Annotated in this window: 104 protein-coding genes, 2 tRNA genes and 4 pseudogenes (2 of these 110 running past the window's edge); 45 read left to right on the forward strand and 65 right to left on the reverse strand. The window is 58.3% G+C overall.

The window, feature by feature from the left end:
- From EO087_RS08380 to EO087_RS08405, 6 genes are all read left to right on the forward strand, one after another.
- Window positions 1-727: the 3' portion of a MalM family protein gene (locus tag EO087_RS08380; RefSeq protein WP_128898474.1), read on the forward strand. The gene continues 68 nt to the left of window position 1, outside the view; the window shows 727 of its 795 coding nt (coding positions 69-795); its start codon lies off the left edge, out of view; it ends in the stop codon at window positions 725-727.
- The gene (locus EO087_RS08385; protein WP_240669001.1) at window positions 724-1,053 is read left to right on the forward strand and encodes a hypothetical protein; all 330 of its coding nucleotides are present in this window, start codon (window positions 724-726) and stop codon (window positions 1,051-1,053) included. Before EO087_RS08380 ends, EO087_RS08385 begins: the two co-directional genes overlap by 4 nt.
- A gap of 22 nt (window positions 1,054-1,075) precedes the next feature.
- The gene (locus EO087_RS08390; RefSeq protein ID WP_128898475.1) at window positions 1,076-1,867 is read left to right on the forward strand and encodes an SDR family oxidoreductase; all 792 of its coding nucleotides are present in this window, start codon (window positions 1,076-1,078) and stop codon (window positions 1,865-1,867) included.
- A 66-nt stretch (window positions 1,868-1,933) separates the two neighbouring features.
- Window positions 1,934-3,388 carry an aldehyde dehydrogenase gene (locus EO087_RS08395; RefSeq protein WP_128898476.1) on the forward strand — a complete coding sequence of 485 codons (1,455 nt, stop codon included), beginning with the start codon at window positions 1,934-1,936 and terminating at the stop codon, window positions 3,386-3,388.
- Between the two features lie 90 nt (window positions 3,389-3,478).
- Window positions 3,479-4,147, forward strand: a complete 669-nt coding sequence (can, locus tag EO087_RS08400; RefSeq protein WP_128898477.1) for a carbonate dehydratase — start codon at window positions 3,479-3,481, stop codon at window positions 4,145-4,147.
- On the forward strand, window positions 4,144-4,575 hold the full coding sequence (locus tag EO087_RS08405) for a Rid family hydrolase (RefSeq protein WP_128898478.1): 432 nt from the start codon (window positions 4,144-4,146) through the stop codon (window positions 4,573-4,575). The genes can and EO087_RS08405 overlap by 4 nt, the downstream gene beginning before the upstream one ends.
- Window positions 4,576-4,645: 70 nt before the next feature.
- On the opposite strand, the gene EO087_RS08410 is transcribed toward EO087_RS08405, so the two are convergent.
- The 4 genes from EO087_RS08410 to EO087_RS08425 form a co-directional block, all read right to left on the reverse strand.
- Window positions 4,646-4,885, reverse strand: a complete 240-nt coding sequence (locus tag EO087_RS08410) for a hypothetical protein (protein WP_205744337.1) — start codon at window positions 4,883-4,885, stop codon at window positions 4,646-4,648.
- Between the two features lie 191 nt (window positions 4,886-5,076).
- The gene (hutG, locus tag EO087_RS08415) at window positions 5,077-5,856 is read right to left on the reverse strand and encodes an N-formylglutamate deformylase (protein WP_128898479.1); all 780 of its coding nucleotides are present in this window, start codon (window positions 5,854-5,856) and stop codon (window positions 5,077-5,079) included.
- A 24-nt stretch (window positions 5,857-5,880) separates the two neighbouring features.
- On the reverse strand, window positions 5,881-7,266 hold the full coding sequence (gorA, locus tag EO087_RS08420; RefSeq protein WP_343132790.1) for a glutathione-disulfide reductase: 1,386 nt from the start codon (window positions 7,264-7,266) through the stop codon (window positions 5,881-5,883).
- A 28-nt stretch (window positions 7,267-7,294) separates the two neighbouring features.
- The gene (locus tag EO087_RS08425) at window positions 7,295-8,554 is read right to left on the reverse strand and encodes an FAD-dependent oxidoreductase (RefSeq protein WP_128898480.1); all 1,260 of its coding nucleotides are present in this window, start codon (window positions 8,552-8,554) and stop codon (window positions 7,295-7,297) included.
- A gap of 384 nt (window positions 8,555-8,938) precedes the next feature.
- Between EO087_RS08425 and EO087_RS08430 the strand changes: the two genes are divergently transcribed.
- Complete coding sequence (locus tag EO087_RS08430) at window positions 8,939-10,300, forward strand: hypothetical protein (RefSeq protein WP_128898481.1); 1,362 nt, start codon at window positions 8,939-8,941, stop codon at window positions 10,298-10,300.
- A 226-nt stretch (window positions 10,301-10,526) separates the two neighbouring features.
- Here the strand turns inward: EO087_RS08430 and EO087_RS08435 are convergent, their stop codons facing one another.
- Window positions 10,527-11,258, reverse strand: a complete 732-nt coding sequence (locus EO087_RS08435) for a hypothetical protein (protein WP_128898482.1) — start codon at window positions 11,256-11,258, stop codon at window positions 10,527-10,529.
- Between the two features lie 601 nt (window positions 11,259-11,859).
- Here EO087_RS08435 and EO087_RS08440 point away from each other — a divergent pair.
- The 3 genes from EO087_RS08440 (at window position 11,860) to EO087_RS08450 (ending at window position 14,087) form a co-directional block, all read left to right on the forward strand.
- A complete protein-coding gene (locus EO087_RS08440) occupies window positions 11,860-12,429 on the forward strand; it encodes a C40 family peptidase (protein WP_240669002.1) in 570 nt (189 codons plus the stop codon).
- A gap of 70 nt (window positions 12,430-12,499) precedes the next feature.
- Window positions 12,500-13,609, forward strand: coding sequence for a serpin family protein (locus EO087_RS08445; protein ID WP_164931798.1), 1,110 nt, complete (start codon window positions 12,500-12,502; stop codon window positions 13,607-13,609).
- 46 nt (window positions 13,610-13,655) lie between these two features.
- Window positions 13,656-14,087 (forward strand): organic hydroperoxide resistance protein, encoded by a 432-nt coding sequence (locus EO087_RS08450; RefSeq protein ID WP_128898484.1) that lies wholly within the window; start codon window positions 13,656-13,658, stop codon window positions 14,085-14,087.
- 65 nt (window positions 14,088-14,152) lie between these two features.
- Here the strand turns inward: EO087_RS08450 and EO087_RS08455 are convergent, their stop codons facing one another.
- On the reverse strand, window positions 14,153-14,641 hold the full coding sequence (locus tag EO087_RS08455; RefSeq protein WP_128898485.1) for a peptidylprolyl isomerase: 489 nt from the start codon (window positions 14,639-14,641) through the stop codon (window positions 14,153-14,155).
- Window positions 14,642-14,679: 38 nt separating this feature from the next.
- A complete protein-coding gene (locus EO087_RS08460) occupies window positions 14,680-15,912 on the reverse strand; it encodes an MFS transporter (protein ID WP_128898486.1) in 1,233 nt (410 codons plus the stop codon).
- A gap of 196 nt (window positions 15,913-16,108) precedes the next feature.
- On the opposite strand from EO087_RS08460, the gene EO087_RS08465 reads away from it, so the two are divergent.
- Window positions 16,109-17,428, forward strand: a complete 1,320-nt coding sequence (locus EO087_RS08465) for a DEAD/DEAH box helicase (protein ID WP_128898487.1) — start codon at window positions 16,109-16,111, stop codon at window positions 17,426-17,428.
- A 155-nt stretch (window positions 17,429-17,583) separates the two neighbouring features.
- Entirely contained in the window at window positions 17,584-19,434 is a 1,851-nt protein-coding gene (locus EO087_RS08470) for a DEAD/DEAH box helicase (RefSeq protein ID WP_128898488.1), read from the forward strand.
- A 173-nt stretch (window positions 19,435-19,607) separates the two neighbouring features.
- Here EO087_RS08470 and EO087_RS08475 read toward each other — a convergent pair whose 3' ends face one another.
- The 6 genes from EO087_RS08475 to cyoA form a co-directional block, all read right to left on the reverse strand.
- Window positions 19,608-20,135, reverse strand: coding sequence for a hypothetical protein (locus EO087_RS08475; protein ID WP_128898489.1), 528 nt, complete (start codon window positions 20,133-20,135; stop codon window positions 19,608-19,610).
- A 285-nt stretch (window positions 20,136-20,420) separates the two neighbouring features.
- A complete protein-coding gene (locus tag EO087_RS08480; protein WP_128898490.1) occupies window positions 20,421-21,248 on the reverse strand; it encodes an SURF1 family protein in 828 nt (275 codons plus the stop codon).
- A gap of 228 nt (window positions 21,249-21,476) precedes the next feature.
- Window positions 21,477-21,863 (reverse strand): cytochrome o ubiquinol oxidase subunit IV, encoded by a 387-nt coding sequence (gene cyoD, locus EO087_RS08485; protein WP_128898491.1) that lies wholly within the window; start codon window positions 21,861-21,863, stop codon window positions 21,477-21,479.
- A complete protein-coding gene (gene cyoC, locus EO087_RS08490) occupies window positions 21,860-22,474 on the reverse strand; it encodes a cytochrome o ubiquinol oxidase subunit III (RefSeq protein WP_128899864.1) in 615 nt (204 codons plus the stop codon). Before cyoC ends, cyoD begins: the two co-directional genes overlap by 4 nt.
- A gap of 7 nt (window positions 22,475-22,481) precedes the next feature.
- Window positions 22,482-24,473: a cytochrome o ubiquinol oxidase subunit I gene (gene cyoB / locus EO087_RS08495; RefSeq protein ID WP_240669189.1), complete on the reverse strand. Its 1,992-nt coding sequence runs from the start codon at window positions 24,471-24,473 to the stop codon at window positions 22,482-22,484.
- Window positions 24,474-24,485: 12 nt separating this feature from the next.
- Window positions 24,486-25,385 carry a ubiquinol oxidase subunit II gene (cyoA, locus tag EO087_RS08500; protein WP_240669190.1) on the reverse strand — a complete coding sequence of 300 codons (900 nt, stop codon included), beginning with the start codon at window positions 25,383-25,385 and terminating at the stop codon, window positions 24,486-24,488.
- A 402-nt stretch (window positions 25,386-25,787) separates the two neighbouring features.
- Here cyoA and EO087_RS08505 point away from each other — a divergent pair, with 402 nt between their 5' ends.
- Complete coding sequence (locus EO087_RS08505; RefSeq protein ID WP_128898494.1) at window positions 25,788-27,116, forward strand: MFS transporter; 1,329 nt, start codon at window positions 25,788-25,790, stop codon at window positions 27,114-27,116.
- 103 nt (window positions 27,117-27,219) lie between these two features.
- Here EO087_RS08505 and tnpA read toward each other — a convergent pair whose 3' ends face one another.
- On the reverse strand, window positions 27,220-27,651 hold the full coding sequence (tnpA, locus tag EO087_RS08510; protein WP_128898495.1) for an IS200/IS605 family transposase: 432 nt from the start codon (window positions 27,649-27,651) through the stop codon (window positions 27,220-27,222).
- 214 nt (window positions 27,652-27,865) lie between these two features.
- Between tnpA and EO087_RS08515 the strand changes: the two genes are divergently transcribed.
- The 3 genes from EO087_RS08515 to EO087_RS08530 all read left to right on the forward strand — a co-directional run bounded on the left by EO087_RS08515 (window position 27,866) and on the right by EO087_RS08530 (window position 29,459).
- A complete protein-coding gene (locus tag EO087_RS08515; RefSeq protein WP_205744338.1) occupies window positions 27,866-28,327 on the forward strand; it encodes a MarR family transcriptional regulator in 462 nt (153 codons plus the stop codon).
- 34 nt (window positions 28,328-28,361) lie between these two features.
- Window positions 28,362-28,757 carry a DUF1398 family protein gene (locus EO087_RS08520; protein ID WP_128898496.1) on the forward strand — a complete coding sequence of 132 codons (396 nt, stop codon included), beginning with the start codon at window positions 28,362-28,364 and terminating at the stop codon, window positions 28,755-28,757.
- A 402-nt stretch (window positions 28,758-29,159) separates the two neighbouring features.
- On the forward strand, window positions 29,160-29,459 hold the full coding sequence (locus EO087_RS08530; RefSeq protein WP_128898497.1) for a hypothetical protein: 300 nt from the start codon (window positions 29,160-29,162) through the stop codon (window positions 29,457-29,459).
- A 320-nt stretch (window positions 29,460-29,779) separates the two neighbouring features.
- Here EO087_RS08530 and EO087_RS08535 read toward each other — a convergent pair whose 3' ends face one another.
- The 8 genes from EO087_RS08535 to EO087_RS08570 all read right to left on the reverse strand — a co-directional run bounded on the left by EO087_RS08535 (window position 29,780) and on the right by EO087_RS08570 (window position 38,094).
- On the reverse strand, window positions 29,780-31,003 hold the full coding sequence (locus EO087_RS08535; protein WP_128898498.1) for a ShET2/EspL2 family type III secretion system effector toxin: 1,224 nt from the start codon (window positions 31,001-31,003) through the stop codon (window positions 29,780-29,782).
- Window positions 30,985-31,760 (reverse strand): IS5 family transposase gene (locus EO087_RS08540; protein WP_240669003.1). Its coding sequence is split into 2 segments (ribosomal slippage): window positions 30,985-31,391 and window positions 31,391-31,760, totalling 777 coding nucleotides; the frame shifts between segments, so codons are not numbered across the junction. The genes EO087_RS08535 and EO087_RS08540 overlap by 19 nt, the downstream gene beginning before the upstream one ends.
- Window positions 31,761-31,784: 24 nt before the next feature.
- Window positions 31,785-32,444, reverse strand: coding sequence for a hypothetical protein (locus tag EO087_RS08545; protein ID WP_128898499.1), 660 nt, complete (start codon window positions 32,442-32,444; stop codon window positions 31,785-31,787).
- A 140-nt stretch (window positions 32,445-32,584) separates the two neighbouring features.
- Entirely contained in the window at window positions 32,585-34,414 is a 1,830-nt protein-coding gene (gene glmS, locus EO087_RS08550; protein ID WP_128898500.1) for a glutamine--fructose-6-phosphate transaminase (isomerizing), read from the reverse strand.
- Between the two features lie 157 nt (window positions 34,415-34,571).
- Entirely contained in the window at window positions 34,572-35,942 is a 1,371-nt protein-coding gene (locus tag EO087_RS08555; RefSeq protein WP_128898501.1) for a cystathionine beta-synthase, read from the reverse strand.
- Between the two features lie 197 nt (window positions 35,943-36,139).
- The gene (locus EO087_RS08560; RefSeq protein ID WP_128898502.1) at window positions 36,140-36,373 is read right to left on the reverse strand and encodes a YdcH family protein; all 234 of its coding nucleotides are present in this window, start codon (window positions 36,371-36,373) and stop codon (window positions 36,140-36,142) included.
- Window positions 36,374-36,760: 387 nt separating this feature from the next.
- On the reverse strand, window positions 36,761-37,393 hold the full coding sequence (locus EO087_RS08565; protein WP_128898503.1) for a hypothetical protein: 633 nt from the start codon (window positions 37,391-37,393) through the stop codon (window positions 36,761-36,763).
- Window positions 37,390-38,094: a DUF4398 domain-containing protein gene (locus tag EO087_RS08570; protein WP_128898504.1), complete on the reverse strand. Its 705-nt coding sequence runs from the start codon at window positions 38,092-38,094 to the stop codon at window positions 37,390-37,392. Before EO087_RS08570 ends, EO087_RS08565 begins: the two co-directional genes overlap by 4 nt.
- 84 nt (window positions 38,095-38,178) lie before the next feature.
- On the opposite strand from EO087_RS08570, the gene EO087_RS08575 reads away from it, so the two are divergent.
- The gene (locus EO087_RS08575) at window positions 38,179-39,294 is read left to right on the forward strand and encodes a PilT/PilU family type 4a pilus ATPase (RefSeq protein WP_164931799.1); all 1,116 of its coding nucleotides are present in this window, start codon (window positions 38,179-38,181) and stop codon (window positions 39,292-39,294) included.
- A 60-nt stretch (window positions 39,295-39,354) separates the two neighbouring features.
- Here EO087_RS08575 and maiA read toward each other — a convergent pair whose 3' ends face one another.
- A complete protein-coding gene (gene maiA / locus EO087_RS08580) occupies window positions 39,355-40,023 on the reverse strand; it encodes a maleylacetoacetate isomerase (RefSeq protein ID WP_128898505.1) in 669 nt (222 codons plus the stop codon).
- A 124-nt stretch (window positions 40,024-40,147) separates the two neighbouring features.
- On the opposite strand from maiA, the gene EO087_RS08585 reads away from it, so the two are divergent.
- Window positions 40,148-41,326 carry a phosphoglycerate kinase gene (locus tag EO087_RS08585; RefSeq protein WP_128898506.1) on the forward strand — a complete coding sequence of 393 codons (1,179 nt, stop codon included), beginning with the start codon at window positions 40,148-40,150 and terminating at the stop codon, window positions 41,324-41,326.
- Window positions 41,327-41,455: 129 nt separating this feature from the next.
- Here EO087_RS08585 and EO087_RS08590 read toward each other — a convergent pair whose 3' ends face one another.
- Window positions 41,456-42,787 carry an amino acid permease gene (locus EO087_RS08590; protein ID WP_128898507.1) on the reverse strand — a complete coding sequence of 444 codons (1,332 nt, stop codon included), beginning with the start codon at window positions 42,785-42,787 and terminating at the stop codon, window positions 41,456-41,458.
- Between the two features lie 357 nt (window positions 42,788-43,144).
- Window positions 43,145-43,220, reverse strand: a tRNA-Ile gene (locus tag EO087_RS08595).
- A gap of 259 nt (window positions 43,221-43,479) precedes the next feature.
- Between EO087_RS08595 and EO087_RS08600 the strand changes: the two genes are divergently transcribed.
- From EO087_RS08600 to EO087_RS08610, 3 genes are read left to right on the forward strand one after another with little or no spacing between them, the layout of a single operon-like run.
- On the forward strand, window positions 43,480-43,671 hold the full coding sequence (locus tag EO087_RS08600; protein ID WP_164931800.1) for a transposase: 192 nt from the start codon (window positions 43,480-43,482) through the stop codon (window positions 43,669-43,671).
- A 14-nt stretch (window positions 43,672-43,685) separates the two neighbouring features.
- Window positions 43,686-43,955, forward strand: a complete 270-nt coding sequence (locus EO087_RS08605) for a transposase domain-containing protein (protein WP_128898509.1) — start codon at window positions 43,686-43,688, stop codon at window positions 43,953-43,955.
- Between the two features lie 10 nt (window positions 43,956-43,965).
- Window positions 43,966-44,541, forward strand: coding sequence for a hypothetical protein (locus tag EO087_RS08610; protein ID WP_128898510.1), 576 nt, complete (start codon window positions 43,966-43,968; stop codon window positions 44,539-44,541).
- Window positions 44,542-44,622: 81 nt separating this feature from the next.
- On the opposite strand, the gene EO087_RS08615 is transcribed toward EO087_RS08610, so the two are convergent.
- From EO087_RS08615 to rplM, 3 genes are all read right to left on the reverse strand, one after another.
- A tRNA-Gln gene (locus EO087_RS08615) sits at window positions 44,623-44,696 on the reverse strand.
- 67 nt (window positions 44,697-44,763) lie between these two features.
- Window positions 44,764-45,156: a 30S ribosomal protein S9 gene (gene rpsI / locus EO087_RS08620; protein WP_128898511.1), complete on the reverse strand. Its 393-nt coding sequence runs from the start codon at window positions 45,154-45,156 to the stop codon at window positions 44,764-44,766.
- A gap of 8 nt (window positions 45,157-45,164) precedes the next feature.
- A complete protein-coding gene (gene rplM, locus EO087_RS08625) occupies window positions 45,165-45,593 on the reverse strand; it encodes a 50S ribosomal protein L13 (RefSeq protein ID WP_128898512.1) in 429 nt (142 codons plus the stop codon).
- A 436-nt stretch (window positions 45,594-46,029) separates the two neighbouring features.
- Here rplM and EO087_RS16240 point away from each other — a divergent pair, with 436 nt between their 5' ends.
- Entirely contained in the window at window positions 46,030-46,179 is a 150-nt protein-coding gene (locus EO087_RS16240) for a hypothetical protein (protein WP_164931801.1), read from the forward strand.
- 11 nt (window positions 46,180-46,190) lie between these two features.
- Window positions 46,191-46,832, forward strand: a complete 642-nt coding sequence (coq7, locus tag EO087_RS08630) for a 2-polyprenyl-3-methyl-6-methoxy-1,4-benzoquinone monooxygenase (RefSeq protein ID WP_128898513.1) — start codon at window positions 46,191-46,193, stop codon at window positions 46,830-46,832.
- A 111-nt stretch (window positions 46,833-46,943) separates the two neighbouring features.
- On the opposite strand, the gene EO087_RS08635 is transcribed toward coq7, so the two are convergent.
- Entirely contained in the window at window positions 46,944-48,383 is a 1,440-nt protein-coding gene (locus EO087_RS08635; RefSeq protein WP_240669191.1) for a DHA2 family efflux MFS transporter permease subunit, read from the reverse strand.
- Between EO087_RS08635 and EO087_RS16725 the strand changes: the two genes are divergently transcribed.
- Window positions 48,330-48,482, forward strand: coding sequence for a hypothetical protein (locus EO087_RS16725; RefSeq protein ID WP_240669223.1), 153 nt, complete (start codon window positions 48,330-48,332; stop codon window positions 48,480-48,482). The genes EO087_RS08635 and EO087_RS16725 overlap by 54 nt on opposite strands.
- A gap of 161 nt (window positions 48,483-48,643) precedes the next feature.
- Here the strand turns inward: EO087_RS16725 and EO087_RS08640 are convergent, their stop codons facing one another.
- Window positions 48,644-49,393: a hypothetical protein gene (locus EO087_RS08640; RefSeq protein WP_128898515.1), complete on the reverse strand. Its 750-nt coding sequence runs from the start codon at window positions 49,391-49,393 to the stop codon at window positions 48,644-48,646.
- Window positions 49,394-49,992: 599 nt separating this feature from the next.
- Between EO087_RS08640 and EO087_RS08645 the strand changes: the two genes are divergently transcribed.
- Window positions 49,993-50,454 (forward strand): hypothetical protein, encoded by a 462-nt coding sequence (locus EO087_RS08645; protein WP_164931802.1) that lies wholly within the window; start codon window positions 49,993-49,995, stop codon window positions 50,452-50,454.
- A 132-nt stretch (window positions 50,455-50,586) separates the two neighbouring features.
- Here EO087_RS08645 and EO087_RS08650 read toward each other — a convergent pair whose 3' ends face one another.
- The 5 genes and pseudogenes from EO087_RS08650 to gcvT form a co-directional block, all read right to left on the reverse strand.
- Window positions 50,587-51,633, reverse strand: a complete 1,047-nt coding sequence (locus EO087_RS08650; RefSeq protein ID WP_128898517.1) for an energy transducer TonB — start codon at window positions 51,631-51,633, stop codon at window positions 50,587-50,589.
- A gap of 318 nt (window positions 51,634-51,951) precedes the next feature.
- Window positions 51,952-52,257: a hypothetical protein gene (locus EO087_RS16730; RefSeq protein WP_240669224.1), complete on the reverse strand. Its 306-nt coding sequence runs from the start codon at window positions 52,255-52,257 to the stop codon at window positions 51,952-51,954.
- A 15-nt stretch (window positions 52,258-52,272) separates the two neighbouring features.
- Window positions 52,273-52,491 (reverse strand): annotated as a pseudogene (gene metJ, locus EO087_RS16735) (met regulon transcriptional regulator MetJ); the annotation flags it as partial.
- A gap of 583 nt (window positions 52,492-53,074) precedes the next feature.
- A complete protein-coding gene (gene gcvH / locus EO087_RS08660; protein ID WP_128898519.1) occupies window positions 53,075-53,467 on the reverse strand; it encodes a glycine cleavage system protein GcvH in 393 nt (130 codons plus the stop codon).
- A gap of 100 nt (window positions 53,468-53,567) precedes the next feature.
- Window positions 53,568-54,668, reverse strand: coding sequence for a glycine cleavage system aminomethyltransferase GcvT (gcvT, locus tag EO087_RS08665; RefSeq protein WP_128898520.1), 1,101 nt, complete (start codon window positions 54,666-54,668; stop codon window positions 53,568-53,570).
- Between the two features lie 348 nt (window positions 54,669-55,016).
- On the opposite strand from gcvT, the gene EO087_RS08670 reads away from it, so the two are divergent.
- Entirely contained in the window at window positions 55,017-56,615 is a 1,599-nt protein-coding gene (locus tag EO087_RS08670; protein ID WP_128898521.1) for a lytic polysaccharide monooxygenase, read from the forward strand.
- A gap of 105 nt (window positions 56,616-56,720) precedes the next feature.
- Here EO087_RS08670 and EO087_RS08675 read toward each other — a convergent pair whose 3' ends face one another.
- Complete coding sequence (locus EO087_RS08675) at window positions 56,721-57,311, reverse strand: methyltransferase domain-containing protein (protein WP_128898522.1); 591 nt, start codon at window positions 57,309-57,311, stop codon at window positions 56,721-56,723.
- Window positions 57,312-57,601: 290 nt separating this feature from the next.
- Between EO087_RS08675 and EO087_RS08680 the strand changes: the two genes are divergently transcribed.
- From EO087_RS08680 to EO087_RS08705, 6 genes are all read left to right on the forward strand, one after another.
- Window positions 57,602-59,218 carry an electron transfer flavoprotein-ubiquinone oxidoreductase gene (locus EO087_RS08680; RefSeq protein ID WP_128898523.1) on the forward strand — a complete coding sequence of 539 codons (1,617 nt, stop codon included), beginning with the start codon at window positions 57,602-57,604 and terminating at the stop codon, window positions 59,216-59,218.
- A gap of 260 nt (window positions 59,219-59,478) precedes the next feature.
- On the forward strand, window positions 59,479-60,522 hold the full coding sequence (locus tag EO087_RS08685; RefSeq protein ID WP_164931803.1) for a glycosyltransferase: 1,044 nt from the start codon (window positions 59,479-59,481) through the stop codon (window positions 60,520-60,522).
- The gene (locus EO087_RS08690; protein WP_128898525.1) at window positions 60,519-60,743 is read left to right on the forward strand and encodes a hypothetical protein; all 225 of its coding nucleotides are present in this window, start codon (window positions 60,519-60,521) and stop codon (window positions 60,741-60,743) included. The genes EO087_RS08685 and EO087_RS08690 overlap by 4 nt, the downstream gene beginning before the upstream one ends.
- Window positions 60,740-63,769: a glycosyltransferase family 1 protein gene (locus EO087_RS08695; RefSeq protein WP_164931804.1), complete on the forward strand. Its 3,030-nt coding sequence runs from the start codon at window positions 60,740-60,742 to the stop codon at window positions 63,767-63,769. The genes EO087_RS08690 and EO087_RS08695 overlap by 4 nt, the downstream gene beginning before the upstream one ends.
- Before the next feature lie 132 nt (window positions 63,770-63,901).
- The gene (locus EO087_RS08700; protein ID WP_128899868.1) at window positions 63,902-64,648 is read left to right on the forward strand and encodes an electron transfer flavoprotein subunit beta/FixA family protein; all 747 of its coding nucleotides are present in this window, start codon (window positions 63,902-63,904) and stop codon (window positions 64,646-64,648) included.
- Window positions 64,649-64,673: 25 nt separating this feature from the next.
- Complete coding sequence (locus tag EO087_RS08705) at window positions 64,674-65,618, forward strand: FAD-binding protein (RefSeq protein WP_128898527.1); 945 nt, start codon at window positions 64,674-64,676, stop codon at window positions 65,616-65,618.
- Between the two features lie 90 nt (window positions 65,619-65,708).
- On the opposite strand, the gene cysC is transcribed toward EO087_RS08705, so the two are convergent.
- Complete coding sequence (cysC, locus tag EO087_RS08710) at window positions 65,709-67,565, reverse strand: adenylyl-sulfate kinase (RefSeq protein ID WP_128898528.1); 1,857 nt, start codon at window positions 67,563-67,565, stop codon at window positions 65,709-65,711.
- Window positions 67,565-68,470 (reverse strand): sulfate adenylyltransferase subunit CysD, encoded by a 906-nt coding sequence (cysD, locus tag EO087_RS08715; protein ID WP_128899869.1) that lies wholly within the window; start codon window positions 68,468-68,470, stop codon window positions 67,565-67,567. Before cysD ends, cysC begins: the two co-directional genes overlap by 1 nt.
- A gap of 319 nt (window positions 68,471-68,789) precedes the next feature.
- Between cysD and EO087_RS08720 the strand changes: the two genes are divergently transcribed.
- Entirely contained in the window at window positions 68,790-69,755 is a 966-nt protein-coding gene (locus EO087_RS08720) for a glycosyltransferase family 2 protein (protein ID WP_128898529.1), read from the forward strand.
- A gap of 313 nt (window positions 69,756-70,068) precedes the next feature.
- Entirely contained in the window at window positions 70,069-71,682 is a 1,614-nt protein-coding gene (locus tag EO087_RS08725) for a hypothetical protein (RefSeq protein ID WP_128898530.1), read from the forward strand.
- Window positions 71,683-72,104: 422 nt separating this feature from the next.
- On the opposite strand, the pseudogene EO087_RS08730 reads toward EO087_RS08725, so the two are convergent.
- The 10 genes and pseudogenes from EO087_RS08730 to glpD form a co-directional block, all read right to left on the reverse strand.
- Window positions 72,105-73,100: pseudogene (locus EO087_RS08730) on the reverse strand (IS5 family transposase).
- Between the two features lie 328 nt (window positions 73,101-73,428).
- Window positions 73,429-73,818 (reverse strand): type II toxin-antitoxin system death-on-curing family toxin, encoded by a 390-nt coding sequence (locus EO087_RS08740; protein ID WP_128898531.1) that lies wholly within the window; start codon window positions 73,816-73,818, stop codon window positions 73,429-73,431.
- A 209-nt stretch (window positions 73,819-74,027) separates the two neighbouring features.
- A pseudogene (locus tag EO087_RS08745) lies at window positions 74,028-74,216 on the reverse strand (type II toxin-antitoxin system RelB/DinJ family antitoxin); the annotation flags it as partial.
- Between the two features lie 349 nt (window positions 74,217-74,565).
- Window positions 74,566-75,447, reverse strand: a complete 882-nt coding sequence (locus tag EO087_RS08750) for a hypothetical protein (protein ID WP_128898533.1) — start codon at window positions 75,445-75,447, stop codon at window positions 74,566-74,568.
- A gap of 480 nt (window positions 75,448-75,927) precedes the next feature.
- Window positions 75,928-76,113 (reverse strand): annotated as a pseudogene (locus EO087_RS08755) (ferredoxin--NADP reductase); the annotation flags it as partial.
- 53 nt (window positions 76,114-76,166) lie between these two features.
- Window positions 76,167-77,750, reverse strand: a complete 1,584-nt coding sequence (locus tag EO087_RS08760) for a Wzt carbohydrate-binding domain-containing protein (protein WP_343132796.1) — start codon at window positions 77,748-77,750, stop codon at window positions 76,167-76,169.
- Window positions 77,751-77,998: 248 nt separating this feature from the next.
- Window positions 77,999-78,520 carry a single-stranded DNA-binding protein gene (gene ssb, locus EO087_RS08765; RefSeq protein WP_128898535.1) on the reverse strand — a complete coding sequence of 174 codons (522 nt, stop codon included), beginning with the start codon at window positions 78,518-78,520 and terminating at the stop codon, window positions 77,999-78,001.
- Window positions 78,521-78,815: 295 nt separating this feature from the next.
- Complete coding sequence (gene glpK, locus EO087_RS08770) at window positions 78,816-80,312, reverse strand: glycerol kinase GlpK (protein WP_128898536.1); 1,497 nt, start codon at window positions 80,310-80,312, stop codon at window positions 78,816-78,818.
- 65 nt (window positions 80,313-80,377) lie between these two features.
- A complete protein-coding gene (locus tag EO087_RS08775; RefSeq protein WP_128898537.1) occupies window positions 80,378-81,220 on the reverse strand; it encodes an MIP/aquaporin family protein in 843 nt (280 codons plus the stop codon).
- Between the two features lie 103 nt (window positions 81,221-81,323).
- Window positions 81,324-82,859, reverse strand: coding sequence for a glycerol-3-phosphate dehydrogenase (gene glpD / locus EO087_RS08780; protein WP_128899871.1), 1,536 nt, complete (start codon window positions 82,857-82,859; stop codon window positions 81,324-81,326).
- 204 nt (window positions 82,860-83,063) lie between these two features.
- On the opposite strand from glpD, the gene EO087_RS08785 reads away from it, so the two are divergent.
- Complete coding sequence (locus tag EO087_RS08785) at window positions 83,064-84,068, forward strand: polyprenyl synthetase family protein (protein ID WP_128898538.1); 1,005 nt, start codon at window positions 83,064-83,066, stop codon at window positions 84,066-84,068.
- A 94-nt stretch (window positions 84,069-84,162) separates the two neighbouring features.
- On the opposite strand, the gene EO087_RS08790 is transcribed toward EO087_RS08785, so the two are convergent.
- From EO087_RS08790 to ubiH, 3 genes are read right to left on the reverse strand one after another with little or no spacing between them, the layout of a single operon-like run.
- Window positions 84,163-84,957, reverse strand: coding sequence for a dienelactone hydrolase family protein (locus EO087_RS08790; protein WP_128898539.1), 795 nt, complete (start codon window positions 84,955-84,957; stop codon window positions 84,163-84,165).
- A 53-nt stretch (window positions 84,958-85,010) separates the two neighbouring features.
- Window positions 85,011-86,213, reverse strand: a complete 1,203-nt coding sequence (locus EO087_RS08795; protein ID WP_128898540.1) for a UbiH/UbiF/VisC/COQ6 family ubiquinone biosynthesis hydroxylase — start codon at window positions 86,211-86,213, stop codon at window positions 85,011-85,013.
- Window positions 86,210-87,436: a 2-octaprenyl-6-methoxyphenyl hydroxylase gene (ubiH, locus tag EO087_RS08800; RefSeq protein WP_128898541.1), complete on the reverse strand. Its 1,227-nt coding sequence runs from the start codon at window positions 87,434-87,436 to the stop codon at window positions 86,210-86,212. The genes EO087_RS08795 and ubiH overlap by 4 nt, the downstream gene beginning before the upstream one ends.
- A 106-nt stretch (window positions 87,437-87,542) precedes the next feature.
- On the opposite strand from ubiH, the gene EO087_RS08805 reads away from it, so the two are divergent.
- The 3 genes from EO087_RS08805 to EO087_RS08815 are packed head-to-tail and all read left to right on the forward strand — an operon-like array spanning window position 87,543 to window position 89,640.
- Window positions 87,543-88,142 carry a hypothetical protein gene (locus tag EO087_RS08805; protein ID WP_128898542.1) on the forward strand — a complete coding sequence of 200 codons (600 nt, stop codon included), beginning with the start codon at window positions 87,543-87,545 and terminating at the stop codon, window positions 88,140-88,142.
- A gap of 2 nt (window positions 88,143-88,144) precedes the next feature.
- Entirely contained in the window at window positions 88,145-88,711 is a 567-nt protein-coding gene (locus EO087_RS08810; protein ID WP_128898543.1) for a cob(I)yrinic acid a,c-diamide adenosyltransferase, read from the forward strand.
- Between the two features lie 5 nt (window positions 88,712-88,716).
- A complete protein-coding gene (locus tag EO087_RS08815) occupies window positions 88,717-89,640 on the forward strand; it encodes a histone deacetylase family protein (RefSeq protein ID WP_128898544.1) in 924 nt (307 codons plus the stop codon).
- Window positions 89,641-89,649: 9 nt separating this feature from the next.
- Here the strand turns inward: EO087_RS08815 and msrB are convergent, their stop codons facing one another.
- Window positions 89,650-90,051 carry a peptide-methionine (R)-S-oxide reductase MsrB gene (msrB, locus tag EO087_RS08820; protein WP_128898545.1) on the reverse strand — a complete coding sequence of 134 codons (402 nt, stop codon included), beginning with the start codon at window positions 90,049-90,051 and terminating at the stop codon, window positions 89,650-89,652.
- A gap of 84 nt (window positions 90,052-90,135) precedes the next feature.
- On the opposite strand from msrB, the gene lptD reads away from it, so the two are divergent.
- From lptD to EO087_RS08850, 6 genes are all read left to right on the forward strand, one after another.
- Complete coding sequence (lptD, locus tag EO087_RS08825; protein ID WP_128898546.1) at window positions 90,136-92,565, forward strand: LPS assembly protein LptD; 2,430 nt, start codon at window positions 90,136-90,138, stop codon at window positions 92,563-92,565.
- A 105-nt stretch (window positions 92,566-92,670) separates the two neighbouring features.
- On the forward strand, window positions 92,671-94,035 hold the full coding sequence (locus tag EO087_RS08830) for a peptidylprolyl isomerase (protein ID WP_128898547.1): 1,365 nt from the start codon (window positions 92,671-92,673) through the stop codon (window positions 94,033-94,035).
- A gap of 25 nt (window positions 94,036-94,060) precedes the next feature.
- Window positions 94,061-95,065 (forward strand): 4-hydroxythreonine-4-phosphate dehydrogenase PdxA, encoded by a 1,005-nt coding sequence (pdxA, locus tag EO087_RS08835; RefSeq protein WP_128898548.1) that lies wholly within the window; start codon window positions 94,061-94,063, stop codon window positions 95,063-95,065.
- A 4-nt stretch (window positions 95,066-95,069) separates the two neighbouring features.
- The gene (rsmA, locus tag EO087_RS08840) at window positions 95,070-95,858 is read left to right on the forward strand and encodes a 16S rRNA (adenine(1518)-N(6)/adenine(1519)-N(6))-dimethyltransferase RsmA (RefSeq protein WP_128898549.1); all 789 of its coding nucleotides are present in this window, start codon (window positions 95,070-95,072) and stop codon (window positions 95,856-95,858) included.
- 291 nt (window positions 95,859-96,149) lie between these two features.
- On the forward strand, window positions 96,150-96,533 hold the full coding sequence (apaG, locus tag EO087_RS08845) for a Co2+/Mg2+ efflux protein ApaG (protein WP_128898550.1): 384 nt from the start codon (window positions 96,150-96,152) through the stop codon (window positions 96,531-96,533).
- A gap of 52 nt (window positions 96,534-96,585) precedes the next feature.
- The gene (locus tag EO087_RS08850) at window positions 96,586-97,434 is read left to right on the forward strand and encodes a symmetrical bis(5'-nucleosyl)-tetraphosphatase (RefSeq protein WP_128898551.1); all 849 of its coding nucleotides are present in this window, start codon (window positions 96,586-96,588) and stop codon (window positions 97,432-97,434) included.
- Between the two features lie 44 nt (window positions 97,435-97,478).
- Here the strand turns inward: EO087_RS08850 and secA are convergent, their stop codons facing one another.
- Window positions 97,479-100,202 (reverse strand): preprotein translocase subunit SecA, encoded by a 2,724-nt coding sequence (secA, locus tag EO087_RS08855; RefSeq protein ID WP_128898552.1) that lies wholly within the window; start codon window positions 100,200-100,202, stop codon window positions 97,479-97,481.
- 196 nt (window positions 100,203-100,398) lie between these two features.
- On the opposite strand from secA, the gene EO087_RS08860 reads away from it, so the two are divergent.
- Entirely contained in the window at window positions 100,399-100,878 is a 480-nt protein-coding gene (locus tag EO087_RS08860) for a DUF721 domain-containing protein (protein WP_128898553.1), read from the forward strand.
- Window positions 100,879-101,028: 150 nt separating this feature from the next.
- On the opposite strand, the gene lpxC is transcribed toward EO087_RS08860, so the two are convergent.
- From lpxC to EO087_RS08920, 12 genes are all read right to left on the reverse strand, one after another.
- Window positions 101,029-101,943 carry a UDP-3-O-acyl-N-acetylglucosamine deacetylase gene (lpxC, locus tag EO087_RS08865; protein WP_128898554.1) on the reverse strand — a complete coding sequence of 305 codons (915 nt, stop codon included), beginning with the start codon at window positions 101,941-101,943 and terminating at the stop codon, window positions 101,029-101,031.
- Window positions 101,944-102,388: 445 nt separating this feature from the next.
- Window positions 102,389-103,164, reverse strand: a protein-coding gene (locus EO087_RS08870; protein ID WP_240669003.1) for an IS5 family transposase whose coding sequence is annotated in 2 segments (ribosomal slippage) — window positions 102,389-102,795 and window positions 102,795-103,164 — 777 coding nt in all. Because the reading frame shifts where the segments join, the coding sequence is not laid out codon by codon here.
- A gap of 101 nt (window positions 103,165-103,265) precedes the next feature.
- Window positions 103,266-104,447 carry a cell division protein FtsZ gene (gene ftsZ, locus EO087_RS08875; protein ID WP_128898555.1) on the reverse strand — a complete coding sequence of 394 codons (1,182 nt, stop codon included), beginning with the start codon at window positions 104,445-104,447 and terminating at the stop codon, window positions 103,266-103,268.
- A gap of 150 nt (window positions 104,448-104,597) precedes the next feature.
- On the reverse strand, window positions 104,598-105,836 hold the full coding sequence (ftsA, locus tag EO087_RS08880; RefSeq protein WP_128898556.1) for a cell division protein FtsA: 1,239 nt from the start codon (window positions 105,834-105,836) through the stop codon (window positions 104,598-104,600).
- 91 nt (window positions 105,837-105,927) lie between these two features.
- Entirely contained in the window at window positions 105,928-106,665 is a 738-nt protein-coding gene (locus tag EO087_RS08885) for a cell division protein FtsQ/DivIB (RefSeq protein ID WP_128898557.1), read from the reverse strand.
- A 100-nt stretch (window positions 106,666-106,765) separates the two neighbouring features.
- Window positions 106,766-107,755, reverse strand: a complete 990-nt coding sequence (locus tag EO087_RS08890; RefSeq protein ID WP_128898558.1) for a D-alanine--D-alanine ligase — start codon at window positions 107,753-107,755, stop codon at window positions 106,766-106,768.
- Entirely contained in the window at window positions 107,752-109,188 is a 1,437-nt protein-coding gene (murC, locus tag EO087_RS08895) for a UDP-N-acetylmuramate--L-alanine ligase (protein ID WP_128898559.1), read from the reverse strand. The genes EO087_RS08890 and murC overlap by 4 nt, the downstream gene beginning before the upstream one ends.
- Entirely contained in the window at window positions 109,185-110,231 is a 1,047-nt protein-coding gene (gene murG, locus EO087_RS08900) for an undecaprenyldiphospho-muramoylpentapeptide beta-N-acetylglucosaminyltransferase (protein ID WP_240669004.1), read from the reverse strand. Before murG ends, murC begins: the two co-directional genes overlap by 4 nt.
- 179 nt (window positions 110,232-110,410) lie before the next feature.
- A complete protein-coding gene (ftsW, locus tag EO087_RS08905) occupies window positions 110,411-111,643 on the reverse strand; it encodes a putative lipid II flippase FtsW (RefSeq protein ID WP_128898561.1) in 1,233 nt (410 codons plus the stop codon).
- A gap of 181 nt (window positions 111,644-111,824) precedes the next feature.
- Entirely contained in the window at window positions 111,825-112,907 is a 1,083-nt protein-coding gene (gene mraY, locus EO087_RS08910; RefSeq protein ID WP_128898562.1) for a phospho-N-acetylmuramoyl-pentapeptide-transferase, read from the reverse strand.
- The gene (gene murF, locus EO087_RS08915; RefSeq protein WP_128898563.1) at window positions 112,897-114,264 is read right to left on the reverse strand and encodes a UDP-N-acetylmuramoyl-tripeptide--D-alanyl-D-alanine ligase; all 1,368 of its coding nucleotides are present in this window, start codon (window positions 114,262-114,264) and stop codon (window positions 112,897-112,899) included. The genes mraY and murF overlap by 11 nt, the downstream gene beginning before the upstream one ends.
- Window positions 114,261-115,343 carry the 3' portion of a UDP-N-acetylmuramoyl-L-alanyl-D-glutamate--2,6-diaminopimelate ligase gene (locus tag EO087_RS08920; protein WP_128898564.1) on the reverse strand. The gene runs 396 nt beyond the window's last position, so the window shows 1,083 of its 1,479 coding nt (coding positions 397-1,479); its start codon lies beyond the right edge, outside the window — the gene reads right to left on this strand; the stop codon is at window positions 114,261-114,263. The genes murF and EO087_RS08920 overlap by 4 nt, the downstream gene beginning before the upstream one ends.

The following is a 115,343-nucleotide window of genomic DNA, read 5'->3' on the forward strand; positions in this document are numbered from 1 at the left end:
GCCCAGCTTGCCGAACATCCTGCCGGAAAGCCCGCCAACCAAGACGTTGGCGGACGCCAGGAAAGAGCTCGACCAGGCGACGCCCTGTTGCACCAGCTTCGCTGACTTCTCCTTCCAGAATCAGTTGCCCTGGACGCCCCAGCAGTTCGTGCTGGACAGCGGCAGCCAAGTAGCAGCGATCAACGGTGCGCATAGCTACTTCTTGAGCTTCAAACTGCCTGCCGATGCCAAGCTGCCGTACAAGATCGCTCTGAAATCCGAGCTCAACGGCCGCGCGGCGGGCAACAGCAGTTACCTGTTTGCACCCACCATCGTGCAGCTCAACAACGCCTTCCAGCCGATCGATACGCAAGATGTGAAGCTATGCGAATACATGGGCTGGAGCAGCAGCGACAGCGGTGCTTTCGGCAGCGTCACCGTGACCGACAAGCGGGCGCGCTATGTCGTGGTGTACAGCTCCGGCAAGCAGCAGACCAACAACACGTATTGGGAGCAGTCAGCCAGTACCTTCTCCACCACCAACACCGCCACGCCGGCTGCGGTCACCGTGGGTGTCAGCTACAAGATCCAGCACGGTCCAGACGGCACGATCTGGGTTGGCATGATGGACAAGACGTACGCCGAGGCCGTGAACAAGGCGGTATGTGGCAAGGCTCCGCAGGGTGATGGTGTGCTGCATACCCTTCGCAACGATATCCCCGTCCACTTGAGCTGGAGCGGCCTTTGATTCTGTTGGCGCTCTACATCGGGTTGTTGCTGATCGGCCTTGCCTGCTTCATTACGCATGCCGTCTTGCCGTTTCGTATTGCCAAACATCTGCGCCTGGATTATCCGCAGCACTGGAAAGTGATCGTGGACACCGGCGCGGGCACCCAGGCCGCGCACGGGCCACAACTGTGGCTGCGCATGCAGCACGTGCTGCGATCGCCGGCCATCGCAGCGATCGACGATGTTTCGATCACGCGCCTGTGGTGCACCTGGCGTTACAGTCAGTGGATCGCCTGGGGTTGCTGGATCGCGGCGCTGGCACTGCAGTGGCATAGTCGTAGCTAACATAAAGTTCCAAGGAGATCGCATGGATTTGAATCTGAGTGGCCGTCATGCACTGGTGTGCGGCGCATCCCAAGGCATTGGCCGCGCCACGGCCATCGAACTCGCCGAGCTTGGCGCCGATGTCACCTTGCTCGCACGCTCGATCGATCAGCTCAAAGCCGTAGCGGAAAGCTTGCCACGCAAGCACACCGCGCAGCGTCATGACTGGCGCAGTGTCGACATGCAAGACACCCAAAGCCTGCAAGCCACTGTGGCAGACATCGTTGCGGCACGTCCGGTACATATCCTGATCAACAATACCGGCGGCCCACCCGGCGGCCCCGCACATAGTGCGGAGCCGGCCGCGTTTGAAAGCACCTTTCGCCAACACCTCATTGCCGGACAAGTGCTGGCGCAAACGGTGCTGCCAGGGATGCGTGCCAGTGGTTACGGGCGATTGGTGAACGTGATTTCCACTTCGGTGAAGGAACCCATCGCCGGGCTCGGCGTGTCCAACACCGTACGCGCAGCAGTCGCCGCCTGGGCGAAAACCTTGTCCGGTGAACTGGCTGCCGATGGCATCACGGTCAACAATGTGTTGCCCGGTTATACCCGCACAGCGCGACTGGATGGACTGCTGGCGGTGCAATCGCAAAAGAGCGGGCGTAGCGAAGAGGAGCTAGCGAAAGAGATGGCCGCCGCAGTTCCCGCACGTCGTTTTGGCGAGCCAGGGGAAGTCGCGGCGATGATCGCATTTCTGTGCACCCCTGCAGCCGCTTACGTCAATGGTGTAAGCATTGCGGTGGATGGCGGGCGCACGAAGGCCTTGAGTTAGTGATTACACAAACACATACAGCACCGTCCGGTGCATTCCCTCCCCGCAAGCTCTAAGCTTGCAAGGATGCCAACCACACGCCTCGCCAACCTCATTGACGGTCGCCTGCAGGCGCCACTGGACAACCGCTGGCTCGACATCCATGAGCCCGCTACCGGCGCGGTCTTCGCGCATTGCCCAGACTCCACCGCTGCCGATGTCGACGCCGCCGTACAAGCAGCACACAAAGCCGCGCCGGGTTGGGCCGCAACGTCTTCGGAACAGCGAGCCCGCCTGCTGCATCGACTGGCCGACCTGATCGAAGCCAGGCTGGACGAATTTGCGGCACTGGAGTCACGCGACAGCGGCAAGCCGGTTGCGTTGGCGAAACGCCTGGATATTCCGCGTGCCATGTCCAATCTGCGTTTCTTCGCGGCCGCCGTGATGGCGTGGGATAGCGAATCGCACGCGATGGAAAGCGGTGCGATCAACTACACCCTGCGTCGTCCGCTCGGTGTCGTGGGCTGCATCAGCCCGTGGAACCTTCCGCTGTATCTGTTTACCTGGAAGATCGCGCCAGCTTTGGCCAGTGGCAACGCCGTGGTGGCCAAGCCTTCCGAAATCACGCCCTGTACGGCGGCACTGCTTGGTGAGCTGAGCATCGAGGCGGGCTTTCCACCCGGCGTGCTGAATATCGTGCAAGGTCGCGGCCCGACCACCGGCCAGGCAATCGTCGAGCATCCGGCCGTCAAGGCGGTGTCCTTCACCGGTAGCACACGTACTGGCGCCAGCATCGCCGCCACCGCTGCGCCACAATTCAAGAAAGTATCGCTGGAATTGGGTGGCAAGAATCCCGCCATCGTTTTTGCGGATGCCGAGCTGAACGACGAGAACCTAGACACCATCGTGCGCTCCGGCTTCGCCAATCAGGGGGAGATCTGCCTGTGCGGCTCACGCCTGCTGGTGCAGCGCTCAATCTACGACAGCTTCCGCGAGCGCTATCTGGCGCGTGTGCAAGCCCTGCGCGTCGGCGATCCGCAAGAGTCGTCCAGCGATCTGGGTGCACTCGTGTCGCGCGAACATTTCGACAAGGTGATGGGTTGCATTGCCAAGGCGCGCGAGGAAGGTGGCCAGGTGCTTACGGGTGGCCACACCCTGACACCACCCGGCCGTTGCGCCAAGGGCTGGTTCGTCGCCCCCACCGTGATCGATGGCTTGCCGAACAACGCCGCCACCAACCAGCAGGAAATTTTTGGCCCGGTTGTCACGCTGATTCCCTTCGATGATGAAGCCGAAGCGATCGTCATCGCCAACGGCACCGGCTACGGACTCGCCGCTTCGCTATGGACGACCGATTTGTCGCGCGCCCATCGCATGGGCGCACAACTGGAATTCGGCATTGTGTGGATCAACTGCTGGCTGCTGCGCGACCTGCGCACACCATTCGGTGGCAACAAGCAGTCCGGCGTGGGTCGCGAAGGCGGTGCGGAAGCGCTGCGCTTCTTCACCGAGCCGCGCAATATCTGTATTCGTTACGAGTAGGTTGGGGTGTAAGCCCCAACGACCCCATCCACATCCGTGCAACACCATGTGTTGGGGTTTGCACCCCAACCTACGCGAGAGATTCACACCTTGACCAATCCACTGCAAGCGCTGATCGACAGCAATCGCCGCTGGTCGGCGACAGTAACCAAAGCCGACCCACACTTCTTCGAGCGGCTCGCCGAGCAGCAATCACCCAAGTATCTGTGGATCGGTTGTTCCGATTCGCGCGTACCTGCCACGCAGATCGTAGACCTGCCGCCCGGCGAGATCTTCGTGCAGCGCAATGTCGCCAACGTGGTCTCGCATAGCGACCTCAATTGCTTAAGCGCCATCCAGTTCGCCGTGGATGTGCTCAAAGTGGAACACATCATCGTCGTCGGCCATTACGGCTGCGGTGGTGTGCAGGCAGTGCTGGACGAACGCCGCCTGGGCCTGGTGGACAACTGGCTGCGCCACGTAGGCGATGTGGCACACAAGCACGTCGACATGCTCAACGCGCTCAGCTCGATGCCCTTACGCAACACGCGCCTGTGCGAGCTCAACGCTATCGAGCAAGTTGTCAACGTCTGTGCCACTACCATCGTCATGGAAGCCTGGGAACGTGGGCAGAAGCTTTCCGTGCATGCGTGGTGCTACAGCCTGTCCAACGGACACATGCACGACCTGGACATGCACGTGAATTCACGTGAATCCCTGCACCCGAACTACAAACAGGCGTTGCAGCAGGTGATACGCCGCGCGGGAGAACAACGATGAGCGACGTGGTACGCACCGATGCCGCACCAGCCCCCGTTGGCGCTTACCCGCATGCGCGACGCGTAGGCGACTTGCTGTTTCTTTCAGGCGTGGGGCCGCGCCAGCCCGGCACGAATGCCATCCCAGGCAATGTCCATGACGCACAAGGTAAGCTGGTCAACTACGACATCGAGCAGCAATGCCGGCAGGTTTTCGCCAACGTCCGCGCCGTACTGGAAGCAAGTGGTGCACGTTGGGAACATCTGGTCGATGTCACCGTATTCCTTACCGATATGACACGCGACTTCCCTGTCTATAACCGTCTCTACGCCGAATACTTCAAAGGCGTGGACGCTTGCCGCACCACGCTGGGCATCACCGCATTGCCCACGCCCATTGCCATCGAGCTGAAGTGCATCGCGGCGCTGCCATCGTCTTGCGCTTCGTAATCCGTGCACTAAAAAACCCGGCTGGCAGAACCAACCGGGTTTCTCGGTATACCGAACCGTATTACAACGATTACTTCCCAGCCGTGCTGTTGGAAGCAGGCTCGCCGCTGGAAGCGGGTTCGCTGCTGGCAGCCTTTTTGGTGTGCGTCTTGTGCTGGCTGGTACCGGACTTCGCCTTGTGATGCTTGGCCGGAGCAGCGGAGGTCGACGGAGAAGCCGGAGCAGCCGAAGACGTATCCTGGGCGAACACCGAACCAGAGAGGGCCACACCTGCAACAAGCAGAGAAGCAATCGCAAGTTTACGCATCATGATCATGAGCCTCGAGATTTTTGATTGTCACGGACCCGGCCGGAACCCGGCTCACGCGGGCGGCGTGACGGGCGTAACAATGCCTCGGTCTCGGCATACCGGAACTGAACGGAATGAAGAAAATCACGCGACTTGCTCATAAATTGAGCAATCAACTCGAACTAGGCATGCCCAGCCATCTTTTGCCGGAATCAGCTCAAGCACTGCCGCAATAACTTGCGAAGAATATCCTGTACCAGAGCCGCCTTGGTGGCATCCCAGGCGAAGCTGTCCTCGTCCATATACCGGCATTGGGACAGCTCAAGCTGCACCGCTTGCATCCCTTCCTCGGGCTTGCCGTAATGTCGGGTGATATAACCGCCCTTGAAGCGCCCGTTCACTACGAAGTCGTAGCGGCGTTGAGCCTCCATTACGTGGGTGAGGTTCCGCTGCAGATCGGAGCCACAACTGACCCCGTCGGCGGTACCCAGGTTGAAATCCGGCAGGCGGCCCTCGAACAGCATCGGAACATGGCTGCGAATGGAATGCCCTTCCCACAACACCACCTGGCCATGTTGAGCCTTCAACCGGGCCATTTCCTCGACCAACGCTTGGTGATAGGGCCGCCACCAGCAGTCGATCCGTTGCTGGATTTCCTCGGCACCCGGCTCCTGCCCGTCCAGATACAGCGGCTCGCCATCAAAACCGATGGTCGGTACCAGCCCAGTTTCGCGTCGGCCCGGATACAGCGCTTGCCCGCCAGCGGGGCGATTGAGGTCGATCACATAACGCGATGCCACCGGCTTGAGCACACTGGCGCCTAGCTCTTCGGCCAACGGCTCGTAAAGCTGCGCCACATGCCAATCGGTATCAGGCGAACGGCGAGCGGCCGAATGCAGACGTGCAGCCAGTTCGTCGGGAATGTAGCTACCGTTGTGCGGCAGGCTGATCAGCAGCGGAGCGCTGCCTTGTTTGAGGGTGAAAGTATCCATCCCCGAAGTTTGACCCGTCTGCGCTCAATGCAGCAATAACAGCTCTTCCGCTGCCGTGGGGTGAATCGCAATTGCTGCCTTCAGATCGCGCCAATACAGACCCTTCTGCAACGCTACCGCAAAGCCTTGCAGCAGTTCATCGCTGCCAGGCCCCAGCACATGGATCCCCACTACCTTGCGGTCCTCGCCCACGCAAACCAGTTTCACCATGCTTTGCTCGGTGCGTCCCGCCACCATCAGCAGCAAAGGCGTATAGCGACCGCTGTGCACACTCACCGCATCACCATAACGGGCATGCGCTTGCTGCTCGGTCAGGCCGACTGTGCCCATGGGTGGCTCGGAAAACACCACACTGGGAATGGTGGTGTCGTCGAATTTTGCATCCGCACGGCCATTGACCAGCCGATCGGCGAGTGCGCGCCCAGCGGCTACCGCTACTGGCGTCAACGCTTTGCGGTCAGTCACATCTCCCACCGCATAAACACCCGGCACGTTGGTGTTCTGGCATGCATCGACAAGCACATGCCCCTCTTCATCGCGGGCCACGCCCATCTCTTCCAATCCCATATCGCCGCTATGGGGCACACGACCGACAGCCCATAGCACGGCATCGTAGACCCCGTGTTCGGCGCCGTCACCCGTTTCCAATGTCACCTCACCAGGCTTGCCGCGTGCTGCTTTGATCTGTGTACGGCGAAGCATACGGATACCTCGTGCCTGCATCGACGCGGCCAGCGTTTCGACCAGCTCATGATCGAAGCCCGCCAGCAGATGTTCGCGCACAAACACATCCACCTTGCATCCCAAGCCATGCATCAGGCAGGCAAACTCCACTGCTACGTAACCACCGCCGACGATGGCGATGTACTTCGGCGGCGCATCCAGGGTAAAGATGTCATCCGACAGCATGCCAAGCTCAAAACCCGGAATATTCAACCGACGCGGACGCGCACCGGTAGCGATCACGATGTGCGATGCGGAGCACTGCAAACCTTGTTGGGTGGTGACGGTATCCGTTGATACGAAACGCGCCACCTGCGGCACCACATGTATGCCCGCCGTATCCAGCCGTGTCGCATAACGTTGGCGAATGCCGGCAATGTACCGATCGCGCAGTTGGCGAAAGCGCGCCCAATCCAGCGACATCGGTGCGACATCAAAACCGATGTCGGCAGCCAAGCGATGCATCTCGGCGATCTGCGCGGCGTACCACATGGCCTTCTTCGGCACACAACCGCGATTGACGCAGGTACCGCCCAACGCATCCGCATCGAACAGCGCCACGCGTGCACCTAGCCGCGCACCATGCTGTGCAACGCTCAATCCACCCGAACCCGCCCCCAGCACGATCAGATCGAAGCATTCGCTCATCATCATCTCCTTGGCGGGACTGCAAAGTGCCGCAACCACAGCGTGCCTCAACTACAACACGCCTCCATTACAAACGGAACCGCGCAGGCAAATACAGTGAAGGATCGATGGCGGGTGTCGTACCGCCAAGTTGCGCGGCGACCAATTCACCGGTCGCTGCCGACATGCTGACGCCCAGCATGCCGTGCGCCGTCGCCAGATGCAGGTTCGACCAACGAGTACTCGGACCAATGATTGGCACTTCATCCACACTCATCGGGCGCCAGCCCCACCACTCTTCCTGCAATTGCGGCCCTTCCGGCTCACGCAGGCCAGTGGCTGCACCACGGCGCAAGGCTTCGATGCGCAGACGATTGAGCCCTTCGGTGTAGCCGGAAAACTCCATCGTGCTGCCCAGACGAAAACCGCTTTCCCAAGTCGTGACACACACCGATACGTCGCGCAGCACCAGTGGATGGCGTGGGGCAAGCTTCGGGCGAGTATAAGTCAGTGAATAGCCCTTGCCCGGTTGCATCGGCAAGCGCAGACCAAGTTTCTGCCCGAGCTGTGGCGACCATGCACCCAACGCGAGCAATACGCGATCACCTGCAAAATCGCCTCGACCGGTACCGACGCGAACAATACGTGCTGCATCGGTATCGAAGCGTTCGACCCTGGCTTCGGTTTCGATCACACCGCCGCGCTCACGCACCAAGCGCGCCAGCTCGGCTACGTAACGATCCGGTCGCAAGCACGCGTCGCCGGGATGGAACAAGCCGCCCTTCACACCGGGCTTGAGTGCCGGCTCCATGGCCTCGACGTCATCGCCACGCAGGCGCTGTACGGAAATGCCGAGGCGTTCGAGCACCTGCACGTGATGGTGCTCATCCTCGGCCATTTGCCTGGACTGGCGATACACGTACATCACACCGGATTCGACGAATTCGCAATCGAGCTTCTCGTGCTGGATCAGCTCGCCCAACAGATGCCGTGAACGCTGCAGGATAGCTGCCCGCGCTTGCGTGGCACGCTCGAAATCACGCCAATTGCAATGCCGTGCAAAACCCAGCAGCCAACGCAGGCGCGGGCCATCGAAACGGGGATTGAGGTAAAGCGGCGCGTTGGCGTGAAACATCGAACGCAGGGCGACGCCCAGCATGCCCGGCATGGCTAGCGGCGTCGCATGGCTGGGGGTGATCGTGCCGCAATTGCCATGCGAGCTGCCGCAGCCGGGCATGCCTTGCTCCAGCACGCGCACGCTTGCGCCGCACTGCAACAGATAAAGCGCACAAGAGAGGCCGACAACACCGCCACCAAGGATCAAGACATCACTGCGGGAAGCATACATCGCGCCATTGTAGCGAGGCCCGGGCCGGAGCTTACAAGGATAGGGAATGGGGCTTGCCCCGAATGGCGCTTACTAAGCCCCTCTCCCTTCGGGAGAGGGGTTGGGGTGAGGGTACGGTCGGAGTGCAATAACAAACACTTGTGCAAGAAACGATCACCGCGCTCCACCCGAACCCTCACCCCCAGCCCCTCTCCCGAAGGGAGAGGGGCGTGTTCCGCGCATTGCAATCGACGAGCAAGCGCTTATGTAAGCGCCATTCGGGCCTGCCCCCCTCGCGGCATCCCCAAGCGAGCAGTCGTTGCCCAGTAACCGGCGTTATGGGTACTTGCGCCAGACCCAACATCGTCGCACGCTGGTGTCGCGCAACCACGGGTCCCCACTCCGATGCGTACGGCGATAGCGATGTGCCTATGTTGCACCACCGCGCTACTGGCATCCATCAGCCTGCGCGCGCAGCCTCCTGCACCGGCAAGTTCCGCACCATCGAGCACGCAGATACTCACACGGTTCGGTGCCGCGCCAAACGGCCTGGTTCGCTACACCTACCTCACCTCCGTGATCCCCCTGCTGCAGAGCGACGACAAATCGCTCGCACAGCAGTTGCTGGCCACGGTGGACAGCGAATTGGGCCTGTATAACGAGGCGGTGATGGCGTTCCCGTTCGACAACCGCATCGCGCCCCCACGCTCCATGCCATTGCCGAATGTGGATGACTGGCAGGGTGTCGACGCGGCCGACGCGGTGGCGCAAGCGGCTGCCACGCGCAACATCGTGATGGTCAACGAAGCCCATCACGATGCGCACACGCGCGAACTGACGCTGGCTTTGTTGCCGCGCCTGCGGGCACTGGGCTTTCGTTACTTTGCCGTCGAAGCACTCAGCGACAAAGATACCGACCTGATGCAGCGCGGCTACCCCACCGACAAGTCAGGCAGCGAATACCTGATGGAACCACTCTATGGCGAAATCATCCGGCAGGCGATCCGGCTCGGTTACACCATCGTGCCGTATGACTCGGACAGTGCGGACATGAACGACCGCGATGCCGCCGAGGCGCATACGCTTTACGAAAAAGTGTTCGCCAAGGATCCGCAAGCGAAGCTGTTCGTGCACGCGGGTTATGCACATATTGACAAAGCGGCCGGCAACCTGGACGGCGATATCCAACCCATGGCCATGCAGCTCAAACGCCTGACCGGACATGACCCGCTAAGCGTGGATCAGGTGCAGTTTCGCGATGTGGCGGTAGGCGGTCTCGATTTCGGCTTTTACAGCACGATGATCGTGCGCTTTATGCCGCAAGAACCGATCGTGCTGCGCAATCGGCGCACAAACGCGATCTGGACCTCCGATCCCACACGTCACGACATCACTGTCATCTTGCCTCCTGCCGCTGAACGCGATGTGGATATCAACGGTGAGATGAAGACGGAAGTATTGGTCCGTAAAGTCGTGTTTCCGCGCTTTCCCTTCGACGTAAACGAAAGGCCGGATTGGTTGTCGCTAGGGCATAAACGCACGCCGTTCCGCATCGATCTCGATGTGTGCCACGGACAATTGCCCTGTGCCGTTGACGCGTATTACCCCCATGAACCGGACACATCCGTCCCGGCCGATCGCTATACGTTTACCCATTCCCATTCGCATAACGAACTCTACCTTTATCCGGGGCGCTATCGCCTGCGTGCCTGGAATGCCAGCGGTACCACGCTGTCGGAGCAGACGATCGACGTACCCGCACTCTAATGTGGTGTCTCCTCACTCGCCTTCTTGGCACTCTTGCTCAGAAGATCGTAAGCACGTCTGCTTCGCCCAATGATCCAAGTTAACGAAAAGATTGCAAACAGGCTCTTAGGAGGGAAAATGCTATCCGCATAGGAATGCGGTTTTCAAAGACCACTGTGACCACACTGTGACCGGCAACTACGCAACAACGTCGGTAGAGACCACTGTCCGGCGCGGGCGCCCTGGGTCATCGCACTTTCTTCGTTGTTGTAGGGGGCATCATGTCAAAATTGCGAATGGTGCTGAACGCCCGCTCCTCTAATTTCTTTGCGTCCTCCTCAGACCCGTGGGCCCTGTGGTAGTCCGCCGCCAACAACTTCTCGAGGCAGTTGTTGCTTATTTTGCTTCTGGGGCTTAGATAGCGTTCTTCCACCCAATCCTGGCAATTGTGTTTGACGGCCTCCACATATGCATCTGCTGTGGAGTACCGAAGGGGGTGTCCTAGTGGGAGTTGATTTGTTGGCTCGCCTGAGCGAGCCCCCGGGGGGGCAATTGTTTTTTCGGCGGCGAGCTTGCGCTGGGGATTCAGGTATTTTGAGAGGTCTTGTACGCCGGAAGGCAGGAGGGGGGTCGACACGGAGGTTGTTGCCTGGCTGGGTCGACTCGCATTTAGGGACATTAGGCCCTTTTCCTTTTCTACGAGTGGCGTAATCACCTGTTGTATTTTCTCGGCGTTCGTCAGACCGCACCAGTTCCCCGAAAAAAATCTGCTGACTGCAGCTTGAAACCTCTCGCCGCCATTGCTGTATCGCCGTTCTACTGTAAGCTCACCGGTTAAGGGCACCGTCAAGGTGTAGTTACGGCCGTTATATGCGATGTTGCTGACTTGGTTGCCTGCGGCGTCAGCCATGGTGTTGGAAACGTCAATGCCTGCCTTTATGAGGGTGGGGTTTATCCGCAAATTTATCAAATCGTGCATGGTCGTGACGCAGCTCTGGCATGGGGGGTAATTGTTGGTTTTGATCTGGTGATGTTCCAGTGATCCGTCCCAGTATCTCTTCACTAAACAACGCTGACGATCAGGTGTTTACCTGAAAGGTTTATGCATCCAGGACACCCACGCGTTGCAGAAAGATGCCGTCTCACTGACACGATTCGATAACCCCGAGCAACTGCCTCTCGTAGCCCATCCGCTGCAAACGCTCGGCACGCAGTGCCGTCATCTGGCCCCAGACGTCGCTACCCAGTGGCAGCGCATCTATCACCCACGCAGAAGATGGAGAAGAAGGGGACATCCAGCGGCAAGTGAGGGACCACCCGCTCGGGGCGAAGAGTGCTCCGCCGCGTCCTACGGCGAGGTGCCATGCTCTACATCCCGCCGGATGCCAATCCACCTCGACTCCCGCCTACCACACTAGGCTTCCCTTGAACTCGCCAAGGCCGCCAGCACCAGGCAGCCCGATGCCGCCACCGCCTGCCGCTGGTAGGGCTCTTCAGCCAAGCTCCTCTAGTTCCTGAGAACTTCCACCCAAGCCATTGATTTGATATAACCTCGACGCAAACACCGCCGAGGTTTTTATATGCCCCTGGCCAACATGGGCGATACCGACGAACACCGATCGACCGGATATAGGTTGCGCCAAGCCGCACTGATCGGCCTGTTGTTGCTGCTGACCGCCTGCGCCAGCTCGCCACGCCGCGAGGCCACCTTCAAACCCTCGCGCTCGGGGCTTGCCGACGAGCCGGCGCGGGCGCCAGAAAACGCGATCGGCACCGCCAACGATGTGCTGTTCCGGGCCATGGCCCTGGTCGGCACCCCCTATCGCCATGGTGGCAACACGCCGGCGGGCGGTTTCGACTGCAGTGGCCTGGTGGACTACATCTACCGCAACGCCGCCAACATCTTGCTGCCGCACAGCTCGCGTGACATGGCCTCGATGAATGGCGCCAAGGTGCGCAACATGAACGAGCTGATCAGCAGCGACCTGGTGTTCTTCCGCATTGGCGGCGATATCGGCCATGTGGGCGTCTACGTCGGCAAGGGACGCTTCGTGCACGCGCCGAACAGCGGCGGCACGGTACGCCTGGACGATATCGATGGACCGTACTGGCGCGATCACTTCGCCTACGGCAAGCGCCTGCTGGACTGACGGGGGGCACTATCGATCACCTGGGATCTCGCCTACGATCCACATCCATTCCCTGCGGAGGCATGCAAGCATGCGCATGCAAACAATGGTTCTGGCATTCCTGTTTTCGTTGTCCTGGCCGCTGTGGACGGAGGCCGCCATGCCAAGCGACGCGTCCCTTGGTTTCGCACTGCTCAAAAAGGTCAGCGCCGAGCATCCCGACAGCAACGTCATCATTGCCCCACGCAACATCCGTACGGCACTGGCAGCCGTGGCTACTGGCGCAGAGGGCCAAACCGAGGAGCAGATCGTCGCGCTCACCGGCGAGTACAAAGACATCGACAACACCTCGCTCGGTTCTGCCCAGTCGGCCATGGATATCTGGGTGGCGCCGGTGGAAAAGCTGTTGCCCGCTTTCGCCGCCGGCCTGCCTGGCGTGCACGTGCAAAGCACCCGCCCGCAGGCAGCGCCTGCCGCTATCAACGGCTTTGTGAGCGCGCATACCCACGGCATGATCACGCATGTGCTGGATCAGGTGCCAAACACCGGCATCGTGTTGACCGCGGTGTTGTACTTCAAGGGCATCTGGCAAAAACCCTTCGACAAAAACAACACGAAACCAAGGCCATTCCATGTCACTCGCGACAAGACGGCCGACGTCGACACGATGTTCCAGGCCAGCGAGTTCGACTACGCCGAAAACGACAGCGGCCAGATCATCCAATTGCCTTATAGCGGCGATGATCACTTGGTCATGACGGTATTTCTGCCCAAGCCAGAGGCCAGCGTTCAGTCGTGGCTTACCACCATCGACGAAATATCCTGGAAAGCGATGCTTGGCGCACTGCATCGGCAATCCGGCTCGTTGCAGATACCCAAGCTGAAATCCACGTTCTCGACCACGCTGGGCGATGAATTGAAGGCGCTCGGCGTGCGCCGCGCCTTTGCCAACGACGCGCAATTCAACGGCATCGTCGAAGGCCGCAACCTGCAGATCAGCGAGATCCTGCACAAGACAGCGTTCGCCATGGATGAGGTTTCCACCGAGGCATCGGCGGCGACTTCGATCATCCTTAGGGCCGCCGCCATGCGGAGACCGCAGCCGCCGTTTTCGATGATCGTCGACCGGCCGTTCTTCCTGACCATCGGCGACCGATCCAATGACCGCATCCTGTTTGTAGGGGTCGTCAACGCACCGTAGGTTGAAGTGCAACCCCCAGCCCGCTCACCACAAGCGAGACCCGTCCATGAACAAGCCCAGCAAAATTCTGTACACCGCTACTGCCACCGCCAAAGGTGGCCGTGAAGGCCATATCCACAGCAGCGATGGCGTGCTGGATTTCGACCTGAAGGTGCCGAAGGAACTCGGCGGCCCGGGTGGCCAGGGCAGCAATCCGGAGCAGATGTTTGCCGCCGGCTATGCCGCTTGTTTTGAAGGTGCGGTGCGCTATGTGGCGCGCGAAAAGAAGGTCACTTTGAAAGAAGCTTCGGTAACCGGCCACGTTGGCATCGGTCCGCGCGAGCCGACGGGGTTCGGCATCACCGTAAAGCTGGAGGTGAGCCTGCCCGATATGGATCACGCCGCGGCGCAGGAGCTGGTGGATATTGCCCATCGCGATATCTGCCCGTATTCGCACGCTACGCGCGGCAATGTGGATGTGCAGATTTCGCTGGTTTGATTTCCAAACACCAACGGTTGCGTAGGTTGAGGTGAGCGCATGCGAACCCCAACCATTCCCGTCAATCAGTGCGCTCCAGCCCCCGGCGGATGCGCATGACCATGCTGAATTTCTTCCTCGGTCGCGTCACGCACCTCCTGGATCGCCACGTCGAAGTTCAGCGTCTTGCCGGCCATCGGATGATTAAGGTCCACGTCGATCGCGCTCATGCCGACCTTCAGCACTGTCACCGCGCGCTGACCACCCTCTTTGAGCGCCAGCATCGTCACCATGCCAGGCTTCAAGTGCTTGACGTGGTGGAAATATTTCTTCGACATGCGCTGAATTTGGCCTTCCTGACGCTCGCCATATCCTTCAGCCGGAGAGAGTTCCACCTGCAGCGTATCGCCGGCAGCATGATCTTCCAGCGCCTTCTCCAACCCGGGAAAGAGCTGGCCATGGCCCAGCAGAATCCACAACGGCCGCCCGCCCTCGTCGTGCGAGCTTTCAAGCTTCTCGCCGTCCACGGCAAGCGTGTAGTGGAACGCGATGACCTTGTCCTTGCCAGCCTTCATTGCCTGTCTCTCGGTAGAAGCGAAAGGGAGCGATTCTATCAGCTACGCGGCTGGCCGAACCCGACTCCACGCGCCTCCGGCCCCAGCCACACCAGCAGCACCAGCAACAGCGCCACGGCACTGATCCATAGCGACATCACCAGCGGCAAGCCCAGCCCATTCTGGCTGGCCAGCCAGGACTGCGCCGTGGCTGTGCCCGCCGCGATCAGGTTGCCCATCTGGTAGGCAAAGCCAGGCAAGGTACCGCGCACCGCATCGGGCGACAGTTCGTTGAGGTGGGTCGGCACCACCCCCCAGGCACCCTGCACCATCACCTGGATCAGGAACGCGCCGAGCCCCAGCAGCACAAAGGAACTGCCATACGTCCACAACGGAATCACCGGAATGGCGAGCAAGGCCGATATGATCATGGCGCGGCGGCGACCGATCTTTTCCGACCACGCACCAAAGCAAATACCTCCCACCAAAGCGCCAAGATTGAGCAGAGCCACCAGTAGGAACGCCATGCTCGAACCGGTAGGCAGATGCAGGTTCACTTCTTCGAACGTGTGATACATGTCCTGCGAGCCATGGCTGAACATGTTGAACGCCGCCATCAAGCACATCAGGTAGATGGCGAGTTTCCAGTGACCGCGCATGGCGTCAAACAAACCTTGCTTGTCGTGCTGCGCCTGGCGGGCTTCCCATGCCGGCGATTCCGGCACCTTGCGGCGGATATACAGCACCAGCAATGCCGGCAGCGCGCCGACGACAAACAGCCCGCGCCAGCCGATGTGATCCACCAACAGCCAGTTCACCAGGGCGCCAAGGAAGAAACCGCAGGGGTAGCCGCTTTGCAGCAACCCCGATACCAAACCGCGCGACTTCGGCGGAATCGACTCCATCACCAGCGACGCGCCTATGCCCCATTCACCACCCATGGCCACCCCGAACAGAAAGCGCGTGGCCAGCAAAACGGTGATGGTCGGTGAAAACGCGGTGGCCAGCTCGAACACCGAAAACAAAATCACGTCGATCATCAACACCGGCCGGCGCCCGTAGCGATCAGCCAAGCGCCCGAACAAAAAAGCACCCACCGGACGGGCCGCCAAGGTCAGCCATACGCCTAGGGTGACCAGGGTGTGATCGACACGAAACTCGTTCGCGATGCCAACGATCACGAAAGTGAAGATGAAATAGTCGAAAGCATCGAGCGTCCAGCCCAGGAAACTCGCCAGCACCGTATGCCGCTGCTCGTCGTTCAACTCGCGCAAGGCTGAAAGGACGGACATGCCAAATTCCCGATAAACGAATGCACGAGGCTATCACTTTCGACCTCGAACGCCGATGGCGAATACACCCTTCGTGTATACTCCGCCCGCGGGTACGCCCGTCCGGGCGAGGCGTTTTCCCTAACGCCCCCGTTATTACCTACCAAAACAGCAACGCGGTTCTGCATTAAAGCTCCGGGTTGCACAGGAGCATTTCATGTCATTCGAGTCGCTGGGCCTGGCCCCTGCGTTGCTGCGTGCGCTTGCCGAACAAGGCTACGCCGAACCCACCCCCATCCAGGCCGGAGCCATTCCGGTGGTACTGGAAGGCCACGATCTGCTGGCCGCCGCACAGACCGGCACCGGCAAGACCGCTGCCTTTTCGTTGCCCCTGCTGCAGCGCATGTCGAATAGCGCGCCCGCCGGCACGCGCCGTCCGCGCGCGTTGATCCTCACCCCCACACGCGAACTCGCCGCGCAGATTCATGGGAACCTGCGCGACTACGGCAAGCATCTGCGTACCAGCAGCGCGGTGATCTTCGGCGGCGTGAGCATGGGACCGCAGGTGCAGGCACTGCGCCGCGGTGTGGATATCGTCATCGCCACGCCAGGTCGTCTGGTCGATCACATGCAGCAGCGCACGCTCGACCTGAGCGGTATCGAGGTGCTGGTGCTGGATGAGGCGGATCGCATGCTCGATATGGGCTTTCTGCCCTCGCTGAAGCGCATCGTCGGCGCATTGCCCAAGCAGCGCCAGACGCTGCTGTTCTCCGCCACCTTCGCACCGGAAATCAAATCGCTGGCGATGCAGTTCATGCAATCCCCACGTGAAGTATCGGTAACACCGGCCAACAGCGTGGCCACGACGGTCAGCCATCAGGTGTATCCGGTGGATGGTCCACGCAAGCGCGACCTGCTGTTGCACGTGCTCAGCGAGGACAGCCGCCGGCAAACGCTGATATTCAGCCGCACCAAGCATGGTGCCGACAAGCTGGTGCGCTACTTGGAGCAGTCCGGCCTGCACGCTGCCGCCATTCACGGCAACAAGAGCCAAAACGCGCGCACCCGCGCGCTCGCCGATTTCAAGAGCGGCCGCGTTACCGTGCTGGTCGCAACGGATATCGCCGCGCGTGGTATCGATATCGATCAGTTGCCCATCGTGATCAACTACGACCTGCCAATGGTGGCGGAGGATTATGTGCATCGCATCGGCCGTACGGGTCGCGCGGGTGCCGAGGGCGTCGCGCTGTCGTTGGTGAGCCACGAGGAATCTGGCCTGCTGCGCGATATCCGCAAGCTGCTCAACCAGGACATCGCCATTGTCGAAATGCCTGGTTTCGAACTTTCCGCGCCGCTGCGCCTGGATGCGCATGCACCACGCCCCAAGCAGGGACAGCGCCAGCCGCGTCCGCAACGCCAGGGTGGTTCGTCGCATCGTCCGCACGGGCATGCTCAGCAGAACAATGGTGGTGGCGAGCATGCGATGGGAAATCGCAAGCGGCGCTCGCGTGGTCGCAGGCCTGCGGCGAAGGCTTAAGGCAACGCTGACAAACGGTTCTTCATGCTCTTGTTCCTATAAATGCATCAGCAGGGATGCTCTGATCAGAGCATCGCAAGGTATGGCCGCTGCGGGCTGTTACAATAGTGCCCATTCTCCTGCATGCCTTCGCGCATGCCCCGTCGAGGTTTCCCATGTCGCCCCCGTCCCCTGACTCCGAACCAGCCTTCGCTGGCTTCTCTGCGCTTGCGCTTACGCCGGAAGTGCTGCGCGCCCTGACCGACGTGGGCTACGAATCACCTTCGCCGATCCAGGCCGCAACCATTCCGCCGTTGCTGGAAGGGCGCGACGTATTGGGACAGGCGCAGACGGGTACCGGCAAAACCGCCGCATTTGCGCTGCCGATCCTTTCGCGCATCGAAATGCGTCCTGGCAAACCACAAGCGCTGGTGCTAGCACCGACGCGTGAACTGGCTATCCAGGTTGCAGAGGCATTCCAGCGCTATGCCGCGCACATGCCCGGTTTCCAGGTGCTGCCGATCTACGGCGGACAAAGCTACGGCCCGCAATTGCAAGCGTTGCGTCGCGGCGTGCATGTCGTGGTCGGCACGCCGGGGCGCGTGATCGATCACCTGGATCGCGGCACGCTCGATCTCTCCGAACTGCGCTTCATCGTACTGGACGAGGCCGATGAAATGCTGCGCATGGGCTTTATCGACGATGTGGAAAAGGTGCTGCAGGCCACACCGCCACAGCGCCAGGTGGCATTGTTCTCCGCCACCATGCCGTCACCGATCCGCAAGATCGCCCAGCGGCATCTGAAGGACCCGGTCGAAGTCACCATCAAGGCAGCCACCACCACCGCGGCAAATATCCGCCAGCGCTACTGGTGGGTAAGCGGCATGCATAAGCTGGATGCGATGACGCGCATTCTGGAAGCAGAACCCTTCGACGCCATGATCATCTTCGCCCGCACCAAGCAGGCGACCGACGAGCTGGCAGAAAAACTGCAAGCACGCGGACTAGCCGCAGCGGCCATCAACGGTGATATCGCCCAGCCGCAGCGCGAGCGCGTGATCCAGCAGCTCAAGGACGGCAAACTCGACATCCTGGTGGCTACCGACGTCGCGGCCCGCGGCCTGGATGTGGAACGCATCAGCCACGTGCTGAACTACGACATTCCCTATGACACCGAAAGCTACGTGCATCGCATTGGCCGCACCGGCCGGGCCGGACGCAGCGGCGAAGCGATCCTGTTCGTGACCCCACGCGAGAAGGGTATGCTGCGCGCGATCGAACGGGCTACGCGCCAGCCGATCGAAGAGATGAAGCTGCCTACTGTCGAAGCAGTGAACGATCGCCGCATCTCCCGCTTCAAGCAAAACATCAGCGACACACTGGCAGTGGGTGGCCTAGGGCAGTTCCAACAGCTTATCGAGCAATTCGAACAGGAACACAACATTCCGGCGATCGAGATTGCCGCCGCGCTGGCACGCATCGCCCAAGGCGATCGTCCGCTGCTGCTGGAGCCGCCAGCAAAACGCGAACACTCGCGCGAGCGTGAAACACGCCCCAGTCATGGACATGATGGTGACAGCCGGCGCCCTGCCCGCGAACCGCGCTATCGCGACGGCGATCAGCGCGAGTTCGCGCCGCGCCAGACACGTCCGCACGCCACGGAAGCCGGCAAATGCACTTATCGCATCGAAGTAGGCCATGAACACGGTGTAAAACCCGGCAACATCATTGGCGCCATCGCCAATGAAGCCGGACTGGAAAGCCAATACATTGGCCGCTTGAGCATTCGTGGCGACTACAGCCTGATCGATCTACCCGAAGGCATGCCCGCGGAAATCTTCCAACACCTGAAGAAAGTGTGGGTGAACCAGCAGATGCTGCGCATCAGCGAATGGGATGGCAACGACGACAGCGCCGGCGAACGTCCACCGCGCAAGCCGGACTTCAAACCGGCACATGCACGCGGCCATGGTGGCAAACCGCGTCCGCATGGTCATGGTGGCGGTAAGCCACCGCGGCGAAAGTGAGTCTGCTCCGCCATTGAGCGCTGGGAAGACTCACAACCCGACAACATGTGTTGCTGTCGTCTGAAAATTGAATACTCATGTCGCCACCCTCTGAGCATGGCGGTATAGTGGAATTTCCAACGATTCCCGATCGCGTCACGCGACAGGAGAACAACCACGGGACTAGCATTGCGTTAGCTATGGACATCAATGCATTCCGAATCCATATCGATGTAGCCAGATCCGTCATACATCCAGGTTCTTGAGCAGTAGTCTCCGGCTGTCATCTGTTTTTTGGGGTCCGGGTTGTTCCATGTGCAAGTAGGGCTGGTGGCATAGGCGGGAAGGTTGAATTGATCGCAGTTCGCGATAGTGCCATTCGGTCCATATATCTCTATATGAAGCTCTGTCAATTCATAGTCATCCCAGTTGATGCCGGTGCCGCTTATGCTATTGATCTCAAGGCCGGCACCAATGACTTGGGTGCATTGTTGGATTGCGTAGAGAGGGTTTGGATTGCAATCGCTGGCGCTACGGGGAATCACGGTCATCCCATGACCAAAGGCGCCCTCTAAGCTATTGTTGTATTGCGTGGATTGTTCCGGAATGACCGTTTGAGCTATGGCTGTAGTCATTGGCAAGGCAAAGCTCGCTGCTAGTGTTGCTATGCCGGCCGCCAGCCGGACTTGTAATGCGGATGGAAACTTGTTTGATAAAAGCATGATCACACTCCTCAGATAGTAAAAGGATGATCTTTTTGAATAAGTGCCTGATCGTGCGACGATCCTTGATGCATTGCGCTTGGTGTCACCGTGCGAATTTGTACAGTGAACGCCATTTCCAAGCCGTCACTGACGTGTCGAAGCATCCGTCATCTCCCTGTCCCCCTTTCGGATACTTCTACGTACGCGCTGATCGCCTTCTTGGACGGCCAGGCGGAATCGTGCCGAGGAGGGGTCACGGAATCAGGTTAGTGCCATTACCCTTAACAGCTCGCGCGCCGGCCTTTACAAAACCTTCTTTGGACCGCCGCCCTGATTCACGCCTTCAGCTTCGGGTCTGCCGGAAGAACGGCGCAGCTTGTACTCGTCATACCCCACATAAATAGCACCTCCCAAAGTCATCAAGGCCAGCAGATACCAGGTGATCAGGTAGCTGAGATGATTGTTCGGGAAGTTGATAACGGTCGTACCGCCTTGCGGCCATGAGTGTGCGGTGGATGCTGACCCTGCAGGCGCCACGTCCTGATCGATGAAATACGGCGCAACTTGCGTGAGTCCACGCGCCGCGGCAATGACCGACACATCACGTGTATACCAGCTATTGTGTGCCGGATCGTTGCGACGGAACAACGTGGATGGCTCGGACATGCGCAGCAAGCCTGTGATGGTGGTTTCGCCCACCGGTCCCGGCGCACAATGACCATCGCGCCCACACCAGTCTTCGGGCACAAAGCCGCGATTAATCAACACCAGGGAGCCATCGGTCAAACGCAGCGGTGTCACCACCCAATAGCCGCTGCCGTCGTCGGAAGCTGCCCAAATCAAGGTTTGGCGGTCATGAAGAAACACGCCGGTTGCCTGCACGTGTCGATACTCGTCATGCTCGGCATTCACTTGCGGCCATTGGTCGTGGCTGGGCGGCGCAATCGGCCGCGCATGCACGCGTTGATCGACGCGAGCGATGAGGTCGCGTTTCCAGGCGAGGCGCCGCACCTGCCAGTTGCCCAATTCGACGAAACCGACGAACAGACAGATGGCAAGGATTGCAAGCAGCGTCAGGGCAAATGGACCACGAGGGTCGCGTGTGATGTCTTCGGCATCTGGGGGAACCATGCGCCTAATCATCGCATGTCACATAAGGCAACGCTGAATAAGTATCGCCGTCGTCATGACACCTGGAAGGCCCGCAGGGTGTGTTGCGTGGCGCGGGGAAGACTGGCCGTCTTGCCAAGCCGCGCGGCACACCCTGCAGGCCTTCCAGGTGTCACCCCATCATTTTAAATTCAACATGTTGGGGCCAGTCCTGTCTGGTGACGACGGCGATACTTATTCAGCGTTGCCTTAAGGCAAATTGCGTGGATCCCGCATCATCGACGGCATCATGTTGTTGTTGAGATGGAACATGATCCAGATAGAACCGCTCAGGGTGATCACCACCAACACGATGGTGAAGACCAGCGCCAGCATATTCCAGCCGCCTTCCGACTTGGCGTTCATGTGCAAGAAGTAGACCATGTGCACCACGATCTGGATGCCGGCCAGGAACAGGATCAAGGCATCGGCGGGGCCGGATTTCGCAAACGCTCCGCTCATCACCAACCAGAACGGGATGATGGTCAACAGCGCCGCCAGGCCGAAACCCGTGAGGTAGCCTTTTAGCGTGGCGTGAACGTCGCTGACGCCATCGTGCTCGTCGTGATCGTGCTGCACCTCGGCCTGCTCGCTCATGGCAGCGCTCCCATCAGATAGACGAAGCTGAAAACGCCTACCCACACCACGTCAAGAAAATGCCAGAACATGGACAGACACATCAGCCGGCGCTTGTTAGCAGGGATCAGCCCTTTCTTGCCCACTTGCACCATCAACACCACCAGCCAGATCAAGCCGCAGGTCACGTGCAAGCCGTGCGTACCGACCAGGGTGAAGAACGAGGAAAGAAAAGCGCTGCGCTGCGGCCCCGCCCCAATCGAAATCAGGTGCGCAAACTCGGTCAGCTCCAGGCCAATAAACCCGGCGCCAAGCAACCCGGTCACCACCAGCCACGCCATCATCGGGCCGCGCCGGTTTTGCTTCATTTCCAACACTGCGAAGCCATAGGTGATCGAAGAGAGCAACAGCAACGTGGTGTTGACCGCCACCACCGGCAACTCCAGCACCTGCGCCGCCGAAGGACCTCCAGCGTAGTCGCGACCAAGCACGCCGTAAGCCGCGAACAGGCACGCGAAGATCAGGCAATCGCTCATCAGGTAAAGCCAGAAGCCGAGCAGCGTACCGTTCTCGACGTGGTACTCGCCTTCCACATGGAACTTCAAGGGTTCCGGCGAGTCGCTCAGGGTCATCGTGGTATTAGACACGGGCGAGCAGCTCCGTGCGAGTCGCTTCGACCTGCGCCACTTCTTCCGCTGGAATGTAGTAGTCGCGGCGATAGTTGAACGTGTGGCCGATTGCCGTGGCCAGCAGTGCCACGAACGAGATGATCGCCAGCGGCCACATGTACCAGATCATCGCGAAGCCGAACACCGTGCTGATGCCTGCCAGGATGATTCCGGCCCCGGTGTTCTTCGGCATATGGATCGGCCGGAAACCACCCAGCGGCCGCTGATATTTGTGCTGCTTCATCTGCCACCACGCATCGCTGTCATGGATCAGCGGCGTAAAGGCGAAATTGTATTTCGGTGGTGGCGAAGACGTGGACCATTCCAGCGTACGGGCATTCCACGGATCACCGGTCTTGTCGCGCAATTGCTCACGCCGCATGAAGCTAACCGCAAACTGGATCAGCATGCACATGATGCCCAGTAGGATCAGGAACGCGCCGAATGCCGCGATTTCGAACCAGATCCGCAGCGACGGATCGTCGAAATGGCTGAGCCGCCGCGTGATTCCCATCAGGCCCAACACGTACAACGGCATGAAGGCGAAGTAGAAACCGATCAACCAGAACCAAAACGAGCATTTGCCCCAGAAGGGATCAAGCTTGAATCCGAACGCCTTCGGGAACCAGTAATTGATCCCGGCGAACAAGCCGAACAACACGCCGCCAATGATCACATTGTGGAAGTGCGCGATCAGGAACAGGCTGTTATGCAGCGAGAAATCCGCAGGCGGCACCGCCAGCAGCACGCCGGTCATGCCACCGATGGCAAAGGTCACGATAAAGCCCACGGTCCATAACATCGGCACTTCAAACGAAATGCGTCCGCGATACATGGTGAACAGCCAGTTGAAGATCTTCGCCCCCGTCGGGATCGAAATGATCATGGTGGTGATGCCGAAGAACGAATTGACGCTGGCGCCCGAGCCCATGGTGAAGAAGTGGTGCAGCCATACCAGATACGCCAGCACCGTGATCACCACCGTCGCGTAGACCATCGACGCATAACCAAACAGGCGCTTTTGCGAAAAGGTGGACGTAACCTCGGAAAAGATGCCGAACGCCGGCAAGATCAGGATGTAGACCTCCGGATGGCCCCAGATCCAGATCAGATTCACATACATCATGGCGTTGCCGCCAAGCACGGTGGTAAAGAAATTGGTGCCTGCGTAACGATCCAGCGCCAGCATCGCCAGCACCGCGGTAAGCACCGGGAATGCCGCCACGATCAGCACATTCGTGCACAGCGCCGTCCAGGTGAAGATCGGCATGCGCATAAAGGTCATGCCCGGCGCGCGCATCTTGATGATGGTGGTGAGCAGATTCACGCCGGACAACAAGGTTCCGACACCGGCTATCTGCAAGGCCCAGATGTAGTAATCCACGCCCGCATCCGGACTCGACACGATGCCGGACAGCGGTGGATAAGCCAACCAGCCCGTGCGCGCGAACTCGCCGATGAACAGCGACATCATCACCAGCACGGCACCGGATACGGTCATCCAAAAACTGAAGTTATTCAGAAAGGGGAAAGCCACGTCACGCGCGCCGATCTGCAACGGCATCACGAAATTCATGATGCCAGTGATCAACGGCATGGCGACGAAGAAAATCATGATCACACCGTGCGCGGTGAAGATCTGGTCGTAGTGATCCGGCGGTAGGTAGCCCACGTTGTGACCGAACGAGATGGCCTGTTGCGCACGCATCATCACCGCATCGGCAAAGCCGCGCAGCAGCATAATGATGCCCAGGATGATGTACATCACGCCGATCTTCTTGTGGTCAATGCTGGTGAACCATTCGTGCCAGAGATAACCCCATAGCTTGTAGTAGGTGATGATGCTAAAGAGAACGATCCCCCCTAGCGCCACCACGATGAATGTTCCCACCACGATCGGCTCGGGTAGGAACTCGTGCCATGTCAGACGACCGAAAATCAGATGGGTAAGGTCGGGATGCATCATGGACACCCGTTATTGTGAGTGGGTCGTTGGCATGGCTGCCATGCCGCTCATATCATGGCCGGAGCTCATCGCTCCTTCTTCGCCGCCCGGAGCTGCTGCCTTGTTATCCACGCAGACGCTGCCGGTCGGTACGCAATGACCCATGATGGCCATGAACAAACCCGGCGCCACGCCGTCGTAGTACCGCACCGGCACTTTCTCGCTGGGCTGGGCCAATTTCACGTATTCATCACGACTTAACTCGCCGCCGCCGGCTTTCACCTTCCGCACCCATTGGGCGAAATCAGCGTCGCTCAGACCGTGGAAGACGAAGTTCATGTGAGAGAAGCCATCGCCGCTGAAGTTCGCCGAAAAACCGTCGAATTGTCCAGGCTTGTTGATCACTCCCTGAAGCTGCGTTTCCATGCCCGGCATGGCGTAGATCTGGCCGGCAAGCGCTGGGATGAAGAATGAGTTCATCACCGTCGAGGCCGTGATCTTGAACTGGATGGGGCGATCCACCGGCGCGGCCACTTCGTTGATCACCGCCATGTTCTGCTCGGGGTAGATGAACAGCCACTTCCAATCCAGCGCCACCACGTCGACCTCCAGCGGCTTGGCGTTGGCAGATATCGCCTTGCCAGCCGCAATACGGTCCAGCGGGCGATACGGGTCAAGCTTATGCGTGCTGACCCAGGTCAACGCACCGAGCGCAATGATGATCAGTAGCGGCGCGGCCCAGATTAGCAACTCCAGCATGGTGGAGTGATCCCACTCCGGATCGTAGTGCGCCTTTTTGTTCGACGCGCGGTAATGCCAGGCGAACAGCAAGGCCATGATGATCACCGGCACCACGATCAACAGCATCAGGATCAACGAACTGATGATCAGATTGCGCTGCTGCAGCGCCAAATCACCAGCGGGCGACATCAGCACGGTGTGGCATCCCGACAGCGGGATAAGCCCAAGCAGAAGCAGTCTTCGGAGAGCCTTCATGGACATGACCGGCGACGCAACGGAGAAAAGAGGGGTACTGCTTGCGCAAACAAGGTACGCCGAATGGCGGGGCGCATGCAATTGTTCTGATCACTTTCGTGTGCAACAACCGTCGCCGCACACTCCTGCCCATCACGAATAGGCAGAAAAAGTACTTGAATTTGTGCGATATGCGAAAGTGAGTGCAAAGTGATGCGGCGATTTGCCCGCCCTCACACGGGGGATGCCGCCATAACCACGCACATCCCGCGCCAGAACTATCGCCGCCACTCTAGCCATCGCGCCGCGACAGTGCCATGCTGTATCCGACGTACCTCCCTTGACCGAGTAACGACGATGTCGACGACGTTTGAGGATCAGCGCGAACCAGGTTTCAGCCACGAGGACATCGGGCGCATCCATGCGCATGCCAAGGTGGCGCCAGGCGAGATCGCCATCGGCGTGGTGATTGGACGTACCTCTGAATACTTCGACTTCTTCGTGTTTGGCATCGCCTGCGTACTGGTGTTCCCATCGGTATTCTTTCCCTTTGCAAGCCGCCTGGACGGCATGCTGTTCTCCTTCGCGATCTTTTCGTTGGCGTTTATCGCCCGCCCGATCGGCACCACACTGTTCATGTCCTTCCAGCGTCGCTGGAGCCGCGGCACCAAGCTCACCATCGCCCTGTTTCTGCTCGGCAGCGCCACGGCGGGCATGGCGTTCTTGCCCGGCTATGCGGTGATCGGTCGCTGGGCCATCGGCCTGCTTACCTTCTTCCGCTTCCTGCAAGGCATTGCACTGGGTGGCTCGTGGGACGGTCTGCCCTCCCTGCTCGCGTTCAACACTCAACCGGAAAAGCGTGGCTGGTACGCCATGCTGGGGCAGCTCAGCGCACCGATCGGCTTCTTGATCGCCAGCGCACTATTCCTGTTCCTGCATGAAGAGCTCAACCAGGACGATTTCATCGACTGGGGCTGGCGCTACCCCTTCTTCGTCGCCTTCGCCATCAATGTAGTGGCGCTGTTTGCTCGTCTGCGACTGGTGGTCACCGAGGAATACACCCGTGCGATGGAAGAGCGCGAACTGGAACCTATCGGCATCTTCGACATGCTGCAGCGGCAGGGTTACAACGTGTTCCTTGGCGCGTTCGCCGCACTAGCCAGCTATGCATTGTTCCATCTGGTTTCCATTTTTCCGCTGTCATGGATTTCGCTCGGCACCACGCAATCCGTCAACGAAGTGCTGGTCGTGCAAATCGTCGGAGCGATCGTCGGGATTCTCGGTATTATTGCATCGGGCATCATTGCCGACCGCATCGGGCGACGCACCACGCTGGGAACAGCCGCCATGTTGATTGGCGTCTTTGCACTATTCACGCCCTGGTTGCTGGATGGCAACAAGGCCGCACAAGATGCGTTCATCCTGATTGGCTTTCTGTTGCTGGGTTTGTCATATGGACAGGCGGCGGGCAGCGTCACGTCCAACTTTGAAATCCGCTTGCGTTATACCGGTGCAGCACTGACGTCCGATTTTGCCTGGCTGATTGGCGCGGCGTTCGCACCGCTGGTGGCGCTTGGCCTGTCATCACGCTTCGGGTTGGTCGCTGTAAGCGTGTATCTGCTGTCGGGCGTGGCATGTACTTTGATCGCGTTGCGCGTTAATCGTGCACTGGCTGATCGGGAATAAGAGTCACTAACTATTAGTAAGTATCCCCCGGCAAAGCCGGGGGCTTTATTGGGTGAGCCCCTCAAAGGGGCGATAACAGCGTGAGCCGCCTGAAGGCGGCGGGCTACACGCCCAGCTTCATCTGGTCGTAACGTTCATCCTCTTGCTCTTGGTTTCGGATGTATGCCCTCACCATCGCTTCGTCCAAGCCCACCGTCGAGACGAAATAGCCTCGTGCCCAAAACGACTCCCCAGTGAAGTTTCGATTCCGTCCTCCGAACTTGCGCGCAATGGTGATGGCACTCTTACCCTTGAGGTAACCCACCACGTTCGACACTGCATACTTCGGCGGAATGCTGATGCACATGTGAATGTGGTCGCTCATCAGGTGGCCTTCCACAATCTGCGATTCCTTGTGCGAAGCCAACTCGTGGAAGACCTCGCCCAAGTGCTTGCGTAACTCTCCAAACACCTGCTTCTTTCTCCGCTTGGGAATGAACACCACGCGGTACTTACAGTCCCAACGGGCATGACTCAAGCTTTGATACTCTTTCATCGTGAACCTCGTCTCTTGGTCGAGATTTCAGGTTCACTACGACCGCCGTATAGGTCAAACCTTGGTGAGTCCCCCGGCAAAGCCGGGGGCTTACCTCATTCTGAGTTAGGCGATTTACTTCACACCTGTATCGCAACACAACACATGCATGACATGACCCCTTGACAGAAGGAATGGGGGCATATAGTTTACAAGGCAACCAAGTGGACCATTCATGGGTGAAACAGCAACCATTTCTGAATTGTCGTCGCATCTTGGCTACTGGATGCGGTTTGTCTCCAATCACGTGTCGAATTCTTTCTCACGAAAGCTCGAGAGCGAAGGAGTGACTGTTGCTGAGTGGGTACTGATGCGAGAGCTCTATGATGCTCATTCCATGTCGCCGAGCCATCTTGCGGATAGGCTGGGAATGACGCGGGGAGCAATAACTCGGCTAGCAGACCGATTGATTGGCAAGTCACTCGTCACACGTAATGCCCATCCGGAAGATGGGAGAGCGCAGATCTTGGCTTTAACGCGTCATGGCCGCAAACTCGTGCCGAAATTTGCTTCAATAGCTGACGCAAACGATATCGAGTTTTTTGGGAAATTACCGCCAAATGATCGCGAGTCGCTGATGCGTATTCTCATAAAAATTGTCGACCAGCATGAGCTCAAGATTGTGCCCATAGATTGACCATAGGTTTTCTAAATTTTCTCAAGGGAAAGCAATGAATATCCGTTCCATCGTTGAAGAATGCACCAGAAGCTCCGAAGATGACAGTATTAATTTTCCGGATCAACTCAAGAAACTCGCTGCAGCCGGAGTGGAGGGGTACTATGCGGACCTTCGAAACTCGAAAAGAACTTATTATCTGTCTGACGGCGAGACCATTGAAGTATCGACTGCCAAAGTCGGAGTTCCAGTGACTACGACGTTCAATGCAAAAACCGTAGGGGAAGCCATCCGGTTGTCGCAGTCTGGCGCACATACCTATCGGGAGTTCTGCGAGAAGGTCATGAAGGCAGGGTGTGCGAGCTATCTCGTTTCGCTATTGGGACGTAAAGTGGTGTACTTGGCCCGGTCCGGTGAAAGTCATGTTGAATACTTCCCATCCGGAAAGTAGATAACTTCCTCATCGTCTACTGCTTACTTGAAGTCTGGAATCATTCGACTAATCCATGGAAACGTCGTCAGTCAATCTTGAGCCTCCTTTATTACCATCGCTCACGCAAGGTAATGCTCCCGAGTTCAAGGATTCTCTCGCTAATTGAACGTTTGCTCGCGGATGAAAATCGTTTTGTCCAGAAGGCAATAGGATGATCTCTGAGAGAAATGCTAATCCCCTTCCGAGAAGAAGCCATTGATTTCATTCAACGTCGTGTACAGGAATTATCGCCGATTGCATTTTCGGAAGCCACACGCAAGCTTCCTTCCAAGCTGCGCAATGAGTTCGTAGCTGGTCGTCGATTAGCGCGCAAGCGCAAAATGCCGACCAGCATTTTAACGTAAAATCAAGGAGTCAATCATGACATTAGACGAAGCAGCAGATCACTGCGAACAGGCGTGGAGTTCCTATGCAAAACGTCACGGCATTCGCCGAGATTTCAACGCGTTTTATTTGCTCAAGATGCAAGAAGAACTCGGCGAACTCACCAGGCGGTATCTTGAAATGACAGGCGGGGAATATGCAACAAAAGACGGCGATGCACTCAGAAAGAAATTCGAAGGCGACTGTGCGAGCGTAATTGGCAACGCTCTGATTCTCGCACGGCACTTCGGTGTTGATATTACGTCGAAGATCCTCGAAAAATTTCCAGCCGAATAAAGCGGCTCGAGAGTGCCGAGTTCTTGCCCCTCCTTTTCACAGTCTCGGCTCAACGATCGTGAGCGTCGGTCAACCGCTCGATAATCCGATCCAGCTCGCTAATCGTACACCGTAATGCAAGTATCACCATCTGGGTTTGTGGTTCCTAACTCCGTGAGCTCCTGACTCGCACCCCGCATGCCCGCTTGCTTTGCGTGAGATCACCCACTCACCCGCCGGGTGAGTCAAAGATCACTCGCAAACCCAGACGCCATGCGCACTGTGCGTTAGGAAGTCATGGAATCAGGTGGCTGTAAGCCGGAACCGCAGATTTATTCCACTTATTTTTGAGACACCCCATTAGCGGCCACCCCACAAAACTCGTCCACAACAGCCTCGTATGCCTGGATTGCTTTGTCATGGCCTAATCGCCGGGCCACATCAAGCGCCGACACACCATACTTATGTTTTACTTTGAGCATATCGGCGAGGGAATAGGCTAGAGCTTCCTCTGGTACTAGCCTGAGTAATTCCCCATATGCCTGGATCGCCTCGGCATGGCCGTTTTGCAAGGCGAAATAAAGCCCCGACGTACCATCCGGACCTTTTGCTTTAAGCAATGTGATGATGTGCCAGACGAGGGTTTTTTCAGGCACTTGCTTGAGTAATGTCCCGTATGCGCGGATCGCCTCAGCACAGCCACATTCCAAGGCTATGAAAAGCCCTGGTATTTTGATCGGACTTTTTGCAGCGAGTAGTTTTACTTGCCTTGCCGCATCTAACCTAGTGAACTTCTCAAACAGCTTGACCAGCTCCCCCGCGAGGTTATTTCTTAACAGGTGCCACATCACTATTGGTGAGAGTTCTTCATAGCGACAGGTCAACGCCATCCCTTGGCTTATTTGCAACGGCGACTGCTCAGGTGCCTGACGGCTGCACACATGCACCATCACACAGTCTTCATAACTATCAAAATAGCGCTGGTAGTGCGGATCATGTTGACCATCCCCGTCGATATATTGTCGTAAGGTCTGGGTGTTTAACTTGTCTATGTTATCGACCTCGCAACGCACGGTGGTGTCGGTAAAGTTGGGATCATAAAACTTCACGACATAGATTTTTTTCTGGACATCCTGCGGATGCTGTTTCACACGCAATCGAATGGCCATCGCATGATTGGTCGACGTGACCATAAGGCTACGCACACCGGCGCCGTTCTGCGACTCGTTTTCTATTTGTTGGAATTGATCCTTCAGCAACTTACCCAAATCATCAGTCTTGATCAGGTATGCTTCTTGAGCATCTCGCAGCATCTTTTCACAATCGGCTTCGGTCCCACCTGTTTTCACATGTTGAGCGATTTGATTGACAGAACTGAAATGGCTTAAATCGACTTTGCCAGCTTCGTTATGCAAGCTGTCGTAGATATATTGAGCCGCTAAGTGGCGGCATTCGATGTATTCCCGCTGTATGCCGGGTACTCCGGGAAAGGTAGCCTGACCGTTTAGGCGAGCTGGCGGGTATGTATGCTTTTTAGAGCATGTCGTCATAAGATTCTGAGCCACATGACGAGGCAGCGAATTTGCACAGCGGCAAGGAAAGAGGACAGATTCTTCGCGTAGCGTGTCGCCACACCACGCCACTGTTTCAGGTACAAAAACGCATTCTCAACCAGGTGGCGATGACGATACAGGTACGTGTCGTAGTCGCGCGGCTCTTTTCGGTTTTTACGTGGCGGAATATGCGCCTGCATGCCTTGCTCATGAGCCTGCTCAACAATGGCATCACTGTCATAACCTTTGTCGGCCATGAGATGCTCAGCAGGAATGTCTTTGATCAGTTCCGCAGCCTGCGAACAATCTGCCCGGGTACCCTCTGTAACAAGAATTCGGACTGGCATACCATGCGCATCCACGGCCAAATGTATCTTGGTGTTGCGCCCCCTTTTGTGAGACCTATGCCCTGATTGCCGCCACGAGCTCCCGCTGCATGAGGATGAACCTTGCAGTGACTGGCATCGATCATCAGCCACTCAAAGTCCGGCTCATCCATCACACGTTCCAACAGACCTTCCCATGTGCCGTTATCGCGCCAGCGACAAAAGCGCCGATGGGTATTCTTCCAATCGCCGTACTCGGGTGGTAAATCTCGCCACGGCGCTCCGGTGCGAAGTATCCAGAACACTGCGTTGATGAATTGCCGATTATCTTTGGCTACACGCCCCCATCGGCCCGCTTGACCCGGCAAATGGGGTTCAAGCAAACCCCATTTTTCATCGGAAATGTCATGGCGTCGATAGGCTGCAGTCACAGAGGATTCCATCCAGCAAGATTCGATGGCGGGTAGTTAACCATATTTCAACACCTCATGACGACAGGCTCTAGACAGATACGGCATGCTTTTATCAAACGGCCAGTCCGGTCGTTGCACCTTGGCGTTATGGACAGGGAACGCCGCATAATGTCCGCGAGATGGACCAATGGTGCAGATCCTCATCGCACCTTCGCCTGAAGCGGCCATCCGAACTGAGCCGCCGTTCACTGTCAGCTCCTGGCCTGTTAGCGTTAAGTGTGTATCGCCGGTAACAACCACGACGGCACCGTTTGGCATGTGCACGACGGCACCTTCCTCCGCGTTAAGCTGTGCACCATCTTTGAGCTTCGCGGTGGCGCTCGTACCCGCGGTGACGTATGAACCCGGATACACAGTGACGATGGACTCGCCCTGCGCATTAACCGTCGCATCTTCGTACGCGTATACCGTGGCCCCGTCGAAGGCGTCCACCGTTGAGCCTGAATTTGCCCATATGGTCGCCTCATCTTGCGCCGTGACATCGGCGCCTAGTTCGGCCACAACCTTCGCGCAGTCCTTGACAAGAGTTGGCCCCTTGACGGCCCTGTTATCATGGCCCCCTATCGTCTCCCAGGGAATGATGTCTTCCTGCGAAGCTGTTGAATCGGTTGAATCGGTTTGCGGGGAAAACATAAACGGATTGATGCCATTCATGTGTTCATTCCTCGATTAGGTGGTGGATGCCTGAGTTCCAGGCCACGCGTACCTACAGTAGAAAACACTAAAGGTTGGCACCGTTTAAAACGGATCCTGCCCCTGAATCACAGACACTCAATTAAACGACATATTGAAAACTACTCCACCGTGACGGATTTCGCGAGATTACGTGGCTGATCCACATCCGTGCCACGCAACACAGCGACGTGATAAGCCAGCAATTGCAGCGGCACGGTAAACACAGCTGGCGCGATGAATTCGCCGCTACCGTCGATGCGCAACACGACACCGCGCGTGGCGTTGCCATCAATATGCGCAACAGCGTCGGCAAAAACAATCAGCTCGCCGCCGCGTGCACGCACTTCCTGCAGATTGGACTTGAGCTTGTCTAGCAGCGGGCCATTCGGTGCCACGGCTACCACTGGCATGTCTTCGTCGACCAGCGCCAACGGCCCGTGTTTGAGTTCACCCGCCGGATAAGCTTCGGCGTGGATATAGGAAATTTCCTTGAGCTTGAGCGAGCCTTCCAGTGCCACTGGATAATGCGCGCCACGCCCGAGGAACAATGCGTGGCGGCGGTGCACGAAACGCTCGGCCAGCTCGATGATTTGCGGCTCAAGCTTCAAGGCGTCTTCGATCGAACGTGGCAGATGCAGCAGTTGTGCGCACAGTTCGCTGTGCTGCACGCCATCCATGCCCTGCTGCCTGGATAGATGCAAGGTGAGCAGTGCGAGTGCACTAAGCTGGGTGGTGAAGGCTTTGGTGGAGGCTACGCCAATTTCCGGACCGGCGCGCGTCATCAATTTCAGGTCAGCTTCGCGTACTACGGATGATTCGGGCACATTGCAGATGGCGAGAGTCCCGAGATAGCCACGGCGGCGCGATTCGCGCATGGCGGCAAGGGTGTCGGCGGTTTCGCCCGATTGGGAAATGGCGATGAAGAGCGTGCCTTCCGGCACCACAGCTTCGCGATAGCGGTATTCGCTGGCGACTTCTACATTCACCGGCAGGCGTGCGTATTCTTCGATCCAATATTTGGCGACCATGCCAGCGTGATAGCTGGTGCCACAGGCGATGATGTGCAGACCTTTCACTTTCGCTAGCAGTTCTTCGCCACCGACGCCGAAGATGTTCGGTAGCACGCCATGAGCGTTGATGCGTGCTTCGAGCGTGTCGGCAACGGCGCGTGGCTGTTCGAAGATTTCCTTCTGCATGTAGTGGCGGTATTCGCCGCGCTCCACCGCGTCGGCGGAGAGTTCGCTCTCGTGCATAACGCGCTGGACCGGCTTACCGTCGAGGGTGTAAATCTGCGCGTTTTCGCGGGTGATCTCGACCACGTCGTCTTCGTCAAGATAGATGATTTTGTTGGTGACTTTGATGAGTGCCTGTGCATCGGAGCCCAGGAAGTGTTCACCGATACCTACGCCGACCAGTAACGGCGCACCGCGACGCGCACCGACGACACAGCCAGGTTCATCGCGGCTCATCACGGCGATGGCGTAGGCGCCGTCGAGTTCACGCACCGTGGCGAGTACGGCCTCGCGCAGGTTCATGCCTTTGCTGATGTTGACGTCGATCAGCGCGGCCATCACTTCCGTATCGGTTTCGGAGGTGAAGACATAACCCTTGGCTTGCAGCTCGGTGCGCAGCGTCGCGTAGTTCTCGATGATGCCGTTATGCACCAGTGTGACGCGGCCAATCATATGCGGGTGTGCGTTGGCTTCGTTGGGTACGCCGTGCGTGGCCCAGCGAGTATGTGCGATGCCGGCACCACCGGGCAGAGGATCGGCGAGATACAGGGCTTCCATTTCGCGCACTTTGCCTTTGGCACGTACGCGGCGGACTTGCCCTCCGTCCAGTACGGCCAAGCCGGCCGAATCGTAACCGCGGTACTCCAGCGCTTTGAGGCCGGCGATGAGCAGTGGCGCTACATCACGTTGGGCGGCAGCGGCAACGATTCCACACATGACGGTGATCCTTTGCGGCGGGCTATGCGAAGCGCTGGGCTTCAATGGAGCCAGCGACTTTGCCGGGATGCTATTTCGACAGGCTTTCGAGGTGTCAGTTCATTCTTACATTGGGCAATAGTTTTACCCCCTGCACGCAGGGGAGAGAGCAGAACCGTCAGTGCACTTTGCGACGCAGGTAGTTCAGTAGATCGATGCGGGTGATCAGGCCCAGGAACTGCTCGTCGTCCATCACGATGGCAACGTGTCCGCGATCGAACACTGGCAACAACGACTGGATCGGCGAGCGCACGTCCAATATCTGTAGGTCGATGATCATGGCGGTGGAGACGGAATCGCGGAAGCGCGCTTCGTCGGCATGCACGTGCATCAGCACGTCCGATTCATCAAGGATACCGACGAGGCGGTTGCCGTCCATAACCGGCAACTGCGAAACGTCATACAGCTTCATCCGTGTGTAGGCCGTCATCAGCAATTCGTTCGGGCCGATCACCACTGTGTCGCGCTGGGCGAAGGGGCGCAGCAGCAGGTCGCGCAGATCCCCATGTTGTTCACGTTCGATAAAACCGTTGTCAAGCATCCAATAGTCGTTGTACATCTTCGACAGGTACTTGTTGCCCGTGTCACACACCAGGGTTACGACCCGTTTGGGTTCGGTCTGTTCGCGGCAATACTTCAGGGCCGCCGACAGCAGGGTGCCGGTGGACGAACCACCTAGCACACCTTCCTTCGCCAGCAGTTCGCGCGCGGCGAGGAAGCTTTCCTTGTCGGAAATCGCATAAGCCTTTTTGACACGGGTGAAGTCGCTGATGCTAGGCAGGAAATCTTCGCCGATGCCTTCGACCATCCAACTACCGGATTTGGTGGAGAGCACACCTTCATTAATGTATTGCGCCAGGATGGAGCCCACTGGATCGGCCAGCACCAGTTCGGTGTCCGGCGAGGCTTCGGCGAAATAGTTGGACAAGCCGCTGAGCGTGCCGGAGGAACCGCAGCCGACCACCACCGCATCGACCTTGCCATCCATCTGCTTGAGGATTTCCGGGCCGGTGGTTTCGATGTGCGCCTTGGGGTTGTCCGGGTTGCCAAACTGGTTGATGAAATACGCGCCGGGCGTTTCGCGTGCGAGGCGTTCGGCCATGTCCTGGTAATACTCCGGGTGACCCTTGGCCACGTCGGAGCGGGTCAGCACCACTTCGGCGCCCATGGCCTTGAGGTTGAAGATTTTCTCGCGGCTCATCTTGTCTGGCACCACCAGGATCAGGCGGTAGCCTTTGGCCTGTGCCACCAGCGCCAGACCCAGGCCGGTATTGCCGGCGGTGCCTTCCACCAAGGTCGCGCCAGGTTTGATCTTGCCGGTCTTTTCGGCGCCTTCGATCATCGACAGGCCAATGCGATCCTTGATCGAGCCACCCGGGTTCGCGCTTTCCAGTTTCAGGAACAGCTCGCAACGCCCGGTATCCAGGCGTTGAGCGCGCACTATGGGGGTGTTACCAATCAGCTCGAGGACACTTGCATTGACCGTCATGAAAACTCCATACGTAGGGCTTGTCGTGCGATATGAAGGGCAATCATAACGGGAACAGGTGCCACAGGCCGCAGTCGGAGCATCCCTTGGGCACGTTCCTTGGGGCACGTTTCCGGACGGCGATGCATCGAGCCCAGAAACAGAACGGCCCCGGCAGCTTTCGCGCCGGGACCGTATTTCATGTCAAAACCAGCAGATCAGTTGATAGGGCGCGTTTGCGCTCGACTGTCCCACATGCGCTGGAGCTTTTCCTTGGCGTGGAGTTTTTCAACTTTCATTCCATGAAGCGTCGTGTCGTCAATGGGAAGCACGCCGATATCGGCATCGTGCACCTTGCTATCGAGTTCCTTATGCCGTTGGTAGAGCCGGCGAAACTCTGCATCGGTTTTCATAAGGGCTTCGACAGCAGTTGGCTGCTGATCTTCGAACATGATTCAACCTCCTCGGGTAAGACGGTAGACGTATCGCTACGTCCACGAACAGAAGCAAATCGCACGCATGACCACATCCCCAAGCCCTGCTTGCAGGACACGGGGGAGGAAAAGTGGAGGGATATGCGCATGATTCAGTCGGTAAGCCACGACAGCTCAGGGGCCGCAGCGTCTTTGACCCTACTCCCCGTTGCTGGAGCGCACAAGGGCCCTCGACAAGGCGCATGGGAGTGCGGTTTGTAGTCAAAAACCCGTAAAATGGGACGTCTTAAAGCATAGTGACTTTAAGGCATCCGATGACACACATCCGAAACATCTGATGGGTGAGACCCTCTCCCTGATATGACATCGAAAAAAGATGGGTGTAATCGGATGGATCAAGACAGCTTAGTTGCCGCTGGAAGATGGCGGTTGGTTTTCTTGCAAGGCTCTGGCGGCCTGAGCCGCCTTGGTCGCCAGCGCAGCCTGACGCTTGGCGGCCTGGGCTACCTTGGCCTGGGCAGCCGCCAACCTGCGAGCTTGATCGGCTTCGGACTGGGCTTGGGCGGCTTGAGCGGCCGCTTCCTGACCCTGCGCCTGCAGGCGTGCGGTTTCCTGCTGCGCCAACTGGTACTGCATACGCTGAATATCAAGCTGCTGCTGCGCGGCGTTGGCATCGATGCGGCTGCGGTCGAGCTGCAATTGGGCGTTTTGCTGGTCGAGCTGGTTGAGCTGGCGCTGGGCCACTTGCAACTGCGCTTCGGCCCTGGCCTGGTCGACCCGGCGTTCGGCAATGTAGAGCACATGCGGACGCTCGCGCGAACTAGCCTGGGAAAGTTGGTTGATCGCATCGCGTGCCAGCGCCTGGTCGGCCTGGGCATAGGTGCCCAGGGTCGGATCGCTGGCTAACTGATTCAAGGTATTGTTCAAACGGTCGATATCCATATCGTCCTTGCGTGCCTGAACGGCGGCGCTGGCGAAAACAGCCAACAAGGACATGGCGATGATCGACAGCGGTTTTCCGGAAGTGGACTTTTTCATAGCTGGCCTCCCTGATTCTGCTGGCCAGAATCAGGCAGAGTCTGGAAGCCCTGCCCTTGTTGCTGGGGTTGTGGGTTCGGGTTGCCGAGCACCGAGGACGACGGGGCCGGCATATCCTGTTGCATCGGCGCCTGAGTCGGAAGCGTCGGAATGCTTGACGGCGGCACTGGCGACGTGGCACCCGAAGCCGGGTTGCCACCATGGTCACCATCGTTGTCGTCGCTAACCGCCGGCTGCTGCGCAGCGGCCTGCTGGGCGGCCAACTGGGCTCTCTGTTGCTGGTAGTGTTGGTCGTTTTCCGACTGCGCTTCCTCGTTTTGTGCTCGCAACTGACCGTTTGCATCCGTTTTGGATTGAATTTGGGCACGTGCCGCGGCCAACATGGCCTTGGTACGCGCAAGCGTCGCATCGGCCCGCGACTCGTCGGCCAGATCTGCCGCCTGAGCATACTTGCGATCGGCCATGGCGAACTGCGCCTGCTGGAATTTGTCTTGCGCGAAGCCAAAATCGACCGGGTCGTAGGTCTCGGCCCCCGCATTGCGGGCGGACTGCAACTGCGCCTGGGCCTGATTCATCGCGTTATCCGGCGGGGGGACGCTGGCACAGCCGCCAAGACTTAACGTCACCGCCAACATCAACGCCGGAGCCACCGCACGGATACGCGAACCGCATACCTGTAGCGGGGAAAATGTGTGCACCATCACTCATTCCTCTCTGAGGATCACGGCGTATTGTGAGAGGGCATAATCCTTGAATGCAATGCGTAAAAAATTAGGGTCCTTTAGGTGGATATCGGTTACTTCCTTAGGTTGATGGTGGACAAGGGCGCGTCGGACATGTTCCTAACGACAGGGGCCCCGGTGAACATTAAGGTCGAGGGCAAGTTGTACCCACTCGGCAACACCGGGCTACCCAGCGGCATGGTGAAAAAGATCGCCTATTCGCTGATGGACGAAGGCCAGGTACCTCAATTTGAGCGGGATCTGGAACTCAACATGGCGCTGGCGGTGAAAGAAACCGGCCGTTTCCGTATCAATGTGTTCAAGCAGCGCGGCGAAGTGGGCATGGTGATCCGCGCGATCAAGAGCGAGATTCCCAGCATTGACCAACTACAGCTCCCGGCGATTTTCCGCGAGCTGATCATGGAGCCGCGCGGGCTGATCCTGGTGGTGGGCGCTACCGGCTCGGGCAAGTCGACTACGCTGGCGGCGATGCTCGACCACCGCAACAGCAACACGCCCGGTCATATCCTCACCATCGAGGATCCGATCGAGTACCTGCACCGCCACAAGAAGTCGATCGTTAACCAGCGCGAAGTGGGGCTGGATACGCACACCTATCACGAAGCCCTGCGCAACGCGATGCGTGAAGCGCCGGATGTGATCATGATCGGCGAAATCCGCGACACAGACACGATGGAAGCCGCCATCGCCTTCTCCGAAACCGGTCACTTGTGCCTGGCGACGCTGCATTCCAACAACGCCGACCAAACACTGGAACGCATCCTCAACTTCTTTCCCGAATCGGCACACAAGAACGTGCTGATGAATCTTGCCTTGAACCTGCGTGCGGTGATCAGCCAGCGCCTGGTCACCGGCGAGGACGGTCGCCGCCTGCCGGCGGTGGAGGTGCTGCTCAATACGCCCCTCATCCGCGACATGATCCGCCGCGGCCAGATCCACGAAGTGAAGGAGGCGATGGATCGCAGCCTGCAGGAAGGCATGCAGACCTTCGACCAGTCGTTGTACAAGCTCTACAAGAGCGGGCGCGTCGAGCTGGAAGAAGTGCTGTCGAAGGCTGACTCGCGCGATGGCCTGGCGTTGAAGATCCGCCTATCCGAAGGCGGCAGTGCCGAAAACGCCGAACTGGCGGGTAATGATCCGTACGGGCTGGGTTTCTAAAAACTTCCCGTTGCTGGGTGATCCAGCGATCCAAGGCAGCCTGATTTGGATTTTAGCGCATCACGACGATGGCGTCTGTGCATCCGGCTGCTGCTCCGGCATCGCATCGCGGAACGCCTGCAGTGTCGCGCACGCTGCATCGATGCGCAGAATGTTCGAAAAATCGTCTAACGGTACTTTCCAGCGACGGGCGTTGTAGACCTGCGGCACCAGGTATATATCGGCCAGCCCCGGGCTATCGCCATGGCAATAGCGTCCGGTGTCCTTGCTATTGGCCAGCATGGCTTCGAGAGCCTGGAAGCCAGTGACTATCCAATGGCGCATCCACACTGCTTTCTGCTCGTCACTGGCACCGAATTGCTTGCCCAGTTCCTGAAATACGCGCAAATTGCCGATCGGATGGATATCGCAACCCACCACCTGCGCCAAAGCGCGCGCGCGCGCGCGCGCGGCCGGATCTTTCGGCAGCAACGGTGGCAGCGGATGGGTTTCATTCAGATATTCGACGATAGCCATCGATTGCGTCAGTACTCGATCACCGTCGACCAGGGTCGGCACCAACTGCTGCGGGTTAAGCGCCACATAGGCTGGCGAATGCTGTTCGCCTCCCTCGCGGACCAGATGTACTGCGCGCGTTTCGTAACTCAAACCCTTTAGATTCAGCGCAATGCGCACACGGAAAGCAGCGCTGGAGCGCCAATAGCTGTAAAGGACGAGATCGGATGACATAAGCCTTTCCTTGGTGGAGACAGGGCAAGTGTAATCGCCCCTGTTTGCATCGCTGCGATGCGGGCAGGAAGATACTCAGTTCTGGCCTCAGTGGCCGACTTCCTCAAGCTGTCAGGAGTTTCCCGTGTCCGTCACCCGTATGAGCAACCTCGACCTGCACGGCAAACGCGTGCTGATCCGCGAAGATTTGAACGTGCCGATCGAGAAGGGCCGTATCACCTCCACCCAGCGCCTGGATGCCTCGCTGCCGACCATCAAAGCCGCACGCGATGTCGGTGCGAAGGTGATGGTGATCTCGCACCTGGGCCGTCCGAAGGAAGGCCAGTTCGATGCGGAATCTTCGCTCGCACCGATCGCGAAGTGGCTGGGCGAACATCTCGGCACGTCCGTACGCCTGGTAGCCGACTATCTCAATGGGGTCGATGTCGCCAACGGCGAAGTCGTGGTGCTGGAAAACTGCCGTATGAATATTGGCGAGGGCAAGGATGACGAGTCGCTGTCCAAGAAATACGCCGCACTGTGCGATGTGTTCGTGATGGATGCCTTTGGCACCGCGCACCGTGCGCAGGCTTCCACCCATGGCGTGATCAAATTTGCGCCGATCGCCGCGGCCGGCCCACTGCTGTGCAATGAACTCGATGCGCTAGGCAAGGCACTGGAACATCCAGCGCACCCGCTGCTTGCCATCGTCGCCGGCTCCAAAGTGTCGACCAAACTTACCTTGCTGGAAAACCTTATCGGCAAGGTGGATCAGTTGATCATGGGCGGCGGCATTGCCAATACCTTTATCGCTGCTACCGGCCATTCCGTAGGCAACTCACTGTACGAACCGGACCTGATCCCTGCCGCCAAGAAAGTGCTGGCCGATGCCAAGCGCCGTGGCGCTGAAGTGCCGATGCCGGTGGACGTGGTGGTGGCGCCGGAGTTTTCCGCGCACGCCCCAGCAACGGTCAAGCTGGTAGATCAGGTGAAGGATGACGAAATGATCCTGGACATCGGCCCGGAGACAGCCAAGCTCTACGCTGCACTAATCGCCAAGGCTGGCACCGTGGTATGGAATGGCCCGGTCGGCGTATTCGAATTCGACGCCTTCGGCAAGGGCACGGAAGTGCTGGCCCACGCGGTGGCCGATTCCAAGGCATTCTCGATTGCCGGTGGTGGCGACACACTAGCCGCCGTCGACAAGTACGGCATTGCCGACAAGGTTTCCTACATCTCAACCGGCGGGGGCGCCTTCCTGGAATTCCTGGAAGGCAAGGAGCTACCGGCGGTTGCCGCACTCAAGACACATGGGGCCAAATAATGCTCTGCCTGTTCGACCTGGACGGTACGCAACAAGATCGCGGTACTCCAGCTTCAACGCGAAACGTTGCACGCCATCGTCACGCCTAGACAAATACTCGTTGCCCCGAGAGAGGGCAACGAGCAACCCTCAGCGACGCGAAGTCACCTGCGAACGCCGCCAGAGCGCATACACCGGCACGCCGATGGCGATGATCACCACGCTCATGCCCGCATCCCATGGTGAATGGATCACCGTCGCGATGATCACGCCCAATACCGTGGCCACAAACAGGAACGGCAGCAGCGGATACAACGGCACCCGATACGGCACAGGCTGATTGGCAAAACGGCGCCGATACCAGAACAGGGTGGCAATGCCGAAGGCATGTCCTAGCCATTCGCCTACGGTAGTGTAGTCCAGCAGTTGGCCGAAGCTGCCGGTAAGAATCAGCACAATGGCCCAGCCGCCCAGCGCCGCCAGCGCCACCCGCGGCGCATGCCAGCGCGACTCGATATGTCCTACCGAATGGAAGAACATGCCATCCGCACCCATCGTCTGCAGCACACGCGCACCGCCAGCAATCGCAATGCTGCAATAGCCAAAGGTCGAGCAAGCGATACCGATAGCCATGATAGTTACGCCGCGCAGGCCGAAGATATGACTCATCAGATCGGCAGCAGGCGCCTTGCTCGCTGCCAGCCCGACGTGTCCGAGACCGATCAGGTATGCCATGTTCACCAGCAGATAGCACACCACCACACCGATCAAACCCAGCGTCAGTGCACGCGGCAAGGTGCGTTGCGGGTCACGCACTTCGCCGGCCATGTCATTGAGGTAATGAAAACCACCATAGGTAAACAGTACTGGCAGCAAAGCACCCACCCATGCGCCGCTAGGAACCTCATGCGTGGTGTCCACGGCCAACACGCCGCCGAGATGTCCGTGTGAGAGCGCCAGCCCGACGACCAGCAACATCACCACGGCGGCCAGCTTGAGCAGGGTGAACAGGTTCTGCATCCAGGCGCCCGCACGAATACCGAACAGATTGACACCAACGATAAAGACAATGGCCCCTATCGCCACTGGCTTTACCCACCAGATCGGCAATCCGCCGGCACGGCAGAAGTAGTCGGCAAACGTGGTTGCCACCGCCGCCACGCTGCCCGGGTAATTGATCAGCGCCATGGTCCAGCCGAACAGGAACGCCGGCAGCGGCCCGAAGGCTTCACGCAGGTAGATATAGATGCCCCCCGCCTGCGGTCGCCGCGCACCGAGTTCGGCGTAGCAAAGCACACCTGCCAGGGTGAGCAGGCCACCGATGGCCCATAACGCCAGCAAGGGCAGACCGGATGCTGTGCGTTCGGCCACGGTAGCTGGCGTGCGGAAGATGCCCGCACCGATCACCCCGCCGATGACAATAGCCGCGCTATCCCAGACGCCAAGCTGCCGCAGGTAGGTATTGGAGGTTTCGTCGGTCATAGGTGCCGACCTTAACCCTAATGGCACTAGCTTAAGGCCCAGCGAATTTCGGGACTGACACACGGCATTGAAAATAAAAGAAAAAGGCTGATTCGTGTTGGTAGCTTGAGAGGGAGCATTAGCGTCCTATGTCTACGAATGCAATCGATCTTTTGGTCAGCAGTCCGCTGGCCAATTGTCCAGCGGCTTGCTGGATAACTGTAAAGAAGATGGTCTACCTGCGAGAATGCAGCTAACAATCCCGACACGGCGAGCCGCTGTTTGAGATCCAACAATGCCTCAATATTACGCGCTTCCAGAAGGGCTCGCGGCCAAACTATGGTTTCCCGCACACAAGATCTAAAGCACTGCTGTATATGGTGGGCCCACCAGGATTCGAACCTGGAACCAAGGGATTATGAGTCCCCTGCTCTAACCGTTGAGCTATAGGCCCATGGCTGACATGGACGGCGCCGCCGGTAGGTAATCCCTTAATAATAAAGGGTAGGATGCCTAGCGTCGAGGGTGGATGGTTAAAGCTGTTGGCACGATCACCTTCCAGTGATGGCCCAGGCAAGGGTAAGCACCCTAAAAAGCCCTCGGATCGCAAGTCGGGGGCCAGCCCGGACATAAAGCGCAGAAATACGAACCACAGGCCGCCCAGGCACTGCAGGAGATGATCGGCCAACTGTAAGGCCATCCGTGACGATGGCTTGACGGATGAGGCCAAGCGTCAACGACGCCAAGCCGACGCGGCGCCGGTGATGCGCCGGCTTTTCGAGTGGGTGGATGAAAACATCCAGGCACAAGCCTTTTTGCCTAGCAACCCGTTTCTCAAGGCACTTGGCTACATCCAGGAGCACAAGGACGGTTTGATGGTGTATCTGGCCTTGTGGAGCGGGTGATTTGTGCCATTCCCATGGGGCGCAAAAACTGGACCTTCTGTCGGACTGAGCTGGGCGCCCAGCAGATCACCATCGTGCAAAGCTTGCTGGCGACCTGTCGCTTGCACGACGTTAATCCCTACGACTATCTGGTCGATGTCCTGCAGCGCGTCGGTGACCATTCGCAGGCGCGCGTCCATGAACTGACTCCACGCGTGTGGAAGACGCTGTTTGCCGATAAGCCGATGCGCTCTGATCTACATCATGCACATGGGGCATCAAGGACGCCGTCTAGCGAACGCTGACCCTGCGATCATGACCAAGATCATCCAAATGGCCGCCGAGGGCGGGCAGTTGCCACCGAAGAGCAAGGGCAGTTGTCCGCCCTATCTATGGGCGGTGGCCGATATCGCCTATCTCTGTCGCTTGCGCGGAATCGAAGTGGTCACGCTCGCCGATGCCAATGCATTGGAGGAAGGGCTGCTTACCAATCGGCGGAAAGGGTCGAGGGATGTCATCGTTACCTGGACACCGCGACTGCGCGCGGCCCGGGACTGGCTTGTAAGCGTACGTAGCAGGATCTGGAGCGAGCACGGCACGCCCGTCCCGATCGATCCGCGCAAACGCATCATCGTCGTTGCATTGGACGGCGCGTCATTGAAGAAATCGGCCCTGGACTCCGCATGGCAGAGGATCATGCGCAAAGCCGTCAAGGACGGCGTGATATCGACAGAGCAGCGATTCGGCTTGCATGACCTCAAGCACCGCGGTGTCACCGATACCGAAGGCACACGGCACGACAAGCGCGAAGCAAGCAGCCACAAAGAGGAACAAATGATGGACGTCTACGATCTCAGCGTGCCTATCGTTACCACGCCAAAGGGCGTCTGAATTTTACGGTGAATTTTACGGTTACCCGACTGCAGCCGTTCGCCACAAACAAAAAGCCCCTGTAAAGACAGGAGCTTGAAGTGGCTGGGAGACTAGGATTCGAACCTAGATAAACGGAGTCAGAGTCCGTTGTCCTACCATTAGACGATCTCCCAATACCGTATCGAGCGATGCGCTCTGACTTGATGCATCGGTCGATTGAATCGCAACCTCAGGTGAGGATTAGCGCTTCGAGAACTGGGTAGCGCGACGGGCTTTGTGCAGACCAACCTTCTTACGCTCGACTTCACGAGCGTCGCGGGTCACGAAGCCAGCCTTGCGCAGCTGGGTCTTCAAGCCATCGTCGTACTCGATCAGGGCGCGGGCGATGCCCAGACGGATCGCGCCGGCCTGGCCGGTGATGCCGCCACCGGCAACAGTGACTTTGATATCGAACTTGTCGGTGTTCTGGGTCAGTTCCAACGGCTGGCGCACGATCATGCGAGAGGTTTCGCGGCCGAAGAACTGATCCAGGGTCTTGCCGTTCACTTCGATGGCGCCGGTGCCCTTGCGCAGGAACACGCGAGCTGCGGAGGTCTTACGACGGCCAGTGCCGTAATTCTGCTGAATCGACATATGCTTCCTTAAATTTCCAGCGCCTGCGGCTGCTGGGCGGTATGCGGATGTTCGGCGCCGCCGTAGACCTTGAGCTTGCGGTACATGGCACGGCCCAGCGGGTTCTTCGGCAGCATGCCCTTCACGGCGATCTCGATGATGCGCTCAGGATGAGTAGCCAGCATGTCTTTCAGGCTGATGGTCTTGAGGTTGCCGACGTAACCAGTGAACCGGTGGTACATCTTGTCGTCCAACTTGGCGCCGGTGACAGCCACCTTCTTAGCGTTGATCACGACGATGTAGTCACCAGTATCGACGTGAGGGGTGAACTCAGGCTTGTGCTTGCCGCGAAGGCGACGCGCGATTTCGGTCGAGAGACGACCGAGCGTTTTGTCCGTGGCATCAACCACGTACCAATCGCGCTTGACGCTTTCCGGCTTGGCGCTGAACGTTTTCATTTCGGAATACCTGTCTGCCGCCACGGGGGCGGTAAGCGGAATCGATGGAACAAAGGCGCGAGATAATAGCGAAGCTTTCATCTATCGCGCAAGCCCTCGGCGGGCTGCGAGTCGCAAAAGGTAGCATGAACAACAGTCTCTTGAGAAGCCCTACACCGCATTCCCGTGCAGGCCGACCGTGTGCAATGTGGCCTGTGCCTGCCGGCTTGCCTTACGTACGCTCTGGATGGCCACGAAGCTGAATCGCCACGCGGTCTTTATGGGGTATCCATGCCGGCCACACAAATCTCACCACCAAACGAGATACCGTCGTCAGGTGCGGGAACTGTCGCCCTGCTTCCCGACTGCATGGCCCATTTCGTCGCATGGCTGTAGTGCCGCCGACACTCATGTTTTGCAATTCCCGGAACGAGCTGCTCGGCTACGCAGCGGTATATTGTCCTACATCAACATGCTGGATGTGCAGATGCTTCTGTCGTCCAATATGGGTTGCCGGCTGCATCTGGCGGCCGGACTTGTGGAGCAGGTTTCGGCCCTGCCGACGATGCATTCGCTTACGCTGTTTGCACAGCAATGGATACCTTGAAGAGTCACGCTATGAGTGTACGCACCCTGACACCGCTGGATCGCCTGCTTGCCGGCTTCGAACGCGCCCTCGAAACAGTGGCCGGATCACCCCAAGCTCGCCATGCCTCGCCATCACACAGCATGGCGGAGGTCGAGTTAGATGATGCCGAACGCCGCCATGTGGCGGGGTTGATGCGTATCAATCACACCGGCGAGGTGTGCGCGCAAGCGCTTTATGACGGGCAGGCCGTGCTGGCGCGCAAGGAGGAAAACCGGGCTCATTTGCAGCACGCAGCAGCGGAGGAAACCGACCACTTGGCATGGTGCGCCCAGCGCCTGCATGAGCTGGACAGCCGCCCTAGCCGGTTCAACCCATTGTGGTACGCCGGCAGCTACGCCATGGGCGCTCTCGCGGCGCTGGCAGGTGACAAGGTGAGCCTTGGCTTCGTGGTCGAAACAGAAAAGCAGGTGGAAGCACATCTTGCCGATCACATGAACAAGCTGCCTGCACAAGACGAACGCTCGCGCGCCGTGTTGATGCAAATGCAGGCGGATGAAGTGCAGCATGCCCAGAATGCACGGGATCGGGGCGGCGTAGCGCTGCCATTTCCGATTCCGCAGTTGATGCATGTCAGCTCAATGGTGATGAAGACAGTCGCTTATCGGATTTGAGCAGCACTGGTCTACAGTCCAGACAGGGTGTTACCTGGCGAAACAGAACCGTAACGACATATTATTGTTGTACATCGAGACAAGTCTGGTGCTGCCAACTTCGGTGCGGAATCAAGTTCGCGATCGCGCGCGGATACAGAGACCAATGGTGCCGGAAGCGAGCAGGCAAATCGCGAGCAACATCCACATGGACGCCTGATAGCCGTGAACAAAGAACTGCCCGACGACCTGCTCCACCGCCTCCGGCGACATACCGGACGTGGACAGGCGTGCCGCAGCCGACAACGGGTCCGCGACGATCGCCCCTGCCGTGTCGGGACTCAACGGCACGCGAGCATGGACGGCGTGTACAAGCCAGTTGCGGGCGAAAACCTGATAAATAATCGTGGCAATTGAAAGGCCAACGGCACCGCCAAGATTGTGCAGCGTCCATGAAGCACCCATCGCAACGCCGCCCAGACGTTCGGGAACGGATGCCAAGGCTGCGACCGTCGACGGCCCCAGAATGCACGCCCAACCCAACCCCATGGCAGCAAACGCGGTGATGATATAAGCGAAAGAGAGGCTGTTCTCGAAACGAGCCTGCAGGGCAGCCGACAACGCAAGCAGCAGGAAGCCTGCCATGAGCAATGGCCGTGGACCGATGTGATCGGTGATACGCCCCACCACTGGCGAGGCCAATGCCATCACGGCGGTGGTTGGCAGCAGCAGAGTGCCGATCATGAACCCGTCAAGATGACCGATCATCTTCAGGTACATAGGCATCAGGAAGAACGCGGCGCAGTAAAAAAAGGCAAGGGAAAAGGTAGCAATGCTCGCGACGATAAACCCCCGGTTGAAAAACAAGTCAACGTGTATCAGGGGCGAAGGCTTGACCCGTTCCACGCGCACGAATATGACCAGCAGTATCACCGCGACACCGAACACCGATAGTGTCTGTGACGATGTCCATCCCCACTTAATCCCTTGAGTGATGCCGAGCATCAGGCCTGACACTGAAATAACCAACAGCACCAGGCCAAGCCAATCGACTTTTTCGCTCTCATCGGAACTACGAGACTCGTGCACGCCACGCAGACAGATGGCGAAGCTCAGCAGGATGAGTGGAATGTTCACCAGAAAGACGGAGCGCCAACCGAATCCGCTCACCAGCATGCCGCCCACGACAGGCCCGATGGCCAGGCCAATGCCGTTCACACCAAAGAGGATGCCGATGGCGCGACCGCGCTCACCCTCGGGAAACGCGTTGGAAACGATCGCAGCGGATGCCGTGTAGAGCGCAGCACAGGACACACCCTGGATAAATCGAAAGGGAATCAGCCATTCGATACTGCCCGCAAGACCGGCACCCAGCGAGGACAGGCCGAATATGGCCATGCCGAGATACAACAGCAAGCGCCGACCGTGAAGGTCGGCCAGCCGTCCGGCGACCACCATGCTGGCACATAGCGCCATCAGGAAAATGGAAATGATCCACTGACTTTGCTCGACACTCGCATGCAAGTCAGCCTGGATCGCCGGGATAACCGTATTGACGATAGTGAAGTCGATGCAGCCAAGAAAACTGGCGATGCTTACACCAGACAGCGTCCACCATTTTTGACCATTCGCCCGGACTGGACTCATGGAAGCGAGTTCACTCATGAATGAAATACTCCCGTTGCGTACTGACTACCAGCAGGCGCTAGCCTACGGTATGTTTATTGCGAATCCGGCCCTCAATCAAAGGGTGGGCCGGATTCGCAAAGGGCATCAGGGAGATATTTTCTCCTCGGCTCAACGCCCCGCGGGTGTCATCCCGCCTATGGCTATTACAACAGATCAGGGAATGTGACCCGAGCAGTTACGCCCCCTGTTCCATTAGCAAAAAAACCAAGCATCTGCTCGGATGCCACGCCAATGCCGCCTAAAAAGTAATAGGTGGTGCCATTGGCAGAGTAGCTTCCCGACCCCCCCGATACAGCCCAGAGAGTGCTCGTGTTAGGCCACGCGCTGCTACTGCTGCCTGAAGGGTACGGCGTGCTAGGAATCACGTCGTTTCCATCGACAATAAGGGTACTCGTAGTGCCAGTTTCCGATATGGCCCATGCGCTACTCCCAGAGGCGTTAGTCACTTGCTCTAGCTTGGCCCCAAAATAATATTTTTGTGACGCTTCGGCATAAGCCACCCCTGGGTTGGTTTCCGTAAGCGCAAGCGGTGAAGTTTTACCTGCAAAAAACGGACCCAATAAATTGCTTGCTAGCGTGCCCGAGCAAACCATCACACCAATAGGGCTCGCCTGAGGCACATCGCTTGTTGAGATACCACAGTTCGTGCTCGCATTGCACGTGACGCCCCCTCCCGGATAGATCCGGGCATAAACCACGAATTTCGCGCCGAGCAAACTACTGTCGGTCGCCAGCGCCCCCCCGCCCGCGGGCTCGTCCGCCGGAATGATACGAAAAGTAGTTAAGTCATACACCACGTCAACCGTTAGCGGTGGTGGGCTTGCGGCCACGCATGTGCCAACGGTACTTGCAACGGTCAAGGCGATGAAAGCCCTTCTCAGGGTAGCGTTCATAAGATGCCCCTTACATGACTGGAATGTTCAGTTGTCATCTATGCGAGACGATGTACGCGGATAACTGAAGTACGTTATCCGATGCATAACCTGCCTCGCGACCTAGCGGAGCGCACCACACCCCCCTGAACTATTCCCTGACGGACGCATCGACCTTCACACTCCACCGACTCGGTATTCACACACTATCGACCCGACCTTCACGCTCCGCTGACAAAACCCTACTCCGTTCTATCACGAGAAAAAAGGGGGAGGGCGAACTCCAGATATCAATGAGATGATTCACATGACCCGTGAATAGAACGGGCCCGCCCGATTTTGGGCGGCGGCATCTGTCTTGCTTCTGCCCTTTGCGGATCACGCGTATGATCTCGATGCCGGCAGGGATAATCCGGGCACATCGAAAATTCTTGGAGCTCAACATCGATTTAACAGTCCATGGGGCGACCCGGCATCGGGGACACAGTTTTGGACGAATGACTTCGATCTGTCGTAAAGGGCCGCAAAAAAACCGCATGGATGTATCGGCCATGAGAAACAAGAAAGCCGACCCAAAGCGCCCACCCATGCAAACTGAGTAGCAGTCCACCACCGGAGAAATGAAAGTGAAACGCATACTTTTCGCCCTATCGCTAACGACCGCCTCCGTGCTGGCTGGCTGCGCCACTCAATATCAACCGTTGGGGTTGCTGGGCGGATACAGCGACACCATGCTGTCGCCTGATACGTTCCAAGTCCAGTTTTCGGGCAATAGTGATACCAGTGCCGAACGCGCCGCCGACTTGGCCATGCTCCGCGCGGCCGATCTGTCGCGACAGCAGGGTTGCGGTTATTTCCAGATCCTGGATTCAGGCCAAACCGCGACGACAAGCTATGTAACCACTACGACGGCTAACGGCGACAACAGATCATCCAATGCGGTCACCACTACCGAGCCGGAGGTATCACCCAAAAGCCATCTGTTGGTTAAATGCTTTAAGCGAAAGCCGATGGGGCTCAATGTATATGACGCGAATTTTATTTCGCAATCCATACGCGCAAAATACAACATAGGCTCATAAACACGGACTACACTTTCACCGGCTAGTCGCTCCTCTCGCCACCATAGCGAGACAAACAGCGCCATGCTTGGCGCACCATTAAAAAAACGGAGCCGCGATGATTCCACCTTTGTCGCGGGGCCGCACCCGCCGTTATTGCGAGTCGCTAAGCTTGAACTCGATACGCTTCTGCTGTTGCGCGGCAACGGCTGTGCCGTCGTGCATAGCCGGAGAGAACTTGGCGCGGCGTAGGGCATCGATAGCCGCGCTGTCGAAAACGTGCCGCGGCTCGGCGCTCACCACGGTGACGTTGCTCACACTGCCATCGGCGTTGACCGTGTACTGCACATCCACCCAGCCTTCCTGGCTGTTACGTAGCGCGATGGCCGGATAGCGCGGACGAATGATGGAGATCGGAATGGGGTCGCGTGTTTCGCCACCGCCTGCAGATGCATGGTTCGCGCTGACTACCTGGTTTGCAGCAGCCTTCACCTTGGCCTCTTCGTCTTCCTTGGCCTTCTCCTGCTGGGCAAGCAGTGCTGCTTGCGCCGCCGCGGCTTTATCTGCCGCAGCCTTGTCGGCTGCCGTCGTCTTGTCCGCAGCGACCTTATCGGCGATGGCTTTCTGCGCAGCGAGATCAGCCTGACGCTGCTGGTCAAGCTGCTTTTGCTGCTCTTCGTCCAGTGTCTTTCGCTGCGCATCCAGCTTGGAGCGCAGGATGGTTAATGTGTAATTAGTGGGATCGACCTTCGCGAGCAGGTCAATCTCGCGCTCGGCTTCATTGAAGTCACGTTGGTTAATCACTTGCTCGACGTTGCTGGCGGCGAACGGGAAGGTTTCGCGCAGGGCATCCGCGGCGGTCTGATTGCCGGGCTGCTTCTGCAACACCTTCAGGTAGAACTCGAAGGCATTGTTGCCGGCCGGGGAAATCACACGCTGCTGGTTCATGGCCTTACGCGCCTCGGCAAGCAAATCATTAAGGCTCATCGCCTCCACGTTTACCGGCGGCACCGCTTGTGGGCCAGTCGTAACTGGCGTGGACGGATGACTACCTGCATCATTGCCCACGATGTCTTCGTGAGGCTTGATGATGAAGATCCAGGAAAGGATGGCCAAGCCCGCAATGATGGCGAGAATGGCGATGGTGATGGGCTTGATAGCCCCCCGCGCGCGCGAATAACAACTGTTTCGGGTATCCATGATTTCTCACTAACTACGTGGCATTAGATACCCGCGCTTCCCCCTGTTATCCAGGAGCAGCTACTCCAGAGTTCGCCGCGGCGCGGATGGCGAAAAGGTAACTTGATTGGGTCGGTACGGCAAATGGGTTTCCTGAGGTCAGCGCAGACGTTGCGCCAGAGTGACCGTCTTCCATGCCCATGCTCGTTTTCGGCTCCCGAAAACGAGAGGCCGAAAACGAAACGTCCCGGCCTATAGCCGGGACGAAACGCTTTCGAAGCACCTCCCTGCGCTGGGCTTCGCAGGGAGACAGATCGATACAACCACTTCTTGTTGTGCTTACTTCTTGGCTTTCGCAGTACGGGTGGCCTTCACCACCTTGGCAGCCGCCGCGGTCTTACGGGTAGCGCGCTTTGCGGTGCGCTTGCGGGCAGCCTTCTTGGTTGCGGTCTTCTTGGCAACGCGCTTGGCAGTTGCCTTCTTCGCGCCTACGCGTTTGGCAGCCGCCTTCTTGGCGGTCTTGCGCACGGTGCGCTTCTTCGCGGTGGCCTTCTTGGCGACCGGCCGCTTGGCAGCGGCTTTACGGGTGGTCTTCTTGGCGGCTTTCTTAGCCGATTTCCTAACAGTTTTCTTGGCAGTGGCCATAGCTCGTCTCAGCTCCTCATCAGTTGGCAGTGGTTGCCCAGTAAAAGCGTGGAGGAACGCCTCAACCAGCAGATCGCTGTTCGTGGCGTGCCTCAAATTGTTCACCTGTCGGTAGGTACGCAGATCCGACAGCAGTCGAAGTACATGCATTGGAATCGAAACTGTGATCTTTCTCACCGCGCCGGCTTTTTCGCCATGTTCTACGTATGGCCTTATGAATTTCGATGCCACCATTGGTGCTGTTCCCTGTTATATGGTGCGAAAGCTATTCCTGAACATTTCAACTGTCAATAAATTTTCATCATGAAATCAATCCCTTCGATCCAGCAATCGGCCGATTACACCCACTTCGCAGGGTTAATTTCGATCACGAAAATGGCTGTAAGCAGTCGCGCAAACATCCATGGCGATGACTTTGCACATTTACAAAAAAAGCCAAAAACAAGACAAAAATTGCAATTTTTCTCATCCACTCTGATACATTCCATGCACTTGCAACGACCTGATTCCCGTGCGTTGCGCGATGCTGTTTCGACCACCTGAAGGGGCCGGTCCGGAGCATGAACAGATTTAGACTGAAATGTGTCCGGACGATGCCAAAAGTGGTCCGAAGCATCCTCAAACACCCCAACACACACACCGGACACATCATCGAGCACGCCTACGAGGATCACGGCGAGAGTGGTGCGCGTTTCCCCAAGATGCACATGTCGATATCGATCGCGACACCTGCCTGCGCGTTTCCCTGGGGTGAGCACGCCGTGAAAAAGCAACGGCCGCCTGAGCGGCCGTTGCCGGAACCAACCGATCAGCTGTCTTAGTGTTCGATCAGCTCCGCGTAGTCGTCAGCGCTGAGCAATTTGTCGAGTTCGCCACGATCGCTGGCCTTGACCACGAACAGCCAGCCTGCACCGTAGGCGTCTTCGTTGATCGTTTCCGGCTTGTCGCTAAGCTTCTCGTTGACCTCGATCACTTCGCCAGAAACCGGGGAATAGATTTCCGAAGCAGCCTTGACCGACTCCACCGTCGAAACACTGGTACCCGCTTTCACTTCAGCACCGATTTCCGGCAGCTCCACGTAAACCAGGTCACCGAGCTGCTCTTGTGCATGGTTGGAGATACCCACACGAATCAGGCCGTTGTCTTCGACACGGGCCCACTCGTGGGACTTGAGGAATTTCAGATCGCCGGGAATCTCGCTCGCGCTCATGGTCAGTCCAGTCGTCGTTGGTTTCGATCAGGGGTGGAGTCGTGGATTCTAACCGCTTCCGCGGCCACTCCATACCCACACCGGTTCGGATGTCCTTCGCTCAGATACCTTCGCAGGGCTTGCCGTCGCGCACGAACGGAAACTTGACCTGGCGCACAGACACTTCGCGACCGCGGATATCCACGCGCAAGTTGCCCGTGGCACCGGTGGGAATGCGCGCGAACGCTACCGACTTGTTCAAGGTCGGTGCAAAGCTACCTGAAAGAATTTCACCGTTACCGTGGTCGGTCAGCACTTTTTGTCCATGGCGAAGCACGCCTTTGTCATTCATCACCAGGCCGATCAGCATGCTCGGCACACCTGCTGCCTTCTGTGCTTCGAGCGCCTTGCGGCCGATAAAATCGCGGCCTTCATCCAGCACGACAGTCCAGGCCAGGCCGGCTTCCCACGGCGTGACATTTTCATCCATGTCTTGACCGTAGAGGTTCATGCCGGCTTCCAGACGCAGAGTGTCACGTGCGCCCAGTCCGCATGGTGCGACGCCGACAGCAGCCAGTTCTTTCCACAAAGTGACCGCTTGATCATCCGGTACCAGGATCTCGAAACCGTCCTCACCGGTGTAACCGGTGCGGGCAATGAACAACGGCACGCCGTGCGGCCCCTGCGCTGCCGCTCCGGCGAAACGACCCAGCTTTTCAATACGGGCACGATCCACTTCATGCAGCAGGCCGATCACCTTGGCGCGTGCATTCGGCCCTTGCACGGCGATCATCGCGAAGTCGGGACGCTCCTGCACGGCAACATGGAAGGCCTTGGCCTGCTGTTCGATCCACGCCAGGTCCTTGGCGCGGGTGGCGGCATTCACCACCAGGCGGAAGAATTCGTCGCCGAGAAAATAAACGATCAGATCGTCGATCACGCCACCCTGCTCGTTGAGCATGCAGGTGTACAGTGCTTTACCTTGCACCTTCAGCTTGTCGACGCTGTTAGCCAGCAGGCGGCGCAGGAAGTCACGCACGCGTGTACCATGCAGATCAACCACGGTCATGTGCGAAACGTCGAACATGCCGGCATCGCGGCGTACAGCATGATGTTCTTCGATCTGCGAGCCGTAGCTGATCGGCATGTCCCAGCCACCGAAATCGACCATGCGAGCACCTAGCTCGCGATGCGTGGCGTTGAGTACGGTCTTCTGATTCATTGCATGACCTGCCAAGAAGGGATATCGGCATTATCTCCGCCGCCCCTGGGCTATTCAATGTTCCTTCACCCACCTGTCCCCGTTTTCAGCATGGTTTGCCCGATGCGTGCGGATGATGGCGCGTCAAAAAATCACCAAAGCTATACAACCTGCTGCCTACATTGACATCGCTTTATGCATTTCTCTGAAGGTATACGCACTGCGCAACGGACGTTGCTTCGCACTAGTGACGTGAGAGGCACGTGTGGCCGGCATGGTCGGCAACTATAACAAGTTGAGTGTCATTCCTGAAAACCCGCCGTTTTTCTCAATTAAATCGTCTTCGATGGATAGTCAAAGGAGAACTCCATGAAGGAAATCACACACCGTCGCTCCAGGCTACGCACGCCATGGAGATGTCTGGCGCTATTCTGGCTGCTAGTCCTGACGGCAAGCACACTCGTCATTCCCATGAGGCAAGCCGTGGCTCACGGTGCAGTGGGATTCCCGATATCAAGACAATATCAGTGCCGGCTTGAAGGAAATTATTGGGGTGATCCCGGGCAGGTTCCGAGTGCCGATTGCAGACAGGCATATATCGAGGGTGGCGGTCCTGGTTCAGGCCATTATCCCTTCCAGCAATGGAACGAACTTTCTGCCAATCCCGTCGGCTGGGGCAACGATCAGGCCGAACTCGAAAAAGCGGTTCCAGACGGGCTGCTGTGTGCCGCAGGCGATCTAAGGAAGGCCGGTTTGGACAAAACTTCGGCCACACTGTGGCGAAAGACGAAAGTGACGCCGAAGAACGGCAAGATCGACGTGGTCTGGGAAAACACCCAGGATCACAATCCAGCCAAAATGCGCATTTATTTGAGCAAACCTTCTTACGACCCGAGCAAGCCGCTGCACTGGGCGGATCTCCAGAAAATCTACGACGAATCCGCGCCTGCACCGATTCCGGCCAATGGCGCAGGGCATTTGCCGGGCGACATCCGAAGCTTCTATGTATTACACGTACCGATACCGGCCGGACGAACCGGCGATGCGGTGCTCTACAGCTACTGGCAACGCGAGGATGCCGGTAACGAAGGGTTCTTCAATTGCAGCGACGTAAGCATCCAGCCCGATGAAGACACGCCGAGCTTTCCCTGGTTCGAGGAAAGACCCTACCTGCCACACGGTTTCGCACCAAAGGTCAGCGATCAGGTCCGCTTCCGCGTCATGGGCGGCAGCCCAAGAGGACCAGAAGTGGTCGATGTCCATCACCCGATCACGCCCGCGAATCTCGATCCATCCGTCTGGGCCAAAGAACTTGCCGACATCCTGAATACGCGCTATAGGCAACACGTACAGATCGGAGTGCGCGTCGGCGACACCATTCACTACGACCCCAGCCAGATCGAGGCAAACGGGGTGTGGCTGAAAACCAACTACAGTAGTGCGATGAGTATCGTGAATGGCACGCCGCCCGAGCCGGGCGAGCCGGTGGCGCATATCGCCGGACCTGACACTGTGCAGGAGGGCAGCTCTGTGACTTATTCTGGCGAGTCATCCCAGGGAGAGGGGCTTACCTATAGTTGGGCGTTGCCCTATTTCGAGCCGCACAGCGGGACCAGCCCTACCGTCACCACGATGGCGCTCGCTCCTCCGAAATCCGGCTGGGTAACCCTTTCGCTGACCGTTACCGATCAACACCACCACAAAGCTGTTGCCAACGAATCTGTTGTCATCGTACCCAAGGGATTGGAACCTGTTTACCCCACATGGCGCCGGCAGGACGTAGGGAGTTACACCGCCGGCACCAAGGTAAAAGGATTGGATGGCGGAGCCTGGGAGTGCAAGGTACAAGCCTGGTGTCAGCAGAGTGTCCCTGACAATTGGACCGACGCCGCGTGGCCTTATGCGGCAGGAAGCAGGGCGGCAGCGGAGCACGGCAACCTGGCATGGACCTCTGTCGCCGCAAAGTGACAGGACAGGCGAAAGCACAGGTCGGATAGACCGCACCAACGGCAGGTATTTGCAACGATACCTGCCGTTTTTTCAGAGCATCCCTAGTGCTGATGCACAACAGGCTCATTGACTATCGCGAACATAGGCATATACATGCGCCGGCGGCAGATTGCGCCACACCATACCCGCACGGGTGCAACGCAGGCCAAGTTGCTCGCGCACCCGTTTGTCCAGCGGACTCTGCCAACCGTAGGTGTATTGCACAAACACACCGCCCGGACGCAACACGGCAAAGGCCGCGGCAACAATGTCGTGCTGCAACGAGGGTGGCATGGTCAACAAGCCCAAGCTACTGAGGATGGCGTCCGCACCTTCCGGTGCTAATACACCGGTGCGTTGCGCCAGCTCGTTCACATGACGCGCATCGGCGCATAGCACCTGGGCTTGTGGAAAGCGATGCCGCAGGATTCCATGCATGGTGGCATTCATTTCCAGCACCAGCAGTTGGGCCGGAGACACACCGTGATGCAGCAATGCCTCGGTGATCACGCCAGTGCCAGCCCCAAGCTCGATCACACAGCGCGCCTTTTCAGGCATGGCAGACACCATCATGCGCGCCAGCGGCCTGCCCGAAGGCAACACCGACGCCATCTGCAATGGATGCTTGATCCACTCCCGAAAAAACGTGAGTTGTGGTTGCCCAAAAGTAAACATGGAGAAGGCCTTAGGTGTTTTTCGCCACTTTGACTGGCACGGGGGTAACAAAACGTTGTCACGCCGCATACGGCTGAGCGGATCATGCCAGAACGGGGTATTCCAGCGCTGCATCCGAGGTCGCGGACCATTATGCCCATCTCCGGCAAACTGCCCACAAGCAGATACCTGTTTGCCGCGCAGTAGGTGAATGCGGAGAATACCATTCGGACCGCCTCGGCAAGACACCTCCCGACGCGCCCTCTTCCCAGCCCACGCCCTGCAGCCACCAGCCACACGACGGAGCCCTCATGACCGAACGCGAAACGATGGAATACGACGTTATCGTCGTCGGTGCGGGCCCGGCCGGGCTTTCTTTCGCGATCCGCCTGAAGCAGCTCAAACCGGATGTCACGGTGTGCGTGATCGAAAAAGCTTCCGCCATCGGCGCGCAGATCCTGTCCGGCGCGGTGATCGAGCCGCAGCCGCTGGACGCCCTACTGCCCGATTGGCGCAACAACCCGCCGCCGATCTGCGTACCGGCCACCGAAGACGAATTCTGGCTGCTCAACAAGACCGGCGGTCGCAAGCTGCCCGTGCCACCAGGCATGAAAAACCACGGCAACTTCATCGTGTCGTTGGGCGCGCTGTGCGCATGGCTGGCGCCGCAGGCCGAAGCGCTGGGCGTGGACATATTCCCCGGCTTCGCTGCCGCCGACACCCTCTTCAACGAGGACGACTCCGTTGCCGGCGTGCGTATCGGTGACATGGGCGTGGCCAAGGATGGATCGCATAAGCCCGGCTACACGCAAGGCATCGATATCAAAGCCAAAGTCACGGTGCTGGCCGAAGGCGCGCGCGGCAGCTTGACCAAGCCATTGATCAAGCGCTTCGCACTGGACAAGGACAGCGATCCACAGGGCTACTCCATTGGCATCAAGGAGCTGTGGCAGGTGCCGACCGGACGTGTCACGCCCGGTAAGATCGCGCACAGCTTCGGCTGGCCAGCCGATAGCCATACCTATGGCGGCAGCTTCCTGTATCACCTGGACAAGGACCGCATTGCGCTCGGCTACGTCAGCGGCCTCGATTACAGCGATCCGAACTATCAGCCGTGGGAAGCCTTCCAGCAGTGGAAGAACCATCCCATGATCCAATCGCTGCTTGAAGGCGGCAGCATGGTGTCCGCGGGCGCTCGCGCCATCGTCACCGGCGGTTACCAATCGCTGCCAAAACTGGAAATGCCCGGCGCACTGCTCATCGGCGACACTGCCGGCTTGCTCAACGTGCCAAAAATCAAAGGCACGCATCAAGCGATCAAGAGCGGCATGCTGGCTGCCGAGCACCTCTCAGCGAATGAACTGAGCGCTGCTGGTTTCGACAGCAAGTTACGCAGCTCCGATGTGATGTCCGAGCTCAAGAAGGTTCGCAACATCAAGCCCGGCTTCAAGAAGGGCTTGTGGTTCGGCCTGCTCAACGCTGCGTGGGAAACCATCACCGGCGGCGCATCGCCATGGACACTGAAAAACAAGGCCGACTGGTCTTCCCTGCACAAGCTCGGCCAGCAGGAAGAACCCAAGCGCGACTACGTACAACGCGAACTGGCACCGCGCGATCGTCTGGCCGGAGTCTATTTCGCCGCCACCGAACACGACGAAGACCAACCCATCCACCTGCACGTCTCGGACACCTCCGTCTGTGTGACCCGGTGCGCCCAGGAATACGGCAACCCTTGCACCCGCTTCTGCCCCGCCAACGTCTACGAAATCGTCAACGAAACCATGCCAGACGGAAGCAGTGGCAAGCGCCTGCAAATCAATGCCGCCAACTGCGTGCACTGCAAGACCTGCGATATCAAAGATCCCTACCAGATCATCAACTGGGTCACGCCAGAGGGTGGGTCGGGGCCGAATTATCAAAACCTGTGAATCTTGACCTCACCTGGCGCCTTGCGCGCTTGCACCAACTGATACGTCGTGCCTTGGGCAGTCTTGCGCTGCGCGGATGGAAAGGCACCCTGAAACGGATTACCGAACTGTCTCGCGTGCAACATGATGGTAGCGCGGCGGTTGATTGGCCCGTGTCACCCGCCTGGCAAGACTCCCACTCGCACAAGCATCGACGCATGCTGGTTGTCGATGCCATAGTGCCAAACCCAGTACGCGACTCAGGGTCGCTTCGCCTGTGCATGATGCTTCGGATTCTGCATCAAGAAGGCTGGCATGTAGACCTGCTTGCAGATGGCGGGCATGTAACCGTCAAAGATGCTACGCAACTTAACGATTACGGCATCCATTTACAGCGAGGCGGCGTGATGCCGTGGCTGCGCGAGCACGGACGCACACTGGATGCTGTACTGCTATGCCGGCTTTCCGTGGCGGCGCAGTATCTGGTGCCCAGCAAGCGCTTGGCGCCCAAAGCCATTCGCATCTTCGACACTGTCGATTTGCATTTTCTGCGTGAAATGCGAGCCGCGGAAGTGTCCGGCAGCCGTCGCATGAAACAGCAATCCGAGACATCGCGCCGCCAGGAGCTGGCCCTGATACGGGAGAGCGACATCAGTTTTGTCGTCAGCCCGGTCGAGCTGGAATTGCTACACAAAGAGCTACCTGACAGCCACATCGAACTGGTCAGCAATATTCATGATATCCACGGGCGTACGACATCGTTCTCGGAGCGAAACGGCCTGATCTTTGTCGGTGGCTTTGGCCACCCACCCAATGAAGATGCGGTGCGTTGGTTCGTGGCAGAAATATTACCCATCCTGCAGACGCGGGATTCTAGCCTGCATCTGCACGTCGTCGGCGATATCACATCAGAAGGGCAACGCGACCTGACCCAGCCTGGGGTGGAAATTCACGGACGCGTAGAAGATCTTTCAAGCCTCATGAATCGTTGCAAAGTTTCCATTGCGCCACTGAGGTTTGGCGCCGGCGTCAAGGGCAAGGTAAACATGGCCATGAGTTACGGTTTGCCCGTGGTAGTCACGTCCATTGCCGCGGAGGGCATGCATCTTGTCAATGGACATGATGCCTTGATCGCGGATACGGCAACCGCATTTGCCGACGCCGTATGGCGGCTTTGCCGGGACGAAGCGCTATGGGTCCAGCTATCCGATCATGGCCAGGACAACATAAAACGATATTTTTCCCCCGAAATCGCCCGCGGCACGCTGTGCAAAGCGCTGCCAGCTTCCGGCACAGCTACCTCACCTGGATCGCGTGCAACATGAAACGCTTGCTTCACTTCACCAAGCAGTTCCTCGCCAAACATCCTGGATTGCGGCGCAAAGTCGTCAACGCTATTTATCGCGTACCGGCGCTCGACATGCGCCTGCGCGCCGTCCTTGATCAACGCGACGACCCAGCATGGCGCCACGTGGACACAACAGATCTCCCGGAAGAAGTCCGTATCGTGTACACCAGGCTTCGCGATCGCATGGAGCGCCGATGAAGTTATTGCTGGATCTTCAAGGCGCCCAGAGCCAAAGCAGGCATCGCGGCATCGGGCGCTACACGCTGGCACTTACTCACGCATTTCTTGAACGTGCGGAGCCGCTGCACGATGTTCGATTGCTTTTCAATGCACGCTTCGACGCCCCGACTGACGCGCTGATTGCCACGCTCGGCAGGCACGCTCGTCCGGATCGTCGCGTCTTGCTCGATATGCCCGAGGGCATCCGTGCACAACCAGGCGGTAATGCGTGGCTGCGTCAAGCCGCTTCACGCATCATGCGACATGCGATCGAGGGGCTTCATGCCGATGTTGCATGGTTTAGCAGCCCCCTCGAAGGATATAACGACGATGCAGTGCTGCCCGACGCGCCGCCTGCCGGCATGGCCAGTGTGGCAACCCTTTACGACCTGATCCCTTTGCACGACGCAGACGCGTACCTGGGACATCCTCGCGTACGTGAATGGTATGAACAGGGTGTCGACATGCTGCGCCGATGCGATCTGCTCCTGGCGATTTCCGAATGGGTGCGCCAGGACGCCATCGAACGTCTGCACTTACCACCAGAACGCGTGGTGAATATTGGCTCAGCCGTTGATGGAAGCTTCCGCCGACCGGACCCGAACCCTGCCGCCAGCGAGGAACTACGCCGCCGCCATGGCATCGTACGACCCTTTGTGCTCTACAACGGCGGCTTCGACCCACGTAAAAATGTAGCGGCACTGATCGAAGCGTTTGCCACGCTACCGAAACCGCTACGTTCCCGTCATCAGCTCGTGATCGTTGGACGCATCAGCGATGAGGAAAAATTACGACTGGACGCCGTAACGCGCAGGACGACGCTACCACCCGGGAGTATCGTCTACACAGGCTTCGCGCCAGACAGCGACCTGATCCGCCTCTACGCCGAATGCGCGCTGTTCGTATTTCCGTCACTTCTGGAAGGCTTCGGCCTGCCACCACTCGAAGCCATGGCCTGCGGCGCTCCGGTGATTGCGAGCAACTCCGCCAGCCTGCCGGAAGTGATTGATCGCCGTGACGCATTGTTCGACCCCAAACGCGTTGAAAGCATCAGTGAGCGAATGACCAAGGTATTGGACAACCCCGCGTTCGCGACGGAGCTTCGGCAATATGCGCTCGATCGCGCGGCAAGCTTTCGTTGGAGCACTGTCGCACAACGCGCAGGGGAGGCCATGCAAGCGCTCGCGGGAAAGCGCCAGAGCACACACATTCCCACGACATCAACTCCGACTTCACGCATCACGTGCGTACGCGTAGGCGGAGCCCGTGCACCTGCGTGGTTAAGCGAACACGATGCACGCATCGTTTCCTTAACAAGCCAGGCCGAAAACAGCGACGTAATGTCATGGCCTCAAAACAGTGAGCGCGTGCTGTATGTGGCAAATGCCAGCAACCTTCAACAACTCGAACCGATCATGCGGTCGCGCCCTGGTGCCTTGTTGATCGAGGAGTTGCCACAAAATCTCCTGGCGACGCCCGGTACCAGCGTGCTTCGGGCTGCTTATCGCGCAGGCGGGTACGCAAAACTGGTCGCCATGCGAGATGTAGATAAAGAGCAGGCAGACCCAAGACTGATCTCCATACTGGAGCACTCCCTCGGCACCATGTGTACGGATGAGCGTATACCGCATGCATTGCGCGCACAGGCGACAGCGATAACGATGCCGAACATCGCCGTGCTGCCTGCACACAACGCATCTTATGCATGCATCCAGCAGATGGCACTTGCATACAGCACCCATCCCCTCGCGCTTGAAGCCCAACTACTCGATGACATTGCCGCAATGGAAGGCAAACCCAGTGACGACGATATCGCCGCCGTGGCCAGCGCCGTTGTCACATCGCGAAAACCCGGTGACGTCCGACAATGGCTGGTAGATGTGAGCAGCATTGCCGAAAAGGACATTCGCACAGGCGTCCAGCGGGTCGTTCGCAACATCTTGGTGCACTGGCTGAAGTCGCCACCAGCGGGGATACGCATCGAACCCGTCCGCTTTAGCCAAGGCCGCTACCGCTATGCGCGGCGCTATGCTTTGGATCTACTTGGCGCTACTGACGTCACGATGCCGGAAGACGCCGTAGAGATAGCGAGCGGTGACGTCTTTGTTGGGCTCGACTGGGCCATCGACACCATCGCCGCGGCCGAGCCTCAGTTGCGTGACTGGCATCGTCGCGGCGTCAGCATGCATTTCCTGGTTCACGACCTGCTTCCCATCACCTTGCCGGACACATTCCATCCCTACGCTCGCAACCGCTTCGAGGACTGGCTACGCCGCATCATTGGCATAGGTGATCAATTCATATGCGTTTCGCAGGCAACGGCAACTGACCTGCATCATTGGATCAATGCAGAAGCGCCGACATACCCATTCGGTGCGGCGCCCATCATCACCCATTCACCTCTCGGCGTGGATGCCATGCTTGGCAATAACACGTCCGAACCACGCAAACATCTCGCCAAGGCAATGCATGCACGCCCGACCCTACTGATGGTAGGAACGATCGAACCACGTAAAGGTTACGATCAGGCGCTAGAAGCCTGCGAAATACTTTGGAACAATCACATCAACTTCAACCTGGTGATCGTCGGACACTTCGGCTGGTTGATGGAAACATTTCGAGCACGCGTGGAAGGCCATGCAGAGCACCATCAGCGCCTGTTCTGGCTAGATGATGTTTGTGACGACGAACTCGACGTTATCTACCGCACCAGCACCACCCTGCTCGCTGCATCCTGGGGCGAAGGTTACGGACTTCCTCTCATCGAAGCTGCGCGACGCGGTCTACCTGTGATAGCGCGCGACCTGCCGGTGTTTCGTGAAGTCATGGGTGAACAGGCGCAGTACTTCACTGCCCCCTCAGCAGAGCAACTCGCCGACGTACTACGCAGCGGACTGACTCGCGCTACGGTGTCGTCGGATAGGGTGACACCCCCTATGCAATGGTCATCCTGGAAGCAGAGCGCTGCCGCTATGGCTCATAAGGTCATGGCCCATCGCCCATAGTCGCTCGCTTTCCAGTGCCCACACGCCGGAGTCATCTACCATGCGCGTCCGCATGGTGGGCCAAATCCGGTTAGAATGTGCGTTTTCATGGCATCCCAAACGTCCCAGGGCGTTTGGTACAAGGAAACGCAGATGAAGATTCTGGTCGGCTACAAGCGCGTGGTGGATTACAACGTCCGCATCCAGGTCAAACCCGATGGCACCGGCGTGGTGACCGATGGCGTGAAGCTCTCGGCAAACCCCTTTGACGACATCGCGCTCGAAGAAGCGCTGCGCTTGCGCGAGAAAGGCTTCGCAGAGGAAGTGGTGATCGTCAGCATCGGCCCGGCAGATCTCTCCGCTCACCTGCGCAACGGCCTGGCCATGGGCGCCAACCGCGCCATCCACGTTGTTACCACCGATGCCGTGCAACCGCTTACTGCGGCGCGTGTTCTGCAAAAGCTGGTGGAGAAAGAACAACCGGGGTTGATGATCCTGGGCAAGCAAGCCATCGATGATGACGCGAACCAAACAGGTCAAATGCTAGCCGCCCTATGGGACCGTCCTCAGGCCACATTTGCCAGCAAGATCGAGATCACCCACGGCAAAGCCCTCGTGACACGTGAAGTCGATGCGGGCCTTGAAACGATCGAAGCCGAGCTTCCGGCTGTCATCACGACCGATCTGCGCCTGAACGAACCACGCTTCATCAAGCTACCAGACATCATGAAAGCCAAATCCAAGCCGATCGACACCATCGAATTCGCCTCGCTGGGTGTTGACGTGCACGACCAACTCAAGACCACGTGTTACGTCGCACCCGCCAAGCGCAGCAAGGGCGTGATGGTAAAAGACGCAGCCGAGCTGGTCGCCGCACTCAAACAAAAAGGTCTGCTCTAAGCCACCCGAACTTTAGGAGACATCCATGAGCAAGATCCTAGTTATCGCCGAACATCTGGACGGCAAGCTGAATCCCTCCACCGCACGCGTGGTCAGTGCCGCTATTGCGATCAAGCCTGAAGCCATCGATGTGTTGGTGCTCGGCAGTCATATCGATGCCATAGCCGCCGATGCCGCGAAGATCGAAGGCGTGAATCGGGTACTTACCGTGGCGCGCGCTGAAAATGCGCATCCTCTCGCCGCCGTGCTTGCGCCGCAGATCGCCAAGGCAGCTGCCGGCTACAGCCACATATTCGCCCCCTCCACCACGTTCGGCAAAGACGTCGCACCCCGTGTAGCCGCCTTACTTGGCGTCGCGCAGGTCAGCGATGTGATGAGCGTGGAAGGCAATCACACATTCAAGCGCCCCATCTACGCCGGCAACGCCATCGTCACGGTGGAGGCGGATGCTACCCATGCCGTCGTGGCCACTGTCCGTACGGCCTCCTGGCCGGTGGCTTCGAACGGTGCCAGTGCCGCCCCGGTGGAGGCGCTGAGCCTGGATGTCACCCTGCCCTCGCACACACGCTTCGTTGATCTCAAACAGGGCAAGAGCGATCGCCCGGACCTCCAAAGTGCCGGCAAGGTCGTTTCCGGTGGCCGTGGTGTCGGCTCAAAAGAAAACTTCGAGATCATCTACAAGCTTGCCGACAAGATCGGCGCCGCTGTCGGTGCATCGCGTGCCGCCGTGGATGCAGGCTATGTGCCCAACGAACTACAAGTAGGCCAGACCGGCAAGATCATCGCACCGGAACTGTACATGGCCATCGGTATCTCCGGTGCCATCCAACATCTGACAGGTATCAAGGATGCGGGCACCATTGTCGCTATCAACAAAGATGCCGAGGCGCCGATTTTCGAGGTCGCCGATATCGGACTGGTGGGCGATTTGTTCAAGCTGATACCTGAACTGGAACAGGCTATCGGCTAATCCATTTTCCAGGAAAAACCTCGGTTTGCAGGGGCACTGCGAAATCTTCGCCAAGCCAGGCGATCGCACTATGCCCTGACAACCGTGCAATCAACGCTGCGCATGGGGTGCAAGATATGAAGCCAGCGCTTCAACCATAGCTTCGAGCGAACTTTCGCCTGAACGTAAATGCACCTCCGGTCTCGCAGGTGCCTCATAGGGTGAATCTATGCCGGTAAAGTTCCTGATTTCCCCCGCTCTTGCCTTACGGTACAGTCCCTTGGGGTCGCGGCGCTCGCACTCTTCCAATGGCGTATCTACGAATATCTCCGCGAATTCATCCTGCTCGAACAGGCTACGCGCGAAATCACGCTCATTCTGGAATGGCGAGATCACGCACACCAATACGATCAGCCCCGCATCCACCATCAGGTGCGCCACTTCGGCCACGCGCCGAACATTCTCGACACGTGCTTCCATGGTAAAACCCAGGTCGCGGTTCAGGCCATGGCGCAAATTGTCGCCATCCAGCAGATACGTGTGATATCCCAATGCGCACAAACGACGTTCAAGGAGATTGGCAACCGTCGATTTACCGGCGCCCGACAGTCCGGTAAACCAAAGGCATTTTGGCTGCTGACCCTTACTCTGCGACCGTGTCCGCTGGTCCACATCCAGATGCTGCCAATGCACATTGGTAGCGCGACGAAGTGCAAAATCGAGCATGCCACAGGCTATGGTGGCATGGGTCTGGCGATCGATAAGAATGAAGCCACCCAACGCATGATTCTCGACATAAGGTTCGAATGCGATGGGATCATCCAGGTCGATGTTGCAATAACCGACCTCGTTCAACTGAAGGCGGTTGGCGGCAAGCTTTGCCTGGGTATTTACATCTACCTTGTGCTTGATCGAGGTGATACGGGCATTCACCGTCCTCGTGCCGATCTTGAGCCAATAACCGCGATTGGGCAGCAAAGGTGCATCACCCATCCACAATAGATGTGCGGCGAATTGGTCGGATTCTTGCGCCGGGCGTGCCGCATCGGCGATGACATCTCCTCGACTGACGTCGACTTCGCGATCAAGGGTAAGCGTCACGGCCTGCCCTTCACCGGCTTCATCAAGGTCACCGTCAGCCGTCACGATCCGCGCAATGTGAGCCCGATGCGTCCCAGGCTGGACGACGATAAGTTCGCCAACCTTAGCGCGACCGCTGCAGATCGTGCCCGCGTAGCCTCGGAGCGTCTGATCCGGACGATTAACCCACTGCACCGGCATGCGGAAGGCTGAAGACCGGGCCGACTCGACCTGTATTGCCTCAAGCAAATCAAGCAGGGTTGGGCCCTGGTACCAGGCCATATGGGTGGAAGATCTGCCGATATTGTCTCCCTCCAAAGCGGAGACGGGTAGCGTGTAAACTGCGGAAATGCCGAGTTCTGAGGCGAGTTTGGCGTATGTATTCCGCACAGTCTCGTAGATATCTTGCCGATATTCGATCAGGTCCATCTTATTGATGGCCAGAATGATTTTGCGAATACCCAGCAAGGCACAGATATAGGTATGTCGCCTGGTCTGAGGCAGCAGACCCTTGCCGGCGTCTACCAATACGATGGCCAAGTTGGCATGCGACGCACCCGTGGCCATATTACGTGTGTACTGCTCATGCCCCGGACAGTCGGCAACGATGAAACTGCGATGCGCGCTATGAAAATAACGGTAAGCCACATCAATGGTGATGCCTTGCTCGCGCTCCGCGTCAAGACCATCCGTGAGCAATGAAAAATCGAGAGTATTGCCACTGGGATGCAGACGACGGCTGTCTCGCCGCAATACCTCAATCTGATCGTCAGGCAGCATGCCTGCATCGAAAAGCAGGCGACCCAATAACGTGCTCTTGCCATCGTCTACGCTGCCGCAGGTGATGAAACGCAGCAAGCTGCGCGAATGAATCTCCGCCCCTCCCATCAGAAATAACCCTCCTGCTTCTTTCGCTCCATCGATGCCGAGGGGTCATGATCGATAAACCGCCCTTGTCGTTCCGACGAACGTGACTCAGCCATTTCAGTGATGACTTCGTCCAAGGTGCTCGCGGTGGACTCCATCGCGCCGGTCAACGGATAACAGCCAAGAGTGCGGAATCGTACCATCCGTTGCTCGATCTTTTCGCCATCCCGAAGGGAAAGGCGCTCATCATCCACCATGATCCATGCGCCATCGCGCCACACTACCGATCGCCTCTTCGCAAAATAAAGCGGCACCACCGGAATTTTTTCACGCTGGATGTACCGCCACACATCCATTTCCGTCCAATTGGACAAGGGAAAGGCACGTACGCTTTCCCCCTTGTGGATATGTGTGTTGTAAAGGTTCCACAACTCCGGCCGCTGACGCTTGGGATCCCACCGATGCTGCTCATTGCGAAATGAAAAGATGCGTTCCTTGGCCCTCGATGTCTCCTCGTCGCGCCGAGCCCCACCCATCGCGGCATCAAACTCATATTTATCCAATGCCTGCTTGAGCGCCGTGGTCTTCATCACGTCCGTATGCACCGTTGCGCCATGGACCAACGGTGAAATTCCTTGCCGGACACCGTCCTCGTTGATATGCACCAGTAGCCGCACATCACCGGAGGCAGCAACCTGGTCGCGAAAGGCAATCATTTCGCGGAACTTCCAGGTGGTGTCAACGTGGAGCAATGGAATTGGCGATCGTGCGGGGTAGAACGCTTTGCGTAGAAGATGCAAAAGCACCGATGAATCCTTGCCGATCGAGTACAGCATGACAGGCCGCCGGAAATTGGCTGCCACTTCTCGAAAGATGTGAATGCTTTCGGCTTCGAGCTGGTTGAGATAGGCAGAAATCAGATTCATTAGTGTAGCTAAACACAAAGGACAACGGATTCTGCCATGACCCGCAGAAATAGGTAGCCCACTGGGGCCGCCGCACGCCCCGTCCTGCCGTCGACACAGGGGGATTGGCGACACACCACCAGCCCCTTGCCTATCGCCAGCGCCAGCTCCCAGGGGAAGTTACCTTACCGTCGCCCCTGGTTTATTGTTTACAATCCAAACCGGATTTTTACCTGTTGCAAGGGTCTGATCCCGAGGCAACGGTTGATCAGCCTTCATCAAACCCGGGACGCACTTCAAACCCGGGTAGATCTCAAGCTAATTACATGGATCAAATGTCTTGGATACCACAGCGACACATTCATCTCCGCGCGTAGCCGTGCTTGTGCCTTGCTACAACGAGGAAATAGCCGTCCCCTCCGTGGTTCGCCAGTTTCGCGAAGCGCTACCCCAAGCTCGAATTTGCGTTTTTGACAACAATTCCTCGGACAAGACTTCTGAGGTGGCAAGGGCGACTGGAGCGGAAGTGCACTTCGTGCAGCTAAGAGGAAAAGGCAATGTTGTACGCCGAATGTTCGCTGACATAGATGCCGATATCTACGTCCTTGTTGATGGTGATGCAACCTACGACGCCGCAAGCGCTCCAGGAATGATTCAATACCTCCTCAGCCATCGTCTCGACATGGTGGTGGGCGTGCGCAAAGATAACGAGGCTGCTGCTTATCGTCGCGGGCACAGGCTTGGCAATCGCATGTTGACCGGATGCGTCAGCCTAATTTTCAATGGTCATTTCTCAGATATGTTGTCAGGTTATAGAGTCTTCTCCCGACGATATGTCAAATCATTTCCGGCATTGTCTACCGGCTTTGAAACCGAGACGGAGCTGACCGTGCACGCATTGGAATTGAGAATGCCTTGGGGGGAAATGAACACTCCATACTCCGCTCGCCCGGAAGGTTCGTCGAGCAAATTATCGACCTACAAGGACGGCTACAAAATTCTTTCCATGATTATCCGTCTTTATAAATCCGAGCGGCCATTAGCGTTTTTTGGGAGCATCTCTGGGCTACTGAGCCTGATTGCCTGGGGAATGGCCGCACCGTTATTTTTTACCTATTTCAGAACGGGTGAAGTCCCGAGAATACCCACCGCAGTGCTGGTTACGGGCATCCAATTGCTTGGTTTCTTGAGCTTGGCTTGCGGACTGATTGTAGATACCGTTACCCGCGGACGGCAGGAAATGAAACTCCTTTCTTACCTGAACATTGCATCAGAATCTGAAAAACATCTGCAGCGTGAAAACTAGCCTTACAGATAAGCAAACAAACCCCGAACCTGAGGTATCCCACGTTTTTTCGCTCGGTCATCCCAGCGAAAGCTGGGATGCGGTGGGGTAGCTTGAAAGATACCTGTATGCCTGAAAATCCTGCATAGGCAGCTGAAATTTCGACCGACCAAAAAACGCGCTGATACCTCAGACTCCAAACCCACGACTTCACACTAAAGATAGAATCTTTTGTTCGATGAAATTCCTGGAAAATAAAATCCACAGCATTAATCTTAAACCGGCCACCCCAAGGTTATGAATAGCAAAAACAGAAAAACACGAGCATAAGCGTATGGATTTTGGTAAAAACTTATTGAAAAACACAAAGCTTTTTTTTGATCAGCATGTGATCGTAAAAAATGCGGTATTGCTCCTTGCACTCACCGTTGTGGCCGGCCTGTTAAGCGTCCGCTTGGGCCAGGATGCCAACTGGGATTTGCAGAACTACCACATCTATAACGCCTTTGCATTTTTTAATCATCGCCATGACATGGACGTGGGCGGGACAGCACAATGGTACTTCAATCCAGCGCCCGATTTTTTCTACTATCAATTGGCACACTTTTTTTTGCATTACCCGAAAATTGTCGCCTTCATCCAAGGCGGCCAAGCCGCCATATTATGGTTACTGCTCTGGCTACTATTCGAGCAAGCCAGGCAATGGACCGCGATAAACACATGGGTGATACGCCTCGCCTGGATTACCGCCTGCTCCGGATCGGCATTGATATCCGAAGTGGGCACCACATTCAATGACATCCCCCAAACCTACCTAACCATTGCCGGCCTGTTTTTTTTCTCTAAATATCTGATTGATGATTCAAAAAATAAAAGTCTCTGTGTCGGCTTTTTCTTATTTGGCCTAGCGACAGGCTTTAAACTTACCAGCGCGATATTCATCGTAGCGGCCGCAGTAACGCTATTGATCGTTAATCGAACTGTTCGTGGAATTCTGCTGGCTGTCGTTTCAGGCACGGTTGGCGTGCTAGTTTCCGGAGGCTGGTGGTTCTTCTATTTGACCCTCCAGTATCAAAACCCACTTTTTCCTTATTTCAATGACATCTTTCACTCACCGTGGTGGTCCTCCACCATGATGACTGACTTGCGCTTTTTTCCACACTCCGTGCTCCAATGGATTGCCTACCCCGTTTTCTGGTTAGTACCTAACCACGACTTGGTCACCGAGGTCGATTTCGCCGACGGTCGCGTGCTAGCAGGTTTAATTGGCGCGGTTGGATGCGTGTTTCGACTCGCCATGACTGCCGCTTCAAAGCCATCGTCAACCCAGCATCTTTCCGTGCGCAAATATGCATGCGCCATGGCGGTTTTTTTCCTAGCTTCTTACCTGCTATGGCTGCGCATGTTTTCCATTTACCGCTACGCCATGCCGCTGGAAACTCTGTCGCCTCTCTTATTAGCGATCTTTCTCAGCTTTAAAACGAAATCACCTAAATTTGCTCACCCAATAGTTCCAGGTTCTCTATTCATCGTAGTGTCGTTGAGCATCATGCTAACGACTAAATATCCAGACTGGATGCGGACCTCCTACTCGGGGGCCGTCCTGAGCACCCAAACCACGCTTGACGCGAGAGATGCCACCATTGTTGGCGCGGCCGGTGACCCACCCATTTCATTCATCTTTACACTCATGCCTGACGCAGCGCATTTTGTCACGATAGACGACGGCGGCGTCATAGGGACCCGTCTGTTTGAAAAAGCCACCTATGTCATAGCCCATTCAAACAAGATATACGTCCTTTACCAGCAAGATAAAAATCCGCACATTCTCACCGATGTTCAACATTACTGGGGACTTACACGTTCGACCGAGCCTTGTATTCCGGTAAAAGCCAATATCGGCGGAAACTTTACAGCCTGCAGGTTTCAACACGCTCCGCGATCTTAGCGCATCTGATCACACACTTTTTTCGATGTCAGGCCGGGTGAGTAGGGCATGAGCCTCTCTCCCTCGAAGGAGAGAGGGGCTGGGGTGAGGGTGCGACCAGCGTGCGAAAACGATGTATTATACCGGAGAACTACGGTAGCCTACGGTCGCCACCGATTATCTGCGCTAGGTCGTTACCGGCGAGTGATTGCATGGTACCCGGCACAGGTACCAGGTGTTGATAAGGATTAACGGGTTGAACGTTATTAATCATAGTGGGTTATTCCTAATAAACAGTCAGTTAGGGATGCTCTGAACAATTAGTGTTCAGACGTCTAAACGCCCACTCACTATCAAACAGATGAGTGAATTTTTAACGAAAATTGCCTTATTTTCGACAGAATGGGCTAAAAAGTGCCCCATGCAGGGGTCTTTACCCCTTATTACCCAACCACCGGACGCACCTTCCCTGTCATCGCCATAAGCTTGTGTCGCGCCATCCACAGATTCGACAGCGCAAACAGTGTCTTCACTTGGGCGGTGTTCTTCGCTAGTCCCCGGTAGCGAACCTTCACCTAGCCAAACTGCCGCTTCACTATACGGAAAGGATGCTCGACCTTTGAGCGAATCGCCGCCTTGAGGTATTCCAACCACTTGGTCGCTTTCTTGAGTTTGCCTTCCGGCAACCCAGTCACCGTGCCGCGCTTGGCCGCGACCTGCCACTCCACGTCCCTGTCCTTCACGTCCTCGCGCTTCTCTACGCCGGTGTAACCCGCATCGGAAAACGCCATCTCTTCTTTGCCATGCAGCAGTTTGACGGCCTCGTTGATGTCGGCCTCGTTCGCTGCTGTGCACGTCACCGTGTGCACCAAACCCGATTGCATGTCCACGCCAATGTGCGCCTTCATGCCAAAATGCCACTGCTGACCCTTGCGCGTCTGGTGCATCTCTGGATCACGTTCCTTGTCCTGATTCTTGGTGGAACTCGGCGCCTCGATGATGGTGGTGTCCACGATCGCTCCCTTCCGCATCAACAAGCCACGACGTTCCAGATGCGCATTGACCTTCGCTAGCAGCGAAGTGGCCAGATCGTGCTTTTCCAGCAGACGACGGAACTTCAAGATCGTGGTTTCATCCGGAATGGCCTGTTCGTTCAGTTCCATCCCAGCGAAGCGCCGCATCGGCTCGATCTCGTACAGCGCATCTTCCATCCCGGGATCGGACAGGGCGTACCACTGCTGCAGGAAGTGAATGCGTAGCATCGTGCCAAGCGGTATCGGTGGACGACCACGGCGACCTTCACGCGGGTAGTGCGGTTCAATCACTTTCTCCAGCGTTTTCCATGGCACCACCTGCTCCATCTGCGCCAGAAACTTCTCTCGGCGTGTCTGCCGCTTTTTGGTGCTGTAGTTCAGTGAGGCGAACGTGGTTTGCTTCATGGCGTGGCTAAATAAGGCGATGGCGGTAGCATGCCAGAAACGAGGAATAAATCAGAGCATCCCTAGTGGGCGTTGGTTTGTCGGCGCAGCAGGGCGATAAGAGGCGGCTGGCGCTGCACCAGAATCTGCATGGCGGCTTCTAAACGCAGCGCCGTCAATTCCGCGAGCGGGAGACCGATTTGGGGGTGTAAGCCGGAACCGCCAAAAATTCCGTCAGCCCCAAAGTTCGCTGCGTGACCAAGCCGCGTTATTCTGGAAAGTGTCAGAATTCCTTTGGCGAACCAGCAGCAGGTCGGGCTTGATGTGACACTCTGGGCGGCTTGCCCAATTATTCTGGGCCTTGTGACCTTCGCCAGATCGTACCGAGATATTCGGCAAACTCCTCTTGATCAACGGTTCCTTGCGCAACATCCACCATGACCTCTTCAAGGTTCGAAAACTCCCCAATAACTATCCCTTCTGCCTCAAGGTAAGTCAGCGCACAAGCTAGCCCCGTACGCTTGTTTGCATCATTGAACACATGGCCACGGGCGATAGCTATCGCGTACGCTGCGGCGATACCGAAGACATCATTGAGGTCGGCATAGAAAACATGGTTTTCAACACGCTGTATCGCCGCCTCAACGCCACCACGTCCACCATTGGCAAAACCAGGGAGGCCGCCGTATTTCGCAAGGATTTCGTCATGTACGGCGATCACATATTCGAGATCCAGCATTCATCTATCCTTGAGTGCCCTGAGTACCTTGTCGTGTGTGGACATGACTTTCCGGACGGCGCGAATAACCTCACTCCGACCTTCCGGAGTGGCGACGGTTACGGTCTTCTTCGGGTGGATGATCGGCCTGGGCATCAGCTCAACACCGTGTATCACTTTTTTGGGCTTACTGCTCATAGCGCACCTTTACTCTACAAACCATGGTGTGCTGCATTCTGTGTGGGAGCATTAGGCGCCTTCACATCGAAAGGTAGGCAGCGTTCGTCAGCAATCCGCAACATCAGTAATCGGATGGCGTCGGAAATTGATAGCCCCATCGCTCCAAGGGCGACAGCGGCGCGTTCCTTGGTGACGGAGTCGATACGGGCTCGGACATAGGTATCAGCGGTGGCGCTCATAGCCCACTCTCCCAGAACAAATTACACAGCCTAATTGTGGTCACAATGCGACCACAATGCAAGGAACTACGGTCGCCTAGGGCCGCCACCAAGTAGCTGCGCTGAGTGGCTGACGTACTGTTGTCGTACTCGCAGGGGTTGTAACTGAAAAATCGTCTTGGGATATGTATCAGGCGTGAGGTCTTTCGGACTGAGTGGCAGGTCCAATGCGCTACTGATCTGGATGATTAAAGATACTGCCGAGGGATCGGCGTTGGTGAGATGATTTCCCACGCTGCCTATACACTCGGCCAGATAGGTTTTCGGACGGATATTGCCCAAATCGGCGGCGTTGATGTGTTTCTTACACCTAACCAAGGCATTCAGCACCGCGCGAGTGCCGTCCGTCGGCTGCATGTTTTGCAGCCCAGACAGGGCATTGCCCATTTCTTGGGCAGATAAAGGGGGGGGCTTTGGCAATGTGCGAGGCTATGGCCTTCAGCAGCGACTCAGTGTCAGCCGTCTGCGGCATGTTTTGCAGCCCAGACAGGACGTAGACGATGGTTTGGACAGGTAAAGAGCGTGTATTGGAAATATGCCGGGCCATGGCCTGCAGCACCGCCTGAGTGCCTGCCGACTGCGGCATGTTTTGCAGCTCAGACAGGACGCAGACGACGTCTTGGCCAGAGAAAGAGCGGGCCAGGGAAATCTGCCCGGCTATGGCCCGCAGTACGGCCTCGGTGCCAGGTATCTGCGGCATGTTTCGCATATTACCCAGGGCTTCGAGGATGTCACAGGCAGAGAAAGTGGTGGACTCGGAAATGCGCCAGGCTATGGCCTGCAGCACCGCGTCGGTGCCGTCCATCTGCGGCATGTTTTGCAGCACGAACAGAGCGTAAGTGATGGATTGGTCGGATAAAAATGGTTCCTGGGAAATGTACCGGGCCATAGCCTGCAGTACCGCCTCCGTGCTAACGGCAGATGGCATCGCCTGCAGGTTGTTAAGGAGGGTGGACGCGGTACAAGGACTCAATCCTTCCGGCAGGCCCTTCAACCAGTCGGCCATGATGTTTAATAACGATTTCAACTGTTCCTGGCAATCAGGGGCGTTCCCGACTTTTTGAAATAGCGAACTCCATTGGATATACGTTTCCTTATGCCATGTGTACTGGTCTGAGTTGCTTACAAGCTCGGGGAGCTTCTCCGCGAGCAGCTCGAGATCAGCCTTCGTAGGCAGATCGGAGTCTTCCATTTTTTCGAACCAGCGTGCGCACGTCCGCACATCTAGCTTGCACGGTTCAGCTTGCAGTGCCGCGCGCAGTGCGTCGGCGGATTGGATGGATGCAGGTGGTTGCTCGGGATATCCCACACGTGGATCAAAATTAACGCGAGAACTAAGATTATTCATGGGGGGGGGGGGGGTTACTCCTAATTAGCAATGAATGAGTGCGTGTGGGCTTGTCGGCGCAGCAGGCTGATAAGAGGCGGCTGGCGCTGCACCAGGACTGCATGGCGGCTTCTAAACGCGGCGCCGTCAATTCCGCGAGCAGGAGACCGATTTGCAGTAACACTGTCTCGGTATGGTGGCAACCTCGGTCAACACGGTGTGGGCCGAAGGAGTAGGGAGAGTGTATGTACCAGAGATGGGTGTTGGAGCACCGCTAAGATTATCTACAAAGTGAAAATCCGGTATCAGGTAAACACCTTAGCTGGAGGCAAGTGCCTCCTTCGCTCACCCCATCGGCATCAGCGAAGAAATGTATTTCTCGCGACGAATCCACGGAATCGGCAAACCGAATTCCTTCAGTGCATTGAATGCGGCATCGCCCATGTTGGGATTGCCACACAAACAAGCGATGTCCCGCTCTACAGCGGGCACGATTTCGGCCAACACGCTCTGCACATGATCGAAACGATCGTGGGAGCATGGCTGGCGTCGACTGCTCGGCCACAAACGTTGGATGTCTCCGCTCAGACAAGCTCTACAGGCATGATATACGCCGCATCTGGATTCCTATCGACAAACCAGGCAACCGCCTCTTGAACCAATGAAACCATCAACTGTAATGACTGTGGTTCAGCAGGCACGTTGATTTGCATCGGAACGATAACGGCCATGCCAGGAAGAACATCGGCTGGAAGACGTGTGCGCAGGCCATCTGCAACCACAATCTCTCCATCCTTTGCTAACCAGCGATAAGTGAGTGCCACAGGTTGTCGTCCGTAGGCCGCCCATGTCTCATCGCCGGTATTTTCAAGACGCATGGGTATGCACATATCCATGCCAGGAAAGAAATTTTCTATGCGCGCCGCGGGAAGGACACTGGACTTGAATTGGTGTAATTTTTTATTGTTACGTCCAAATGACCTTACTTGGTGAGCTGCCGCCACATAGGGCTTGTGTTCATATATAGAATCACCCGTAGACGCCAAAGAAACATCGGCGTCCATGAATATATGCCCCTCGAAGTGCATAACGGCACTATCGTATACGGTGAAGGATGCAATGTTTTCGCACGAATGAAAACAACCTATATATTGGTTTTCTCCTGCCATCAAGGTAGTATCTATATAATAACTACCTCTTGGCATCCGATTAAATATCTTGAAGTGCACAACATATTCACCCCGACTAAGTGAGTAGATGTGTCCAAGCAGCATTGAATTGGTACTAAATATAAGCAGGCCACGTTCGTCCTTAATGGCAATGCTGACATTTAGCGTATCGATGGCATTAGCCGCCTTAATTTTGAGAGAGATATCAAAATATTCTCCGATCATGACCATGGAAGCCCCGGAATTCTCTCCGGTGATGCACACTTCCTCAATCGAGCAGCGCTTATCGCCAAACTCTGTCGTGTGTTGATCGCAGATAGATTCTTCACATGGCATAGGACTGGAAGCGACGATTTCCGTGTTTTTATCAAGCCCCCCCGCTATTGACCGTTTGATAAATTCCCTTCGGGATGCTTGAAAGCGAGATTTTGCGTACTCATAGAGCTCAAGTTCATGCGCAAAGAACGCGCGAAGCTTCTGCGTATGTTGCGGCGACAGCGATTCGGTTTTAATTCTCTGCGACGTAACATTTTTCAGTTTTAGTGGGACGTGTTCCCAACCAAATCTAGCATCCAGCATGCATGCAAAGTCCTCCAACTCTTCCTGTACCCCAATCAGTTCGAAGGAATCGATGGCCTTGATCGCTGCCGTAAACTTCTCTTCCAGCGAAAGGATGGTTCGTGAAGATGTCCCTAGCGAGTAGAGCATTCCAATCTGTATCGCCATGGCCTCCTGCTCGTTGAGCGAGAGTTGCTCTAAATAGGTATCAAGACTTAAAACATGCCGCCGTGAATCAAGCAGACGTTCAGCACCATCGCTTTTGTGGTAGAAATATTCTGATAAAAAGCGGTCAATGGGGTTACGTAGAACAGTCATGCAGCACCTGTCTTGAGGAAGACTATCTCCATGCTGCAATAAGAAGTGGCCACTAACGACGTCAAGGTGGCTAAATTGCACCAGCGCGTCTTTCAGGCGACGGCCTAAAATGGTATCCGACACATGCTCCTTCCCGAGACGCTCCACGAAATAGTGCTGTATAGCTAACCCGCCTGTCTTGGGTATGTGGAAGTGTAAGATTTTTCTCATGTTTTAATTGTTAGTCACGGATGCTGTAACCAGGCCGTCACTCTATCGTAAGTTTTCCGCAAGAAAAACTGATCGAAATCCCATTCGTCGGCTGCACGTGATCAAAAAAGACCGCCGTTAGGTTGGCCAAGGATTGGTTGCTTGGTCTGACGATTGTCGAGTCAGAACGGAATATCGTCGTCATCGAAGTTGTTGTTGAGCACAGGACCACCGTCCTGTGTGGGTGCAGGCTGCCGTTGCGGCGCATTGCCGTAATTGCCACCGCCACCACCAAAATCGTCACCACCACGGCGCGGCGCATCAGCACCTTGCGAACGCTGCGGGTAACCACCACCGCCTTCACCGCCGCCACCGCCAAGCATCTGCATCTCATTGCCGATGATGTCGGTGGTGTAACGCTCGATGCCGTCTTTGTCGGTGTACTTGTTGGTGCGCAGCGAGCCTTCGATATAGACCTGACGGCCTTTCTTGAGATATTCGCCGGCGATCTCGCCGAGTTTGCCGAACAGCACCACACGATGCCATTCGGTGCGGTCCTGCTTCTGGCCGGTCTGCTTGTCGGTCCACTGCTCCGAGGTGGCGATGCGCAGGTTGGTGATCGCTGTGCCGCTGCCGGTGTAACGGACTTCGGGATCGGCGCCGAGGTTGCCGACCAGGATGACTTTATTGATACCGCGTGCCATGAATGACCTCAAAACTGATTCTGGACAAAGGTTTTCCGGATGAGCGCCAGGACTGCATCGTGCTGGACCCGCGTATCAATGGCTGGAATAGTCACTGGATCCCGGTCTTCACTGGGACGACGCGGAGGTGCGGGATGCCCGGAGGCGTATCCGGACCCTGCAGAGCCTCAAGCATAGGCTCATTGCCCGTCATGATACATGGCTTGTGCCAGAGCCTAGCCATGTTATTCGGCCAATCCCATTGGACCAGCATCAGGGCGCCGATGTTGGGACCCTCACTCATCCCATCCATCTCTCAAATCTTGAAAGCCATCGTGGCTTCCACGGCCTGCTTCCAACCCGCGTAAAGCGCTTCGCGCTTTGCCTCCGGCATCGCCGGCTCGAAGCGATGATCGACTGCCCAATGCCGCGCGATGTCTTCGCGACTGGACCAGAATCCGGTAGCAAGGCCCGCCAGATACGCCGCGCCCAACGCAGTGGTTTCGGCCACTTTCGGCCGTAGCACCGGCACGTTGAGGATGTCGCTCTGGAATTGGCCCAGGAATTCATTGGCAATGGCGCCGCCATCCGCACGCAGTTCTTTCAATTTCAGTCCAGCATCGCTTTCCATCGCTGCCAGCACATCACGTGTCTGATAGGCCATCGATTCGACGGCGGCACGGATGAAGTGCTCCTTGGTGGTGCCGCGCGTGAGGCCGAACACGGCGCCACGCACATCGCTGCGCCAATACGGTGCGCCGAGGCCGACAAACGCAGGCACCATGTAGACGCCTTCATGGGTGCCTGCGCGTTCGGCGTATTCCTGCGAATCGCTGGACTTGCCGAGCATGCGCAAGCCATCGCGCAGCCACTGAATCACCGAGCCAGCCACGAAGATGCTGCCTTCCAAGGCATATTCCACCTTGCCATCCAGCCCCCAAGCGATGGTGGTAAGCAAACCGTTGCGGGAAGTAACCGCCTTCTCACCGGTATGCATCAGCATGAAGCAGCCGGTACCGTAGGTGTTCTTGGCCATACCCGGTTCGAAACAGGCCTGGCCGAATAAGGCGGCTTGTTGATCGCCAGCAACACCGGCGATCGGCACTTCCAGGCCGAAGAAGTGCTGACCCAGGGTTTTGCCATAGATTTCACTGCAGGAACGCACTTCGGGCAGCATGGCTTTCGGTACGTCGAGCATGACCAGCAATTCGTCATCCCAACGTTGCTCATGGATGTTGTACATGAGCGTGCGCGAAGCATTGGTGTAGTCGGTAACGTGTGCCTTGCCACCGGTGAGGTTCCAGATCACCCAGCTATCGATGGTGCCGAACAACAGCTCGCCGCGCCTGGCCCGCTCGCGCGCACCTTCAACGTGGTCGAGGATCCACTTCACCTTGGTGCCGGAGAAATAGGCGTCGATCAGCAAGCCGGTCTTTGCACGCACCATCTTGTCGTGACCGGCGGCAATCAGCTCATCGCAGATGTCACGCGTCTGGCGCGACTGCCACACGATGGCGTTGTAGACGGGCTGCCCGGTTGCCTTGTCCCACACCACCGTGGTTTCACGCTGGTTGGTGATGCCGATGGCAGCGATGACATGCGCATCGACCTGCGCATTGTTCATCACCTCGGTAATGGTGGTCAGCACGCTGGTCATGATCTCGCGCGGTTTGTGTTCGACCCAGCCTGGCTGCGGAAAGATCTGCCCGAATTCGCGCTGCGCAATGCCGACAATGCTTCCTGCACGATCGAACAGGATGGCGCGTGAGCTTGTCGTGCCTTGGTCGATCGCCAGGATGTAAGACTTGTCCATGAAGCGGCTCCTGTGAAAATCAGTCATGTCCGGGGCAAACACATGCCGACGGTCGCTGGGCGAATTCAATGGGTGGGATCGGCCACGACCTGCTTGCTTGCATTGCCTGCTTGCGGCAGCAGAACGCGCTGGCGCGCGGGCAGAAAGGGATAGATCAGCCATTGATAGGCCGCGCCGCCGATGACACCGCCGATCAACGGACCGGCGATGGGAATCCACCAGTAGTTGTCCGGCGCCGGCAAAGCGGAGGAACCCCAACCGGCGAAATACGCGAACAGGCGCGGGCCGAAGTCGCGCGCCGGATTGATCGCCCACGCTTCGAGGTAACCCATCGAGGCGCCAATAGTGGCCACCAGCAAGCCGATGATGAGCGCACCGGAGTTCGCACCCGGCGCCATTTCATTGTATTGCTCGGTAATCGCAAAAATGCCGAACAGCAGGAAAGCCGTCAGCACGATCTGGTCGAACAGCGCATGCATGGGTGTAATGGCCAAGCCTGGATGCGTGAAGAACACGCCCGCGGCACCACCTGCTTCACGCGTTAGCTGGTGCACTTGGTTGTAGTGATCGATGACTGGCGAGAACAGCAGATACACCACGGTCGCGCCGATAAATCCGCCAACCACTTGCGCAATGCTGTAGGGAATCACCTTTTTCCATGGGAATCCGCGGAATGTCGCTAGTGCCAATGTCACCGCGGGATTAGCGTGCGTGCCAGAAACGGAGCCCGTCACGTAGATCGCAATCGTCACTGCCAGACCCCAAGCGATGCAAACTCCCCAATAGGCATTTGCATACGGGCTTGGGTCGTAGAGCACGTACATGCAGGCGACCGAGTCACCGAAAGCGATGATGATGAAGACGGCGATTGCTTCAGAAATCAGCTCGCCGATTCCCTGGCGGCTCATGGCTGTATTCCCTTCATGAGCCGCATGATTAATGTTGCGATAAACAAGTTGACTGCATGGTTCGACATGTCTTTCCTCTCGCGGTGATGTGGCTAGTTTCCCGCTACAAGGCGGGAAAGCATTTTTTTTGATTCCCATGTATGGGATGGCGCGGCGGCGCATCGGCGAGATACGCCGTCAGGCACGCCACCTGTTCCGGGTTGAAGCGCAGGCCGAGCTTGCTGCGGCGCCAGAGAATATCTCGTGCATCGACGGCCCATTCCATGGCGCGCAGATAATCCACTTCCGCTTGATACAGATGGCCGCCAAAATGTTCGCCCAAATCTTGCAAGGAACGCGCTTGCCCAAGGATACGCATGGTACGGCTGCCATAGCTGTGCACCAAGCGCCAGGCCAATGACGGCGGCAACCACGGATGGGCCGATTGCAATTCGCGCTGCAAGACATCTACATCCTGGCATTCGCCACCGGGGAGCGGATGTCCCTTGGAGGTCCAGGCTGCCGATGCATTCGGCAGCCATGGCGCGAGCCGATCCATCGCCTCCTCCGCTAGTTTGCGGTACGTGGTCAGCTTGCCGCCGAAGACATTGAGCAACAGCGCGCCTTGCTGATCCAGCTCCAGTAGGTAATCGCGGGTCACTTCCGAGGCATTGCCCTGCTCATCATCCAGCAAGGGGCGCACACCGCTGTAACTCCACACCACATCGGCTGGCGTGATGGTTTTCTTAAAGTAGCGATTTGCCGCATCGCAGAGATAGTGGGTCTCTTCGTCATCGATATGCGGTGCGGACGGATCGCTGCGGTACTCGACATCCGTGGTGCCGATGAGGGTGAAATCATGTTCGTAGGGAATCGCAAACACGATGCGCCGATCAGGCTGCTGGAAAATGTACGCGTGCTCGTGCTCGAACAAGCGCGGCACGACGATGTGACTGCCTTTGACCAGCCGCAGCGCATGGTCGTGCCCTATCCTGGCGACCTGATCGAGGAATTGCACCGCCCACGGCCCAGTCGCGTTGACCAGCACCTTGGCCGTAACCGTCGATCGCCCACCGTGCGCCGATTCCAGCTCTGCGGTCCAACCATCCGCATCACGGCTAACGCTCACGCAACGTGTGCGGGTGTAGATCGTCGCGCCACGCTCCATGGCATCCATGGCATTGAGTACCACCAGCCGTGCGTCCTGCACCCATGCGTCGGAATAGATGAAGCCGGTTTGAAACTCGTCACGCAGCGGCGGCCCAGACTCGTGATGTTTCAAGTTCACGCGCCGCGACCCTGGCAAGGTGCGCCGACCGCGACCCAGGTTGTCGTAAAGAAACAGCCCGAGGCGGATCATCCAGGCTGGGCGCAGATGCGATTGATGCGGCAGGACGAAGCGCAGCGGCCAGATGATGTGCGGGGCGGCGCGCAGCAGCACTTCGCGTTCTGCCAGCGCCTTGCCAACCAGGGCGAATTCGTATTGCTCCAGGTAACGCAGGCCGCCATGGATCAACTTGGTACTGGCGCTGGAGGTATGCGCAGCCAGATCGTCGCGCTCACACAAACAGACCGACAAGCCACGCCCCGCCGCATCCCGGGCGATACCTGCGCCATTGATGCCGCCACCTACCACCAGTAGATCAAACTGCTCAGTCATCATTCGTCCCTTCCATCCGGACAAGTGGCGCCATGGTAGCGTGAGTGAGGACGGACCTGACCGTGAGTACTCACTAGCGACCCATGCTCAGCGTCCGGCAGCAGACAAGCCCCGGCCAGCCTTGATCGGGGAAATTTGGCTGGAATCACACGTAGGGTAGCCGCGGCCTCTATAATTAGGAACCTAATGTCCAGTTCCAGCCGCATGAGCTCATCTGTTCTCCAGACCATCGATCCCGTACGCGACTTTGCCAGCGTGCGTGCGCTAGCCGAAGGCGATATGCAGCGCATCGATGCCCTGATCCGTCAACGGCTGGCCTCGGACGTGGCGCTCATCAATCAGATCGCCGACCACATCATTGCCGGGGGCGGCAAACGCCTGCGCCCCATGCTGCATGCTCTTGCCGCCCGGACCGCCGGCTATGGCGGCGACAAACACCTGAAGCTGGCCGCGGTCATCGAGTTCATCCACACCTCCACGCTGCTGCATGACGACGTGGTGGACGAGTCCGGCCTGCGCCGTGGCCGCAAGACCGCCAATGCGTTATGGGGCAATGCCGCCAGTGTGCTGGTGGGTGACTTCCTCTATTCGCGCTCGTTCCAGCTCATGGTGGAACTGGACGATATGCGCATCATGCGCATCCTGGCCGACACGACCAACACCATCGCCGAAGGCGAGGTGTTGCAGTTGCTCCATATCGGCAATGCCGATGTGGACGAGACCGCCTACCTGGCGGTCATCGAACGCAAGACCGCCGTGCTGTTCGCCGCAGCCACCGAGCTGGGCGGCTTGCTGGGCGGTCTGCCGGAGATCCAGATGGCTGCGCTGCGTCGCTACGGCATGCAGCTTGGCTATGCCTTCCAGATTGCGGATGATCTGCTCGATTATGTAAGCGATGCCAGCACCCTGGGCAAGAACATCGGCGACGATCTAGCCGAAGGCAAGCCCACCCTACCGCTGATCTACGCCATGCAGCGCGTGAGTGCGGACCAGGCGCGCGCGATGCGTCATGCCATCGAGCATGGCGGACTGGATTCACTCGACCCTATTGTTGTTGCGATTCGCGAGTCAGGCGCCATCGAGCGTACGCGTGAATGCGCCATGCAGCATGCGTACGCAGCGCGTGAAGCGCTGGCATCGCTGCCGGTGTCTTCTTACCGTGATGCGTTGGCAACGCTGGCGGATTATTCGGTGCAGCGAATGTTCTGAAGAGCCGCGTCGGTGGGTTACCCCGGACTTGATCCCTGTCTCTTGATCCGGAGGTAACCCTATAGTGTCGGGCGAGATTTAAGGCAGCGCTGCCTTAAGGATTGCCACTAAAGGCTGCCCCCAACCAATCGTGCATCAGGCGATAGCTACGTGCCGCCGCACCTGCGTCGTATTTGCACCATGACGAATCTTCGCCAACTTCCGTAAAGCAGTGTACAGCGTGCCCGATCACAACGAACTCCCATTCGGCGGGGCTGCCACGCATTTCATCCATGAACTTGCCGGCATCCGGCATGGTGCCTTTGTCGTCCGCCCCGTTCATGGCAAGCACACGCGCCTTGATGTTTTTCGCCAGCGCGGGATCGTCGGTGGTCAGGCCACCGTGGAAGGACACGACGGCAGCCACATCCGCGCCACTGCGTGCCAAGTCCAGCACCGCGGTGCCGCCGAAACAGAAACCGATCGCGGCCAGCTTGCTTAGGTCGATGGGCGCGGTACCGGCCTGCGCTTTCAGTTGCGCAAGTGCTTCATTGATGCGCTTGCGCATCAATGTGCGATCGGTATACAGCGATTCGGTGGCCGCCTTGGCCTGGTCGGCGTGTCCAGGTTGCGGTCGGACGGTTTCGCCATACATGTCAGTCAACAGGATCACGTAATTCTTGCCGGCGATCATGTCGGCCTTCTGTACGGCCGCATCGTTCATACCGTACCAGTTCGGCACCATCACCAGGCCCGGCCGTTTGGTGCTGACAGCATCGTCGTAGACCAGCACGCTTTTGAAATGTGTGCCATCCAGCGTCCACTCCACATTGCGATGAACCATCTTCGCGTGTGCAGCAAAACTGAAAACGGCAAGCAAGACAACACAACCCAGTCGAACGAAACGCATGATGTGATTCCTCAAGTTTGGGTTCGATGACATCAAGTGTTGACGCGACCCGGTCAAAGCCCGGCAGCGTGTGCAGCAATCCGCCGCTTCAGCGGCGTCAGGCGATCGAGCATGCGCATGCCGAGTCCACGCGCCACTGTCAACGGCAGCGATTGCCAGGCATAAATGCGAGCCAGCGCGTCGAAACCGTACGCATCGAGCGTATCGGCACTGCGACGGCGACGCGCGTAGCGGCGCAACACGTGAGCGCCAGCGATATCGCGTCCTTCATCTCGCGCAGCAACCAAGGTATCGCGCAATTCGGCCACGTCCCGCAAGCCAAGGTTTACGCCCTGCCCTGCAAGCGGGTGCACGGTATGGGCGGCATCGCCAAGCAAGACAAAGCGATCGGCCTGATAGGTGTTCGCCAGTTGCAACCTCAAGGGAAAGGCCGCCCGCGGCGTGGCGGCCGTGATGCGACCTAACCGGAAATCACTCGCGATGCCAAGTTCGTTGAGGAATGCTGCATCGTCCAACGACTGCACGCGTCGCGCCTCGGCTTCCGGCAACGACCACACCACCGAGCTACGTCCGTCCGCCAACGGCAATAAAGCGAACGGACCGGTTGGCAGGAAGCGTTGCCAGGCGGTCCGCGCATGCTCGCGTTCTGTCGTGACATGCGCCACGATTGCCCGCTGCCCATAATCTCTGCCGCGCGTGGCTATGCTTGCGCGTTCGCGCAGCGGTGAGCTTGCGCCATCGGCCGCGATCAGCACGCACACCGCCAGGCTTTCACCCTCTGCAAGCTCAAGCACCACACGATCGGCGCGAGTCTCGAAGTCCTTCACCGTGACAGGACACAGCCGCTGCACACCAGCCGCTTCCAGCGATTGCCACAGCGTCCATTGCACCAGGTTGTTCTCGACGATGTAACCGAGCAGATCGCGGCCTTCATCCGCCGCATCAAAGTCGATGGCGGCACCATTCTCGGCATCCCACACGTGCATATGCGCATAAGGACAGGCGCGTGCATCACGAATGGACGGCCATACGCCGAGTTCTTCCAGCAGAACGATGGACGATGGCGCCAGACCCACCACGCGCAGATCCACTTCATCTCGTGCATGCCATGCAGAAGGTGGGTGCGCTTCCAGCAACGCGGTGCTGAAACCCGCGCGGCTCAGGGCAAGCGCTGCTGCCGCACCCACCATGCCACCGCCCACGACGGCAACATCCAGCGCTGGTCCTCGACGTTGCGTGGTTGGCACGATTCTCATGGCAGCCGCTCCAGCACGGCGTGCGGTGGCTCGCCACGAAAACCCATGCCTCGCCGCGCCATCGCTTGCTGCAATGGCGGGACGCGGTCATAAGCAAGCAGGGCCAGCGAGCGAAACGGCGCCAGCCAGGGCTGCGGCATGCAGGCGAAGCGCACCAAGTCGTGACTCATCGCCATGGTGCCTTCGCGATCGGGTGCGCGGCGCGCGGCATAGCGATCGAGCAGATCGGACGCACCGGGATCGGCGGCGTCAGCGACTAGCTCGGCCAGTGTCAATGCATCACGCAGGCCGAGGTTGAAACCCTGTGCGCCGATGGGGTGCACGGTTTGCGCCGCGTTGCCGACGAGCACGGCACGCGATGCGACAAGCTTGCATGCAGCAACCCGGCGGATGGCATAAGGGTGACGCTTGCCGGGGCGAGTGAGCCTGCCCAAACGCCAGCCAAAACGCTGCTGCGCAAGCGCGATAAACCCTGCGTCATCCAGCGCCATAACGTCCGCTGCGGTTTTCGATGGCACCGTCAATACCAAGCCACAGCGACGCTCGGCTAACGGCAGCATAGCCATGGGGCCTTCGTCGGAGAAGCGCTCCCAAGCACGATGGGCGGGATCACGTTCCGGTGTAACAGTGCAGACGAACAGGGTTTGCTGGTAATCGTGTACATCCGCGTTGATACCGAGTTGCGCGCGCACGAAGGATTCGGTGCCGTCAGCGCCTACCAGCAAGGCCGCGTCGATGTGCTGTGTGCCCTGTTCCGTCTTGACCTGCGCGCGCCAGCCAGCAGATTGTTTTTCCAGACCGACAAGACTGGCAGGTGCAAACCGCACGAGCCGTTCGCAGGTATCGAGTCTTTTCAGCAGACCCGTGCCGAGTTCGCGTGCGGGCAAGGTCCAGCCCAGCGCATCGACACCATGCCGTGACGCATCCAGCCGAGCGCTGCCGAATTCGCCGGCACGGCTTACATGGATATGGCGTATGGGCGTCGCTTGCGCAGCAACCCACGGCCACACACCAATCGCGGTCAATCCATTCACCGTGGCGCGCGCCAGCGCGAGATTGCGCTCGTCGTAGCTCGGCTGGGCATCCGCGCGCGGGGCGGCCGCTTCGACCAGGGTGACCTGGCAGCCGGCTGCATCCAGCGCAATGGCGAGGCTGGCGCCAACTAGGCCACCGCCGACGATCAGAATGGTGCCGTTGGGAGCAAAGGGAGCAGAGGGATTCATGCGCGAGATCATACGCGTTGGGCGGCATTCTTCGCATATCGGGGACGCGTCGACTGGGCTAAACTTGGCTCCTCATTATTGGTCGCAGGTTTTCAGGGAGTTTCTTATGGTTATGACACAGACCCAGCGCTTTGGCGTTTTTGCCGCGCTAGCCCTGGTGATGGCGGCGACCCGTGTCCACCTGTCGCTGTTTCATCACGATATCTGGGATGCGTCGTGGGGCCTCTTCTTTCTGGCCGGTTTCTGGTTGCATGGCTCGGCCCGCTGGATCTTCCCGCTGCTGATAGCCGAGGCAGTGCTGATCGATGACATCGTGATCACTCACATGGGCATCCGTTTCTGGGACCACTACTGCGTGTCATTGGGCTACTGGTTCCTGATTCCCGCCTACGGGGCTTTATGGATGGGCGGCAGTTGGCTGGCCAAGCGCCAGCGCGGTCTGACGCTTTCCACCCTGGGCATGGCGATCGCCGTGCTGCTCGTGAGCGAAGCGGCGTGCTATGTGATTTCCAACGGCAGCTTCTACTGGCTAAGCCATCACGTGCCGACGCCGAAGAGCTTTGCAGCATGGTTTGCGAATCTGGGCGACTGGTATCTGCCGTTCCTGCAAACCACTGCCGTGTATGCGGGGCTCGGCGCCGTGCTGCATGTACTGGCAGTGCAGATGGCACATGCCTCCCAGCATCACCGTCCAGTACAGCACTGATCGTGGGCAATCGGCTCTCAAAGATTTACACCCGCACGGGTGATGACGGCACGACGGGGCTCGGTGACGGTTCGCGAGTACCTAAGGATTCGCTACGCGTGGAAGCCTACGGTACGGTCGATGAGCTCAACAGCACCATCGGCATGGTGCTCGCCTGCGAAGACGTCGAGGATGCTGTGCGTGAAACGCTGGTCCAGGTGCAGCACGAACTGTTCGATCTGGGCAGCGAGTTGTGCATTCCCGGCATGGCGATGATCGAGGATGCCGACATCACCCGACTGGAAACATCCCTCGACGGTTTCAACGACCCCATGCCACCGCTGAAGGATTTCATCCTGCCAGGTGGCGGCATGGCGTCATCCTGCTGCCATTTGGCGCGCACGGTGTGCCGCCGCGCCGAGCGGCAGGTGATTGCATTGAATCGCGTGGAGGAGATCCGCCCGCAGGCACAACGCTATCTCAATCGCCTGTCGGATTTGCTGTTCGTACTTGGGCGCGTGCTGGCTCGCGCAGGCGGTCATGGTGAGGTGCTCTGGCAACGCGAGCGACGCCGCAAGCCGAAAGCTTAAACCGCATGCTGCAGCTCTACACGCATACTGTCTGCCTTGAGCATGACCCCGGACCGGGGCATGCCGAATCCCCAGCCCGTTTGCGTGCCGTGCTGCAAGCGCTGGACCAGGATCGCTTTGCAATGGTGGATCGCGTGGAAGCGCCACGCGCGACCCGTGAACAGCTCCTGCGCGTGCATACGGCAGCACACATCGACCGCATCCTCGGCATGACGCCTGAATCAGGTACGGTGCGGCTGGATGAAGACACCCTGATGTCCCCCGCTTCGGCGGAAGCCGGACTGCGCGCAGCCGGCGCTGTCGTAGCAGCCATTGATGCAGTGATGAAAGGCCCCGCCTCGCACGCCTTTTGCGCGGTGCGCCCACCCGGGCATCATGCTACGCCCGATACTGCGATGGGCTTTTGCCTGTTCAACAATATTGCCGTCGGCGCCGCCCATGCCATCGCGGTGCATGGCCTCAAGCGCGTGGCGATTGCCGATTTCGACGTGCACCACGGCAATGGCACCCAGGCTATTTTTCAGCACGAGTCGCGGGTGTTGTTCATTTCCAGCCATCAATCCCCGCTCTATCCAGGCACCGGAAGCGAAGATGAGCGCGGCGCAGGAAATATCATCAACGCCCCGCTCTCCCCTGGCGACGGTTCTTACGAATTTCGCGAATGGTGGGATGGTGCGTTGCTGCCGCGATTACATGCGTTCAAGCCGCAACTGGTTTTGGTGTCCGCAGGATTCGACGCTCATTACAACGATCCACTGGCCGACATCCACCTGCAGACCGAGGACTACGCCTGGATCACCGAGCGTCTGGTGGCCTTGGCAAGGGTGCATGCGGATGGTCGCCTGGTATCCACACTGGAAGGCGGTTACGACCTGTCAGCGCTGGCAGCCAGTGTGAGCGCACACGCAGGTGCGCTCTTATCAAGCTAACGTCACTTCTCACTTCATCGGCACAAAATCCAGCGCCAGCGAGTTGATGCAGTAGCGCAGCCCCGTAGGCTTCGGACCGTCCGGAAAAACATGTCCGAGATGCGACTGGCAGGCCGCACATCGCACTTCGGTGCGATGCATACCATGACTGTCATCCTGTACCAGGCTAATCGCCGATCGCGTAACAGGCTGGAAGAAACTGGGCCAGCCAGAGCCGGAATCGTATTTGGTTTCGGACACAAACAAGGGCGCCTTGCAGGCTACGCAGATATACGTCCCCTGTTCCTTGTGTCGGTACCACTTGCCGCTGAAAGCCGGCTCGGTCGCGGAGCAACGGCACACCGCATATTGTTCTGGGCTCAGACGTTTGCGCCATTGCTCGTCTGTCTTGTCAGGTTTGTGCCCGCTCATGCTGAATCATCTCCCGGAACCCGTGCCGACCGAAGGGGCTTTCTGTTAGCTTAACGCCCCTTCGCCGCCGATTGACTGCCCTCCGTGAAGCCTACGCCGCCCTTGCGCTACTTGCCTCCACGCTGCCTGCTGGCAATCGCTGCCGCTGCTGCCTTGATCAGCAGCCAGAACGTCCAGGCCGGAACCCAGAACAAAAAGGCCAAGGCCTCGCTGGACGGCTCCGAAACCGTTTGCCCGCTGGGCACGTTCGTTTGCCCTCCGCGCCCGGACAATTTCGCGCTATGCCGACCGAACGGCCTGCTGGAGTTTTACGACCCCTTCCTGAGCAAGGATTCGTCCCTGCGTGACACGGCCAAGACCTATGTCTGGTCCGACCATGTCGAAAGCCCAGACCAGGTTATCTATCACCTGACTGGCCACGTGAAAACGATCCGTGCCGACCAGGAACTGCACACCGACATCGCCGACTACAACAGCGATACCACCGACTACGACGCGCGTGGCAATGTCCATTATCAGGAAGCCACGCATCTGTTGTCCGCCGACCACATCGTCGGCAACACCAGCAACAGTACCGGGGTCGCCACCGGCAATGTGCGGTTCCAGATACTGGATTCGCACGGCAACGGCACTGCTGTACGCGGCGAGATGCTTGATGCGAACCGTAACCGCTACAGCGTAGCCACGTATTCCACCTGTGACATCGGTCGCCATATCTGGGAAATACGCGCGAAGAAAATCGATACTGATGAAAACACCAACCGTGGCGTTGCTCGCGATGCCACGATGAATGTGTTCGGGCTCCCGCTCTTCTATACGCCGTACATGTCGTTTCCGTTGAGCAACGATCGCGCCAGCGGTTTTCTGTATCCGTACTATGAGCACACCGGTTACGCGGGCTATCAGTTCCGGATTCCGTATTACTTCAACTTAGCCCCCAATTACGACGCGACGCTTACTCCACGCTACTACACCTTGCGCGGCGCGATGTTGTCCGGCCAGGCTCGTTACCTATTCCCCAAGACCAAGGGCGAATTTGATTTCGAATTCCTGCCCAATGATTTGTATAACGACCAGAAAATCACACCGACTTCGATCAATACGCAAGGTCAGCAGCGTTACCTATACAAATTCAGCAACACAACGAACGTTGGGGGGCCATGGGCAGTCGTCACCAGTATCAATCGTGCATCGGATCAAAATTACCTGCACGATTTTGGTGACGACCTTTTCACTATCTCGACAAGCCTGCTGTATTCCAGCATGTACCTGTATGGCTCCGGTAATTGGTGGAGCGCGTCTTTCGGCGGCGATATTTACCAAAATGTGGATCCGGCCGAGCCAAACAGCGTGGAGCCTTACAAACGCCTACCGCGCGCCACATTCAATATGGATATTCCTTTTGCCCGCTGGTACGACGTGGGCTTGACTAGCGAGGCGGTGTCGTTCCACAAGTTCAACATGGTCGAAGGCAGCCGAATCGACCTTAACCCTTACGTCGATGCGGATTTCCAGGGGGCTGCTTGGTTTATCCGCCCGAAACTGGCGTATCGCTATACCGCGTACTCGCTTGATGCCGGCTATCAAAACTACAATGCTTACAGCCCACTCAGTGCCGGTACCGCTTCACCGTTTACGCAAAGCAATCCAAGCCGCTCTCTGCCGATCATCAGCCTGGACCAGGGCCTGATTTTCGAACGTAGTACGTCGATGTTCGATACCCACTACACACAGACATTGGAACCGCGCCTGTATTACCTGTATGTACCGTATCGCAACCAGAACAATCTGCCGCTGTTCGATACCAGCCTGATGGCATTTGATGACTGGATGTTGTTTGCTCCGAATCAGTTCTCGGGCGCCGATCGCCAAATGAATGCAAACAATCTGACGGCCGCCGTCACCTCACGCCTGCTCGACGATGGCGGTGTCGAACGACTGTCTGCCACATTCGGCCAGATTCGCTACTTTACGCCGCAGCTTGTCCAGGTTCCGGGCACCGCAGCCACCCACTGGAGCGGCTCGGATTATGTGGCTGAATTGAGCAGTCAGTTGAACGACCAGTGGACCATGAGCACCGAATATCTCTGGAACCCGAACACTCGCAAGACCGAACTGGGTACGTTCACGGTGCAGCGCCGACTTGGCTTCGATGGCGTTCTCAACTTCTCGTACCGTTTCCGCCAGAACCTGCTGGAACAATACGACATCTCGGCGGTCTACCCGCTTACGGACCGCTGGCGCCTGATCGGCGACTGGACCTACTCGACCATGGACAAACGCACGGTGGAGGCCGTCGCCGGCGTGCAGTACGAGGGTTGCTGCGTGAAGGTCAGCGTCGTAGCCCGTCACTATGTAACGGGCTACGACGGCGTCATCGCCACCCTGCCACCAGGCCAGATCAGGCCCGGCAGCAACACCGCCGTCATGTTCGAGCTGGAATTCAAAGGCATAGGGGCGTTTAGCGGCCAGACGGATAGCGTCCTGCGGCGTGATATCCTTGGCTATCAATAAACGCGCCCAGGCAGTTCGGGCGCCCTCTGAGCGGTGACTGGCCCGGTTGCTTCTCAGGATTATCGTCAATTTCCCTCGCTACCGGCGACAGAAGGCTGTTCACTGATGAAGCAGATTTTTGCGTTATTCCTGCTGACGATCGTCTCGGCGGTGCCGTCGCTGGCCCAGGCCCAACTTTTATCACCACAGGACACCGGCACCGGCCTGCAACCCATCGACCGGATCGTGGCCGTGGTCGAGGACAATGTGATCCTGCAGAGCGAGTTGAACGACGCCGTTGCCACGATCCAGCAGCAATATGCCAGCCAGCCGGGCCAGCTTCCCCCCATCGACGTGCTGCGCCGCCAGGTGCTCGATCGCCTGATCCTCATGAAGCTGCAGCTCCAGCGTGCCGATGACCAGGGCGTGCGCGTCTCCGACTCCGAAGTCGACCAGGCCGTGCAAAACGTAGCAGCCCAGAACAAGATGACCCCGGACCAGCTCCATGCAGCGGTCGAGCAGAACGGCCTCAGCTACGCGGCCTTCCGCCAGCAGCTCCATGACCAACTTGTGGTGCAGAAGCTGCATCAGAATGTCGTGCACGATTCGGTCTCGGTCACCAACAGCGAAATCGACAACCTGCTCAACAGCCCCAGCTACAAGTCCGGTGAAGTACATCTGGCGCATATTCAGATCAGTATTCCCAGTGGCGCTACGGCCGCCGATATCCAAGCCGCCCAGAACAAGGCCGAACAGGCGCTTGCCGCCGTCAAGGGCGGCATGAATTTCAAGGCCGCCGCCATCCGCTTCTCCGACGCCCAGGACGCACTGGATGGTGGGGACCTTGGCTGGCGCCGTCTGGACGAGGTGCCAGCGGCCTTTGTCGATACTGTCGATTCCTTGAAGAACGGCGAAGTCAGCGGCATCCTGCACGGCCCGACCGGCTTCCACATCCTGCAACTCATCGGCACGCGTGCGCCGAGCAAGCAGATGGTTACTGAATACCATGCGCGCCAGATTCTGATCCGCCCAAGCGAGCTGCTCTCGCCGACCCAGGCCCAGCAGAAGGCCGAAGACCTTTACAACCGTATCGTCAACAAACACGAGGACTTCGCCAAGCTGGCGAAGGACAACTCCAACGACGACACCACCGCCAATGCGGGCGGCGACATGAACTGGTTCCAGCAGGGTGACTGGGGCACGTTGATCGGCCAGAAGCTGGACGAGCTCAAGGACGGCGAAGTTTCCCAGCCATTCCAGAGCGAGGCCGGCTGGCACATCGTGCAGCGCCTCGGCGCCCGCAGCACGGACATGACCAAGGAAGTGGCCCGCGACCAGGCCCGCCAGGCCATTGGCAATCGCAAGGCTGATCAGGCCTACGACGATTTCCTACGTCAACTACGTTCCGATGCCTACGTGAAGATCCTCGCACCGGAACTGCAGGAACCCAGCGACGCAAATAACGGCCCCGTCAACAAGGCTTCTCCGTAATGGCATTGCGCCTCGCGAGAAAGCCGTGAACAGCCCTGCATTACCACGGCTCGCCCTGACTGCAGGCGAGCCGGCAGGAGTCGGCCCTGAATTGCTTGTCCGATTGGCCGCCACCTCGTTGGCGGCCAATTTCGTTGCGATCACCGATCGCGACCTGCTTGAGCGCGCCGCGGCACGTTGCGGCATCACCATCCGGCTCATCGACGATGATGGCGAGAGCGCCGACGCACGCCCCCAAGGCAACCTGCGCGTGCGGCATATCCCGCTGGCGGCAGCGGAAACGCCAGGCCGCCCGGACCCGCACAATGCCCAACACGTCCTCGCCACCTTGACCGAGGCCGCACAAGGTTGCGTGGATGGCCGCTACGCTGCCGTGGTCACTGCACCACTACAGAAATCCTCCATCAATGAGGCTGGCATACCCTTCAGCGGCCACACCGAATTCTTCGCTGCACATAGCCATGCCGACGTGGTGATGATGTTGGCCAGCCCGGAACTGCGCGTCGCGCTGGCCACCACGCACCTGCCATTGCAAGCCGTGTCCGCCGCTATCGATGCGGTTTCGCTGGAGCGGACATTGCGCATCGTGCACGACGAACTACGCATAAAGTTCGGTTTCGCTGAACCACATATCGCCGTACTGGGCCTCAATCCGCACGCCGGTGAAAACGGGCACCTCGGACGCGAGGAAATCGACACCATCATCCCGGTACTGGAAGCATTGCGCCAGCAAGGCATGCAGTTGCTTGGCCCCCTGCCCGCCGACACCGCCTTCATTCCGGCGCAGCGCAAACACTACGATGCCGTGCTGGCGATGTATCATGATCAAGCCTTGCCGGTGCTCAAGAGCGAAGCGTTTGACCGCACTGTCAATCTCACCCTGGGACTGCCCTTTATCCGCACCTCGGTCGACCATGGCACGGCGCTCGATCTGGCAGGTAGCGGCAGGGCCGATCCATCCAGCCTGATCGCCGCGGCGCGCATGGCATTGGAACTCGTGGCCCGCAGGCATCAGGCCGCCCAACCCTAATCCCATGAGCGCACGCCCCAAAAAAAGCTTCGGCCAACATTTCCTGCACGAACGACGTTATATCGAGCGCATCGTCAGTGCCATTTCTCCGCGTCCCGACGATTTTCTGGTGGAAATCGGCCCCGGCGAAGGCGCCTTGACGTTCCCATTGCTGGCCGCCGCCGGCAAGCTCACGGCGATTGAACTGGACAACGATCTGATCCCGAACCTGCAAGCCAATGCGGCAGGCGTGGGCGAGCTATCCATAGTGCATGCCGATGTGCTGCAGGTCGACTTTACAGCAATGGCTAAATGTCACGGTGTTTCGCGATTGCGCATTGCCGGCAATCTGCCGTATTACATCTCCAGCCCAATCCTGTTTCACTGCGTTGAGCACGCAGCGGCCGTCACCGATATGCATTTCATGTTGCAGAAAGAAGTCGTGGACCGCATGGCCGCCGAACCAGGCAGCAAGGTGTATGGACGGCTATCCGTCATGCTGCAGCTTGCCTGCAGGGTAGAACCGCTGTTCGACGTACCGCCCGGCGCCTTCCGGCCGCCGCCGAAAGTCGATTCATCCGTCGTGCGCTTGGTGCCGCTTGCCCCCGAGACGCGGCACGATGCCGATCCCGAGCGCGTGCACCATATTGTGAAGGCCGCTTTCGCCCAACGCCGCAAGACACTCAGTAATGCACTGCGCCAGTGGATGGACACCGATGCGATCCGCCAAGCCGACATTGACCCCAAGGCGCGGGCGGAAACACTTTCACCCGGCGATTTCGTACGACTCGCCAAAATCAAGACAGCGCTGTAACGCCATGATCGGGAGTGCGAAGCCGTAAGCGATGCACGCTGCCCACGAGCGTGCTTAAGGCAACGCTGAATAAGTATCGCCGTCGTCACCAGCCCTGTCTGTCCGCAGACCACAGGACCGTTGGCGAAGGCAGACTGGCTGTCGAGGCAACGGGCCGAAGGGATGCGAACAGACAGGGCTGGCCCCAACATGTTGAATTTAAAAATGATGGGGTGACACCTGGAAGGCCCGCAGGGTGTCATGACGACGGCGATACTTATTCAGCGTTGCCTTAACCCTTACAATGGCCCCATGAACGAGAAATCCCCCTATTCGATCGACGTGCGGGTCCAAACCCGTTTCGTTCCGGACCAATCGGCACCCGGCGAAAATCGTTACGTCTTCGCATACACGATCAAGCTGCGTAACGCCGGCGTCGTTCCAGCTCGCTTGCTCACCCGTCACTGGGTGATTACGGATGCCAATGGCAAGATCGAGGAAGTTCACGGTGAAGGTGTGGTCGGTGAGCAACCATGGATGCGCCCGGGCGACGACTACGAATACACGTCCGGCGCGGTACTGGAAACGGCGATAGGTACCATGCAAGGTAGCTACCAGATGGTGGCCGACGATGGAACGCGTTTCGAAGCATCTATCCCGACCTTCACCCTGTCTATCCCGCGCACGCTGCACTAAGGGGAACACCGATGATGTGCGGTGCGCAGCAGGCCCTTGAGGTGACTCACTGATGGCTACTTATGCAATCGGCGACGTCCAGGGCTGCTATCCAGAATTGCAGCGACTGCTGGAGAAACTGCGTTTTGATCCAGCGCAGGATCGCCTGTGGTTTTGCGGTGACCTGATCAATCGCGGCGGCCAGTCGCTGGACACGCTGCGCCTAGTGCATTCGCTGCGCGACAGTTCGATCGTCACGCTCGGCAACCACGACCTCAGCCTGCTTGCAATTGCATTGCGCAAGCAAGATGCACAGGCGCGCGTTAATCCAGAGCTCCGTGAAGTACTATTCGCCGAAGATGCCCACACACTGTTCGAATGGCTGCGCAACCAGAAACTGCTGCATCACGACGAAGCGCTGGGCTGGACTATGGTGCATGCAGGCCTGGCTCCCACCTGGACGCTCAAGCAGGCGCAACGCAGTGCGCAGGAAATCGAGCGGGAGCTTTCCAGCCCGCGTCACCCACGCCTGTTGAAGAATCTGTTTGGTAATCGGCCCGCCGCTTGGTCGAGCCGCCTGCAAGGCATCGAGCGGATGCGCGCCTCGATCAATACCTTGACCCGTATGCGCTTTTGCGATGTCGGTGGCCGCATCGATTTTGAAAGTAAGGGTGCACCCGGCACGCAGAAACCCGGCATATATCCCTGGTTCGAGGTACCCGGCATGCGTCGACGCGACATACGCATCGTGTGCGGTCACTGGTCCGCATTGGGACGTTTCGCTGGCCTGGGTATCTACGGCATCGATACGGGATGTGTGTGGGGTGGCAAGCTCACGGCGCTGCGTCTGGATATCGAAGAACCGCAATACATCACTGTGGATGCCGAGCCGCATCGCAAGCGGACGCCCGGCGAGGATTGAACTGTAGGTTGGGATGCAAACCCCAACCTACGATACCCAGGGGATCAGCTAAGCTGACCGTGGCAATGCTTGTACTTCTTGCCGGAACCACACGGACAAGGGTCGTTGCGGCCAACCTTCGGACCCGTCACCGCCGGTTTCGGTGATGCTATTTGCTGTACCGGTGTCTCCATACCCAGCGCACCGCCTACGGGTGCGCCACCGCCGCTGGCCTGCATCTGGCGCGCCATGCGTTCGGCCATGCGCTGCTGTTCGGCTTCCATCGCAGCAACTTCTTCCTCGCTGCGGATGCGGATACGGGCGAGCATCTGGGTCACTTCGGTCTTGATGCGCGCCAGCATCTGCGAGAACAGATCGAAGGATTCGCGCTTGAATGCCTGTTTGGGGTCCTGTTGCGCGTAACCGCGCAGGTAGATGCCCTGGCGCATGTAATCCATGCTAGAGAGATGTTCCTTCCAAGCATTGTCTACCACGCTCAACATGATGTGCTTCTCAAGCTGACGCATGGTTTCCGGACCAATCTGTTTCTCCTTGCTCAGGAACAGGTCGTTGACCAGCGAACGCACGTACTCAAGCACAGTGTTGGCATCTGCTTCGGACTGCCGTTCCAGCCAGTGCTTGAGCTGGATAGACATGCCGAAGTCGCTTTCCAGCTCGCGCTCGAGACCCGCCATATCCCACTGCTCATCAATGCTGTCCGCAGGCACATAGCGACGCACCACGTTGTCGACCACATCCTCGCGGATATCGGCCACGGTCGCGGAAACATCGTCTTCTTCCAGCAACTCATCGCGCTGGCGATAGATCACCTTGCGCTGATCATTGGCGACATCGTCGTATTCGAGCAGGTTTTTGCGGATGTCGAAGTTATGCTGCTCGACCTTGCGCTGCGCCTTTTCGATCTGGCGGCTGATCATGCGATCTTCCAACGCCTCGTCTTCTTTCATACCGAAACGCTTCATCCAGCGCACCAGGCCTTCGCCGCCGAAGATGCGCAGCAAGTTGTCCTGCAATGACAGATAGAAGCGTGAGGAGCCGGGATCGCCCTGACGACCGGAACGGCCGCGCAACTGGTTGTCGATACGGCGGGATTCGTGGCGTTCGGTGCCCACGATATGCAAACCACCTGCCGCCAACACCTGTTCGTGACGCTTCTTCCATTCGGATTTGACGCGAGCGCGATCCGTCTCGGAGGCATCTTCCGGCAAGGCGGCCAGTGCCGCATCCAGACTGCCGCCAAGCACGATATCGGTACCACGGCCAGCCATATTGGTAGCAATGGTCACCGAGCCTGGCATGCCGGCTTGGGCAACGATGTGCGCCTCACGCTCATGTTGCTTCGCATTGAGCACTTCGTGCGGAATCTTTTCCTTGCGCAGCAGGTTCGACAGCAACTCAGACACGTCGATCGACGCCGTACCTACCAACACCGGCTGACCACGCTTGTGGCAATCCCTGATGTCCTCGATGACCGCCTTGTACTTCACGTCCTGACCCAGGAACACCATGTCCGCGTTGTCCTGGCGGATCATCGGCTTGTGGGTGGGAATCACCACCACTTCCAGACCGTAGATCTGCTGGAACTCGTAGGCTTCCGTGTCAGCCGTACCGGTCATGCCGGCCAGCTTCTTGTACATGCGGAACAGGTTCTGGAAGGTGACCGTGGCGAGCGTCTGGTTTTCGCGCTGGATCGGTACGCCTTCCTTCGCCTCGACCGCCTGATGCAGGCCGTCAGACCAGCGACGACCCGCTAGAGTGCGTCCGGTAAATTCATCGACAATGATCACTTCACCATCGCGCACGATGTAATCGACGTCGCGCTGATAAATCGCATTGGCGCGCAGCGCGGCATTGAGGTGATGCACGATCGCGAGGTTGCGCGCGTCGTACAGGCTGCTGTCCTCATCGATCACCTTCGCCTGCTGCAACAACTCTTCAGCATGCTGCATACCCGCTTCTGAAAGATGCACTTGCTTCTGCTTTTCGTCCACCCAGTAATCGCCAGCGCCGTCTTCCACTTCCTGCCGGGTCATGCGCGGCACGAGCTTGTTCACCGCGATGTAGAGCTGCGGCGAATCCTCGGCTGGGCCGGAGATGATCAGTGGTGTACGTGCTTCGTCGATCAGGATCGAATCCACTTCATCGACGATGGCGTAGTGCAGGCCGCGCTGGCAGCGCTGCTCCTTGGACAACGCCATGTTGTCACGCAGGTAATCGAAGCCGAATTCGTTATTGGTGCCGTAGGTGATGTCCGCAGCATAGGCAGAGAATTTGTCCGCTTGATCCATGCCCGGATACACCACGCCCACGCTCAGGCCCAAGAAGTTGTACAGCTTGCCCATCTGGGTCGCATCACGCTTGGCCAGGTAATCGTTCACCGTGACCACGTGGGTGCCCTTGCCTTCCAGGGCATTGAGGTACACAGGCGCGGTCGCCACCAGGGTCTTGCCTTCACCGGTACGCATTTCGGCGATCTTGCCCATGTGCAGCACCATTCCACCGATGAGCTGGACATCGTAATGACGCATACCGAGCACCCGCTTGGCGCCCTCGCGCACCACCGCAAAGGCTTCCGGCAGCAGCTTGTCCAGCGTCTCGCCGTTAGCAATACGTTGCTTGAATTCCTCGGTCTTGCCGCGCAAGACCTCGTCGCTAAGCTGTTCCATCTCAGGTTCGAGCGCATTGATGCGCACGACGGTCTTGGACATCTGGCGCAGCACGCGGTCGTTACGGCTGCCAAAAAGGCTCGTCAGGGCACGGTTGAGCATCGATCTTCCGGATCAGGAAACTTGGGGAAGCCCGCCTGGATCAACCCGGACGGGCAAAGGAGTGATGATACTAGGGTCCGCCTGGTATCCCAAACGCGGAAACCTCCTTGCCCCTTTGCCAAGGGGTGACGGTAGGTCGCGGTGCTTTGCAAGGGTTATGATTTGCATGTCATTACCAAATTTGTAGTTTTTACTGATGCAACGCGATACCCCCAGCCCCCACCGCACCGGATATGGCCCTCAGTCCATTACCGATGTTGGTCCTGTCGCTGCACTGGCCAAAAAGGCCAGCAAGCTGGAAGCCTTGGACCGCGCTCTACGTCAGACGTTGCCATCGCCCCTGCGTGAGCAAGTCAGATTTGCCAACTTCCGTGACGACCGCCTTGTGTTCCTGGCTTCTTCCCCGGCTTGGGCATCGCGGTTGCGCCTGCAACAGGCGCAAATCCTTGCTGCCGCACGCGCCATAGGCGCGAATGCCGGCTCAGTTATCGTGAAAGTGGCCCCCCTTCCTCCGCCAGATCCCCTGCCAGAGCCATCAAAACCGCTTTCAGCCGCTGCAGCACTCCATCTGAAGGCTGCCGCGAAATCGATCCCGGATCCCGAACTACGAGTTCTATTTCTGGAACTGGCTTCCGTCGCCAAACCCGCGAATTCCACATCCGACCGTAAGCGTTGAGCCCAAAGGTTCGCCAGCCTGGGGCGGAGGGGACGATTTATACCGCGCCTTCACAGACCTGCACGGCAAGAGTACCGCTTGCCGGCATAAGATATGGACAAAGGCCACAAAAGCAACAAGCCGGGCAATTGCCCGGCTTGTTCGTGGAAATTAGATCGCCTGCGCGGGGTGCGCGTAGGAGATCGGAGCGGTGGCAGGATCGTCCTGATAACTGACTTCTTCCCATGCGGAAGCATCCGCCATCAGCGCACGCAGCAACTTGTTATTCAACTCATGACCCGATTTGTGTGCATAGTACGCACCGATCAGGCTGTGGCCAAGCAGATACAGATCACCGATCGCATCGAGGATCTTGTGCTTGACGAATTCGTCTTCGTAACGAAGACCGTCTTCATTGAGCACCCGGTAATCATCAAGCACCACGGCGTTGTCCATCGAGCCGCCGAGCGCGAGGTTATGTTCGCGCAGCATCTCAATGTCACGCATGAAGCCGAAGGTACGTGCGCGACTCACTTCCTTGACGAAGGAGGTGGTGGAGAAGTCGATCTCGGCACGCGAGGTGCGCTTGGAAATGATCGGGTGATTGAACTCGATCGAAAAACCAACCTTGAAGCCTTCAAACGGCTCAAAACTGGCCCATTTGTCGCCTTCCTGTACCTTCACCGCCTTCTTGATGCGGATGAAGCGCTTGGCCGCTACCTGCTCTTCGATACCGGCAGATTGCAGCAGGAAGACGAACGGACCCGCACTGCCATCCATGATCGGCACTTCCGGCGCGGACAGATCGACATAGGCATTGTCGATGCCAAGGCCAGCCATCGCAGATAGCAAGTGCTCCACGGTTGAAACACGGACGTCACCATTTACCAACGTGGTGGACAAACGCGTGTCACCTACGTGATGGGGACGTGCATGGATATCAACCGGCGGGTTGAGATCGGTGCGGCGAAAAACAATGCCGGTGTTCGGTGCTGCCGGACGCAACGTCATATAGACCTTATCGCCGGTATGCAGCCCTACGCCGGTAGCACGGATGATGTTTTTAAGCGTACGCTGCTTGATCATTTATTGGGTACCTGTAGAGGGCAGCCGCCAATTCGAACCCGGATACTAACACAGTCTTAACCTGCAGAAAAACAGACCATACTGAACCGTTCGGCCAATCCTTCATTTTCCTTTCATCATTAAACGTGATTCATTCGCATCTTCGCCCTACAAGCACTACAGGTAAATCAAGTACTTGCGATGCGACACAAAACCCCGTGCCGGGGACGGGAAGTTCCGGCAACAGGATTTCAGACCAGCGGGGCGGTCATCCAGCACCACACAGCCCATCGTGCGCGATCCATAGCGCCGCACTGTCTATCGCATTCAGCACACGAACACCACGTCAGCCGGCATAGCAATGTTCCCTGCCTTATCCGGCGACAGCGGGCGGCGGACCGGAAAATATCCCTCCTCGTCCGACACATGGAGCTCCGACAAGTTAATACGTCGTTAGAGCATGTCGTCATAAGATTCTGAGCCACATGACGAGGCAGCGAATTTGCACAGCGGCAAGGAAAGAGGACAGATTCTTCGCGTAGCGTGTCGCCACACCACGCCACTGTTTCAGGTACAAAAACGCATTCTCAACCAGGTGGCGATGACGATACAGGTACGTGTCGTAGTCGCGCGGCTCTTTTCGGTTTTTACGTGGCGGAATATGCGCCTGCATGCCTTGCTCATGAGCCTGCTCAACAATGGCATCACTGTCATAACCTTTGTCGGCCATGAGATGCTCAGCAGGAATGTCTTTGATCAGTTCCGCAGCCTGCGAACAATCTGCCCGGGTACCCTCTGTAACAAGAATTCGGACTGGCATACCATGCGCATCCACGGCCAAATGTATCTTGGTGTTGCGCCCCCTTTTGTGAGACCTATGCCCTGATTGCCGCCACGAGCTCCCGCTGCATGAGGATGAACCTTGCAGTGACTGGCATCGATCATCAGCCACTCAAAGTCCGGCTCATCCATCACACGTTCCAACAGACCTTCCCATGTGCCGTTATCGCGCCAGCGACAAAAGCGCCGATGGGTATTCTTCCAATCGCCGTACTCGGGTGGTAAATCTCGCCACGGCGCTCCGGTGCGAAGTATCCAGAACACTGCGTTGATGAATTGCCGATTATCTTTGGCTACACGCCCCCATCGGCCCGCTTGACCCGGCAAATGGGGTTCAAGCAAACCCCATTTTTCATCGGAAATGTCATGGCGTCGATAGGCTGCAGTCACAGAGGATTCCATCCAGCAAGATTCGATGGCGGGTAGTTAACCATATTTCAACACCTCATGACGACAGGCTCTAGTTCATGCCATTCACATTTCTTTACGCCACGAATACGTCATCAGTCCGCCTGGCGACGCAAGAAAGCAGGGATGTCCAGGTAGTCGAAGCTCGGATCGGCGCTCTTGGCCTGGCTGTCGCCCCCGCGGGGATTGCTGGCCACGACTTCCGGCTGGGCGTAGTCGACCACCTCGTTGCCCGTACCAGTACGCAGCACCAGCGGGCGCGGACGCTGGCGCATCTCCACCTGCTGGGACGCGACCGAGCGTATCGGCTGGCGGGCTGCGACGCGATTGAGGCCAGTGGCCACCACGGTAACGCGGACATCATCCTGCATTTCCGGATCGAGTGAGGTACCGATCACCACCGTGGCGTCTTCGCTGGCGAAATCGTGGATGATGCGGCCGATCTCGTCGAACTCGCGCATGGTGAGGTTCGGACCAGCGGTCACATTGACCAGGATGCCGCAGGCGCCGTTGAGATTGACGTCTTCCAGCAGCGGGTTGTTGATCGCCGCTTCGGCCGCGGCCTGGGCACGATCGTCACCCCGAGCGGTACCCGAACCCATCATCGACAGACCCATTTCGCTCATCACCGTGCGCACGTCGGCAAAGTCGACGTTGATCAGGCCTGGGCTGGTGATCAAATCGGCAATACCCTGTACCGCGCCCTGCAGCACATCATTGGCCGCCTTGAAAGCATTGAGCAGGGTCACTTCGCGGCCCAGCACCGACAACAGCTTCTCGTTCGGCACGGTGATCAGCGAGTCGACGTGCTGCGACAAATCTTCGATACCCTTCAGCGCGACCTGCATGCGACGGCGACCTTCAAACGGGAACGGCTTGGTCACCACCGCCACCGTCAGGATGCCCTTCTCTTTGGCGAGCTGCGCCACCACCGGCGCCGCGCCCGTGCCCGTGCCACCACCCATGCCTGCGGTGATGAACACCATATCCGCGCCCTCGAGCATTTCTTCGATACGCTCACGATCTTCCAGTGCAGCCTGACGACCCACTTCCGGATTAGCGCCCGCGCCCAAGCCCTTGGTGACATTGGCGCCGAGCTGCAGGTGCATACGGCCACCGCAACCCTTCATGGCCTGCGCGTCAGTATTGGCGACGACGAAATCGACGCCTTCAATGTTGGCGTTGAGCATGTGGGCCACGGCATTGCCACCACCACCGCCCACGCCGATGACCTTGATCACCGCATTCGGTGCGAGTTTTTCGACTAGTTCAAACATTTCCCGTCCTCCGTAGAGTTTTCATTGTCGTTGTAACCACGGTATGACTCCTGTCATGCCGTGGTGGTGAGCGAACCTCCATTCGCCCGTGCCTCGCCTCCTGCGTGGCAAAACCATTACTTTTAGATATTTACTTTTAGTCATCTACTTTTAGAAATTCTTGGTGATCCAGCTCCGCAACTTGTCGACGAGTCCGCCGACACTACCGCCCGATGCGCCACTCACACGCATGCCACCCGAACGCGCGCCATGTAGCAGCAGGCCGACGCCCGTGGAATGCAGCGGGTTGGCAATCACCTCGCCAAACCCATTTACGTGTTGCGGCACACCGATGCGCACCATCTTGTGGAAGATCTCTTCAGCCAGTTCCAGCGCGCCTTCCATACGGGCGGCACCGCCGGTCAGCACGACGCCGGCAGCGACCAGACTGTCGTAACCGGAGCGGCGCAGTTCGTCCTGCACCATCTCGAAGATTTCCTCGTAGCGAGCCTGCACGCTCTGCGCGAGCGACTGGCGTGCGAGACGGCGCGGCGGACGATCACCCACACTCGGCACCTGGATGGTTTCTTCCGCGTGCGCCAACTGCGCCAGGGCGCAGGCGTACTTGATCTTGATTTCTTCGGCATGCGCCGTCGGTGTATGCACACCGTAGGCAATGTCGTTGGTCACCTGATCCCCGCCCACCGGCAGCGACTTGGAGTAGCGGATCGCACCCTGTGTATAGATGGCGATATCCGTGGTACCCGCACCGATATCGACCAGGCATACGCCCAGCTCACGTTCGTCATCTGTCAACACGGCCTTGGCACTGGCCACAGCCGACGGCACCAGCTCATCCACCGACAACCCGCAGCGCTGGATGCACTTGCTGATGTTCTGCACGGCTGCTGCCGCACCGGTGACCAAATGCACCGAAGCTTCCAGGCGTACACCACTCATGCCGACTGGCGAGCGGATACCATCTTGGCCATCGATACGGTATTCCTGCGACTCTTTATATAGAACCTTGCGGTCCGCCGGGATCGCTACCGCGCTGGCCGCTTCCAATACCTGATCCAAATCGCCCGGCGTTACTTCACGATCGCGGATCGCGGCGGTGCCGTGCGAGTTGCGCGTTTCCAGATGGCTGCCGGAAATCGAGGCGTACACCGAGCGAATATCGCAGCCAGCCATCAGTTCGGCTTCTTCCACCGCACGCTGGATCGAATGCACCGTGGATTCGATATCCACCACCGACCCACGCTTCATGCCGCGCGAGATATGCGAGCCGATACCGATCACTTCAATCGGCTCACCCGGCTCGTATTCGCCCACGATCGCCACCACTTTCGAGGTGCCGATATCCAGGCCGACCACCAATTGCTTTTCGTTTCTAGAGCCCGCTCTCATATCCCAAGCACCCCGCGCCGAAAGCTGTTTGCCCGCAGGGCAAGGAAGAACAAAAGAACGTATGTCGATACGTGACTGAGTGATGACGCGGTCATGTGCGGGGCGTGCCTCCGGCGGTCGGAGCGGCCGGCGCTTGCGGCCATTTCACGGCAAAGCCGTTGGTATAACGAAGATCGGCGTACACAAAACCCTGGTCGTGACCGGCCATCACCTGCGGATACACATCAAGAAAACGGCGCAGACGCCGGCCCGCCTGATTGCGATCACCCATGACGATCCGTGCGCCCGTATCCGTCGCGATACTCCAGCTACCGCGATCGGTCAGGGTGACGCCGGTAATCTTCAGGTGCGTGCCGGTGAAGGCTTTCTGTATGTTGGCAAAGAAGCTCACTACTTCAGCGAGATGATCATCCGGGCCATACAAGTCGGGGAGCTGGCCGTAATCGACAGCATCGGGAACAGTGAATACCTTGCCTTCGCGGCTGATCAACTGGTGGGTGTTCCAGCGTGCGAAGGGTTGGCGCTCGTACACGCGCAACAACAAAGTGTCGGGCCAGCGCTTGCTGGCTTCCACCGATTCCACCCATGGCAGTGCCGCCACGGCTTTCTGCACGCCATCGAGATTCAAGGCGAAGAAGCCTTTGCCAAGGCGCGGGATCACCGCGGCGCGGACCTGATCTGCATTCACATGCTTGAACTCGGCCTGCAATGTCAACTGGGTCACCGGCCAGCGGTCAGCCGCAAACCAGCCACACAACACGCCGACGATCGGCATCACCACCAGGACGATGGCCAGACACCAGGCGATGAGGCGAATGCTTCCCCTCACTGGGCGCCTCCTTTGTCGGCTTGGGAATCGGGAATCGGGAATCGGGAATCGGAAAAGCCAATTTCCAGCGAACTCCATACTTCTGTATGTACAGAGCTTTTCATGACGCACCGCCAAAAGGTTGCGAGTCGCGCTCTTGCGATTCCCGATTGACGATTCCCGATTCCCGGAAACTCGTTTCCAGCACCCGCCAGCACAACTCCTGATAGTCGATGCCGGCGACGGCAGCGGCCTTCGGCACCAGCGAGTGCGAGGTCATGCCCGGCGCAGTATTCACTTCCAGCAACCAGTTGCGGCTCTGGTGATCACGCATCACGTCGACGCGGCCCCAGCCATGGCAACCCAGCGCGTCAAAAGCTTCCAGCGAAAGCGCACGCAGCGCGGCTTCGGCATCGCCCTCCAGACCTGGGCAGATGTAGCGCGTGTCCTCGGCGATGTATTTCGCGTTGTAATCGTAGAACTCGCCCGTCGGTACGATGTGGATGCTCGGCAATACCTTGCCGCCGAGGATTCCGACAGTAAGCTCGTCGCCCTCGATCAGTGCCTCCATCAACAGGTCGCCCGGATATTTCTCAGCCAGCACCACGGCGACGTCCAGATCCTTCTCTTCGAAGACGCGCGTCACGCCGACACTGGAACCTTCGCAGGCCGGTTTCACAATCAGCGGAAAACCGACTTCGTTCGCCGCAGCATGCACATCCGCCCCACGCGGCAATGCCACGAACTTCGGTGTCGGCAAGCCCAGCGATTGCCATACGCGTTTGGAGCGTGTCTTATCCATCGACAGCGCCGAACCAAGCACACCCGAGCCGGTGTACGGCACATGCAGGGATTCCAGCGCACCCTGCAGCACACCGTCCTCGCCGCCGCCATGCTGGCCGTGGAGAATGTTGAACACGCGTGCGAAGTGACCCGCGCGCAAGGCATCGAGCAGTGCTGGGATGCCGTCAATGGCATGTGCGTCGACTCCGCGCGCTTTCAATGCAGCAAGTACGTTGCGGCCGGAATCGAGCGATACCTCGCGCTCGGCCGAACTTCCGCCCATCACGACAGCGACACGACCAAATTGGGCGGGATCCTGAATCTTCATGTCTCGCTCGTCCTCAAATGCCCGATCTGGGTCAACTCCACCGCGGCGGCACCGATATCGCCAGCGCCAAGCAACAGCAAAAAATCGCCATCGCGCAACAGCGCCGGCAAGGTGTCTTTTAATTCACGTGGATGACCGATCAGTACCGGATCGACCTTGCCGCGCGCGCGCACAGCGCGCGCAAGCGCACGACCATCGGCACCGGCAATCGGCGCCTCGCCAGCCGGATAGACCTCGGTCAGCACCAGCACATCCACTTCGGCCAACACATTCGCGAAGTCATCAAGCAAATCGCGCGTACGGCTGTAACGATGGGGCTGGAAACCGACCACGAGGCGGCGATCCGGCCAACCATCACGCGCCGCTGCGAACACCGCTGCAAGCTCGCGTGGATGGTGGCCGTAGTCATCGACCAACATCGCCTTGCCTTTATCCAGTGCAATCTCGCCACGACGATGGAAACGGCGTCCAACCCCTTGAAAGTGCTTCAACGCGTGTGCGATCGCATCGGCTTCCACACCAAGCTGCCAGCCAATCGAGGCGGCCGCCAATGCATTGAACACATTGTGTCGACCTGGCAGGTTGAGTGTCACTGGAATGGGATGGCTTACACCCGGCAACAGCAAGTCGAAGTGCATTTCGAAGCCGCGCTGCTCGATGTTGATCGCGCGTACGTCCGCCTCCTGCGCATCGATGCCATAGGTCATCACACGACGCGCCATGATCTTGGCCAGCTCGGCCACTTCCGGATCATCCACACATAGCACGGCCAGACCGTAAAACGGCAGGCGGTGCAGAAAATCACTGAACGCCTTGCGTACCAGTGCGAAATCGCCCTGGTAATTTTCCAGGTGATCGGCATCGATATTGGTGACCACCGCGATAACCGGCGACAGCAGCAGGAACGAACCATCTGATTCGTCCGCTTCGGCCACCAGATACTGGCCGGTGCCCAGGCGCGCATTGGCGCCCGCGGCGTTGAGCTGGCCGCCGATCACGAAGGTCGGATCGTAATTAGCTTCCGCCAGCACGCTGGCCACTAGGCTCGTGGTGGTCGTCTTGCCATGCGTGCCAGCAATCGCCACGCCACGGCGAAAGCGCATCAGCTCACCCAACATTTCGGCGCGAGGAATCACCGGAATACGCGCCTCGCGGGCAGCGACCAGCTCCGGGTTATCGTTCTTGATCGCACTGGATGTCACCACGACATCGGCATCGCCGATATGCGCTGCGGCGTGGCCGATATGCACATCGATGCCCAGCTCGCGCAGGCGCAGCGCGGTCGGTGACTCGCTGCGATCCGAGCCGGATACCGCATAGCCGAGATTGTGCAGCACTTCGGCAATGCCGCTCATGCCCACACCGCCGATACCAATGAAGTGCACACGGCGGAAGGTGCTCATCAAGTCTTCATGCGCAGCGAGCCTCTTCATGCGGCCACCTCCACGCAGGCACGGGCGATATTCGCCGCGGCATCCGGTTTCGCAAGCGTGCGTGCAGCCTCTGCCATCGCGAGCAACTTGGCGCGATCGCCCAGCAGCGCAGACAGACGCTGCGCCAAATCCTTTGTATTCAAATCACGTTCCTGAATCAATTCAGCCGCACCCGCGGCGACTAGCGCCTCGGCGTTGCGGGTTTGGTGGTCATCCACCGCATGCGGGAATGGCACCAGCACGGCGCCCAAACCGCTCGCCGTCAACTCAGCCAAGGTCAGCGCACCTGCGCGGCAAACCGCCAGATCCGTCCAGGCATAGGTGCCAGCCATATCTTCGATAAACGGCACAATGCGCGCCTCGACACCCGCGTCGGCATAAGCCTTGCGCGCTTCATCCATGCCACGATTACCGCACTGATGTAGCACTTCTGGCCGCTGATCCACTGGAATACTGGCCAGCGCTTGCGGAACAGCGAGGTTTAACACACGCGCGCCGAGGCTTCCGCCTAGCACCAGCAAATGCGGCTTGCCACCACGTCCCGCCATACGCTGCGCGGGCAACGGCAAAGAGGCGATCGCACCACGCACCGGGTTACCCACCCATTCCGCATTAGGCAGACTATCCGCGAAACCGGCCATCACGCGGCTGGCGTGCGCTGCCAGTTTGCGATTGGTGAAACCTGCGACGCGATTCTGCTCGTGCACGAGTAATGGGCGATGTAGCAAACGCGCAGCAATGCCACCTGGTCCAGCCACGTAACCACCCATCGACAGCACGCTACGGGGTTTCAGTCGATACAGCACGGCCAGCGACGACAGCAGCGCGCGTGCAAGCATCAGAGGCGCGAGCAAGCGGGTCTTCAAACCTTTGCCACGTAGGCCGCCTACAGCAACCGTATGCAATTCGATACCGTGCGCCGGAACGACGTTGCTTTCCATCCCACCCACGGCGCCCAGCCACACCACCGGCACACCCTGCGCGCGCAGCGTTTCCGCCACGGCGAGGCCGGGGAAGATATGACCGCCGGTACCGCCGGCCATGATGAGGACCGGCGCTCCGCGGCGTGAATCGTCAATCGTGAATCGTGAATCGTTAGAGCGCGCCGCACCCTGTTCCAAATGATTCGACGTCATCAAAGCCCCGCTCACGAACGCGAACGGTGCGAAGCGTGCCCCGCTTTTCCGATTCCCGATTCCCGATTCCCGATTCCCGATGACAATCATGCCAACACCACCTCGCGCTCACGCGCGGTCGCCGAGTTCGCGTCGGACGCTCCTGCTACTGGCATCCGGGTCGCCATCTGCCGCGCATCGATCGCGCGATAGATTTCAAACGTGGCGCGCAGCAAGACACCGGCCATGACGCATGTCAGCACGATCGATGAACCACCGTAACTGATCAATGGCAAGGTCAGGCCCTTAGTCGGCAACGCACCCAAATTCACGCCGATCGACACCACGGTTTGCAAACCGATCATCAGCGAGATGCCGAACGCGACATACCCCGCAAAGCGCTGACCGATCTCCACGCCTCTGAGCCCAACCGACAAACCTCGCCACAAGACCATCGCAAACAGACCCATGACAGCCATGATGCCGAACAAGCCAAGCTCCTCGCCGATCACCGCGAAAATGAAATCGGTATGCGCTTCGGGCAGGTAGGAAAGTTTCAGCACGCTCGCACCCAAGCCCACACCGGTCCATTCACCGCGGCCGATGGCCATCAACGACTGGGTCAACTGGAAGCCGTCGTTGAACGGATCCTTCCACGGGTCCATAAACGAGGTGAGGCGCTTCATGCGATAACTTTCGCTGGTCGCCGCGATCGCCAGCAGCGGCATCAACGGCAACCCCATGATGAACAGGAAGATCGGTCGCGCACCGCCCAACCACACCATCGCGATGCTGACGGCAATCACCAGTGTGGCCGAACCGAAGTCCGGTTGCGCGAGCAGCAGTAGCACGATAACGCCCGCTACAAAGATCGGCTTGATCAGGCCCAGGAAGCGCGTTTCGATGCTTTCGCGGTGACGCACCAGATAACTGGCGATATACACCACCAGAATCAGCTTCACCGCCTCGACCGGCTGGAACGATATCACCACCAGGTTGAGCCAGCGCCGCGCACCGTTGAGGCGCATGCCCAGATGCGGCACGAACACCGCCAGCAACAGGATGAAAGCAACCAGCATCAGGAAGAAAGCATGCTTCTCCACCACCTTCAACTCGGTGCGCATCGCCACGCCGGCCGCAACGAAACCCGCCGACAGGAACAACAGATGACGCTTGAGAAAGTAGAACTCGCCGACGTGCGAGGCATCGGCCACGGCAATCGAGCTCGATGCCACCATCACGACACCCATGCACGCAAGACCGATCAGGGCTACCAGCAACGGCAAGTCGAACTTGCCACGCGGGCCCTGCCGGCGCTTTGCCTGGGTGGTGTCAAACATGGGACACCTCGCGCTGGCAGGGTGCGTAAATCGGGAATCGGGAATCGGGAATCGTGAAAAAGCAGATCGCTTGCGGGCCTCCAGGCGTCCCGTTCTTTCGTGGCGCCACACGAGTACGGTCGTGCCTCAGGCTGGCCTGAACCCGATTCACGATTCCCGATTGACGATTCACGGCTTTCACTCAACGCACCTTCAAGGTTGCCAAGCCAATCAGCACCAGCATCACGCTGATGATCCAGAACCGCACGATGACCCGAGGCTCGGGCCAGCCTTTCAATTCGAAGTGATGATGAATCGGCGCCATGCGGAAGATGCGCTTGCCGGTCATCTTGAAGCTAGCCACTTGCAGCATCACCGACATCGTTTCCATCACGAACACGCCGCCCATGATCAGCAACACGATTTCCTGCCGCACAATCACCGCGATCGCTGCCAACGCAGCGCCAATCGCCAACGCGCCAACATCACCCATGAACACTTGCGCGGGATAAGTGTTGAACCAGAGAAAGCCCAACCCCGCGCCCGACATCGCGCCGCAGAACACCGCGAGTTCCCCCGCACCGGGAATCGCCGGAATGCCGAGGTATTCGGAAAACACCTTGTTACCCGCCAGGTACGCAAACACACCAAGCGCGCCCGAAACCAGCACGGTCGGCATGATCGCCAGGCCATCCAGGCCGTCGGTAAGGTTCACCGCGTTGGAAAAGCCCACGATCATGAAATAGGTCAGCACCACGAAGAACACGCCAAGCGGAACCTCCACGTGCTTGAACAGCGGCACGAACAGCGCTGTTTCGGCTGGATTGATGGCGGTGTGATACAGAAACCATGCGGCGACCAGGCCAAACACCGACTGCCAGAAATACTTCCAGCGCGAGGCCAGCCCACGACTGTCCCTCAGCACCAGCTTGCGGTAGTCGTCGTAGAGACCGATCGCACCAAAGCACACCAGCACGGCCATCACCAGCCACACGTAACGGTTGTCGAGATCGGCCCAGAGCAAAGTAGCCACGACGACAGATAGCAGGATCATCACGCCACCCATCGTCGGCGTACCCGCCTTGGAAAGATGCGTCTGCGGGCCATCCTTGCGCACCACCTGGCCAGCCTTGAGCGCGGCAAGTTTGCGGATCAACGCGGGACCGAACAGCAGCGACATCGCCATGGAGGTCAGCGCCGCCATGATCGTGCGGAAAGTGATGTATTGAAAAAGATGCAAGGCTGTGAAATGCCGTGCCATCCAATCCGCCAGTTCAAGCAGCACTGGGGGCGCCCTCCTTTGGCTGGCCGCTCTTCAACGCAGCCACCACATGTTCCATACCCGCCGAGTGCGAGCCCTTCACCAGACAGGTGACGCCGACTTGCAGTTGCGCCTGCAAAGCATCGATCAATGCTGCCTTGTCCGCATAATGCGTGCCGCCTGCGCCGAATGCCTCCACGGCGGATGCATTCAGTGGCCCGACGGCGAACAGCTTCTGGATGCCGCGTTCGCGCGCATGGCGACCAACGCCGGTATGCAGGGCACGCGCGTCCGCCCCGAGTTCCGCCATGTCGCCCAGCACCAACCAGCGCTCGCCCTCTGCCAACGCAAGCGTGTCGATCGCAGCGAACATTGAGTTGGGGTTGGCATTGTAGCTATCGTCGATCAATGTCCAGCCAGCTGGCATGGTGATGCGCTTAAGGCGCCCTTCCATCGCCGATGCCTGCTCAAGGCCTTCGACAATGGTGTCCAGCGGCACGTCGAGCGCCAGCGCAATCGCACTTGCGGCCAAAGCGTTGGCGATGTTGTGACGGCCGGGCAGCGGCAACTGCACATCGGCATCGCCTTGCGGCGTGCTCAACACGAAGTGCGAGCCGTCCACGCGTTGATCCAGGATATCCGCACCAACATCTGCCTTGTGATCCAGACCGAAACGCAGCACCTTGCGGCCACCGGCCAATCCGGCGAAGAAGCTGGCAAAGGCGTCGTCGGCATTGATGATCGCCACACCATCCGCCGGCAGCGCGCGATACAGCGCGCCCTTGGTTTCCGCCACCATCTCGATCGTGCCCATCCGCTCAAGATGCGCGGGCGCTATGAGGTTGACGAGGCCGATATCGGGCCGTGCAATGGCAGCGAGGTAGTCGATGTCACCTGGCTTGCCGGCGCCCATCTCGAGCACGGCGTATTCGGTGTCTTCCGGCATCCTCAACAAAGTCAGCGGCAAGCCAATCTCGTTATTGAAGCTGCCGGTATTGAAATGCGTGCGACCATGACGCGACAGAATCGACGCGGTCAGCGTCTTGACGGTGGTCTTACCATTGGAACCGGTGATGCCGATCACCCGCGCATTGCGCTGGGCACGCACCGCACTGGCCAGATCGCCCAGCGCCAGCTCGGCATTCTCCACCTGCACTTGCGGCAGATCGATGGCGATCCGGCGTTCGACCAGGGCCGCGGCCGCACCGCGTACTTTCGCATCAGCGAGGTAATCGTGGCCATCCACGCGCTCGCCCTTGAAGGCAACGAACAGGTCGCCGGGCTTGACCTTGCGTGAATCGATGACAACGCTGTCGATGCTGGCGTCGCTGCCAAGCAAGCGACCGTGTGTCCACATGGCGATGGCACTCAGGCGCATCATACGTGTCTCTCCAAAATGGCTTGGGCGACCGCCATGTCGTCAAACGCACGCTTGCCGCCCGCGCCCTCCTGGTAGGTCTCGTGGCCCTTGCCTGCAACCAGTACGACGTCGCCTGCTTTGGCCATCTGCAAGGCAGCGCGAATGGCCGCTTCGCGATCGCGCAACACGGTCGCCGCCGTAGGTTGTTTCATGCCGGCGACGATCTGCGCCACGATCAGGTCGCCATCCTCACCACGCGGATTGTCATCGGTGACGATGGCGACATCGGCCAGCCGTTCGGCAATCTCGCCCATCTGCGGACGCTTGCCCGCATCGCGCTCGCCTCCGCAGCCGAATACGCAAATCAGGCGCGCGTCGCAATGCGCGCGCAAGGCCGCCAATGCCTGTTCAAGCGCATCCGGGGTGTGTGCGTAATCGACCACCACCAACGGCAGATCATGGTCACCGCCGATGCGGCTCATGCGTCCGTTGACGGGCTCCAGCGCCTCAACCGCGTCAACGATGCGATCGAACGATTCACCCAGTGCGCCAAGGCAACCCACCACAGTCAGCAGGTTCGTTACATTGAAACGCCCCAGCAGGCGACTGCGAACGCGATGCTCGCCCCACGGCGTACGCATCTGAAACGCCACGCCTTCTGTCGAGGTGACGATATGGCTGGCGGCTATGCTGGCTTGCGCATCGCCAGCACTGCTGAACGTCAGGGCGCTCACGCTCGGCGCCAGCTTGCCGGCAAGCGCATGGCCAAACGCGTCATCGGTATTGATGACGGCGGCATCAAGCGTTGGCCAGGCAAACAACTTTGCCTTGGCCGCACCATAGGCCCGCATGCTGCCGTGGTAATCGAGATGATCGCGGGTGAGATTGGTGAATGCGGCGACGTCGAAATCCATGGCTGCCACGCGCCCCTGTTCCAGCGCGTGCGAAGACACTTCCATGGCAACATGCGTGGCGCCATCGCGACGAAACTCCGCCATGAGTCGCTGCACGGCGATAGCATCCGGCGTGGTGCGCTCGCCTTCGTGCAATTGCCCATGCAGACCGGCCCCCAGGGTGCCGATCGTGGCTGTGCGATGGCC

This window comes from Dyella sp. M7H15-1, from assembly GCF_004114615.1.
Classification (GTDB): domain Bacteria; phylum Pseudomonadota; class Gammaproteobacteria; order Xanthomonadales; family Rhodanobacteraceae; genus Dyella_B.

Coding starts and splice junctions, on each gene's coding strand:
- EO087_RS08850 (WP_128898551.1), top strand. CDS start 96,586: ATGGCTACTTATGCAATCGGCGACGTCCAGGGCTGCTATCCAGAATTG.
- ubiH (WP_128898541.1), bottom strand. CDS start 87,436: ATGAATCCCTCTGCTCCCTTTGCTCCCAACGGCACCATTCTGATCGTC.
- EO087_RS08680 (WP_128898523.1), top strand. CDS start 57,602: ATGACCGAACGCGAAACGATGGAATACGACGTTATCGTCGTCGGTGCG.
- rsmA (WP_128898549.1), top strand. CDS start 95,070: ATGAGCGCACGCCCCAAAAAAAGCTTCGGCCAACATTTCCTGCACGAA.
- EO087_RS08700 (WP_128899868.1), top strand. CDS start 63,902: ATGAAGATTCTGGTCGGCTACAAGCGCGTGGTGGATTACAACGTCCGC.
- EO087_RS08455 (WP_128898485.1), bottom strand. CDS start 14,641: ATGAAGGCTGGCAAGGACAAGGTCATCGCGTTCCACTACACGCTTGCC.
- EO087_RS08860 (WP_128898553.1), top strand. CDS start 100,399: ATGCAACGCGATACCCCCAGCCCCCACCGCACCGGATATGGCCCTCAG.
- EO087_RS08555 (WP_128898501.1), bottom strand. CDS start 35,942: ATGACGGTCAATGCAAGTGTCCTCGAGCTGATTGGTAACACCCCCATA.
- EO087_RS08440 (WP_240669002.1), top strand. CDS start 11,860: ATGCCCCTGGCCAACATGGGCGATACCGACGAACACCGATCGACCGGA.
- EO087_RS08480 (WP_128898490.1), bottom strand. CDS start 21,248: ATGGTTCCCCCAGATGCCGAAGACATCACACGCGACCCTCGTGGTCCA.
- EO087_RS08605 (WP_128898509.1), top strand. CDS start 43,686: ATGGGGCGCAAAAACTGGACCTTCTGTCGGACTGAGCTGGGCGCCCAG.
- EO087_RS08775 (WP_128898537.1), bottom strand. CDS start 81,220: ATGAGCCGCCAGGGAATCGGCGAGCTGATTTCTGAAGCAATCGCCGTC.
- rplM (WP_128898512.1), bottom strand. CDS start 45,593: ATGAAAACGTTCAGCGCCAAGCCGGAAAGCGTCAAGCGCGATTGGTAC.
- glpD (WP_128899871.1), bottom strand. CDS start 82,859: ATGACTGAGCAGTTTGATCTACTGGTGGTAGGTGGCGGCATCAATGGC.
- EO087_RS08790 (WP_128898539.1), bottom strand. CDS start 84,957: ATGCGTTTCGTTCGACTGGGTTGTGTTGTCTTGCTTGCCGTTTTCAGT.
- coq7 (WP_128898513.1), top strand. CDS start 46,191: ATGAGTGTACGCACCCTGACACCGCTGGATCGCCTGCTTGCCGGCTTC.
- cyoC (WP_128899864.1), bottom strand. CDS start 22,474: ATGACCCTGAGCGACTCGCCGGAACCCTTGAAGTTCCATGTGGAAGGC.
- EO087_RS08520 (WP_128898496.1), top strand. CDS start 28,362: ATGAATATCCGTTCCATCGTTGAAGAATGCACCAGAAGCTCCGAAGAT.
- EO087_RS08670 (WP_128898521.1), top strand. CDS start 55,017: ATGAAGGAAATCACACACCGTCGCTCCAGGCTACGCACGCCATGGAGA.
- EO087_RS08830 (WP_128898547.1), top strand. CDS start 92,671: ATGAAGCAGATTTTTGCGTTATTCCTGCTGACGATCGTCTCGGCGGTG.
- EO087_RS08530 (WP_128898497.1), top strand. CDS start 29,160: ATGACATTAGACGAAGCAGCAGATCACTGCGAACAGGCGTGGAGTTCC.
- EO087_RS08685 (WP_164931803.1), top strand. CDS start 59,479: ATGATGCTTCGGATTCTGCATCAAGAAGGCTGGCATGTAGACCTGCTT.
- EO087_RS08390 (WP_128898475.1), top strand. CDS start 1,076: ATGGATTTGAATCTGAGTGGCCGTCATGCACTGGTGTGCGGCGCATCC.
- EO087_RS08565 (WP_128898503.1), bottom strand. CDS start 37,393: ATGAAAAAGTCCACTTCCGGAAAACCGCTGTCGATCATCGCCATGTCC.
- EO087_RS08590 (WP_128898507.1), bottom strand. CDS start 42,787: ATGACCGACGAAACCTCCAATACCTACCTGCGGCAGCTTGGCGTCTGG.
- murC (WP_128898559.1), bottom strand. CDS start 109,188: ATGAAGAGGCTCGCTGCGCATGAAGACTTGATGAGCACCTTCCGCCGT.
- EO087_RS08460 (WP_128898486.1), bottom strand. CDS start 15,912: ATGTCCGTCCTTTCAGCCTTGCGCGAGTTGAACGACGAGCAGCGGCAT.
- apaG (WP_128898550.1), top strand. CDS start 96,150: ATGAACGAGAAATCCCCCTATTCGATCGACGTGCGGGTCCAAACCCGT.
- EO087_RS08425 (WP_128898480.1), bottom strand. CDS start 8,554: ATGTATGCTTCCCGCAGTGATGTCTTGATCCTTGGTGGCGGTGTTGTC.
- EO087_RS08465 (WP_128898487.1), top strand. CDS start 16,109: ATGTCATTCGAGTCGCTGGGCCTGGCCCCTGCGTTGCTGCGTGCGCTT.
- EO087_RS08795 (WP_128898540.1), bottom strand. CDS start 86,213: ATGAGAATCGTGCCAACCACGCAACGTCGAGGACCAGCGCTGGATGTT.
- EO087_RS08475 (WP_128898489.1), bottom strand. CDS start 20,135: ATGCTTTTATCAAACAAGTTTCCATCCGCATTACAAGTCCGGCTGGCG.
- EO087_RS16730 (WP_240669224.1), bottom strand. CDS start 52,257: ATGGCCACTGCCAAGAAAACTGTTAGGAAATCGGCTAAGAAAGCCGCC.
- ftsZ (WP_128898555.1), bottom strand. CDS start 104,447: ATGTTTGAACTAGTCGAAAAACTCGCACCGAATGCGGTGATCAAGGTC.
- EO087_RS08740 (WP_128898531.1), bottom strand. CDS start 73,818: ATGCTGGATCTCGAATATGTGATCGCCGTACATGACGAAATCCTTGCG.
- ssb (WP_128898535.1), bottom strand. CDS start 78,520: ATGGCACGCGGTATCAATAAAGTCATCCTGGTCGGCAACCTCGGCGCC.
- gcvT (WP_128898520.1), bottom strand. CDS start 54,668: ATGAATCAGAAGACCGTACTCAACGCCACGCATCGCGAGCTAGGTGCT.
- cysC (WP_128898528.1), bottom strand. CDS start 67,565: ATGGGAGGGGCGGAGATTCATTCGCGCAGCTTGCTGCGTTTCATCACC.
- EO087_RS08645 (WP_164931802.1), top strand. CDS start 49,993: ATGAAAGTGAAACGCATACTTTTCGCCCTATCGCTAACGACCGCCTCC.
- cyoD (WP_128898491.1), bottom strand. CDS start 21,863: ATGAGCGAGCAGGCCGAGGTGCAGCACGATCACGACGAGCACGATGGC.
- EO087_RS08815 (WP_128898544.1), top strand. CDS start 88,717: ATGCTGCAGCTCTACACGCATACTGTCTGCCTTGAGCATGACCCCGGA.
- glpK (WP_128898536.1), bottom strand. CDS start 80,312: ATGGACAAGTCTTACATCCTGGCGATCGACCAAGGCACGACAAGCTCA.
- murG (WP_240669004.1), bottom strand. CDS start 110,231: ATGGCCGGCGGTACCGGCGGTCATATCTTCCCCGGCCTCGCCGTGGCG.
- EO087_RS08750 (WP_128898533.1), bottom strand. CDS start 75,447: ATGGAAGACTCCGATCTGCCTACGAAGGCTGATCTCGAGCTGCTCGCG.
- EO087_RS08395 (WP_128898476.1), top strand. CDS start 1,934: ATGCCAACCACACGCCTCGCCAACCTCATTGACGGTCGCCTGCAGGCG.
- cysD (WP_128899869.1), bottom strand. CDS start 68,470: ATGAATCTGATTTCTGCCTATCTCAACCAGCTCGAAGCCGAAAGCATT.
- EO087_RS08470 (WP_128898488.1), top strand. CDS start 17,584: ATGTCGCCCCCGTCCCCTGACTCCGAACCAGCCTTCGCTGGCTTCTCT.
- EO087_RS08450 (WP_128898484.1), top strand. CDS start 13,656: ATGAACAAGCCCAGCAAAATTCTGTACACCGCTACTGCCACCGCCAAA.
- EO087_RS08705 (WP_128898527.1), top strand. CDS start 64,674: ATGAGCAAGATCCTAGTTATCGCCGAACATCTGGACGGCAAGCTGAAT.
- EO087_RS08515 (WP_205744338.1), top strand. CDS start 27,866: ATGGGTGAAACAGCAACCATTTCTGAATTGTCGTCGCATCTTGGCTAC.
- EO087_RS08695 (WP_164931804.1), top strand. CDS start 60,740: ATGAAGTTATTGCTGGATCTTCAAGGCGCCCAGAGCCAAAGCAGGCAT.
- lpxC (WP_128898554.1), bottom strand. CDS start 101,943: ATGATCAAGCAGCGTACGCTTAAAAACATCATCCGTGCTACCGGCGTA.
- EO087_RS16725 (WP_240669223.1), top strand. CDS start 48,330: ATGCAAGTCAGCCTGGATCGCCGGGATAACCGTATTGACGATAGTGAA.
- EO087_RS08725 (WP_128898530.1), top strand. CDS start 70,069: ATGGATTTTGGTAAAAACTTATTGAAAAACACAAAGCTTTTTTTTGAT.
- maiA (WP_128898505.1), bottom strand. CDS start 40,023: ATGTCATCCGATCTCGTCCTTTACAGCTATTGGCGCTCCAGCGCTGCT.
- cyoB (WP_240669189.1), bottom strand. CDS start 24,473: ATGCATCCCGACCTTACCCATCTGATTTTCGGTCGTCTGACATGGCAC.
- EO087_RS08505 (WP_128898494.1), top strand. CDS start 25,788: ATGTCGACGACGTTTGAGGATCAGCGCGAACCAGGTTTCAGCCACGAG.
- EO087_RS08435 (WP_128898482.1), bottom strand. CDS start 11,258: ATGCACGATTTGATAAATTTGCGGATAAACCCCACCCTCATAAAGGCA.
- EO087_RS08785 (WP_128898538.1), top strand. CDS start 83,064: ATGAGCTCATCTGTTCTCCAGACCATCGATCCCGTACGCGACTTTGCC.
- glmS (WP_128898500.1), bottom strand. CDS start 34,414: ATGTGTGGAATCGTTGCCGCTGCCGCCCAACGTGATGTAGCGCCACTG.
- murF (WP_128898563.1), bottom strand. CDS start 114,264: ATGATGCGCCTGAGTGCCATCGCCATGTGGACACACGGTCGCTTGCTT.
- gcvH (WP_128898519.1), bottom strand. CDS start 53,467: ATGAGCGCGAGCGAGATTCCCGGCGATCTGAAATTCCTCAAGTCCCAC.
- EO087_RS08545 (WP_128898499.1), bottom strand. CDS start 32,444: ATGAATGGCATCAATCCGTTTATGTTTTCCCCGCAAACCGATTCAACC.
- EO087_RS08610 (WP_128898510.1), top strand. CDS start 43,966: ATGACCAAGATCATCCAAATGGCCGCCGAGGGCGGGCAGTTGCCACCG.
- EO087_RS08410 (WP_205744337.1), bottom strand. CDS start 4,885: ATGATGCGTAAACTTGCGATTGCTTCTCTGCTTGTTGCAGGTGTGGCC.
- hutG (WP_128898479.1), bottom strand. CDS start 5,856: ATGGATACTTTCACCCTCAAACAAGGCAGCGCTCCGCTGCTGATCAGC.
- EO087_RS08890 (WP_128898558.1), bottom strand. CDS start 107,755: ATGAAGATTCAGGATCCCGCCCAATTTGGTCGTGTCGCTGTCGTGATG.
- ftsA (WP_128898556.1), bottom strand. CDS start 105,836: ATGAGAGCGGGCTCTAGAAACGAAAAGCAATTGGTGGTCGGCCTGGAT.
- rpsI (WP_128898511.1), bottom strand. CDS start 45,156: ATGTCGATTCAGCAGAATTACGGCACTGGCCGTCGTAAGACCTCCGCA.
- EO087_RS08690 (WP_128898525.1), top strand. CDS start 60,519: ATGAAACGCTTGCTTCACTTCACCAAGCAGTTCCTCGCCAAACATCCT.
- EO087_RS08430 (WP_128898481.1), top strand. CDS start 8,939: ATGCGTACGGCGATAGCGATGTGCCTATGTTGCACCACCGCGCTACTG.
- ftsW (WP_128898561.1), bottom strand. CDS start 111,643: ATGTTTGACACCACCCAGGCAAAGCGCCGGCAGGGCCCGCGTGGCAAG.
- secA (WP_128898552.1), bottom strand. CDS start 100,202: ATGCTCAACCGTGCCCTGACGAGCCTTTTTGGCAGCCGTAACGACCGC.
- EO087_RS08445 (WP_164931798.1), top strand. CDS start 12,500: ATGCGCATGCAAACAATGGTTCTGGCATTCCTGTTTTCGTTGTCCTGG.
- EO087_RS08570 (WP_128898504.1), bottom strand. CDS start 38,094: ATGGTGCACACATTTTCCCCGCTACAGGTATGCGGTTCGCGTATCCGT.
- EO087_RS08675 (WP_128898522.1), bottom strand. CDS start 57,311: ATGTTTACTTTTGGGCAACCACAACTCACGTTTTTTCGGGAGTGGATC.
- msrB (WP_128898545.1), bottom strand. CDS start 90,051: ATGAGCGGGCACAAACCTGACAAGACAGACGAGCAATGGCGCAAACGT.
- EO087_RS08640 (WP_128898515.1), bottom strand. CDS start 49,393: ATGAACGCTACCCTGAGAAGGGCTTTCATCGCCTTGACCGTTGCAAGT.
- EO087_RS08650 (WP_128898517.1), bottom strand. CDS start 51,633: ATGGATACCCGAAACAGTTGTTATTCGCGCGCGCGGGGGGCTATCAAG.
- cyoA (WP_240669190.1), bottom strand. CDS start 25,385: ATGTCGCCCGCTGGTGATTTGGCGCTGCAGCAGCGCAATCTGATCATC.
- tnpA (WP_128898495.1), bottom strand. CDS start 27,651: ATGAAAGAGTATCAAAGCTTGAGTCATGCCCGTTGGGACTGTAAGTAC.
- EO087_RS08405 (WP_128898478.1), top strand. CDS start 4,144: ATGAGCGACGTGGTACGCACCGATGCCGCACCAGCCCCCGTTGGCGCT.
- EO087_RS08560 (WP_128898502.1), bottom strand. CDS start 36,373: ATGTTCGAAGATCAGCAGCCAACTGCTGTCGAAGCCCTTATGAAAACC.
- EO087_RS08805 (WP_128898542.1), top strand. CDS start 87,543: ATGGTTATGACACAGACCCAGCGCTTTGGCGTTTTTGCCGCGCTAGCC.